Below are 115,343 nucleotides of genomic sequence, written 5' to 3'. Positions count from 1 at the left end.
ATTGCCCCAAATCGTATCGTAAAGTAGATTGGCAAGGGCTGCTCTTGTGACGATCCCTGTTAAACGATTATCGTTATCAACGACTGGAACATATTTCATTCCACGGCGTAAAATTTTGTGAACCGTATCACGAAGTAAGCTATCTTCCGTTACAGTGAAAAGTTCCGTTTCCATTACTTTCTCCACTGTTGTCGCTTTTCTATAATTCAAATTCACCATTTCAATATCAATAAACCCTTGTAAAACATGGTTAGAATCTACAACGAGCAAAGAGTCTACTTTTTTATCCCTCATTGTAGCAAGTGCGTTTTTCAATGTAGCTTGAGGTTCAATTGTTATCGGCGAGCCTCCTGTTATTTGTCCAACTGTCACAACATCCGGGCGACCTTGAATGAGACGTTCTTTTCCAAGGAATTCCTCTACAAAATCATTTGCTGGATTTCTTAAAATTTCTTCAGGCGTATCTGCCTGGACAATTTCCCCGTCACGCATAATTACGATGCGATCAGCGAGCTTTATTGCTTCATCCATATCATGGGTGACAAATACGATTGTTTTATCTAATTCACGTTGCAGTTTTTTAAATTCGTCCTGTAAGGAATCCCTCGTAATCGGGTCGAGTGCACCAAATGGCTCATCCATCAATATTAAGGGTGGGTTCGCCGCTAATGCGCGTAGGACACCGATTCGCTGTTGTTGTCCGCCACTTAGCTCATGCGGATATTTATCAAGATAATCTTCCGGCAGATCAACTAACTTAATCAGTTCGCGAGCCCGGGCATCTTTCTTCTCCTTCGACCACTTGAGAAGCGTTCCAACAAGGACGATATTTTCTTTAATCGTCATATGTGGCATGAGACCGACTTGCTGAATGACATAGCCAATGGAACGACGGAGCTCAACGGGGTTCTGTTTCGTGATGTCTTTGTCATTTAGTAAAATACTTCCGTCTGTAATATCGATGAGCCGGTTGATCATCTTCATCGTTGTCGTTTTCCCGCAACCACTTGGTCCAATAAAACAGACAAATTCTCCTTTATCCACTTTTAAATTCAAATTATTTACAGCAGGCTTTCCATAATTACTGTAGCGTTTTGTTACATTTTTAAATTCTAACAAAACGAAACACCTCCAAATTTTTCAGAATGAATCGACTACTTCATTATATCGAAACTAAATAAATAACTAAAACCGATTTAAACGTCATACAGTATGATTAATTCATACAATATTTACTTTATAAACTTTATAACCGCACTTTTCGTACAATTCCTCCATAAATCGCCGTAAATCTAGTATAATGTTATGGAAAGCGTGGGACAGTGGGGTCAGAGCAAATGTCCCAGTGGGACACTTTGCTCTGACCCCCTGTCCCATCCGTGAAGGAGGTTTTATTTGTGGGTGTTCGTGATCATCTTGGTCGGCTAGTTCCGATTGACGGTAGGCCAGAGCGGATTATTTCCCTTGTTCCTGCGATAACGGAGACGATGTATCATTTAGGATTGGATAAGGAAATCGTAGGGCGGACGAGATTTTGCAAATTTCCGGTAGATAAAGTGCAGAATGCCATTAATATTGGCGGCACGAAAGATATAAAACTGGATCGTATTCATGAATTGAAACCAGATCTTATTATTGCCGAAAAAGAAGAAAATACGAAGGAAATCGTGGAGACGTTAGAAAAACACTATCCCGTTTTCGTCTTTGAAGTACAGCATTTCAAAGATGTCTTCCCAATGATTGAAGATATCGGCCGTCTAACAGAAAAAGAAGAGGCCGGAAGCAAACTCGTGCACCAAATCAAAACTGCATTTCAAACTCTTCCCCATGGTGGGAATAAGCGAGTCGCCTATGTTATTTGGCAGAGGCCGTATATGGTTGTAGGGAAAAATACGTATATCAATTCACTGCTTGAAGAAATGGGGTTTATTAACCCTTTTACAGAAGTAGAAGGACGCTATCCAATAGTGACGGAAGAAGATTTCAAGCAAGCGGAACTCGATGAACTTTTTCTAGCGACGGAGCCTTTTCCTTTCCGAGAAAAACATCTTGACGTATTCCACGAGATGCTTCCTCATACGAAAGTAAGAATTGTAGATGGGGAAATGTTCTGGTATGGTGCGAAAATGGTCGAAGCTGCGGCGTATTTCAAGACTCTCAGAGAAGAATGATAGATTCCTTTATAGCTTAAATAGCGGATTAATCAAACTTTTTTCTGATTAATCCACTTTTTTTATTTAACCTATTGCATAAATATACATTGGCTAGTATAATTATAATCAATTCTTTAGACATATAGGAGCGAATGCTATGGAAACTAAAAATGTAATTATAATTGGTGCTGCTGGAAGAGACTTTCATAATTTCAATACGTATTATCGTGATAATGATTCATATAAAGTTGTTGCATTTACTGCAGCGCAAATTCCTGATATTGATGGACGGAAATATCCGAGTGAGCTTGCGGGTAAGCTATATCCGGAGGGAATTCCGATTTATTCCCAAGATGAATTACCGAAATTAATTAAGGAACTTGAAGTCGATGAATGCGTTTTTGCCTTCAGTGATTTAAGCTATGAAGATGTCATGGGAATCAGCGCGGTTGTGAACGCTGCTGGTGCCGACTTTAAATTGCTTGGCCCGAACAGCACAATGCTGAAAAGCAAGAAGCCGGTCATTTCCGTGACGGCAGTACGTACGGGGACAGGGAAAAGTCAAACTTCTCGTAAAATCATCGAATCCCTGCTAAAGAAAGGCTTGAAAGTTGTTGCTGTTCGTCACCCGATGCCTTACGGTGACCTAACCGCACAGCGAGTACAGCGTTTCGCAACTGTTGATGACTTGAAAAAGCATGACTGTACCATTGAGGAAATGGAAGAATACGAGCCACACGTAACAAGAGGAAATATTGTCTATGCTGGGGTGGATTATGCAGATATTTTAGAGGCTGCAGAAAATGATCCCGATGGCTGTGATGTGATTCTTTGGGACGGTGGAAATAATGACTTTTCCTTCTACGAGCCAGATCTAGCGATTACTGTTCTTGACCCGCATCGTCCAGGTCACGAGCTAAAATATTATCCTGGTGAGGTTTGTTTAAGAACTACGGATGTCGCGATTATCAACAAAGTAGACAGTGCACCGCAAGAAGCAATTGACATTGTGGAAAACAATATCAAAGCAGCAAGTCCTGTTAGTGAGATTATCAAAGCAGAATCTACTATTTCTGTGGATAAGCCGGAGCTCATTAAAGGAAAACGCGTTTTAGTTGTGGAAGACGGCCCGACACTTACCCATGGGGAAATGAAGATTGGCGCGGGTACAGTTGCAGCAGAGCGTAACGGGGCAACCGAATTAATTGATCCTACCCCATATTTAGTAGGAACATTAAAAGAAACATTTGCAGCTTATCCACATCTGGAAAATGTACTTCCCGCGATGGGATATGGTGAAAAACAGCTGAAGGATTTAGAAGAAACAATTAATAATACAGATTGTGATGCAGTTATTATCGGAACGCCAATCGATTTGACTCGCGTTATCAACATCAACAAACCGACCACCCGAGTCTTCTATGACTTAGACGAAGTGGAAGGACCAAACTTAGACAACATCCTCGAAAACTTTATCAAAAAACAACAACTGCAATTAGCTTAACAAATCGGGACACGGGGTCAGAGCCGTTGTCCCGATTTTTTGCGGAACAATGCCTCTGACCCCAATGTCCCAACTTTTGCGGGACAATACCTCTGACCCCAATGTCCCGCCTTTTGTGGGACAGATGCTCTGACCCCGTGTCCCAATTCAATTATCATGATCTTGCTCTAGTGGGTGGGTTGCGTCATGTAGGGCTTGTTCCAATTCTTTTTCATATTTTAGTTTCTGTTCGTTAGTCCAGTCGAGAGTTTTTGCCATATATTGAACCACTTCATTTTTATGTTCGTGCACCCATGAAATATTGAAAAATAATGCCCCTGTACGTCTTATAAAAAAGTCTGTTGGTTTATAGGTTGATTCATAATCAATGGCATAACGCAGCATCGTGAGCACTACCGGATCTATCGTTTCATCTTGAGATTGGGATTCACGCTGATAAATATCGTATAAAATTTCTATATTGGAGCCGTACCTTTGCACAAGCTTCTTCGTTACCTCTTCTTTTAAGCCAATCTTTAATCCGATCTCTACCTTTTCTTTTATAAAATCAAGGAAACCTGCTGATCCTCCCACAGAGCCTCCAGAGATACATAATTCTTTCGTTTGCGTACTAGGGAATGTCCGGCCTTCTTCTTCAGCTAATTGTTTTCCGACTAAATCTACAATGCTTTCTGCCATTTTACGGTAGCCGGTTAGCTTACCGCCAGCTATAGAAATAAAGCCTGAATCAGAGACAAAAATTTCATCTTTTCGGGAAACCTCTGATGGGTCCTTCCCCTCTTCATGGATAAGCGGACGTAAGCCAGCCCAACTCGACTCCACATCTTCTGGTTTAATACCGACTTGAGGGAACATGTAATCAATTGCCTTTAACACATAATCACGGTCTGCGATGGTCATTTTCGGATTGGCAATATCGCCTTCGTATACGGTATCTGTCGTACCTACATATGTTTTACCCTCCCGCGGAATAGCGAATACCATCCTTCCATCTGGAGTATCAAAATAAATTGCCTGTTTTAACGGGAATCGTTCTCCGTCAAATACGAGGTGAATTCCTTTCGTCAATCTCAAGTGCTTTCCTCTTTTCGAGTTGTCTAATTCACGTAACGTATCTACCCATGGACCAGCAGCATTTACAACCTTTTTTGCATAATATTTTTGGGTTGTGCCATCTATTTGATCCTCGGCCTCAACACCAATTACTTTATTATTTTCATAAATTAAGTTAGTGATTTTCATATAATTTAAAGCATGCGCACCATTTTCTACAGCCTTTTTCATCACCTCAATTGTTAAACGAGCGTCATCTGTCTTATACTCCACATAATAACCAGCTCCTTTAAGACCTGTTGCATTTAATAATGGTTCACGTCTTAACGCCTCTTCCGGCTTAAACATCTTTCTTCTTTCATCTTTTTCCACTCCGGCAAGAGTATCATAGACTCGCAAGCCAATATTCGTTGTGAACGGTCCAAACGTACCTCCTTTATAAAACGGAAGCATCATCCACTCCGGCGTGGTCACATGGGGACCATTTTCATAAACAATTGCCCGCTCCCTACCGGTTTCAGTAACCACGCCAATTTCAAACTGCTTCAAATATCGCAGTCCACCATGGATTAGCTTCGTTGAGCGACTGGAAGTACCCGCTGAAAAATCCTGCATTTCTAATACGGCGACCTTCATACCTCTCGTTGCCGCATCTAGAGCAATCCCAGCTCCTGTGATCCCGCCGCCTATTACAAGTAGATCAAAATTTTCCAGCATGTTCGTTTTTATTTCTTCGCGATGTAAACTTGAAAACATGTGAATCCGCTCCTTTATTAATTATTACTATATATTGGCAATCTACAACCTGAGACGGATTTATGTTGAGAAGCTATTTCGTAATCAAATGATTGCCCCATTCATAATGATTCCCCGTTTTTCGCATAAATAAAAAGAGACCACAAAACACTCTATAAGTATAGAGGCTATGTGGTCTCTCGAGAATCTCCGTCCAATGTATTAACTTATTTTAAAGTATAGCACCTATTCTGTTTCCTGGTAAAGTACTTTGCCTCCGTAACAGAATTTATTCAGGATGGTGATAATAATCGTAAATTTTCCTGAAGCAAGCTTAAATCTTGAATACTCTCGTTGCTTCCACAGCTTTCTTCCAACCATTATAAAGCTCCTGGCGTTTTTCATCTGCAAAGTCAGGCGTAAAGCTGCGTTCAATTTGCCATTGTTTTGCTATTTCTTCTTTGTCCTTCCAGTAACCAATTGCTAAACCAGCCAAATACGCTGCTCCTAAAGCGGTTGTCTCGTTAATCATAGGCCTGTCTACTTGAACATTCAATAGATCACTCTGGAACTGCATAAGGAAGTTATTTTTAACCGCTCCACCGTCGACACGTAATGATTTCACTCCAATACCAGAGTCATCAGCCATTATATCTACAACGTCTTTTGACTGATAGGCAATCGATTCCAGTGTAGCTCTAACAAGGTGTTCTTTTGTCGTACCGCGTGTCAACCCGAACACCGCTCCCCGCGCTTCACTATCCCAATATGGTGTACCTAAGCCAACGAATGCAGGAACAACATAGACACCGTCCGTAGATGCTACATTCTTAGCCAAATTCTCACTTTCTGGGGCGCTTTCCAATAATCCCAATCCATCACGAAGCCATTGGATAGCAGATCCTGACACAAAGACGCTACCTTCAAGAGCATATTCAACCTTTCCGTCTACTCCCCAAGCAATTGTCGTTAGTAAACCATTTTCCGATTGAACACCTTTTTCTCCCGTGTTCATCAATAAGAATCCGCCTGTACCATACGTATTTTTAACCATTCCTTTGTCAAAACACGCTTGACCAAATAGAGCTGCTTGCTGGTCACCTGCAATCCCGGCAATCGGAACTTCTTCACCGAAGAAATGGTAACTTATAGTATGGGCATATACTTCAGAGGATTGTCTAACTTCTGGAAGCATGCTCTTTGGTACTGTTAATATTTCCAGTAGCTCGTCATCCCATTTTAAATCGTAAATATTGTACATCAGGGTCCTGGAAGCATTGGAATAGTCTGTGACATGGACTTTATGGCCAGATAATTTATACACAAGCCAGCTGTCAATCGTACCGAATTGCAGTTCACCTTTTTCCGCCTTTTCCCTAGCTCCGTCCACATTATCTAAAATCCATTTTACCTTTGTACCTGAAAAATACGGATCGAGCAGCAAGCCAGTCTTTTCTTTAAACAAGTCGTTATAGCCCTTTTCACGCAAGGTTTGAACAATTTCTTCTGTTTGCCTTGATTGCCAGACGATCGCTTTATAGATCGGCTTTCCGGTTTCTCTATCCCACACTACAGTCGTTTCCCTTTGGTTGGAAATTCCGATGCCTTTTACTTGTTTCGGACCTATATCAGCCTTTCTTAACACATCGGCAATACAAGCTAGAACAGATGTCCAAATTTCATTGGCATCATGCTCAACCCAACCAGGATGCGGGAAAAATTGCTCAAATTCCCGTTGTGATACTTCCACAACTTCTCCCTTTTCATTAAATAATATAGCCCGTGAACTGGTTGTTCCTTGATCAATAGATAAAATAAACTTCTCCATTTATTTTCCCCTCCTCGTATTGCTTAAGATACTTTATTTAATTCTATACTTGCAGCAGCAACAAGTATAATAGCTACCACAACACTCGCTATCCAAAACATCACTGTAAAAACACCTGTAAAGAAAGCTTGATAAAACAATGCCCCATAAATTCCACCAATAACAGGCCCAATTACCGGAACCCAAGCATATCCCCAATCGGAGCTTCCTTTACCTGGAATCGGAAGCAGGGCATGTGCAATCCTTGGTCCTAAATCACGTGCCGGGTTAATCGCGTAACCTGTAGGTCCTCCTAAAGACATACCGATCGCAACAATTAACGCACCCACAACAAGCGGGTTTAACCCTTCCGTAAATTGATTGGCACCAATAAATAGCAGACCTAGTAGAAGCGCGAACGTACCAACCATTTCAGTAACAAGGTTTGATAAGGGACTTCGAATTGCTGGCCCTGTTGCAAATACGGCTAACTTCAAGTCCGTCTCCCTCGTCTCTCTCCAATGAGGTAAATAAGCAAAGAAAACGATTATGGCTCCAATTATAGCACCAATCATCTGTCCAGAAATATACGAAAATACATTTTCCCATGGAAATTCTCCAATAGCGGCAAACCCTAAAGTGACAGCTGGATTCAGATGAGCGCCAGAGAAGTTTCCTGCAGCATACACCCCTAAAGTTACCGCAAGTCCCCATCCGAGTGTTACCAGTACCCAACCACCACCAGCACCTTTTGACTTGTTCAAAATATTACTTGCTACAACACCACCACCAAAAATAATGAGAATCATCGTACCAATGAGCTCTGCTAGAAACTCCGACATCCCTTAACCCCCTTTAAAAATAAAATCCCTTAGAACAAGTTATGACAGGCCTTTTAAAAAAATCACACTTAACTGCAACTACTTTCAACACTGCAAAAAAAGCAAGCGAAGACTGTTTTCCCCTTCACTTGCTTTTTGTATATTTATAAAGTTCCCTTATAAAAAAGGTATAAACCTATCTACAGTTACGATTCATTTGATAAATCTTCTCCATTTGACGCAATCACTTTCTTATACCAATTAAATGACTTTTTCTTCGTCCTTTTTAGAGTCCCATTTCCTTCATTGTCACGATCTACATAGATAAAACCATAGCGTTTCTTCATTTCACCAGTACCCGCTGATACTAAATCGATGCACCCCCAGCTTGTATAGCCAAGAAGATCAACACCATCTTCTTCTACCGCATCTTTCATAGCTTGAATATGTGCCGCTAGATACTCAATACGATAATCATCTTCCACATACCCTGATTCATCTGGTATGTCTACTGCACCAAGCCCATTTTCAACAATGAATAAAGGTTTCTGATATCGATCATATAAATCGTTCATTGTAATACGTAAACCTAAAGGATCAATCTGCCAGCCCCATTGACTTGACTGAAGATACGGGTTCTTTACAGTCGGGAACAAGTTACCTGCAGTCTTTTCCACATCAGAATCTTCGGCTGCTGCAACACGTGAAGCATAATAAGAAAATGAAATGAAGTCCACCGTGTGATTTTTTAGGACTTCTAAATCCTCATTTGTCATTTCAACTTCAATACCCTTCCTAGCTAGTTCTTTTAATGCATAGGCAGGATAAGCACCTTTTGATTGCACATCAATAAAAAAGTAATTTTCTCTATCCTTTTTCTTTCCTTCCCAAACATCCTCTGGTCGACAGCTATAAGGATAATAACTAGCCGCCGCTAACATGCACCCGACCTGATTCTCCGGATCTATTTCGTGGGCGATTTTTGTTGCTTCGGCACTTGCAACAAGCTCATGATGAGCTGCTTGATATTTTACTTGCTCCTCATTTTCTCCTTCTTCAAAATAGAGCCCTGCTCCAAGAAATGGTGCATGAAGAATCATGTTGATTTCATTGAAGGTCAACCAGTATTTAACCAAGCCTTTATAACGAGTAAACAATACTCTACATAATCGCTTATAAAAATCGATCAACTTACGATTTCGCCAACCGCCATATTTTTTAATCAAATGCATTGGACAATCAAAGTGTGTAATTGTCACCAATGGTTCAATTCCATATTTATGACATTCTTTAAACAGGTCTTCATAGAATTTCAGACCATCTTCATTCGGCTCAAGTTCATCCCCTTTAGGGAATATGCGGCTCCAAGCAATTGACAGGCGATACGTCTTAAAACCCATTTCTCCAAATAAAGCAATATCTTCTTTATAATGATGATACATATCGATTGCTTCTTTTGCAGGATAAAAATAACCTTCCTCAAAATTTAGCATTTTCTTTTTACCACTTATGATACTTCGGCGATCTGGACCAGTAGGAATTACATCCACATTCGCTAGCCCTCTACCACCTTGGTTAAATCCACCTTCACATTGATTTGCTGCGGTTGCACCGCCCCATAAAAAATCTTCTCTAAATCCCATATTTATACCTCCTACTTCATTACTTTAATAATATCCTCACCAATTTTAATGGGACCATCATTCGTAGTCAGAATATCTCCTACTTCTGCCGAGTTTGTAATTACGACCGGGGTAATCATTTTAAATCCTTTAGATTTAATTCCAGCTAGATCAAACTGTATTAACTTGTCTCCAATTTGAACCTTTTGATCTTTTTCAATGGAATACTCATAACCTTCCCCATTCAGCTGAACCGTATCAATTCCAACATGTATCAACAATTCTATACCCTCTTCACTCGTAATACCAATTGCATGTTTTGAATCAAATATCGCACTAACTGTACCATTCACTGGTGAATGAACGATACCTTCTGATGGTTCAATCGCTACACCTTGCCCTAAAATTTCTTCGGAAAACATGCCGTCATCTACTTGCTTTAAGTTGTGTAAAGTTCCTTCCAAGGGAGAAACAATAGTTGCACCGCTAATATTCAAATCAGACTGGCTATTTGTTGACAATTCCTCAGTTTCAGACGGATCAGACGTATCTTCAGAAACTGGGTCTTTATATAGGAATAAAGTTGCTATAAAGGTTACCACAATACTGATAACCGCTCCAATACATGCAAAATAGAAGAAACTTAGCGTGTCATCTCCAATATAACTAGGTAAAGTTAAAAGACCTGGGGATCCTCCTGAAAAATTACGCACTCTTAAAATCCCCATAAATAACCCACCAACTGCACCACCAATCATTGCAGCATATAAAGGTGTTTTAAATCGTAAGTTGACTCCATACAGGGCAGGCTCTGTAATGCCAAATAGACCTGTCAAGCCCGCAGAATAAGCTAATTGTTTAACCGTACTATCTTTTGATTTAATACCGACACCAATGGCTGCAGCGCCCTGACTCACATTAGAAGCGAGCATTCCCGGGTAAATCACTGTATCATAACCAAGTGTCATACGGTTATTAATCCCAATCGGAACCAGTCCATAGTGTGTACCTGTTGCTACCAACAACGGAGTAAATGTTCCTACCAACAACGGAACGATCCATGGACTAACAGATTCTAATGCTGTAATCCCGTTTGATATGGCATCACTAATTAAATAACCAATTGGTCCTAAAACTACTAGACTTACTGTTCCAACCACAAAAATTGTGATCAATGGTTTACTAAAGAACTTAATCGCCTTAGGTGAAATTCTATCTGCAATAGGTTCAACATAAGACATAAACCATACAGAGAGAATAATCGGAATTACCGAAGAAGAGTACGATACTGCCGAAATAGGAAGTCCGAAAAGCTGAATTGCATCTCCTGTCTCTTTAGCTGCAGTAACCATCGCAACAAAAGTTGGATGAAGTAAAATTCCACCAACCATCATAGCTAAAAACATATTTGCTTTAAACTTTTGCGCAGAAGAGACTGCTAATAATATAGGTAAAAAGTAGAAAGCAGCATCAGCCATGAAATCCACTATCTGATAATTTTGACTGTCCGGTGTCACAACATTAAATACAACTAATAAAGATAAAACTGCTTTTAACATCCCTGCCGCTGTGATCGCAGGAAGAATCGGAGTAAAAATTCCTGTAATAGTATCGATAACTTTTGAAAAAGTTGAACGTTTATCTTCTTCTGCCTTTTCATCTTCCCCATCACTAGAAATATTCGTTTGGTTTATTATCTCTTTATAAACACTACCAACATCACTTCCAATAATGACTTGATATTGTCCACCTTTGTTCACTACCCCCATTACTCCCGGTGTTTTTTTTAAGGTTTCTTCGTTTGGTTTTTGATCATCCTTTAAATTAAATCGAAGACGCGTAGCGCAATGAGTCAAACTTTTGACATTTTTCTCTCCACCAACCTGATCAATGATTTTGTTGGCCAGCTCTTTATAGTTCATCTGATTTAACCTCCATTGTTTATATATCATTAGAATGTTTGTTGTAGATTATAAGAAATAAAAAAATACCTAAATGAACCCCTTTCAAAGGTAGGTTTCATTTAGGTATAGCCTGCAAAAGCAGTAACAATCCTATTCACTCGTTATTCTTTTTATATGAATCGTCAAGTAGATTAGCTCATCTTCTTCTAAATCTCTATCAAACTCCTTTTTTATATATTCTTTTATTTTTAATGCACAGGCATACTCATTTGTATACTTCTCCTTCAACATAAAGATGAAACTGGACATTCCTGCATCATTTAACTTTACATTACTAAACAATCGCTGAAAGAAAAACTTCAAGTGAGTAATAAACCGTTCGTAATTTAGTGAGTATTCATCCAATTCAATGTTGAAATGGTACTTCACAATATTTAGGACGTTTTGGATAACCTTTGCCATTTCAGAAACTCGGCTAACTTCTCCCATATCTAACTCCGCATTTACGATATGCAAAGCAATAAAACCTGCTTCGTCTTCTGGCAAATCAACACCTAGTCGATTTTTTATAATTGATAACGCTTCTTTTCCAATCAAGAACTCATGATTATAAAATCGCTTGATTTCCCAAAGTAGAGCATTCCTGATCTCCATGCCCTCTTTATAGCGCTCAATCGCATAACTAATATGATCGGTCAATGTTAAAAAAATATTTTCACTTAATTCTTTTCCAAGTGAGACTTTCGCAAAGCCGATGACTTCATTTGCTACCTGAATGTGTTCCATCGGAATCGAGGAAAGCATTTGGGTTAATTTATTAACACTCCACTCTTTTGAGTTAAGATACATATTCTCAATTTTAGTTTCATCAATAACATCCCCGGCCTTTTTCTTATAGCCGAGCCCCTTACCCATCACAACAACTTCCTGATCATTCTGATTCCTAGATAATACGATATTATTATTAATCACTTTCAATACTTTCATATAAAAAGTTCCTATTCATTTATTTCTCTTCGATTACAACAAAAAAACAGGTATAGCCCACAATTAAGCGGTAACAATCCTTTAGGACTAGTTTACCATAGCCAATTTTAGATGTCAATTTGCCAGGTATGACCTTGTCTTTAAACAACGCAAAACCCCTCTGGATCGATTTTTATTTGTTTTTTCTTATCCCCTAAATAAGCTTCCTAATCCCGATAATTTTTTTCAGCAGCCGCTTGCACTTCTTCTAGTGACTTACCCATGCCCGCTTCTACAGCTGCCACGAAAGCACCTTCAAGAATTGGGGCTTCTACGACATGGACATTTTTATATTCGTTCATTTCCACTGCTAACTCGGCATTCATCTTAGCACTGCCGATGTCGTAAAATAGGAGAACTCCCTTTTCTCCCTGAACCTCTTCTATCGCCTGCTTTATTTTATCAATATTCGTACCAATTTCTCCTTCTTCCGTTCCGCCTGCTACTCCAATCGAAACAGCTGGTACCATTTGCGTGATGATATCTCGAATCCCTTCCGCTACTTTCGAACTGTGGGAAACGAGCACAATACTTACATTTGCCAATTTTTATTAGTCACCTTCTTTCAACACTTCAACAAGGCTTGAGAAAATATAGAACGATGAAACCGAGCCAGGATCCAAATGACCAATGGAGCGCTCCCGCAAGTAAGCCGCTCTACCTTTCTTCGCCTCAAAGTCTTTCGTCGCTTCCATTGCTTCTTTCGCTACTGATTCAAAGCCTGCTGCATTGAAGCTATTTTGTCCATTCAAGTAATCGACAAGCGGCTCCCAGACATCGACTAGTGTTTTCTCGCCCTTTTCTGCTTTACCTCGCTGCTTTATTCCTGCAAGTGCCTCTGCCAATCCGCTCTTGAACTTCGGAAAATCTAGCGTCTCACTACCTTTTACTGCCATCGATAGCTTTAAAAAAGCTGTACCATATAGCGGACCAGCCGCACCACCAACTTTCGATAGCAAAGTCATAGAGACATCTTTCAATAGATCAGAAACATTATCATAATCAGTGGCAGTAATTTTCGCCTCTACTTCCTGAAAACCACGTGCCATATTAATTCCATGGTCACCATCCCCAATTGCCTGATCCAATTCAGTTAAATACGTTTTATTTTCCTGGATTTTTTCATTTGTTAAAGTCATCCACTTCACTGTATTCGCTACATTTAATTCCATCTTTTCGCCCCCATTTCAGCGCCGGAATGCCGGTGCCTTCGATTTAGCATCCAACAGTTCCTTTAGTTCGTCATCAAGCTTTAATAAAGTTACGGAAACACCCGCCATTTCTAAAGATGTCATGTACTCCCCAACGAATGTGTCATAAATACGGAGGCCCTTACTCGTTAAAAGTTCATTCACTTTTTTATTAACGATGTACAGTTCCATTTCTGGCGTACCTCCTAAGCCATTCACCATAACCGCAACTTCTGAACCTGTTTCAAGCTTAAGATCATCCAGTACCTTTTCCGTAAGTTCTGCAGCAATATCATCGGCACTCGCAATTGTTTTTCTTTCAATACCTGGTTCCCCATGAATACCAATACCAATTTCCATCTCATTTTCTTCTAGCGAAAAGCTCGGTGTTCCAGCAGCTGGTACGGTACACGGCGTAATCGCCATCCCGATGGAACGTACATTTTTGACCGTTTTTTCAGCGACTGCTTTCACCTCAGCAAGTGTTCCGCCCGCTTCAGCCTTTGCACCAGCTAACTTATGGACAAAAACGGTCCCGGCAATCCCTCTGCGACCAGTCGTAAATGAACTATCCTCTACCGCAACATCGTCATTTACAATAACCTGCTCTACACGAATTCCTTCAGCTTCAGCCAGTTCAGCTGCCATGTCAAAGTTCATCACGTCACCCGTATAGTTTTTAATCACGAGCAACACCCCGGCGCCGGCATCAACTGCTTTGATTCCTTCAAGCACTTGGTCTGGAGTAGGCGAAGTAAACACTTCCCCAGCAACCGCAGCATCAAGCATCCCCTCACCGACATAACCAGCGTGGGCCGGCTCATGACCGCTCCCGCCCCCACTAACTAAACCGACCTTATTAGCAGTCGGAGCATCCTTCCTGGCAATAACCGTAGTCCCCGGCAGTAATGTCACATCCTTGGGATAAGCAGCAACAAACCCATCTAACATATCCCTTACAACCAAATTCGGATCATTAATTATCTTCTTCACAACCACTACCTCCTATTCAAAAATAATAACTAACCCCATTGTAGAGCGGGACATGGGGTCAGAGCAAGTGTCCCAGCGTGGGACATAGGGTTGGGACACGGGGTCAGTGTAAATGTCCCAGTACAAAACTTTTACCCAATATGGGCAATAATCCCACGGCAAATCGTATATTTTATATTTAATTCAGCATCCACAATCAATAAGTCCGCATCTTTCCCCACAGTAATACTTCCTTTACGGTCATACACACCGGCTTGTTTTGCAGGGTTGACGGAAGCCATTTGAATAATATCCCGTATTCCAACCCCATCAAGAAGCTTAAACATTTTCTTGACTGCCTCTTGCATCGAAAGAATACTCCCAGCTAGCGTACCATCCGCAAGCACTGCACGGTCCTCGGTCACTTTTACCGGCTGACCACCTAGTTCATAATCGCCTGGAGGAAGCCCCTTCGCACGCATCGCATCCGTAATCAATGTGAGTCGTCCGCTCCCCATATTATGGTATACCAATTGAAGCATTTCATCCGAAACATGGATACCATCCGCAATCAGTTCCGCATGTAATTCTTCCAGTAATAAAGCTGCACCGACCGCTCCAATGTCCCGATGATGAATTCCGTTCATCGCATTACATAAATGCGTCAATTGCCGTACCCCTTGTCGGACAGCTCTTTTAAGCTCTGAAAAAGCTGCATCCGTATGTCCTGCTGAAACCGTAACACCTGTTTCATTTAAATATCGAATGAAATTTCCCTCTGGATCATGTTCAGGCGCAAGAGTTATCATTTTAATCTTATTCCCCGCAAGCTCTTGCCATCTATTGAAAAGTCCCATGTCTGGTTTCTGTATATACTCTACCGGCTGAGCACCAGCTTTCGTTTTTTCTATAAAAGGACCTTCCAGATGCACACCGATTACTTCCGATTTTCCTGGTTTGCTTTTAAAATTTGCGATATTTCGAAGTGCTTGCTCGATTTTTTCAGTTGCTTGCGTAATTGTTGTCGCAAGGAAAGCAGTTGTACCCTCCTTAGGCAAAAATTCAGCCATTGTCTGAAGTGCATCAGGCATCGCGTCCATCACATCTGCCCCTGCTGCTCCGTGAATATGAGTATCAATGAAACCCGGAATAAGATATTCATGCTTAGCATCAATAACTTGTGCTTGCGGCGGAATATCCTCAGCCAACCCATCCTCTGCAACAATCTGCTCAATCAAGCCATCCCGGATAACTACCCTCGCCTCAGGGATGATCTCACTTTCCGTATACACTTGTGCATTCTTAACAACAATCATTTGTAGCTCTCCTTCCTGCTGCGGGACATTGGGGTCAGAGCACTTGTCCCGCCTAGTGGGACAAGTGCTCTGACCCCAATGTCCCGTTCTTCCTATACTAGTGGTCTATACATCCTTACAATTATACATGTTGTCGTCTTTTTGATACAATTAGTGAAGATAAGTAGGGGGGGTTTTTAGTATGATTGATAAAGATTCACCAATCCCAATTTATTATCAATTAGAAGTACGAATCAGGCAATTAATTGAAACGAACGAGCTAAAACCTGGTGATCTATTGCCATCTGAGCGAGAGTTCACAGAGAAATATAATATTAGTCGGATGACTGTAAGACAAGCGATCAACAATCTTGCAAGCGAAGGACTTTTATACCGTCAAAAAGGAAAAGGCACCTTTGTCGCGGAGAATAAGTTCGAACAAGATCTTTCCGGTTTAACTAGTTTCAGTGAAGATATGAAAAGCCGCGGACTCATCCCATCGAATAAACTGATCAGTTTTAAAACTATTTCAGGAAACACCGAGCTTGCCTCTATTTTAAAATTAAATGCAGCGGATACCATTTACGAAATCAAACGAATCCGCCTTGCAAACGATGAACCCGTTGCCCTTGAGACAGTATATACTCCCAAAAAACTTGTCGGGGAAATGACGGAACAAGATGTCACAACCTCATTCTATCACTATTTGGAGAACAAGCTTCAATTGCAAATAGGATACGGCACCCAGAGCATCGAGGCTGCACTCGCCAAAGATGATGAAATCAACCATTTACGCATCAAAGAGGGGAATCCGATATTACTCATGAAACGGACAAGTTATTTACAAGAAGACTTAGAAACCCCTGTTGAATACGTGAAGTCCGCTTACCGTGCAGATAAATATATCTTCCATTTACAGATGAAACGGGAACCCTAAGGTATCCCCGTTTCATCTTTTTTCCGCTATTTTTTATTTCGGATGCTCCTTACCTCATCTGCCACTGCTTGCACCTGGGTACCAACGATAACCTGAACATTGTTTTTCCCAACAATTTGGACGCCCGGCACACCAGTTGCTTTAATTCTAGGCTGATCTACCTGTTGTGCGTCTTTAACTTCCAGCCTGAGCCGCGTCGCACAATTATCAACGGAGAGAACATTTTCATCCCCACCAAGACCTGCGTAAATTTCACGAGCCATCACTGCAAAGCGATCACCTGCACCAGAGGCTGATTCAGTCGCCGCTTCCACAACTTCATCATCATCTTCCCGGCCCGGCGTTTTCATATCGAACTTAACGATTAAGAAACGGAACAAGAAATAATAAATTACCGCAAACACAAGACCCTGCACAATAAGCATCCATGGCTGATTCGCAAGTGGCAACCGCGAACTCAAGAAAAAGTCGATTGCTCCGGCACTGAAACTAAAACCTGCCGTCCAGCCAAAGGCCGATGCAATAAATAAGGATAATCCTGTTAAGGCTGCATGCACAACATACAAGAATGGAGCTAAGAACATGAAGGAAAATTCAATTGGTTCGGTTACACCTGTCAGGAAAGCTGCAAAAGCCGCGGCCATCAGTAGAGAAGCAACTTGTTTTCTTCTTCTCGTTTTAGCCGTATGATACATTGCTAATGTTGCTGCTGGCAAACCAAACATCATAATTGGGAAAAATCCGGCCTGATACATTCCAGTTATCCCTTTTTCCCCTTGACCGGACCAGAAATTAGCAATATCGTTAATCCCAGCCACGTCAAACCAGAATACAGAGTTTAGCGCATGATGCAGTCCAGTTGGAATTAATAGCCGATTAAAGAAGCCATAAAGCCCAGCACCAACAGAACCTAAGTTACTAATTGCCGTACCGAATGCTACTAATCCAGAATAAGCAATTGGCCAGATCAACAAAAAGAGTAAAGACAAAAGAAGCATCGTACCAGCTGTCATTATCGGAACAAGCCGTTTTCCACTAAAGAAAGCGAGCGCATCAGGAAGTTTCGTCTTACTAAATCGATTATACATCGCGGCAGCAATAAGACCTGAAATAATACCGACAAAGACGTTCTCAATATTGGCAAAAGCCGCATTCACACTTTCCGCTTCAATCCCCTGAAGGAGAGCCACATTATCAACAGAAAGCACTGTAGTAACAATCAAAAAGCCTACCAAACCACTAAGCGCTGCAGATCCATCCTTTTCCTTCGCCATACCGACTGCGACACCAACTGCAAATAAAACAGGGAGGAAATCTAAAATAGCACTACCGGCACTAATGAGGAAAGCTGCTACCTTATTCGCCTCACCCCATCCTTCCGGGTCAATCCCGTAACCGATCCCCATCAGGATCGCGGCAGCCGGCAGTACAGCTACAGGGAGCATGAGCGATTTACCAAGGTTTTGTAAATACTTCATCATAATAATCATCCTCTTCTAGAATTTAATGATGATAAAGCTTGTTCTAGGTCATTTTCCTTTCATCTTTCATGTTAGATTAATAAAAAACGAAATATGATAGCGCTGTCATTTAAAAGGAAAATTTAACTTTTGCTACTGCCCTCCCTTCCATCTTCAAACTGATTGGTAGCACGTAAAAAAAGATTTATTCATATTTATTTTATCAAAATACAGTATGGTTGTCTATACAACTATACGTATGCAAATCCATCATTATACCTAAGAAAACAGCTCTTTATGCTTTTTCATTAATTACTCATTATGCTCATCAGCTCCATCCACATTCCCACTAAGAAAAACAGGCGGAGTAATCCCTTTCTCTGCCAGTGAGGCGATAGCTAGTGCGATAACACTATTTATAATCGCGGCTCTTATAATCGTCGAGCTTGGAGCAAGGAGGGACATTGGGGTCAGAGCACTTGTCCCGCCCTAGTGGGACAAGTGCTCTGACCCCAATGTCCCTCCCCATTTCTAAATCCTCGGTTTAATGCTTTCGACAAACTTGGCTGCGGCGCGGGAGAGTGGGACTGTTTTTAAATGGACAATACCGATATACCGGCTCGGAATTTCCTCTTCCAGCAATACTTCATGGACAATACCGCGGTTTAAATACTCACGAGAAAACTCGCGAACAACACAAGATATGCCTAAGTTCCCTTTCGCAAAATCCATAATAAGATCATATGAACCAAGTTCGAATACCGGAGACAGTTCATATCCTCTATCTTTAAAAAACGCATCCACATAATCACGGGAGACCGTATTTTTTTCAAAAGAGATGAGCGGTAGTTCCATTAAATGATCATAGCTGATCCGATGTTTCGAAATCCGTTTATATTTATCTCCGCAAACGAAAATATCATGGATTTCCATACATGGCGTAACTTCAAACTGCTCATCATCAATCGGTAAATTACATACACCGACGTCCGCTTCCCCAGCTTTCAAAAAACCTAATATTTCCGGAGTCGTACCATTTAACACCTTCAGCTTAATACCAGGAAATCGCGCATGAAACTCTTCCAAATAAGGTAATAAAAAATAACGGGAAATTGTATCTCCAACCGCAATTCGCAACTCTCCACGCCGAATTCCCTTATACGCTTGAATCTTATCTTCCGCAACATCAAGAATTCCGAGGGCTGAGCTGACATGCTCCTGCAGCACTTTCCCCTCTGTCGTTAACATAACACCTTTTGGAGTCCGATAAAACAGCTGGACTTCGAGCCCCTTCTCCAGCCGGGAAATTGCTTGGCTCACAGCAGATTGAGTCATAAATAATTCTTTTGCCGCTTGGGAAAAGCTCTTATTTTGACTGACGATCTGAAAAACTCGATATAAATCCAAGTTCTCTATCATATAAACTCTCCTAATACTAGGTATAATAATTATTAATTTTACTTATATCACGAATTACAGGTATAGTAAAGAAGGGAAATCAAAAATTAATAGATATGTACATCATATATTCTCATGAAGATTAGGAGAGATCAGATTGGTAAGAGTAGTAGGTACAACCGCACGTGGACTCAGAGCACCGATTATCAATGAAGGCGATGACCTCGAGGAAATCGTCGTAGAAACCGTCTTACAAGCAGCGGAAGTCGAGGGATTCCAAATTCGGGATCGTGACATCGTTTCCTTGACCGAGTCGATTGTTGCCCGGGCGCAAGGAAATTATGCGAGTATCGAAGCAATTGCTGAAGATACCAAGAGTAAATTTGGCGATAAAACGGTCGGAGTCGTCTTCCCAATCCTCAGCCGGAATCGTTTTTCCAGCATTTTAAGCGGGATTGCCCGCGGGGTTAAAAGAATTGTCCTCATGCTGAGCTATCCAGCCGATGAGGTTGGCAACCATTTAGTCAGCATTGATGACTTAGATGATAAAGGAGTCAATCCGTGGACAGATGTACTAACGGAAAAGGAATTCCGCGAGTTATTCGGAAATTGCAAACATCCATTCACTGGCGTCGATTATATTGAATATTACAGGAGCATTATCGAAGCAGAAGGAATTGAATGCGAGATTATTTTTTCCAATAACGCGAAATCAATCCTAGAGTACACGAAGCATGTCCTCACTTGTGATATCCACTCCCGTCACCGGACGAAACGGATCCTAAAGAAACACGGTGCGGAAACGATTTACGGACTGGATGATATTTTAACAGAACCGATTAATGGCAGTGGTTATAACGAAGCATACGGACTACTCGGTTCTAATAAAGCGACCGAAGAAAGTGTGAAACTCTTCCCGAATAATTGTCAGGAATTAGTAAACGGGATTCAAGCAAAAGTTAAACAAGCTACTGGAAAAACAGTTGAAGTAATGGTGTACGGCGATGGTGCATTCAAGGATCCGGCTGGAAAAATATGGGAACTAGCAGACCCTGTTGTATCCCCAGCTTATACGTTAGGTCTGGAAGGTACACCGAACGAAATCAAATTAAAATATTTAGCTGATAATAACTTTAGTCACCTGCGCGGAGATGAATTAGACGAAGCAGTTGCCGCGTTCATTAATAAAAAGGGTGATGACCTTGTCGGATCTATGGAGGCACAAGGAACAACTCCACGAAAACTAACCGACTTGATCGGCTCTCTATCTGACCTCACGTCAGGCAGCGGTGACAAAGGAACACCTTTTGTCTATATTCAAGGATATTTTGATAACTACACCGATGGAAAGTAATGAATTCAACTTTTGCACTGGCAAATTTCCTATCACTGCACGGAGAAGATTTTAAATAATACTGTTGACGGCTATAATAAACGGACAGCTTCACTGCTCGAATTAGAGTTGTTTTCAAGTGTTGATTAGATCTCTCTGACCAAACGAGCTGGAATCAGGAGGCGCAAAAGGGTGATCAATAAAACATCCCTATTTATCCGAACGAAATCGAATTTAGCCAATTCGATTAATTAGAGCACTACTAATCGACTGAATGAAGGCTATTCTAGCTCGTTCGGGTGATTAGGACCCTTATAATCGACCGAACGAAGGAAAGTCTAACTCATTCGAGTAATTAAGACATCTCTAATCGACCGAACGAAATCTAACCTAATTCAAACGGACGATTAAAGATTAAAACGCCCCTATTCACTCGGCTAAATGTAGTCATCCACAGTATCATTACCATACAGTTCCCAAAGCAATTACAAAAAACGGGTCGCCAAGGAAAATTTTCACTTGGGGACCCGTTTCTATTCAACTTCCCGGCGAAGCGGCAGCTGCTGATTGATCTGCTTTCACGCAATCAATCGCGACAACGAGGGCAATCATCAGGTTTTCTTCGGATTCATCACTTATTTTAACTTGGTAACTATCGCCCCAAGTAAACCATTTTTTCTTCACTTCTCCAATAAACGCTCCGTGCTGATACACTTCAAAATCCATGCCCCACCAATCTCCTGTCACCTCTAAGCCAATCGCATCAATCGAATAGCGCGGTTTAAAAAAAGAAAATTCCTTTTTTATCGTAATGACTTCTTCACCGGCAACAGCAATGGTGAACTTCGGCATCCAGGTAAGCATTCGCTTCGTAATTCGGGCGACTTCCGCTTCTCTCTCATCCTTAATCGTATAGACTTTCGGGATTTTCATGAAGCTACCCTCTACGGTATATACATCCCGTTCATCTGCATCTTTTACCGTAAACCTGCCGCTTAAGCTAAGTATTTTTTGCTTTATATACAGTTCCTTCATAAGGTATCCTCACACTTCTTCGCCAGTTTAAAATTCTTCATACTCAGCTGGATCTTGGTTTTTCATTCTCCCGTCCGGACGACTCAATTCGCCGATCTTATTCATTTCTTCCTGTGATAATTCAAAATCAAAGATAGCAAGATTCTCCCGCTGACGAACCGGTGAAGTCGATCTTGGAATAGCAACCGATCCCAACTGATAATGCCAGCGCAGAATAACTTGAGATACGGACTTATTATGGCGTGACGCAATTGCCGTTAGAATATCGTTATCAAGCACGTTGTTTACACGTGCAAGTGGACTCCAGGATTGTGTCTGAACATCATTTTCTTCATGCCACTTCCGCTGCTCCTTCTGATTGAAGAACGGGTGCAATTCAATCTGGTTCACACTTGGCTTCACACCGGTTTCTTTTTCCAGCCGTTCAATATGTTCAGGCAGGAAATTACTCGTTCCAATTGAACGAACCAAGCCCCATCTTTTTGCATCAATTAACGCCTGCCAAGCTTCGACATACACGTCCTGCTTCGGATTCGGCCAGTGGATGAGGTATAAATCATAATAATCGAGATTCGCCCGGTACAAGGACTCTTGAATCGTCTGCACGGCCAAATCGTATTGATGGTATCTCCCTGGCAGCTTCGACGTGATGATTAAATCTTGACGCTGTACACCAGTTTTACGGACAGCTTCCCCAACTGTACCTTCGTTTTCATAGTTATAAGCGCTATCAAGCAGACGATACCCATTGTCTATCGCACTTATAATCGACCGGACCCCAGCGTTACCATTCATTTTATACGTCCCTAGTCCAATTGCCGGGATTGATAGTCCATCATTTAATGTAATTTCAGGAATCGATCTAATCATGTAAAACATCTCCTTTTCTATTGATTTCTCCATTTAAATGAGTGATTAAATTTAGTATAACACACTCACCGACCGGAATTCTGTTCCTTCCTTCTCCAACAGTCTATAATAGATCTAATGAAAGTCATCAGGGAAGAGAGGTGTTTCGGATGGTTGGTATGGGATACCGAACGATTAAAACAGCAGTCGGTGCAGGTATTGCGATGTGGTTTGCAAGTCTTGTTGACATTCAATTTGCAACCTTTGCAGCGATTCTTGTCATTATGTGTATTGAACGGACGAAAAAACGAACCATCTACACGATTAAGGATAAATTTTTCGCTTGTCTTCTTTCACTCGTTCTCGGTATGGTGGTCTTTGAATTATTAGGTTATCACCCGATTGTATTTGCGATTTTCATTCTTCTGTTTATACCGATCTTAATGAAAGCGCGGATTCAAAACGGATTTATCACAAGCATGGTTGTCCTCTCCCATATTTATATGATTGGAAATGCAAGTTTTGAAGTTTTCTTCCATGAACTATTTATCATTCTCACCGGGATTGGAATTGCATTCATTGTAAACAGTGTTATGCCGAGTATGAGAAAAGACATTGATAGGTTCAAATATGAAATTGAAGAAAAGTATGCAAAAATCCTCTATGAATTCCATGCTTTCTTAAAAGATAATCACCGGAATTGGGACGGACAAGAGATTAATGAAGCGGAAGAAATTATTAATCAAGCGAAATCGATGGCCATCCAAGATATTGAAAACAATTTATTACAAGAAAAAAGAACAGACTATCATTATTTCAGATTGCGCGAAGAACAGCTCGCCATATTGCGACAAATGCTGCCAATTATAGGCATCGTTTCCCTCTCAGAGATCCATGTGGAACAACGCGAAATGGTTGCCGACCTATTATTGAACATTAGCGAAAACGTCCGCACGAAGAACATTGATCCTGTTCTCGAAAAGTTAGAGTCTTACGAAGAAATTTTCCGTGAAAATGAACTACCAAAGACAAGAGAAGAATTCGAAGTGCGGGCCAATCTCTTTTACTTGCTTTTTGAAATTAAGAATTATTTGCTAGTGAAGAAGAAAGTGATGCGGCAACGCGAACCTTTTTCTAATCGCGCAGGTGTACGAGTGTAAAGTCTAAGTAAAAAACAAAGAACAAGATTGAATTTGGAGGAAATGAATCATGAAATTGACAGAGATCACCATCCGCCATTTACAAATGAAATTAAAATCTCCTTTTGCAACAAGTTTCGGAACGCTAGAAAATCGTGACTTTCTACTGCTAGAGGCAAAAGACGAAAGTGGAACGATTGGTTGGGGAGAATCGGTCGCCTTCCGTGCCCCCTGGTACACCGAAGAAACGATGATGACGAACTGGCATATGCTTGAGGATTTTCTTATTCCACTCCTCCTCAATAAAGAATTGCAGCACCCGGATGAAGTGCGTGACACTTTTTCCCCCATCCGGAAAAATAATATGGCAAAATCCGCGATTGAAGGTGCAGTTTGGGATATCTATGCCCAGCAAACGAACCAATCTCTTGCAGCGGCACTTGGCGGGAAGAGTGAACAGATTGAGGTTGGCATCAGTATTGGCATTCAGCCTACTACCGATGACTTGATCCAATTGGTTCATGGATATGTGAAAGAAGGCTATAAGCGTATGAAAGTGAAAATCAAGCCTGGTAAAGATGTCGAAGTAATCCGGGCGTTACGCGAACACTTCCCTGATTTGCCGATTATGGCAGATGCTAATTCAGCTTATTCATTAAAGGATCTTGATACGTTAAAACAACTTGATGAATTTAATCTCATGATGATTGAACAACCACTCGCTTCTGACGATATTATCGACCATGCCAAGCTGCAAAAAGAGCTGGAAACTCCGATTTGCTTAGATGAAAGCATCAATTCGTTGGAAGATGCACGAAAAGCGGTGGAACTCGGAAGTACGAAAGTTATAAACGTGAAGATTGGCCGTGTTGGCGGATTATCTGAAGCGAAAAAAATCCATGATTACTGTGCGGAGAAAGGTATCTCTGTCTGGTGCGGCGGGATGCTTGAATCAGGAATTGGCCGGGCCCATAATATTGCGCTAACATCGCTGCCGAATTTCACCTTGCCTGGTGACACATCCGGCTCCGACCGCTATTGGGAAAAAGATATTATCGCACCAGAAGTTATCGCGAATAACGGTTATATTACGGTTCCTAAGAAAGCTGGCATCGGATATGAAATCGACCGGGAAGCAGTTGATGCATTCACGTTCAGTAAGAAACATTATCGTTAAATTGAGAGCGAACGTTTTTCTTGTCGGTATTTAGGGAACGATTGAATATAGGTAATTTCGCTTCCCCATATAATCGACAACAATGAAAAAGGAGTGTTTCCTAAGTGACGACGTATAATAAACTTGTCCGCGACGGTATTCCGTCAATATTGGAACAAAACGGTCAAGCCTTCAATACCGAAACCCTTAACCAGGATCGTTATATTATGGAGCTAAAAAAGAAACTGAATGAAGAAGTGATGGAATATCAAGATGCAGCAAATGACGAAGATGCATTAGAGGAACTTGCTGATATCCTCGAAGTCATGCAGGCCCTTGTCGGTATCCACGACACCACGATGGAAGATGTAGAAAAACGTCGGGCCAAAAAGGCAGAGGAATGTGGCGGGTTTGAAGAGAAGATTTATTTGGTTGATGTGGAGGAGAAATAGCGATGAGGTACTTAGACTTTCCCTAAGTGCCTCATTTTAACATGCCTTTTTTCCGGACTGCTCGAGCTTCCTCGCCCGGACATTCCCCTTATATATAAATTTCCCTGTCCAAAGAAAAGCACCAGTATCGCAAGCAAACCTGTACCAGTCAGAAAAGAGATGAGTGCACCTTCAATCGTCCCAATTCTCCGACCCAGTGAGGCGTTGACGGACGATTGACTGCCTACTAAAAGCCCACCCATCATCATACTCATTTGCTTTACCAACTAAACTAAATGTCATTTCATTAATACCCAACCTCAACGACTGCATTCACAATATACATTAAATCATTTTCATCCTGTTGATCTTCAAGGAAAATACCGCTCGTTGTCGCCATACCTCCAGCAACGGTTTCTACCGTTACCGTTCCATAAGGAAGCAAACTTTTAATTTTTTCATGGTCAAGCTTTTCCTCGTCTTTTGGTACAGCGAGCTTAACGTTCACCCGCATATTGTTCAAGTCTTGACTTGGCAGCATTTTCCTTATTCCTGGCATGGAATTATAATGGATCGCATCCATAATCGCACGTTCGGCAGCTACATTTATGTCCTGGCCGTGGAGATCAATTCCCATTCCTGCTTCGATAAATAGAATTTCTTTCAATTATATTTCCCCTTTCCATTGTTTTTTTACTTCAACTGCGTGAACAACTTCTGCAAATGTTCCTTGGAGTAACTCTAATGCGTCGTGATGTAGTTTTTCATTATCCGAGACGACACAATTAGAGGGAACCGTTACGAAAAAATCTCTCATAGAAGCATCACGAGCAGTCGTGTCAATACACACATTCGTGTAAGCTCCAATAATCGTAAGATGGCTTATACCATTTGAGCGTAATAAAAGCTCAAGATTTGTATGGACAAACGCACTATACCGATGTTTTACGACAACTTTTTCTCCTGGAAGCGGAGTGAAATACTCATGAATTTCCGCTCCCCAGCTTCCAGGTTCACAGTAGGATAAATTACTTTTCTGATTGCTTCGGCCGAATCGTTCATTTGCAGAAGGGGATTCCGTCCAAGCACTATGTTCCGAGATCACATGAATCACTGGAATCTCACATTCTCGTGCTGCTTCTAGCAAATCCTTCATCTGTTTCATTTTTTCATAAAAAGCATGAATATCTTTCCCGCGTTTACCTGCGGTGCCTTCCGGATGGCAAAAATCATTTTGTAAATCGACTAGAAGTAGAGCTACGTTCCCGTTTGTTGTATTCATTCTAAATCTCTTGCAGCTTTTTATACGTATTCACCGTCTCCTGATCCAGCAGATAAAGCTGATCAAGCAAAGCAGGGATGAACGTGCCCGGCCCTTCCGCCTTTTTCATCGCAAGTTCCGCAGCTATCCCGTAAGCTGCAGTCACTTCCACACTCGCCTCATACAAGTCTTCGGCAACACTTAAATAAGGCCCAACGAGAGACGAAAGCAGGCACCCGCTTGCCGTAATATTTTGTAGCATGGTATGCCCATTATTACAAAGACTCATGCGCGTTCCGTCTGTAATGACGTCTGTTTTCCCTGTTGCAATAACAACCGTATCATATTCTTTCGCTACTGTTTGAGCAATTTTCGGATCAATCGATTCAACCGTAGAGTCAGGGCTTTTCATAATATCAAGCGCTCCGCCAAGTACAGAAATTTCCCCAGCATTCGCTCGGATAGCAGCGAATTTCACCTTTTCCAATAATTCATTAATCACTTTCGTACGGAATTTTGTTCCCCCTGCTGCGATGGGATCAAGAATGACTGGAATTCCTTTTTCATTCGCTTTAAGGCCAGCAAGCAGCATCGCCTCGGCCCGATCCTCGGTTAAAGTTCCGAGATTCAATACGACAGCATCCGCATGACTCGCATTCTCCTCCGCCTCTTTTGGTGTATTCGACATGGCTGGAGACGCACCAATCGCAATCAAACCATTTGCCGCAAAATTTGTCGCAACCTCATTCGTGATGTTATAGATAAACGGACTTTTTTCTCGAATTTTAGCAATATAGTTCATGTAAACTTCCTCCTTTTTAGTAAATTGAAATAGATTAAGGGCGAGGTAGTTTTTAAAAAAGAAAAACCACCCCGGGAATTGGAGTGGTTATTAATACAATTTAAGTATGTATACCAACTCCACTTTCCTACGCTAGTATGAACTAGATCAGGTTCAAAGGGATTAAGAAAAAGTCTTATCTCAGCCGACTGGCACCCCTAGTGGAAAAATATCTATTCTTTATGACTAGTCTATCTTATTTTTAATATAAAAGAAAGGGTTTGCGTGCGTGCACCCAAACCCTTTCTTTTATATTAAAAACCACCATATGGCACGAATCCGGGACCGTACTGCCAAAATCCCGGGCCGGGTCCGAAGCCAGGACCGTAACCAAATCCGGCCCCTGGACCGAACCCAGGACCGTATCCCGGTCCAAAGCCAAAACCTGGTCCTCCAGCGATTAAACTGCCACCTAAAAATCCTAGTCCTGCTCCTATTAATCCAGCTGCAAGCGGATCAATACCGCCACCTGGCCCAAACGGACCCGGCGGACGAGCCCGGTGCATTTCTGGATATGGTAATGGCGAATGATGCATCGGTACATGATTTACAAATCCATGCATGTATATGCTCCTTTTCAAGAAAAATTTTATCCTGTTCTTTCCCTTCCCTACAGCCTATGGCAGAGTACAGGAAACCGCACTAGACAAATCCCTATTTTTGACATGAAATTTGGGTCGGAAAACGAGATGAATCCTTTTTCTCAGGTGACTATGCATTCAGAATATCGAAAATACAAATTCCGTGAGCAACATGACAGTATTCCGGACATATAGAAGGTTATCAATCCCTATTGACCAGCTCATTTCGCCTAAGAGGAGCTATCAACGTCAGGATGTTAAGATTCCTAAATACCCCACTTCCCGCTTAAGACTTGCTCGGAAAAATGGTGTAAGACCACGAATAAATGAAATCAATAATAAAAACAATCCCCCAAACCATTGAAATGTTATACATCATTTCATTTGCATAAGGTGATGCCAAGTAATTGTCATCACCAATCCACGAAAGATCAGTCAGGTAATTCATCGCCTGATTGAGATCCTTTATTCCATAGCTCCAGAAAACAATCTGGACGGCTGCGAATATAAGTAAATGGAAAATGGAGCTGTATCGATTGATTTTGGCAATATATTTCGGGTCTTTTTGTCTCCTGATGATTTCTTTATCCCTTTCAGTAAGTAAGTCGATACCGCGCAAATTACCAATCTTCAAGCGCATCCAACGGTCCAACTTCCGGAAATCATTGATGCCAAAAGTGCACGCATACAAAATAAAAATCAAAATAACAATTTGAAACATCGAAATCTCGCCTGTTTCCCGGTAAATAAGGAGAGCAAGCACTCCCTCAACGATAAATAAGCCGAGAAAAGACAGCAGAAAGATAAGACTTAAATTCCGTTTGTTGAAAAAATAGCGGATGACCCCGAATAGAATTAATGAGATAAAGGACAGTATCTCTGCAGCGATAAAAATTTCCCATTGATGTTGGATTAGAAAGGTCATTTGGTGGCTCTCCCCTTTTGGAATTGGTTTAGGTTAATATGAAAAACACTCACTTGTAGTTTTACGGCGGAAGTGAGTGTTTGGTTTCAATGATTGCGCCTATAAATTCTCTTAAAACCATCGGATATGACTAAGTTGTATTTTTAACCTGTCTAGCTTTCTCTTGAATTTCCCCCGTTTATCGGTGATTAGTTGGATTTCAGATTTCAAAGCAATCTTTTCTGCCACGGTTTCGATTGTCAAGTTCTCTGTATTAATCCGTTCCTGGAAAATATCATGCGATAGTCCTGCGATACATCGATTGAAACATGAGGGAAACCCAATATATGAAGGTTGGGATATACAGTCCGTAATAAATCCATGATTCTGTTCAACTAACATTCAGTGGGAGAGGTAAGGATATCCCCACTGAATGAGTTTCACTTTATGGCACGGGTTGCAATATCGGCGGTCCACCTAAAGACGAATCTTTAAGTCTTTTATAAGCAACATAAAAGGAGATCATTGCACCGATAACAAAGAACATGGCTGAAACAAAGGAAAGTTCTTCTAAAGATATTATCTCATTTGAAGAGTTTGTTGATTTTGATTCTTGTGGTGATGACATAATGAGTACACCTCCAAATATCTTTTCCTTCTTTAATGTATTCAAGCGGAGAAAATATTTTACTCTTTTTAAAGGAAGACAGCCTTCAGATAATAACCTACCCGCCGATTGCCTTCCAGCCATGCGAAAAGTATTAATTATAAACTCGTATAAAGATAGGAATAATCATGTTAAAATACTGTTATAGAAAGGTTTTAAAAAAGAGCATTTCTAAGAAAGGAGTTAAAAGGTTATGGATATCCATCTATTCGTCCTAATTTTCACCATCATTTTCATGCTCCACAACCTAGAAGAAATCATGACAATTGAAAAATGGTTCAACAAAACGTATCCAAGAATTCGCAAAAGAATCCCTGCTTTTGTAGAAGAAGAACTCAGGAAATTTGAGACAATGAATGCAGCCAGATTTTCTTTCGTTGTATTTTTACTTTCTATCCCAGTAGCTATTCTGATTGTAATTACAACAATAACTGAGCACTATCTTCTATTTCTCGGGTTAAATCTGTTATTTGCTTTAAATATTTTTACCTATCCCGTACAATCCTTATACTTACGCAGCTATACTCCAGGTCTTTGGACTTCTGTATCACTGATCATTCCTTATTATATTATTCTTTCTTATCATATATCTAATACTGGTTTATTAACATTCAACAATTTATTAGGTGCAGTCGTAATTCTAATCTTGTTTATTCCTATTTTTCTCCTCAGTCATAAAGCAGCAGAAAAATGGAACTAACTCCTCGAGACAAAATTCAACAGTAGCAAATCTTGTCCTTTACTTAGCATCCGACGAATCCAGTTATTCCACTTGTTCTGAGTTTATCGTGGATGGTGGAATTACCGCAATATAATAAAATTTTCACACCAAAAAAACGACAGAGATTATCTAAAAATATTCCCTGTCGCTTTTTATTAGACGAAATGTGCTCTTACTCAATCCCCTCTGCTATTTGCAGAAACAATTCTTTCGGCATTTCAGATTCTTCGCCAATTAATTCAAGAAACACATCTTCATGTTCCCAAGTGAGACACATGAAACCATCATCATCAACCGCCAGATTACCTTCATTACCATTAATAGTGATTGTCTCCGTCTCTTCCCCTTCAAACATTCCATCATAATCCTCTTGTGAAGGATAGATGCTAAATACGAAGCCGTTCCAATCTTCATCCTCATAAATGAGATAGACCATCTCTGACTCATCATCCGAGGAATAATAGGATTCCGTCATTTCATAGCCCTCCGGTACGAATGTAACATCGGGAATCGTATAATCTACATTTTCCTTAATTTCCTCAAGTGACATTTCTTCCTCGAGAAATGCAAAATCTTCTTCCCATTCCTCTTCCGTTACAGCATTTTCTTTTACTTCTTCTGGAATTTCAATTGGCTCAACTTCATTCACATTCGACACCGTAGCTTCCGCTGTAACTTGAATAGATTCACCGTCCATTTCAAATTCCGCCTGAACAGTTTGTGATTGGATCAACATTGACTCTTTATCAACCTTCATTTCGGTCTCAAAACTGTTAATCGTAATGTCGGAAAGGTCTTCTTCCAAGTCAATATCCATCGTCAAATCTCCCATTGATGTATCGAAATATGGTTCGATTAATTCCTCAAATTCTTCTCCCTCACCGGTTAACGCAAGGATATACTGATCCTCTTCCTCCGTCATTTCAAATTGATCAGCAAACGCCTCTAGTTTTTCAAGTTCACCTTCATTTAATTGGTCAAAGCTCTCTAGTCCCATTTCTTCTTCATCCGTAATGAACCATTCACCGAACATGTTCATATACACTTCTTCACCAACGATATATGTCTCCACATCCATAGAAATTCCAGTCATCCCCATCGTCATGTCTAAATAAAGTGTGTCCGGATCATGTGTGACGTCAGCCGTACCTTCAATCGATACAATCATATCCATAATCTCTGTATCGATCTTCATCTCTGTCGTATAACTTTCTAAATCAGCATTCGCTTGAATTGCCTGCTCCAACACTTGGCCTTCTGTTAACGGCTCCTTATCTTCCCCACAAGCGGCAAGCAGTAAGAAGCTTGCCATTATCAATAAGGCAATGGTTTTTCTCATCTCTTTTTCCCCCTTTTACTTATGCAACATCTTTAAAAATAACAATTGAAAAAGTGACCCCTAACTCCTCTCTCATGTAGACATGTATAGGAAAATCCCTTTTGTAAAACTAAAGAATATTATACCCCAATACTTGGTAAATGGGGATAGTTATTTAGATGGATATGAATTTTATTTTTTAGTAAAATGAAACTTAATTACTTGCCACTCGTATGTAAGATATAAATGTATGAATCGGAGGATATTTAATGAAAAAGTATCTTGTCTTTATCATTAGTTTTATTGTAATGTTCACCGTATTCCAGGTACTGTCTGGCATGTTTCTAACATGGATATATACTCCGAATATTAGTTCAGCTTGGAGCATGCGTACTGGTCTCTCCCAGGAAACCGTTATTACAGGCTGCAATTCATTTGGGCTACCATTGTTTACTGCTGCGCTTGCTGCTTCTGTTGCTTATGTGACCTTCGTGAAGTTTGCAAGGCGTAGGAAAGAAAATATTAAATGATGAAAACAAAGGCGCAAGCGCCCTTGCAGGTTAAAAACGCGACGTCCTGTCGCAACACCTGCACTAGCACATCCTGTGCGTCGTAGCAACGTACAAACTGGAGCACTCCGGAATGAGATAAAGGAAACACAACGAACGATAGTGAGTTGATGTTGACTTTCACCACAAGGGTATAAAGGCGACTAAGCCTCACAAAGACCGCTCGGCAAGTCTTCTTTATCGATTGGAGGAGTGTGAAGTTTGATAGTTGCTGGGCGCTGGAGCCGGACGTAGCTAGCCCCGGATACCTAAGTTATCACAGCATTTTTATTTTATAGTTTCATGTATAATGGGAAAGAGGCAGGATTCTTTCTTACCTGCCCTCTGAATACTCCCGTATCTGCATCCGTCGACTTTTCCTTATTTGCGCACTTTGAAACAGACGCTTCTCCTCCTCCGTTTCCGGAATCACGCCACTCACTTTGGTTGGAATTCCTTCACTATTAATTGCAACCATCGTCAGAATTGCAGTAGTCGTCGTTGTTATTTCGCCTGTATCCAAATGCTGGCATTCCACTTTCACATACACTTCCATCGAGGTTCTGCCCGTAGAGACGACGACCGCCTCCAATTTTAATATATCACCCGCCTTAGCAGTTGAGAGAAAATTCACCGTATCGATCGATGCCGTGACGACCACACTCCCGCTATGCTTCATAGCAGCAATCGCCGCTATTTCGTCAATTGATGCTAAAACAGTTCCTCCAAAAATTGTTCCCATATGGTTTGTATCCGGAGGTAAAACAAGCTTCGTCTGAATTGTTCTCGAAATTGTCGCTGGTAATTTTTCTTCCATTTCATAACCTCTTCTCTGTTCTTTGAAGTGACCGCTTAAGAGACTTCGGGAGAGTTTTTAAGGAAATGAAAAAACCCATCAGAACTGATGGGTATAATAAAGATAGCATCCTCAATAAAACAGTAATCTTTTACCGTTAAAAGTCAGAATAAACCTCATTATACCTTCCCAGCTCCCGAAGAAGATAACTTTCATAATAATGGCAGGTCTCCTGACTTATGCTTCATCCTACTCTAATTCCTTCCCGTCCAAGACAGTGGATTTACTTATTTCGTCAGCATTTACAGTTGCGGGTACAGTTCTGGTTTCACACCAGATTCCCTATTAAGTCTCCTTAGACACCATGATTACGGGTCTTATCGTATGTAGTTATTTTCCATAAAAAGCTAAGTATTGTATCAAGCATAGTATAGATTGTTTAAATTAGCAATGTTAATGGAAGTTTATTAAAAACGAAACATAAACATATAGCAAATGTGGAACGTAATAATGAATAATTAGAAATAATCATTACAATATTCGCTAACTTTAAAAGAGGAGTGATCTGTTGAGCGACTGGATTCCAAGACTTATATTGCTCATTGTCGCAGTACCCTTTGTTTGGTATTTTGTTGCATTAAGTAAGAATGTAAGTAAAACAGAGAAAGAGCATGATCGGGATATGTCATATGAGATCAATCCGTTTACAGGATTGAAAATGCCATCAAGTGATTCAAGGAAAGATAAGGAAAAAAGAGAATAAACCGCTTAACAAAATTAGGGGGGAGCGACAAGCACTCCCCCATTACTCTCTTATAACGGCCACATCTCAATATTTTCTGCCATTTCCCAGAACATGTATTCAAATTTACTTGTTTTTACAACAATATCTTCAAGCGCTTGCAACTCTTTTTCAGATTTTCCTGCTGCGTAATCGTTAATGAGCTTCTGGCAGTTTTCGGCAAGCTCGGTGAATCCTTCTGAGGAATACATTTGAATCCAATTACCGTAAAACTCATGCTCTAATGACTCTGGGTTTTTCGCTAATTCTTTTCCAATATAGTTATAGCTCCATGCACAGGCCAGCACAGATGCAATCGCATTCTCTACACCGCCAAGCTGGGAAACATTCAGCATATAACTTGTATAAGCAGTCATCGTTGCTGATGGTTCAGTTTCCTCGAGTTCTTCACTTGTAATACCAAAGCGGGCTGCATATTCCCTGTGTAATTCCATTTCCATGTTCAATGTCCCGTGCAATAGATTCGCAAACATCGTCATCGTATGTAAATCCGGTGACTTTGCGCTCCCGATTGCAAAAACTCTCGAATACTCAATTAAATAGACATAGTCCTGCTTCATATAATGCTTGAACTTTTCCTTATCGAGCGTCCCATCCCCGATTCCCTTTACAAACGGATGCTCCAAGTAAGCTTCCCAAATTGGCTGGACCTTTTTCCACAGACGATCTGTAAACTGTTCACTCATGATTTATTCCTCCCTTTTTGGTATAGAACCTCTCTACACCACAAAGGGTATGTCTCGATTTGCCGAAAGCCTTTCGTTACATGTGTATGAAACACTTTTACCTTTCCCATTAAAAAAGACCGCTCTTTTTATAATGGAAAAAGGCGGTCTGCGCGTAACATGTTGATTTGTCGCTATCAAACACCGCTTTCTTTCGCTAGTATCAACTAGATCAAGTTCGAAGGGTTGAGACAGTTTTCCACCTGACTCTCTCAGCAAATAATGCACCCCTAGTGGTGAGAAATATTCTATTAATTCTACTATTACATATTTAAAGGACGTTAGCAAGGAGAATGGACATTCAACCTCCCTTAAGCCACGCGATAGGTCGTTCTAAAGTTTCCTAATTTCAACCAAGTGCACTCTTCGTTCACTTACTTCTAAAATTTTAAATTCTAAGTTTTTAAAAGTGAATACTTCCCCTTCTTCCGGCAAATAACTGTATCGATTCAAGATAAAACCAGCCACATTATCCGCTTCCTCCGGGATATCAATTTGGAAGACATTATTAAGACGGTGCAACGAAAGCCGTCCATCACAAATAATGAACGTTTCCGTTTGCTCATGGATGAGTGCGTCGTCCTCATCCATCTCATCTTCAATATCCTCGCCAATCATGGTCTCGATTAAATCTTCATGGGTGATCAACCCTTCTGTTCCACCATATTCATCGAGCACGATAGCAATATGCTTCTTAGCGTCCGTCATCTTTTTGAAAACTGCATCAACCGAATTGAATTCGTAAATAAATAAGGGATCCATATCAGAGAACTCCCGAATCCCTTTTTCCGGTTGAATGGACCAAGATAAAATAAATTTCGAATGGAAGACACCTACAATATTATCGCTATCCCCTTCGTAAATCGGGTACCGTGTATGATGATTTTCCAATAAAAACTCCTTTGCTTCTTCAAAAGCGATATCAGTCGGGATGGCCTTCATCTCTACCCGGTGCGTTTTCAATACATCCGAAACATTTAATGTCTGGAAATCAAGCATCGATTTCAATCGGTACATCTCATTATTTTTAAACGTACCTTCTGTGTGAGCGATATCAACCATTGCTCGCATCTCTGCCTTCGAAATAGTGACCTCTTCGTCCTCCTCTTTTCCAAGTAAGCGAATTGTTGTTTTCGTGAGCAGATTAAGTAACCAAATAAATGGCTTTAAAATGTGTAAAATAATCATCGTCGGATAATAGACGAGGTAAGAAATTCGCTCAGGAAAAGCTGCAGCAACCGATTTCGGCATGACTTCAGCAAATATAATAATTAATACAGTCAGCACCGTCGTCGTAATTCCGATATTCCATCCGTACTCGAGCGCGACAATTGTTACAAGGGAAGGAAGCACGATATTCGGAACATTATTAGCGATTAAAATACCTGGGATAAAGAGATCTGGATTGTTGACGAGTTTGAGTAAGCGCTCTGCCTTTTTATCCCCGTTAGCCGCTTTTAATTGCAGCTTCATCTCGTTCGTTGCCGTAAGTGCCGTCTCACTACCTGAAAAATAACTAGATGCGATAAAAAGGATAATGATACCAATAAATAAAACCGTCACAAGCATTCACCTACTTTGCTTCAAAAATTCCTCGTTAAAAAACCATTCGACACAATTTGGGAAATGGTACCGTTAGTATTCCCTTATTTGACTGGGAATCAACATATTTTCATTAATTTGAAGCTACAACTTTCGTTATGAGAAATCTAGGAATTTTCTTGAATTTGACTAGGGTCAGTGGTATATTTAAAGAAATCTCATACTCGGGAAGGAGTGAAGGAATGAAATTAATCGTAAAATTACTAGTGGGTATTGTTGCCGGTATTCTTATCGGGTTAGTTATCCCAGATTTCATCGTGAAGATTATCGTGACATTCAAAGAACTGTTCGGACAATTCCTCGGATTTGCGATTCCGCTCATCATCATTTTTTATATTGCCAGTGGGATTGCGAGCTTCGGTAAGCATTCCGGGAAAATGCTTGGGATCACCGGGGGACTTGCTTATATATCCACAATTTTAGCGGGCACGTTAGCATTTATCGTTGCTCTTTTTGTTATACCAAAGCTCGTTGGAAATGGTGGAGCGTCCGCGGAAGAAGCCAGTGGCTTCGAGCCTATATTTGAACTTACAATTGATCCAATTACAGGTGTGATGACGGCTTTAGTTCTAGCGTTCGTCTTCGGAATCGGGATCACGAGGGTTGAAAGCCCAACGTTAAGAGCTTTCTTTGATGAAGGAAAGGAAATTATTGAACGCCTCATCTGGAAAGTCATCATCCCGATTTTACCGTTTTATATTGCGAGTATTTTTGCCGAACTTGCTGCAGATGGAACGGTATTTGACACGCTTCAAGCATTTGGACTCGTACTTCTTATGGCAATTGCAATCCACTGGGTATGGCTTATCGTGCTTTATATTGTCGCAGGTACGCTTGCCGGGAAAAATCCTTTTACTTCGCTAAAAACCATGCTTCCAGCCTATTTTACCGGGCTCGGAACCATGTCCAGCGCAGCCACTATTCCGGTAACGGTCCGCTCTTCCAAGAATAATGGAGTAACAGATGGTGTAGCTGATTCGGCTGTTCCATTATGTGCGACCATTCATTTAGCGGGAAGTACGATTACACTTGTCATGTGTTCCGTAGCAGTTATGGTGCTTTCCAGCGGGATGTCTCTCCCAACGTTCGGAATGATGATTCCCTTCATCTTAATGCTTGGAATTATTATGATTGCTGCTCCCGGAGTTCCAGGCGGTGCCGTCATGGCAGCGTTAGGACTGCTTAGCACCATGCTCGGCTTCGATGAAACAGCACTTGGATTGATGATTGCATTATACATGGCGCAGGATAGCTTCGGTACTGCAACAAACGTGACTGGTGACGGCGCAATCGCGATGATGGTCGATAAAATCATTGGAGCGAAATCAGAAGATCCAGCCGCATAAAAATAAAGGTGCTAGACAATTTTTTGTCAGCACCTTTTCCTTTTCATATGCGAGCTATTAGGATTGCTCCCTAGTTCCGGCTGAATTGGTCAACTGCTATAATCGCGTGTGCTACATCCTCCGCGGTAATGTCTGGAGATAGATTCCTCATTGTTTCTCCCGCTTGTGTCGCTGCTTCACCTATTTTAACCAAGTCTTCAAAGGACACTTTATCTAAATGCATTTCTCTTAATGTAGTTGGTAAGTTTAATGCACGATAGAAATGGATGTATTTTCTTAATTCTGCTTCCGAATGCAATTCAAGCATTAACTGAACCAATGTTCCATAAGCAACTTTTTCACCATGGGTTAGCTTATGAATATCACCTTCGAGAACGGTAAACCCATTATGGATTGCGTGCGCCGCTGCGAGTCCTCCAGTTTCGAATCCTAAACCAGATAATAATGTATTCGCTTCGACAACTGCTTCCACTTGTTTCGTGACGAGACCCTTTTCTACCGCATGATAAGCAGGGATCCCATATTTAAATAACGTTTCTTCACACGTTTTTGCAATGGCTTGTGCTGCAATACTTGGCTTCCCGCCAGCCATCGTCTCCCCGTCGCTCTTGATCGTTGCTCTTGCTTCTACCCATGTCGCCATCGCATCTGCAATCCCAGAGGCGAAAAAGCGTGGTGGAGCCTTTGCCACTACTGCCGTGTCAATCAATACAAGATCCGGGTTCTTATTATAAAATTTATACGACTCGAATACGCCGTCATCACTATAAATAACGGATAAGGCACTTGTCGGTGCGTCCGTCGAAGCAGTTGTTGGGACAATCACAACGCCAACATCGAGGCCATCCGCACTTGCTTTAGCAGCATCCAACGTTTTTCCGCCGCCTACACCTATAACAAGATCGACCGTCTGACTTTTACCTTCTTCTACAACTCGATTGATTTCATTAAGAGAAGCCTCGCCTTTGAATTCAACAAAATGATAATCCAAACTCGTTTCCTTAAAGCTTGCTTCAATCTGTTCGCCCGTGATTCCCCACACGACTTCATCTGACAAAATCAACGGTTTATTTCCTAATTTTTTTACATGCTCACCAATTTCATTTAATACGTGGACTCCTTGAATGTACTTACTCGGTGATTGAAAAATAATCGCAGCCATATGACTCGCTCCCTCATGTTTGATTATACCTTTAGTATACCCTATATTTTTGCATGGATTCCAATTGGATATGAGGTAAAGTATAAAAAGCTGGCCCCCCTAATCTAGGAAGCCAGCTGATCATGTATTGTTTGCGTAAGTAATATAGCTATCGGAAAAATTTAACGTGGATAAGGGTTCTCTACGGTATATTCCCAGTATATCATTTCGCCAGTCAAGAGCATTTAATTTACGTAGTTCATTGGATCCTGCAGGGCACCATTCTTATATACTTCAAAATGTAAATGAATACCCGTTGAATTACCAGTGTTACCCATTATCCCAATTACTGTCCCAGTAGTTACTTGTTGGCCAACCGATACATTGATGGACGATAGGTGTCCATAAACTGTTTTTAATCCATCACTATGTTCAATCTCTATTCTATTTCCTAAGCCACCAGCAGAACCTGCTTTCGTTACTACCCCATCTGCAGCAGCCAAAATATTATAATTGCTTGGTCTTGCTATATCAATACCTTGATGCATTCTACCCCAGCGTGGTCCAACATAACTGGAAATGTAGCCTCCCACCGCTGGCCATGCTAGATAACCGCCACTTGATCCAACACTATCTGAAGCAATTTGAGTATCCGGCGCCGGTTGCGTTAATGCTGTCATATTTTCTTTCACATCTTTTTCAAGTGCTGCTAGCTTATTATCTTCAAGTTTTAGTTCCTCTACTTTAGCAACAAGCTTTTCCTCTTTTTCTTCTATGTTAGCTTGCTTGACCTTCGCTTCTTTCCCCTGATCCTCAATCAATGCTTGCATTTCTTCTAACTCTAGTTTCAAATCTTTTAATTCTTCAAGTTTAACAACGACTTCTTCTCGCTTCTCTTCTACAATTTCTTTATCCGCTTCAATTTGTTCCATCAACGTTACATCCGAGTCTGTAATCTTATTTATCGCACTAATACGGCTAATGAAATCACCGAAGCTTTGAGATCCGAATAATACTTCCAGGTAGGAGATATCTCCACCGCTTTTCTGGTAAGCAGAAGCCCGTTCTTTCAAAATGTCAAAGCGTTCCTCAATCGCTTGTTCTAGCTTGGCAATTTCAACTTCAAGTGTATCTATCTCTTCTTGTGTATTCGATATATCTTCTTCATTCTTCTTCAATGATGCTTTGTTTTCATCGACTGCTTTCTTAATCCGACTAATTTCAACATTAGTTTCTTCTAATTCAATTAAAATATCAGCTATTTCCTCTTCCGCTTCAGAAAGGTTAGCTTTTATGTCTTTACGGTCTTGCTGCAGTTCGGTTTCTTTATTTTTTAGATCTTCTAATGAATCTGCAGATGCTGTTGTACTGAAAAAAGCGCTACCAAAACCAACCACTGCCATAGTGGCCATCGCTGCGATCTTTCTCTTCAATTTCTCGTTCCCCATTTCCCTCGCATTTATTGCTAAACAAGCTATATTTAACGTCCTCTATGTATAAAAACACTAACGTGAAAGTTTATCACGCATTAACGGTCTGTAATACCCCACTTCTAAACAGGAGGAAAGCCCCACTGAATGAAGTTTCACTTTATACTTTATATGTTTACTTTTGCTAATCTATGGGTACTTTATCACATCTCCATTTCATAAAAGTTAATATGATATTACAGTTGTATATCAAATATCGACACAATATTCCGTTATTCACGAAATAATTTGGCTTGAGAACTGACAAGTTGCCAAGCCATACACGCTTCCCTTGCTACTTACCCGGCTTCTTAGTAGAATGAATGCTTGATAGATTGATAAATATGTTTAGAGACGGAGTGAAGTTGTAAGATTGCTGGAAAGAAAATTTGATGAAATGCTTCAAATAAAGACAAAAGGGCTTAGGGAATGGCGTGGACAGACGGATGACTATAATCGGTATGAGGCGACACCCTATGCTGCTCTTGAACAATTGTTCAGCTCGTATAAACTGAAACCCACTGATCATGTAGTCGATTTTGGCAGTGGAAGGGGCAGGGTGCCATTTTACCTCCATCATCATTTCGATGTGCCTGTAACAGGTGTGGAAATGAATGAGCTTACTTTCGAGGAATCACAGATAAATAAAGCATTATATACAAGGAAAAACAAACATCTGAAAGCACCAATCCGCTTTGAATTCGGCCTTGCCGAACAATATGAAATCAGACCTGAACAAAATGTATTTTACTTTTTTAATCCATTTTCGGTCACGATATTCAAACAAGTCGTAGAAAACATTCTGCAATCCGTGAAAGAACATGGACGGTCTGTAGACATCATCTTCTATTATCCCCTACCCGAATTTAAAAAGTTCCTAAAAAAAGAAACACCTTTCCGATTAATTAACAAAGTGAAAGCGTATAAAAAACATGGGAAACATGGGAAATTCCTGATCTATCGCTTAGATTAATTCGTTATCTAGTGTCTGGTTTTCATTGCGGAATGAAGACTAGACATTTTTTGTTTGATAAAACTATCAGACTATAAAAATCCTAAAACGCGCTGGGACATTGCTCATCAACCGAAAATCTCAGGTCCCCAATTATTCGATAGTTTAAATTCGACGTATGCCAAGCTCCGCGAACCAGCTGTGCTATTATTAAGTAAAAATAAACTTTTAATTGGGTTATTATATTGTGAATTATACTGTAGACAGAGAAGAGGGAGAGCCATGACAGAAGAAATTAAAATTCTCATTGTTGAAGATGATTATGAAATTGCCCGGATTATGCGTGATCATTTGGTGAGAGAAGGATTCCAGGTCACTTGGGCTTCAACCGGGGTTGAGGGCTGGGAAGAATTTAAAGAAGGTAATTTTTCCCTCGTACTTGTTGATTTGATGATGCCGGAAATGGATGGATTTGAATTATGTAAACAGATTCGGTTGGAAAGTGATATACCACTCCTCATTGTCAGTGCGAAAACGGAGGATGACAGTAAGGTTCTTGGACTTGATCTTGGAGCGGATGATTATTTAACCAAGCCATTCAGCCTAAAAGAGCTGACCGCCAGGGTCCATTCCCACCTAAGAAGATACCATCGTTATACAGGAAAACATCAGCAAGAGAAAATGATTCGTTATAAACACGGTTTAGCAATTGATTTTCTAAATGAGACTGTATTTATAAATGGAGAAGTTGCTGTACTCACGGCTAAAGAGCAAGAGATTTTATTTTTGCTTGCTAAGAATCCTTTTATCACATTTGAAAAGGGAAAAATATATGAGCATGTCTGGCAAATGATGAATGTAGATGGCAATAACACGATTACCGTCCATATTAAAAGCCTCCGCACGAAGCTGAAAGATACCGGAAAACATCCAACATTCATCCAGACTGTCTGGGGCGTCGGGTACCGCTTTATCGGAGAACAATCAGGATGAAGATTAAATATTGGTTAATGATTAGTTATCTCGTTGTGATGGTATTGCCAATCGTAGCAGTTTATCTTTTATATATCAGTCTAAGCAACTATGATCAAAAACAAGATTTACAGGAGTTCCTACACTTTCAAGAAATCGTTGCGGACTTGGAAAGTGTGCTGAAGGATGTTTCCCTGTATCAAGGCCAGCCTAAAGAAAATTATCGGAATCTGAAAAGTCTTACCGATGATCATTTAAAAATTGATTTATATCGTTCCGATGGCCTTCATTTATTTTCTTCGATGAACACATTAGGTACCGAGCAGTTTCAGTGGACACCTCAAGAAAACTTATTTCGCAATTTAAATGAGTTTCAGAAAAATCCACGTACTTATACGATGAAGCAACTAGTCTTTGATGAGCAAAATCAGCCAATCGGACTATACGAAATCACACTCAGTCGAAATAAATGGGCGGAAGCAACAAGTACACGCACCAACATGATGTTCATCCTTTTAGCCGGGTTCTTCCTTATTCTTTATATTATCGTGCTTCTAGCGATTAACCGAAAATTGAACCAGCCCTTGAATCATTTGCAACAGCATATGAGAGCATTCGCAGACGGGAAAAAACCAACGAAGCCACTCGCCCAACCAAAGGATGAAATTGGCATACTTATTCATCACTTTGAACAGATGAAAGCTCAAATCATGGAAACAAACGAGGCGCTCCTTAAGCAACAGCGGGAGAAAGAATATATGGTCGCTTCCCTTTCTCATGACTTAAAAACACCATTAACCGCCGTTCGCGCATATACGGAAGCATTGGAAAATCACCATTTAACGGAAGAAGAACAGAAAGAATACCGCCACATCCTTTATGAAAAGCTCGATCACATGAAAGATATGATCAATGATTTGTCTGTCTTTACCGCGCTACAATCCGCGGAAAACATATTGAATAAAGTGTCAGTCAATGGAAATGAGTTTTTCGAAATGTTGTTTACTGGTTATGAAGAAGCTTGTTCTAGTAAACAGATTACACTTACTACAGAAATAGCTGTTAAAAACGGTTACTTGCTTGACCCGAAGCAAATGGTGCGGCTCCTTGATAATCTCATGGATAATGCGGTTCGTTACACACCAAGCGAGAAACAGATTTGGTTAGCCGGAATATCTGCAAAAAATCCGCTCCCCGAATGGGTATTCCCAGCGTTTAGAAATGAAGTGGATACATGGCGGGATGATGGCACCGTCATCCTCATTCAAAATGAGGGGAAAGGCATGAAACAGAGGCAGCTTGCTAATGTGTTCCAGCCTTTTTATCAAAATGAATCTTCCCGTGGTAAAGGATCCACGTCCGGACTAGGCCTTAGTATCGCAAAAATGATTATGGAAAAACATGATGGAAAAATAAAAATTTGGTCAACAGAGGATAAAGGAACATTAATAGCTTGTTGGCTCAAGGAAAGGGGTTCATAATGAAACGTAAATGGAAGAGATATCTTATTCTTTTAAGTGTATTAACGTTAGTACTAGGAGGTTGTTCCCAAAACATGAAAGTTTCTGCAGAAGAAATCATCCACAATGCGATTGAATCGGATAAGGATATAACAAATTATGCAGGTGTATCGGAAACAAAAATATTTGAAGGAGAAGAATTAATCGAACATTTCACTATGGAAGAGAATGTGGAAGGACAAAAAAGAAAAATCATTTCTAATGACAAACTGCTCGGGAATCAGTCGGAAGTTTTAAACGATGGTGAGAAGATGCTTATGTATGACAAAGAGAATGGAATAGCTCATGAAATGGATTTATCCGAGCTTGGAGGTTTCACAACAACTAGTCCGAGAGAACAATTCACAACCGTGATGGATATAATCCAAGACTCACATACGCATGAGTTAGTTGGTGAAGAAAAAATTCTCGGGTTTGACACGTATCACATTCAAATCGAGGCAAATGAATCCGGTGGTTTAATCGGTGACATGGAGGTATGGATTGATAAAAAAACATGGTTTATCGTAAAACTTATCTCTGAAACAGGAGATAGCCGAACCGAATCAACATATACAGAGCTCGACTTTTCACCGAAATTTACCGAAGATGTGTTTACAATCGATATCCCAGATGACGTTGAAATCGAAACATTGGACGGAGATTTAGGAGAGACAAGCGTCACTTTAGAAGAAGCTAAGGAAGCATTAGGCCAAGATTTCCTTCTGTTTTCTCATGACAATACAGAATTATTAAGTGTGGAGCTGTATGATTTCTCCGGCGGGGAGTTAGACCGGAATGAAATTGTGATGAATTACGGTTCCAAAGAAGGCACACCTCTAGCCTCTCTATCCGTTTTCCCTACTCCAGAGGATATGGAAATTGAAGCACCTAATTTAGAAATTCGCGGAAATCCTGCTGAGTACGAGGAAATTATTAATGGATATACATGGGATGAAGATGGTTTACGCTACTCGCTTCTCGTTGAAGATCCTAGTGTAGATGAAGAAGAAATTTTAAATTGGACTGAGAATATGGTATTAAGCTCTGAAGAATAACCGAATGATAATGACAAGCGGTGCCTGGCATAGTTTAGTGCCAGGCACTTTCCCTTACTTCTTAAACAACCTCGTAAAAATCCACGGCCTCTCTTTCGTACTAACACTTTCCTTTTTCCTTTCTTGCATATCATTCATCGTTTTCATCAAATACTCATCCCGCTTCCGTTCATAGTCCCTTTGTTCTTTTTCCCGTTCATCCACTTGTTCACTTGGAAAACTATGCTGCTGTAATAATAGATCCTCATACCCGTCCATCCGTTCATGCATTTGGTGCAGCATCGTCAACAACTGCTTATTCTGTTCTGTCAGGTTCTGTAGCTCTTCCATCATTTCCTTGTACATTGGACCTTGATTGACCAAAGCCCCTTCTTTATCCTCTCTTTTCGCTGGAATAAAAAATTCAGTCGGATTATCCAATAGGTGCTTCACCTGTCCATGCTGATGCCCTTGTTCCAACAATGAACGGATCTTTCTAATCGTAGCAAACGAACTTTCATGGATGAGATACGCCTTCTTCTCGCCTCTTTTTATATTCAAAAAATCCCTATACTGCCTCGCATATCTTCTAACTGTTTCTGGAGGTATATTCACTTCTTTGGAGACACTTGCAACCGGAAACCATTCATTATTTTCATGCATGCCGTTCATCCCCCATTCATGTCTTCTCAATTCAATCCGTTACTTATATCAATACAACTTTCCAATCGTTAATTCCTCCTTAATTGTCCATCTTTTCATCGTAAAAATCCGACAAATTATGCATAAAGGTGTAGCAACGATTCATTTGGCAGACACTCTAACAAATGGTATACTACTTTTTTATACGATTAGAAAGTAGGTATAATATGGAATTCTCTACCGGAAAACAAAAAGTTATTATTGTTAGCAGTCTCGTATTATTCTTGCTCCTTGCTATATTCAGAGAGCAACTTATACATATGGATGAAGCCATCTATTCATGGCTGACAGCATACGAATTACCAGGTATCTTTTCAATAATGGAAGGACTTACGGAAATTGGCTCTGGTGAAATGATTTTAATTATCACTTTCATTATTGCAGCTATCCTTGCGTTCAAGCGGTTGTGGAGCTATGCCTTTTTTTCACTTGTCGTGACGTTCGGTGGCATTTTCATCAATTTGGCTTTGAAAATTACGATTCAACGAGGCAGGCCTGGAGAATCAAGAGATCTGGAAGTGTTCGGCCACTCACTTGATTTAACTTCCTATAGTTTTCCAAGTGGTCATTCAATGCGCATCGTTCTTTTGGCTCTCATTTTAATTTTTCTAGCTGTTCATTTCATAAAATCGAAAAAGTTGAAAACAATTACGGTTGTTTTATGCATCGCCCTTCCCTTGCTTGTATGTGTAAGCAGGGTCATAATTGGCATGCATTATTTCACGGACGTCTTAGCAGCCGCATTTGTTGCGATTTTTTGGTTTCAGGTATGTTATTTGTTCTTCACAGAAAGATTCAGCTCAAAAACGAGAGTACATCAACGCTATTAAATCTAGCCTTCCTGTTAGCGGGAAGGTTTTTTATCTTTAAAAGACCTAAACTACTTCTAATCAGCGGAATACTACTAGTTTGCGGTATTATTCCTTTCTATTACTCGTATCATTTACGAAAGAAAAATCAGGATGAATCAACACAACGGAAAACTCTACCACTTGCATTAGTAATCGCAAGCACAATATAATAGAATTAGTTCTAGGATTGTTACTGATTAGTCAGGCAAAACCTGGGAAAGATACATAAGTAGACTAATTTTATGTCTATTTATGTTCTTTTCCAGGTTTTTTTATGGATAACATAAGGAACATTACCAAACGGCGGCGCCCCCCATCATTATTACGAATACAGCTGATTATTTGGATATTATCCCAGAAAAACCAAGAAAAGTTGGTTTAGAAGATAGCATATTAACTGTCGCAAAATAGTAGATTTTCCGAGGCGACAGCTAATCATAAATAATATAAAATTAAGGAGAGATAGCATAGCTACATTCAAATCACAATTTCCAATGATAAAGAAGAAAATTCGATGCAAGCGAAATATCAAGGATTGCACCATCAATTCGTGAGCTAGTTCCCTTGCAACGAAAAAGATTCATGAAATTATTCCAGATGGGAAAATGGGTTGTATGCTTGAATGAGCTATTATCCGAACACGCCAAACCCAGAAGACGTACTCAAGGCACAGCAAGAAAACAGCCGCTCTTCCTTGTAGAAAATGGCTTAGGGGCTTATGATAAAGTAGAAGATGATGGTTCCATCCATGATGACTACCGGATCGATTAGCTACCGGTATAAGAAAGTCATAGAAAGCAATGGAGAAGAACTATAAATCATCATTTTAAAAATATAAATTGGAGATGAGATAAATGGTAGAAAAAAAGTTTACAATCATTGATAAAGTAGGATTACACGCACGTCCGGCTTCAGCCTTAGTACAGGTTGCCGGGCAATTCACATCAGACGTTCAGTTAGAGTACAACGGAAAATCTGTTAACTTGAAATCCATTATGGGAGTTATGTCACTCGGAGTTGGTCAAGATGCTGAAATTACGATTCGCACAGAGGGCGATGACGAGCAGGAAGCATTGGACAAATTAGAGGAAACATTGAATAAAGAAGGTTTGGCAGAATGAGTATGCTACATGGTATCGCAGCTTCAAGTGGTATCGTGCTTGCGAAAGCGTATCGGTTAATCGAACCTGATCTCTCCTTTGAAAAAAGACAAGTAGAAGATACGGAAAAGGAAATCGAACGTTTCCAGCGTGCACTCGCTATCTCGAAAGATGAACTTGAAGCAATTCGTGAAAAGGCAAAAGTTGACCTTGGTGAAGATAAAGCTGCCATCTTTGAGGCACATTTACTTGTATTGAGTGACCCAGAACTGATTTCTCCTATCGAGGAAAAGGTGAAAACCGAACAAGTAAATGCCGAACAAGCTCTGAAGGAAACGGCAGATATGTTCATTACAATGTTTGAACAAATGGATAATGACTATATGAAAGAACGCGCTGCAGATATTCGTGATGTAACGAAACGCGTGCTTGCCCATCTACTTGGAGTGCAAATGGTAAATCCAAGCATGATCTCTGAAGAAGTGATCATTGTGGCGGAAGACTTAACACCATCAGATACCGCTCAATTGAACCGTGAATTTGTCAAAGGCTTTATAACAGATATTGGTGGCCGGACTTCCCATTCGGCAATCATGGCCCGCTCCATGGAAATCCCTGCGGTAGTCGGAACAAAAACGGTGACAGAAGAAGTTCAAGATGGCGACTTTCTTATTGTTGACGGGTTAAAAGGTGAAGTACATATTAACCCGACAGACGAAAAAATCGCTTTTTATAAAGAAGAACAAATTCGTTATGAAGAACAAAAGGCAGAATGGGCAAAACTTGTGAATGAGAAGACCGTAACAGCGGACGGCGAACACGTCGAATTAGCTGCCAATATTGGAACACCTGACGACTTGACCGGTGTTAAAAACAATGGCGGAGAAGCTGTCGGACTCTACCGTACCGAATTCCTTTACATGGGACGCGACCAATTGCCAACAGAAGAAGAACAATTTGAAGCATATAAAGCAGTACTAGAAGGTATGGACGGAAAAGCTGTCGTCGTTCGTACGCTTGATATCGGAGGAGATAAGGAACTTCCTTATCTGGACCTACCGAATGAGATGAACCCATTCCTTGGATTCCGTGCGATTCGTCTTTGTTTAGAGGAACAGGATATATTCCGTGTTCAACTACGTGCACTTCTTCGCGCAAGTGTCTATGGTAACTTAAAAATAATGTTCCCAATGATTGCGACATTAGCGGAATTTCGACGGGCAAAAGCAATTTTAGAACAAGAAAAAGAATTATTAGTTTCAGCAGGTACAGCCGTTTCTGATGATATTGAAGTCGGAATTATGGTGGAGATCCCTTCCACTGCCGTACTTGCAGACCAATTCGCAAAAGAAGTAGATTTCTTCAGTATTGGAACGAATGATTTGATTCAGTACACAATGGCTGCCGACCGCATGAACGAACAGGTCTCTTACCTATACCAGCCGTACAATCCAGCCATTTTACGTCTTGTAAAAATGGTCATTGATGCCTCCCACCGTGAAGGTAAATGGACAGGCATGTGCGGCGAAATGGCCGGCGATGAGCTAGCTATACCACTCCTGCTTGGACTCGGACTAGACGAATTCTCAATGAGTGCAACATCGATCCTACAAGCCAGGTCACAGATTCGTGGATTGAGTAAGCAGGATATGGTGGAACTTGCTGAGAAGGCTCTAGAAATGGGAACCGCGGAAGAAGTTGTTGCAGAAGTGAAGAGAGTAACGGAAGCGAAATAAATGTAATGGAGCAGCATCTTTAGGCGGTTAATTCCGTTTCAAGATGCTGCTTTTTCCTACACGGAAAGGAGGATTTGATAGTGATTAAATTAGAATCACTCCTCCCTAATAGATTGGGACTTAAAATCATTCAAGATCTAGAAGAAATGGGCATAGGGCACACGATTATTGCATGCACAAGAGATTATGCAGCTATACAAAAAGACATCTCCCCGGAAGGGAAAAAATTGTAAGAGGATCTTACGCAGAAGTCAAAGAAGTAACAGATTTCGTGGAAAAATCTCAGATGACTTCATAAAAATTATCTCAGGAGTGATTGGGATGCCGACTAATCGGATGATGCAGATATTAAAAGAGCTAATGTCCACTAAAACTCCAATTACCAGTAATGATTTAGCTAACACTATTCAAGTAACATCAAGAACGATTCGAAATGATATAAAGGAACTTAATGAGAGCCTATTACATAGTGGTGGATGCATTAAGTCAACTAGAGGAATTGGCTATGTGCTGGAAGTAAAAGACACGGATACATTCAAATTGTTTTTGCAAAGGATGTTTAAAAACTCGGATACTCTAGCAAGCCAATCACCAAATACACCAGAAGAGCGCGTTAGCTATATTATTCGAAAACTTTTATTAGCAAATGGTTACATAAAATTAGACGATATTGCTGAAGAACTATATATAAGCAAATCAACTCTACAAAATGATTTAATTGAAGTAAGAAAAATAATAAAAAGTTTTAAACTAGAGATAGAAAGTAAACCATATTATGGTGTGAGGGTTACAGGGAGTGAAATGAATTTTCGCTTTTGCTTGTCGGAGTATCTATTGAATAGAGAAAGTATTACATTCGATATGCCAAACCCCACGGACTCCCTATTTTCAAAAAAAGAACTTAATAAAATTCAAGCTATCATTTTGGGAGAAATTCAAAAGAATGAGATTTATCTATCTGATATTGAGTTAAATAATTTAAGTATTCACTTCGCTATTGCTTGTAAACGAATTCGCGATGAAAATTATATCCTTCTCCCACCTGAGGACTTTGAAGGAATATACACAAAAAAAGAATACAAAGTAGCGGAAAAAATAGTAAAAAAAGTTGAATCGTCTTTTGACGTTTGTTTTCCTGAGCAGGAAATTGCATATATTGCGATTCATCTCTTAGGGACGAATAAAATTGCAACAACAAATTTAAGTCAACAAGAGTTTGAAACATTTGTAGATAATGAATTAAGAGATATAATCAATGAGATTATTATGAAAATAGATGAACGATTAAAATTACAATTAAAAAACGATAAAGAACTGTTTATCGCGTTAGGATTGCATTTGAGACCAGCAATAAATCGTCTACGCTATGGAATGAATATGCGAAACCCATTGCTTGATGAGATTAAAGCAAAATATCCACTTGCATTTGATGCTGCGATTTTAGCAAGCAAAGTTTTAAAAAATAGATTAGAGATTGAAATTGATGAGCACGAAATTGGCTATATTGCGTTACATATAAAGGTCGCCATGTACAGACAACAAATGAATCAAGATGTAAAGCGTTGTATTATCGTTTGTGCATCTGGCTCGGGTAGCGCCATGTTACTTAAGTATAAATTGCAAGCTAAGTATTTTAATCAATTAATAGTTGTAGATACAATCGATTATTATCGTTTAAATGAAACTACTCTAGAACAAATTGATTTTGTTATTACAACTATCCCAATTGAAAGCAAGTTACCTGTGCCAGTAATATTCGTAAATACAATATTAGGTACAAAAGATATTGAACAAATAGAAGATTGTTTACAAGATAGGGATAAAGATAAGGTCGTCTATGTGAAAGAGGAACTTATCTTTCTTCATCAAGAACTCGAGACAAAAGAAAGCACTATTCAATTTTTAGTGAATGAACTAGAGTCGGCAGGCTATGTTGATGACTCATTTGATAAATCAGTACTTGAGAGAGAACGATTATCGCCAACTAGTTTCGGAAACTTGGTTGCCATCCCCCACCCCATGAGTCCGCACACAGATGAAACAATTTGGGCGATATGCACGTTGAAAAAGCCTATTAATTGGGGAGAGAATCGTGTACAATTTGTTTGTTTATTAAGTCTAGGGAAGAATAAAACTCCTAATATAGAGGGGATGTATAATTATTTAATCGGAATGATTGATAACGAAAAAAAGGTCAAACAGCTGATAAATTGTGAGAACAAGAAAGAATTTTTGGAGATACTAAACAATATAGATTAGAGCAGTATATAGAAAATTCCGGGTTGATATTACCCGGTCTTTTTTATTGTGTAAATATAGATTAATTTCCATGTAATCTTTTCCTTAGCGTTAAGGAAAAAGTATGGATTCAAGTGAAAGCGGTTTCACATTATTATATATATGTAAGCAGAATCAAATGAATAGATTGTATTGGCTTAAGGGGGCAAAGCAGCATTGGATATAGAAGAAGTAAGCTTTCAAATCATATTACATGGCGGAAACGCTCGAAACTTGGCAATGGAAGCAATCCGGCATGCTAAAGTAAGAGAATTTGAAGCAGCTAATCAAAAAATCCAGGAAGCAAATGAAGAAATGAGTAAAGCGCATCGGTTCCAAACGGATCTGATCCAAGGAGAAGCTCGTGGAGAAAAAATAGAGATTCGTTTGTTACTTATACATGCACAGGACCATCTCATGAATGCAATGACAGTTGTTGATTTAGCTGAAGAAGTAATTGAACTTCATAATAAAATTAAATAATTGGAAAGGGGATTATTATGTCTAATCATAAGTTGAAAGTGGCTACAATTGGTGGAGGTTCAAGTTATACACCAGAATTAGTCGAGGGCTTTATAAAACGGTATGATGAATTTCCATTGACCGAATTGTGGTTGGCTGATATTGAAGAGGGTAAAGAGAAGCTTGAGATTGTAGGTAACCTTGCTAAACGAATGATTGAAAATGCAGGTCTCCCGATTGATGTTCACTTAACACTTGATCGCAGAGCCGCACTAAAAGATGCCGACTTTGTCACAACTCAATTCCGTGTCGGTTTGCTCAATGCACGTGCAAAAGATGAACGTATCCCACTTAAATATGGTGTACTTGGTCAAGAAACGAACGGTCCAGGGGGGTTATTTAAAGGTTTACGTACGATCCCAGTCATCTTAGATATTGCCAAAGATATGGAGGAACTTTGTCCAAATGCGTGGTTAATCAACTTTACAAATCCTGCTGGGATGGTAACAGAGGCAGTTCTTCGTTACTCCAATATTGATAAAGTTATCGGCCTATGTAATGTACCTATTGGAATGGAGATGGGGATTGCTAAATTACTAGACGTAGAACATTCTCGAGTTCGTATTGATTTTGCCGGGCTAAACCATATGGTATATGGGTTAGATGTATATGTTGATGGAGTTAGTGTCAAAGATGAAGTAATTGAGAAGTTATCCGATCCGGCAAATAGTAGTTTTGTCAAAAACATAGATGGTATGGGTTGGGAGCCAGCGTTTATTCAATCTTTAAATGCTCTTACGTGCCCCTATCATATGTACTACTATAAATCTAAAGAGATGTTAGATAAAGCAATAGAAAGTGCTGAGAAAGAAGGAACTCGTGCAGAGGTTGTTCAGAAGTTAGAAGAAGAGTTATTTGAGTTATATAAAGATGAAAATCTAAATATTAAGCCGCCACAACTCGAAGAACGTGGAGGAGCGTATTATTCCGATGCAGCTGTTCGTTTGATCACTTCCATCTATACAGATAAGCGTGATATTCAACCAGTTAACACAAGGAATAATGGCGCGATCGCAAGTATTCCCGCAGATTCAGCTGTGGAAGTGAGTAGTATTATTACAAAGGACGGTCCAATTCCATTAACAATGGGGGATATTCCTGTAGCAGCACGTGGACTAGTTCAACAAATTAAATCATTTGAACGGATTGCGGCAGAAGCAGCTGTGACAGGAGATTATAATAAAGCAGTTCTCGCATTAGCAATTAACCCGCTTACGCCTTCTGATACGATTGCAAAGAAAATTGTGGATGAAATGTTGGAAGCGCATAAAAAATATTTACCACAATTTTTCCAAACTGAAACAGTAAATTAATTCGAATATGGTTCTGGAGAAAGCATTTCCGGAACCGTAAGAGGATTTATTGGATTCATAATTAAGGAGGGACTAGTACAGTGTTACACAAAAAACTTAAACCATTTCCGACTGATTTCTTATGGGGAGCCGCTTCAGCTGCATATCAAGTAGAGGGTGCATGGGATACAGATGGAAAAGGAAAGTCCAATTGGGACGAATTCGTCCGTATTCCTGGGAAAACATTCAAAGATACCAACGGCGATGTAGCTGTTGATCATTACCATCGCTACAAAGAAGATATAGCTTTGATGGCTGAAATGGGATTGAAAACCTATCGATTCTCTGTAGCATGGACACGTATCTTTCCAAATGGAAAAGGAGAAGTAAATCAAAAAGGTATAGATTTTTACAATCGTTTAATTGATGAGTTGGTCAAGCATGGTATTGAACCAATATTAACCATTTATCATTGGGATTTACCACAAGCTCTTCAAGATGAGTATGGTGGCTGGGAATCAAGGCAAATTGTCGAGGACTTTAGAAATTATAGTATTACATTATTCAAGGAGTTCGGAGACCGTGTGAAATATTGGGTTTCATTAAATGAACAAAATATATTCACTAGACTGGGCTATCAAACAGGTATGCACCCACCCGGGGTAAAAGATGACAAACTATTTTATCAAGTGAACCACCACGCTAATTTAGCAAATGCGATTGCTATTAAGGAATTTCGTAACTATGTTCCTGATGGAAAAATGGGACCAAGTTTTGCATACTCACCAGCCTATGCAGCCACATCAAAACCAGCAGACATATTAGCTGCAGAAAACGCGGAAGAGTTAACAAACCACTGGTGGATGGATGTCTACACATGGGGTGAGTATCCAAAAACAACTTGGAATTATCTCAAGCGTAGAGGTATTGCTCCACAAGTAAAAGAGAGCGATTTCACACTATTGAAAGAAGGAAAGCCTGACTTCATGGGAGTGAACTATTATCAAACGACTACTTATGAAAAAAATCCCTTGGATGGCGCTACACTGGATGGTCACTTCAACACCACAGGTAAAAAAGGTACGATGGAGAGCACTGGTATACAAGGACTCTTTAAAACCGTTGCCAATAAAAACCTAGAGACAACAAACTGGGATTGGAACATTGACCCACAAGGATTACGGATTGGTCTTCGTCGAATAACGAACCGCTACGGATTACCAATCTTAATTAGCGAAAATGGTCTTGGTGAATACGATACCGTCGAAGCGGATGGTACGATAAACGACGACTACCGCATCGAGTATATTCACACTCATTTAAAGGCTATTCAGGAAGCAATTACAGACGGTGTTGACATGATTGGTTATTGTGTGTGGTCCTTTACTGATCTTCTCAGCTGGTTAAATGGATTCCAGAAACGCTATGGGTTTGTATATGTTAATCAGCATGAAGACGGAAAACACGACCTTCGACGTATCAAAAAGAAGAGCTTTTATTGGTACAAGGAAGTCATTGATAATAATGGAGAAAATATTTAATGAAATGTAAGCGCTGTCGACGGTATGTCTCGGTACTTGGATTAACGATAGCTTCTAAATAACGAAATTATAATTCTATGGAGGGATGTAAAATGAAAAAGGCGTTAATTATTTGTGCAGGTGGTATGTCATCTTCTTTAATGGCTAAGAAAACAACAGAGTTTCTTAAAAAGGAGGGCCATGATATTGAATTAGAAGCAACAGGAGCTAATGAAGGTCAAAAACTGATTGAAAAAGGTGATTTTGATTTATTTTTGGTAAGTCCTCAAACAAAAATGTACTATAAAAGGCTTAAAGATGCCGGGGATTGTTCAGGCAAACCAGTTGTAAACATCCCACCTCAGGCATATGTTCCGATTCCTATGGGGATTGAAAAGTTAGCGAATGTGATTTTACAAGAGTTTCCGGATGAATGATCTGCTCTTAGATTAAGTCCAATTGAGTGGAAATAAGGCACGCTTATTAATAAACAGCTTCCCCGCTACTAAACGCTAGTAGCGAGAGCTGGATTAATAGAAGAGGGATTTAAATGAAAAAAGATGAAATGGCACAGATAGTACAAAACAGAAAAAAGTTAAGTGTAAAATCAATGTATTTTAATCGATATTTACTTGTAAGATATGTATCCGCGTTATTCTTTTTTACAAATTTTTATTGGTTAATCTCATTATTGATGAGTGATTCGTCACTATTCTTTATCCCATTGGTATTAATCATCGTATTTGTTGTGAGTGCTGCCGAACAGGTAAAAATATTTAGCAGTCATACTAATAATGCAACACACACAAAATTCTATTTTAAAATTCAACTTGTGATAAATATTATATTGTTATTACCAACTTATTTTTCTTCTTCCTTTACCCAGTTATACCCTTTCCTAATTGAAAAAGGGTCGTCTAAACTATTTATTTTAGCGATATTAATGTTAGGAATAATATTAAGTGCGATCACTCTCAAGCGTTTACATTCGATTAAACATAATGAGGATAAACATTTTGAACGCATCAAGGAATATGAACAAGCTATTAATTAATAATAGATAGGGGAAATTACAATGGAAAATGGAAATAAAGTATTTGCTTTCTTAGAGAAGTATCTAATGGGTCCAATGGGTAAAATTGCGTCCTTCCGTATAGTGCGTGCCATAATGGCTGCAGGGATGACTTCTATTCCGTTTGTAATTGTAGGATCGATGTTCTTAGTCTTGAACGTACTACCAGAGACATTTACTTTTTTAGAGGGCTTTTTTGATAATACATTTTTCAGAATTAGTGATTTGTATATGTTAGCAAACAAAACAACGATGGGAATATTAGCGTTATATTTTGGCCTCGTTATTGGGTATGAGTATACAAAAATATTTGCTGAAGAAGAAGAGCTAAACCTAAACCCGTTAAATGGTGCTTTACTATCTTTGTTTGCATTTTTTATGACTGTTCCTCAGTTAGTTATCGAGAATGGGAAAATGACTCTCGTACATCTAATTGATGAAGACAATACAATTGTCCATGGGTGGGAAATGGTTGCAGATGGGGTAAGTCGCTTAGGGGCGACAGGAATATTCACAGCAATTATTATGTCCGTTATAGCGGTGCAAGTCTATAGATTGTGCGTTAAACAAAATTGGGTTATTAAAATGCCTGAGGCCGTTCCAGAGGGTGTGTCCAGGTCATTCACAGCCCTAATTCCGGCATTTCTAGTAGCTTTTGTTGTTTTATTAATCAATGGTATTCTAGTTGCACTGGGGACTGATATCTTTAAGATTGTTGCAATTCCTTTTGGCTTTGTTGTTAATTTAACAAGTAGCTGGGTAGGTATTTTAATTATTTACTTCTTAATCTCCGCTCTTTGGATTGTAGGTATTCATGGGGCAACTATTATTTCAGGCTTCTTGACACCAATCGTTCTAACAAACTTGCAATCTAACATAGATGGAGCAAACATTCCATTTGCAGGCGAATTCCAAAATGCATTTGTTTATATGGGTGGTTCGGGGGCTACTTTAGGCTTATGTATTTTCATTGCATTTTTAGCTAAATCAAAGCAATTAAAAGTTCTAGGCAAAGCCGCTCTTGCTCCTGGTATTTTTAATATTAATGAGCCGCTAATATTCGGATTACCAATTGTCTATAATCCCTTTTTAGCAATCCCATTTTTCCTAGCACCAATGGTATCAGCATCAATAGGTTATTGGGCGATCAAACTAAATATTATAGGTGCTGTTATCGCACATCTTCCTTGGCCTACTCCAATTGGTGCCGGAGCTTTCTTGAGTACAGGTGGAGACTATTTGGCAATCATTGTTGCATTGGTTTCTGCTATTGCAGCATTTATAGTTTGGCTGCCCTTCATTAAAATGTATGATAGTAAGTTAGTTAAGCAAGAAGAAGGTGAAGAAGCGTTAATTTAAACTAAATTATAAGTTGCGATCCTGAATAACTAGATTAAGGCAGCATATTGGAAAGATAGACCCCTTCTGATATTGCTGCTTTTTCATTCAAAAACCGCTTACTCTTCTTTCATAATGAATGACTTGTTTTTATTTTGAGTAATATCTTCTACAGTCCTTGCTTCTTGTCCATCACTTTGATCAGTAGTATGCATACCCCTTGAGTATTATCAACAAATGCTTAATAATTAGTGCAAATGCTTTATTTTTGCTATCCATTTAGAATACTTTCAATCGCTTTCATATCAAAGAGATAAAAGAGCGGGATGGTAGCGGTACAATAAGGAGGAGAAGATTATCTTGAACAAATTACAAGGGAAAACGGCGATTGTAACAGGCGCCAGTGCTGGGATTGGAGCTGCTATTGCTAAGGAATTAGCTAGTGAGGGGGCAAATGTCGTCCTAGCCGCCCGCAGGCTAAAAAAGTTAAACGAGTTAAAGAATGAAATTGCAGAAATAACAAACGGAAAAGTGAAAGTCATTGCTGTCCAGGCGGATGTATCCGTTAAGAATGACGTTAATCAACTCGTGGAACAGGCACAAACGGAGCTAGGAATGTAGACATTCTTGTCAATAATGCTGGGCAAATGCTAACAGCCACCGTCCAATCTGGACAGGTGGAGGAATGGGAAAAAATGATCGATGTGAATGTGAAGGGTACCCTTTATAGCATTGATGCTGTCTTACCTTCCATGCTATCCCGTTCTACTGGCCATATCATTAACATTGCTTCTGTTTCTGGCCTTGAAGTAACAAAGACAAGTACCGTCTATAGTGCTACAAAACATGCTGTTCGGGTTATCTCTCAAGGGTTAGAAAAGGAACTCGCCAAAACAGGTGTAAGGATAACCAATATTTCACCAGGTATGGTTGATACGAGCTTAAGCAGTGATAACAACTGGAATGGCCGTAAAAAGCTTGAGCCAACTGATATCGCAAAGGCTGTCGTCTATGCTGTTACCCAGCCTAGTTATGTGAATGTTAACGAGATTACGGTGCGACCGGTGTAAAATAGAGGGGCCTATGAAGGTCCCTCTTTTGATTGATTTTTAGTGTAGATGCTTTTTACTTACAATGCCTACCACCCACAGTCTCTTTGCAACAGGCCTCCTCCCTCATCATCTCCTCCACTAATTCCTGATTCCTCTGCCTGAAAAGATCATTATGCGACGATACCATCGCATATTCCTCGGCCTGCGGTTGAATATATTGCTTCGCCCGGTTCACGGCATTCGCAGCATCTTGGAAACAACCGGCAATCAAATTTAGTTTACCATCGAAAGCTACAATATCCCCCGCCCCATATAAACCAGGAACGGATGATTCACAATGTGTATTACCAGCAATGAAAAAATCATCCTTCATTTGAATATTCAAATCGCTCTCTTGTAGTAAACTCGCATCCTGTTCATAGCCGTGATTAATGATCACATCGTCAACAGTAACTTCAATTTTCTCCCCTGTCACTCGATCCGTCAGTTCCACAGATTTGATTTTTTCATGGTTTTCACAAGCGACTAATTTCGTAATCGTCGTTTGCGAAAGCTGCGTCACAGAGCTGTTCCGTAACTGGGTCACTTGTGCTTCATGACCAGTCGGTTCACTCTTTCGGTAGGTCATATATATTTTTTTCGCGATTGGTTCGAGTTCATTCGCCCAGTCAATCGCCGCATTGCCACCTCCTGAAATAAGCACAGTTTTACCTTGGAATCGCTTAAGTGACGTAACTGCGTAATGAATATTCGCGGCTTCAAATTGTTCCGCTCCTTCAATCTCCAGTCTTTTCGGATTTAGAATTCCTGCCCCAACCGCAACAATTACTGTCTTTGAATAATGCATGTCTCCTAAAGCGGATCGCAATACAAAAATTCCTTCTTCATTACGAGAAATCGCTTCTATTTTCTCATTCAACACTACGGCTGGTTCAAAAATCAACGCTTGGTCGACTAACTGTTCCATCAGCTTTTCTCCTGGAACGGGCGGCACTCCACCGACATCCCAAATCATTTTTTCCGGATAGACATGGATCTTTCCGCCAAGACGCGGCTGATATTCAATCAGCTTCGTCTTCATTTCCCGTAAACCGCTATAGAAAGTGGAATAGAGCCCGGCCGGACCTCCACCAATAATCGTTACATCAAACAGTTCCTCTTGTTTCATCGTCATCCACTCCAACCCCACATTATTTTAATCTTGAATAGACATTGACACATTGAAAATTTAATTATATATTAACATATATAATTGAAATTGATAATCATTATCAGTGAATATCACTAATTTAGGATGGAGGTAATACAAATGACCCGCCTTTCCGGTGAAGATTTATATATTGGCTATGGGGATCAATCAATCGTTAAAAATCTCAGTTTAACCATTCCAGATAAGAAAATTACAACGATCATCGGATCCAACGGTTGTGGAAAATCTACTTTATTGAAGGCTATTACACGGATTATCCCTCACCAAGGAGGCTCCGTCCTGTTAGATGGGAAAGATATTGCAAAAGAAAATACGAAAACGCTCGCGAAAAAAATGGCAATACTTCCTCAAACTCCTGAAAGTGCCGACGGGTTAACAGTTGGAGAATTAGTATCCTACGGGAGATTCCCTTATCAGACCGGTTTCGGACGTTTAACGAGAAAGGATTTGGAAGTCATCGATTGGGCACTTGAAGTTACAGGTATAGCGGACTTTAAATACCGGCCCATCAGCTCCCTTTCCGGCGGTCAGCGCCAACGAGTTTGGATTGCAATGACACTCGCACAAGAAACGGAAATTATCTTTCTGGACGAGCCAACAACTTATTTAGATATGGCGCACCAGCTCGAGGTTTTAGAGTTATTACAGAAACTAAACGAAGAACATAACCGGACGATTATTATGGTGTTGCATGACTTAAATCAAGCCGCTCGATTCGCCGATTATATCATTGCATTAAAGAATGGAGAGATCGTGAAAGCCGGGGCTTGTGAAGAAATTATAAATTCGGAAGTGCTCCGGGAAGTTTTTCAAATCGATGCCGTCATCGGACGGGATCCGCGCACGAATAAACCTATGTGTATGACGTACAACCTACTGAAAGGGGAAAAACAATATGAAGAAACGAATCATCCCATTTTTGCTGCTGCTCATTCTCATTAACGCATGCAGCAATTCCAATACAACGAAAGAAACAAGTGACGCACCAGAAGGCGAAGGGGAAACAATTACATACGAATCGGAGACAGGCCCGATTGAGGTTCCCGCCAATCCCGAACGGGTCGTCATCCTCTCTGGCTATACAGGGAATGTCATCCATTTAGGGGTGAACGTTGTCGGTGTAGATGTTTGGTCTAAAGACAATCCGACCTTTGAAGAAGAATTGAAAGATGTAGCAGAAGTTTCAGAGGATGATCTGGAAGGGATCTTGGAATTAGAACCAGACCTAATTATTGCGCTATCAACGGTGAACAATCTCGATAAATTAGAAGAAATTGCACCAACTGTAACCTATACATGGGGAAAAGTAGATTATTTAACCCAACATATCGAAATTGGCAAACTTCTTGGGAAAGAGGAAGAAGCGACAGAATGGGTTGAAGACTTTAAACAGCGCGCGGAGCAAATCGGGGAAGACGTCCGTGCCAAGATTGGTGAAGATGCAACCGTATCGGTTATGGAAGCCTATGGCAAAGATCTTTATGTTTACGGTGAGGACTTTGCCCGTGGAACAGAAATCTTATATGATTCAATGAAACTTAAAATGCCTGAAAAAGTAAAAGAACATGCATCCGAATCAGGTTATTATACATTATCGGCAGAAGTGCTCCCGGAATTTGCAGGGGATTATATCGTGCTAAGTAAATATTCCGAGGCAGACACCGCCTTCCAGGAAACGGACACCTACAGGAACATACCGGCTGTGAAAAATGGTAATGTGATTGATATGCAAGGGGAAGGTGCATCATTCAGCGACCCGGTTACATTGGAGAAGCAGCTCACACTCTTTGAAGAAGGATTTCTAGGAAAGTAAAATTATGAAGGAAAAAGCTTTAGCATTCAAATTTATTCTAGCCATTCCCATCTTTATCTGCATGTTTCTTCTTGCAATGAGCTTTGGTGCAGCAGAAATTTCAGTTCAAGATGTGTGGCTCGCGCTCACAACATCCAATAAGAATGACGCAATTTCCATTATCCGTGATATTCGCTTACCCCGGGAAATTGCCGCAATTGCTGTTGGAGCAGCGCTTGCTGTATCTGGTGCGATCATGCAAGGTTTAACCAGGAATCCGCTTGCCGATCCTGGACTCCTCGGTTTAACGGCCGGTGCGAATACGGCTTTAGCAATTACGATTGCCCTCCTTCCTACAGCCAACTACTTTCTAACGATGGTTGCCTGTTTTATCGGAGCGGCAATCGGTGCCGGATTAGTATTTGGCATTAGTTCCATGAAAAAAGGCGGGTTCTCTCCCTTTCACATTGTACTTGCCGGAGCTGCCGTCTCCGCATTTCTAGTTGCCATTGCTGAGGGAATTGGAATTTATTTTAAAATATCAAAAGACATTTCCATGTGGACAGCAGGCGGAATGATCGGCACGAATTGGAAGCAACTGCAAATTATCATGCCCTTTATCCTTATCGGGATTGTGCTGGCCATCTTCCTTTCCAAGCAGCTGACGATTCTCAGTTTAAATGAAGAAGTAGCGATAGGCCTTGGACAAAATATTTTCAAAGTTAAAATCCTGCTCTTTATCGCCATTATTATCCTTGCAGGCGCATCCGTTGCCCTGGTTGGGAATATGACGTTTATTGGACTGATGATCCCGCATATCGTCCGAGCAATCGTTGGGACGGATTATCGGTTTATTTTACCAATGGCTGCGATTGCAGGGGCTACGTTCATGCTGTTCGCTGATACGGTTGGGCGTACGTTGAATGCACCATTTGAAACGCCTGTTGTCGCTATCATCTCTGTGATCGGCTTACCATTTTTCCTCCTCATCGTTCGTAAAGGAGGAAAAGCATTCGTATGATACATCCGGCATTAATTAATAAACAGCGCATCATTTTAGTTATTTCACTATTACTTATTATAACGACGGTTATAATAAGCATGGGCATCGGTTCATCCAGCTTAACCTTTGACCGACTCATTCAGACGCTTCTCGGATCTGGCAGTAGAAATGAGGAATTCATCTTATATTCGATTCGCTTGCCACGGATATTGATTACCCTTCTAGCTGGGATGGCACTCGCTCTGTCTGGATCAATCCTGCAAGGAATTACGAGAAATGATTTGGCTGATCCTGGTATTATCGGAATTAATTCCGGTGCGGGAGTCGCCATTGCCGTTTTCTTTTTATTTTTTCCGATTGAAGCTGGACGCTTTGTTTATATGATTCCAGTTGTTGGATTTCTCGGCGCAGTTATCACTGGTTTCCTTATTTATCTATTTGCTTATAGTAAAAAAAGTGGCTTGCAGCCTGTAAATCTCGTGCTCATCGGAATCGGATTTTCTGCGGCACTGTCAGGTGCGATGATTGTGATTATTTCCTCTGCCGAGCGGGAGAAAGTAGATTTTATCGCCAAATGGATCGCAGGGAATATCTGGGGAACCGACTGGCCATTTATTGTGGCTCTCCTTCCCTGGCTTGTCGTTTTGATTCCATTTACTTTATATAAAGCGAACCGGTTGAACCTGCTTGGGTTAAGTGAACCTGTTGCAGTTGGTGTTGGGGTTTCCATTGAGAGAGAACGCGTCACGCTACTTTTAACAGCTGTTGCATTAGCAGCTGCTGCCGTTTCTGTCACAGGGGGGATCAGCTTTATCGGACTGATTGCACCACATCTTGCGAAATCCCTAGTCGGACCGAGGAATCAATTGTTTATCCCGGTTGCGATTTTACTTGGTGGCTGGTTGCTGTTGGTTGCGGATACAGTTGGAAGAAATTTGATTGATACAACGATTCCGGCTGGAATTATGGTTGCTTTGATTGGTGCGCCATATTTTGTTTATTTGTTGGTGAGGGATTGAGGATGAAACGATTAAAATAAAAAATGGCTGCAAATGGATAACGATTTGCAGTCATTTCATCTTCAATTATTCCACACCAGGATGATTCCCGGAAAAACCCAAACAGTATGATGAAGATATAAACTCCAATGATTATAATGAGGAACATATAAGAGATAACGAACCGATCCGATTTTTATCGATTTCAGTTAGAAGACTTAGAGAAAGAAACATCCGTAATTAGAAGGATTGCACCTGTTGCACAACCTCCTTATAAATCTTTACTTTTGGAAAAAACTGACTTCTATATTATCTATATGTCTGACTAAATAGCAAAACAGCATCGGATTTTAACTACCAATGCTGTTTTAATTATTTATATTTGGAACTATGAACGAGTCTAGCATAGATGACTAGATACTCACACTTCAAAAAGATTTAACATAGTAGTCCGTAATAATGGGAAATGCAAGAAGTGCACGAACGAAATTGTCACAATCCCAGATCAGTTAATATACTCTCCATTTTTTCACTTCTGCAAAAATATGAAATTCACCCATTAGATATTTCAATTCGCTTTTAGAACCTTATATGAGACTGTTTCACGAATTTAGAGCTGTTTTATCTAATAGAACCCTGCTATAAGACAGATTCAAATCCTTTAAGTCTCATAATTCATAACTGCTGAGCATACCACTTTTTCATTGATGGACATCGTTCCTTTTACGATTTTGTTTTCCTTTGATTCGTCCACTCATAGATAAATTGAATCATTGTTTTCGTAAATTGAAGAAGTTGTTGAATAGAAACCTCCTCATTGACCGCATGTGCATGCCTGAACTCACCCGGTCCATAAATCGCTGCCGGTATCCCCATATGCCCAAACCATCCTCCATCGGTAACAGAAGGGGAAACATCGATGACCACCTTACTATCGTGTACCATTTCATGAGACGCGGCTAGCGCATGAACCGCAGTATAATTCTTATCGACTTCTAATGATGGGAAGATTTCCCCGCGTTCTTCAATCATCGAAGTTCCACCCCATTCAAAAGTAGGCGGATGATGGCACAACCAAGGATCTGCTTTGGCAATGCGAAGAATATAGTCTTCTATTTCTTTACTCACTTGTTCATGCGTCTCATTCGGATAATAATGCACCGTGATCCATAAACGACACTCATCAGCAATAAATGCCGCATGGCGTCCCCCTTCAATTACAGCAGGATTAATCGTATTCGTTCCCGCCGGATATCCTTCATACTGTTTCGTTACAGCCCAATAGCGCTCCAGCTCTTGTAAGCCTTCTATAACTTTCATCATCTTTTCAATTGCACTCGCTTCAGGCAGACCACCGCCAGCATGTATCATGTTCCTTCTCATCGCATCATGAAACGTACGCGGATTTTTTACCGTAATCCACCCAGTTATTACACCGCCTTGACCTTGGATATGTAAATCACTCGTATCTACTACAAGCGCAAAGTCTGCATTATACCCTCGCTCGCAACATTGCAACGTACCCGCCTCACCAACTTCTTCACCTATAACAGATTGGAAAATCAGATCTCCTGGCAATTCGATATCCGCTTCATTCAATAGTTTCGTTGCGAATAATGCACTAGCAAGCCCGCCCTTCATATCAGCGGCTCCTCGACCAATAATCCGATCTTCTTCGATAATCGGCTCGAATGGATTCGTTTTCCACACTTCATCTTCACGAGCCTCAGCTACATCAATATGACCATTGATGATGAGACTATTATGTGTAGTAGATTTTATTCCCTTTTTCACACCAACAACATTCGGGTCATTTGGATACACGTCCCACATGTCGATTTCAAAGCCCATTCGATGTAAATAATCAGCGATAAAATTCTGTGCATCTTTCGTATTCCGAGCAGGAGGCGCAGATGTATTATATTCAATGAGCTTTGATAATAAATCAATTAATTCCATTTTTCTTGCGTCGACTTGCTTTAATAAGTGTTCAACCGTTATATCCATTAGATAACTCCCTCTCTAATTTATTTTAATAGACAACTAGTCATTCACCTCCCTAAACAAAAAAACCACTCCTAGAAAATAGAAGTGGTTAGAATAAGACACAAATTAGTTACATGAAAAAACATGTTCTTCAATCTGTTCTATTCACCGCTTCCTTACGCTAGTTCAAACTAGATCAAGTTCAAGGGTTGAGGATTACCTCTCTCAGTTTTTCAGTAAAACACCCCTAGTGGTGATTAAATATGGATTTTTCAGACATTAAGTTTAGTATGTCATATTGATTGTTAAACTGCAACCTCTGTTTGATGTACTCTCTTCTATTTTGATTTCTTATGATAAAACGAAATGTATGCAGGACTATTTAGCTCATTTTTTATCATAATTAATTATCATTAATTAAAAATAAAATTTCAGTTATACTAAAAAAAAGATTCGACGGTAAGTAAGAAAAACCCTCTAATACAGGCATATTCAAGTGTCTTATTAGGGGGTTTTATTTAGATTACATATATAGCGTCATCATGTTGAAATTACTCTTCAAAAAAAGAAAACAGCTTAAAGTGTATGTCAGCAACATTATATTTGCATCTATAAACAAACATGTCTATTTTAGTTATAAAAGTATCCCCTTGTCCGGTTTTTGGTTTTACTTAACTAGCATTGAGCTACCATAATGACTCGCGGGCAAACGATCAGATATGGTACCTCAAATTCAAAAACTAATGATGAAAGCGCTAATCGGAGCTACATTAGCAAATCTTCTGAACGGCGCCATTGTTGCAATGCTTATTTTCTAATAAATCTATACTTGAATACCAGAAAGAATATTATTTAGGATGTTTGCTTCAAGCGAATAACAATGATTGATGTATGTTTGTTTGAATGATATCCTATTTAATATTGGAATATAGATTGAAAGAAGGTCTTTCATGAAGAATACAGATCATGCTATCAATAAAGGTCCTTTTAATTTACAGAACCTTATTTTAACAATTGGAATTATATTCGTAGCTTTTAACTTACGGCCTGCTATTACGTCAATCGGTCCTTTAATTCGTTTAATCAGAGATGACGTTGATATTACGAATGGAACGGCAGGGTTATTGACAAGCTTACCCCTGATTACATTTGCCATTGTATCACCAATTGTTCCAAAGTTATCTAGAAAATTAACAAGCGAAATTGCATTAATCATTGGTTTACTTTTAATCATTATCGGTATTCTAATTCGCTCTTTCGCAATTCTTACCCCGTTATTGCTAGGAACACTTATTATTGGTTCGGGTATTGCAATATGTAATGTCTTATTACCAGGAATAATTAAGGATAATTTCCCGTTGAAGGTTGCACTCATGACAGGTGTTTACTCAACAGCTATGAATATATTTGCAGCCTCTGCTTCAGGGTTAAGTTATCCATTTACAAAAATGTTAAATGGAAATTGGCAATTATCTCTGCAAATCTGGATGATACCTGCAATCCTAGCTGTCCTTATTTGGATATATATAACAAGAAAAAATACAGTAAACAATGAAGGAAAACAGATACAACTAGAAAGTAATAATTCGGCTAATAATCGAATGTGGGGTTCCGCCTTGGCATGGCAGGTTGCAACCCTTTTAGGCTTACAATCATTCTTATTTTATGTGACGATATCTTGGTTGCCTGAAATGTTGATTTCAAATGGTGTAAGTTTAACGACAGCTGGTTGGCTCCTATCTTTCGCACAGATTATTGGGCTTCCCGCTAGCTTTTTAGTACCGACCTTTGCCGGTAAAGTGAGATCCCAAAGCCTTATTGCTGTATCGATGGGATTATCAGCTTTCTTTGGTTATAGCGGTCTTCTGCTAGGGAGCTCGATGCCTATATTGATTATAAGTATTACATTAATTGGCATCACGTTAAATGGTGGGTTCGCATTAGCTTTAACTCTACTAGGCTTACGTGCAAAAACCTCTGAACAAGCCTCAGAGTTATCGGGTATGGCCCAGTCGATTGGATATTTATTAGCTGCTGCAGGTCCTTTTGCGATAGGCATAGTATTTGATTTAACAACGAGTTGGACGGTGCCATTAATTGTATTAATTCTAATATCTACATTAATAATGATCTTTGGCTTTCTAGCAGGAAGAAATAAATATGTATTAAATTAAATATGCAACTTTTACACTGAGGCAACATTCCAAACTTTGACGTTAATGATTTCTTTTTCCACAATGATCATTGCGTTAATCGCAGTCGTTGCCTCTATTTAAAAAACTCAGATGAAGGTACACCTGATAAATCATTTGCTTCCCCCTGCTCAAATGCGATTAATACCTCATCTTGCTGACCAGGTTCTAAATCAACGAACTTCTGAGAAAACTCTTTGTTGCTGTGATTATCCAGTTCTTTTAAACCTGAACGGAATAAGTCTTTTCGGAAAAGCTTAATCTGTTCTCCTTGCGTTTCCTCCGGTTCATACCATGGACCCAATCGATAATCACTGCCGTTGATCCCCCATTGACTGGCAAGCTGATGGTCAATATAGATTGCTGCATTTAAATCTTTTGCGCCTGGTCCTAAGTCATCCGCTGGGAAGATACGTTCACAAGCGGCTACTGTAGTCTGATATTCATCAGGATAGAAAAACATCAATGCAATATTTGGATTTTCCTCGGGTGCTGCTGGTGCCACATCGGTTTCTGTATTTTTATTACTACCAAGTAAACCCCCGATTGTACCACCAACAACAATGCCCCCAACGGCTATGCCTGAGTTTCTTAAAAATGTACGTCTCCAACGGTCTGTACCTTGTTTTTCACCTGTATTATTTTTCTTTTTGTCGTCTGACATAGAAATAACCTCCTATTTATTAATTGAAAGCACTTATATTTGCCAAAAATGGAGTAAAAGTTAAAAAATGATCCAAATAACCACTTTTCTCTAGCTTAGACATATAAACAAAGAAAAATACTTTTAGTTTATGTAAAGCTAGCTACAATACTTAAAACGGGGCTGTTGCACATCAGATAACTGATTGTACAACAGCTTTTTTGTGTAAACACAAAAAAACAGACCACAAAGGGTCTGCTCTCGTGTATTATTAATTTATGACTAATAAAACAATAATACAACCCCAGTATACGCAAACATCCGGTAATTATCAATTATATCTACCGATGGATGTAGAAGAAATGATTCCGATGGATGATTCGGTCCGACTTCACTGCCTCTTATGTGAAAGGATGGATTATAGAGAACTATTACAGGCGTACTCTCCAAAAGGGAGAAAACCGGCAGTCGATCCAGTCATTCTATTTAAGGTCATTACCTACGCAGCTTCGCAAAAAATCTATTCTTCCCGCGAAATCGAAAAAGCATGTCGCCGGGATATCAATTTTCGTTGGCTTCTTCAAGGGTATACAGCTCCGGATCATTCCACCATCAGTCGTTTCAAGCAAAAATATCTGACTGATAGCGTAATGGAACAGCTCTTCTTCCAACAAGTCGTGTGGCTCTATCAACAAGAAGCGATTACCGGTGAAACAATCTATATAGATGGCACAAAAATCGAAGCGTATGCCAATCGGTATTCTTTTGTATGGAAAAAGGCAATCACCAAGCATGAAGCCAAGATGTATACCAAATGGCAAGCCCTTCTGGAACAGATTAATACAACGTACTGTCAGATCTTCACAAGTCCTTACGAGACCTTTTTGGATGATTTGAAACAAGTACTTGCTTTCCTGGAGAAAATACAAGAGGAAGAAAACATCACGTTTGTTTATGGCAAAGGGAAAAGAAAAAACGTCCTTCAACGTTACCATGAACAAGTAAAGGAAATGCTTCAGCGCAAAGAACACTATGATGCTTCCAATCAGATTATGGGAGAGAAACGAAACAGCTATTCCAAAACAGACCATGATGCGACGTTTATGCGTATGAAAGATGATCATATGCGGAATGGTCAACTCAAACCGGCCTATAATGTCCAAGCTGCCGTGGATGCGGAATTTATCGTTGGAATTAATGTGTTTTCCGATCGAAACGACACAACAACATTGATTCCAATGCTTCAATATTTAAAGGAAAATCTCCCCTTCGCGTATCGCCATATCGTCGCAGATTCCGGATATGAAAGCGAAGAAAATGATGTGTATTTAAAGAAGCAACAACAGACGGCCTATATCAAACCGCAAAATCATTAACGCAAGAAAAAAGCTTCTTTCAAAAAGGACATCAGACATCGAGAAAACATGGCTTATCCGAGGAGTTAGAAATAATGCCTGGTAGTAATTTATCCCAAGACTAAAATCACGAGTGTTCTTGATTTTATTTAAAAAACCTCTCTGCCATATTCGGAATAACAGAGAGGTTTTATATCAGCTAGGTGCTATTAATTTTTTTCATTTAAAGCCTTTATTTCCTCTTTATCCAAGTAGGTGACTTCCGCTATAAGATTGATATCTAATCCTTTGCTCAACATTTCCATGGCAACTTCTTTCTTACCTATTTCCTTCCCTATCTCCTTCCCAATTTCTTTTCCCTTTTCCTCATACGAGATTGGTATCTCGAGAATCTTTTCTGCTTCTGGCAGCTCTTCAATTTCCTTCATTAGCTGTTCCTCCTGTTCTGTAGGAGTTTTTATATTTTTTCTTTTAATCTCTTTATTTCCTCTTTATCCAAGTAGGTGACTTCCGCTATAAGGTTGGTATCTAATCCTTTTCTCAACATTTCCATGGCAACTTCTTTCTTACCTATTTCTTTCCCTATTTCCTTACCTATTTCCTTACCTATTTCTTTTCCTTTTTCCTCATACGAGATTGGTATCTCAAGAATCTTTTCTGCTTCTGGCAGCTCTTCAATTTCCTTCATTAGCCGTTCCTCCTGTTCTGTAGTTAGTTTTAAATATGTCTCAAAAAATCCATAGACAATACGCTGCTTGGCTGGGTTTAATTTCATTTTCACCATCATGCGCAGAAATTCCTTTTTAACCTGTACCTTTTCCTTTTCCTGATATCCCATTTCACTCATAAGTGCTGCAGCAACTGGGTTTTCAGAGAGAATATAATCACGCCAGTTCTTTTTCTTTAGATGCAGTGTCAGATAGTTGAATGTCAGCACATGGAAAAAAGGGAGTTCCATTGTGTACTGGTTTCTTTCCCATTCTGCTTTATAAGTTAGTACAGCAATAGGCACTATCGGTTTTTGATACTTATTATACAGCATGCTGAAATAGTGATACATGCGCTTATGGAAATCCTTTTGTTCATAACTTTGCGGCTCAATATGGACAATTACTACGACATCTGTCCCTTTTAGCGTTGTTTCAATAACAATATCCAGCCTGCGGGTTTCCCCTTGTAATACATCGGTATACACTTCTTCAGACAATAGTTTTATCGCTTGAAAATCAATACCTTCGTAAACGTCGGGAAAAAATGCTTCGAGAAATTCTTTAAAAAATGTTTTGATGAGGTCCTTGTACAGTTGATCATGTTTTGTGTAGGTTGATTTTGAGGGTTCTTCTTTAATAAGCTGTGGCAGGGCTGCCATTTTAATCACATCCTTTAGGTGGGGTTTGGTGCGATGACGGAGGTGCTGTTTCTGCTTATAATATAGCATGTTTTTAATTAAATGCAAATTATTCAAACACCTTAAGATGGGCTAATTTTAGAATCTATCACAAGGATCCTTAGAAAACCTTGACTCAATCATATGGATTAATAGTTGAATCCTCACGGTGCAATTCTACCTCGGTTCCTCTTTTTATTCCCTGTCCGTAAAAATAGTTGCCTGCAAAAATGAACCCGATAAATACGACAGCAAGAATACTCGCTAAAGTAATGAGAAATTTCTTTTTCAAACAATATCCCCCTGTAAATTTCATTTTTATCATTCATTAACCTATTATTAACCCCCACTCTTCCATTCTATCCTGTTTCTTATTATACTTATCACCAGAAGACTAAATTATTTTTATTGTTAATTTGATGTTATTGGAGGCTAGAATGTGAAGAAATGGGCGTATTTGATTTTATTCATATCAATTTTTCTACTAGGAGGCTGCCAAGTGAATAATGAAGAACAAACGAAGAGGCCGTCAGAATTGAACGAAGATGAGTTGCCAGATGGCCGGGCATTTGAAGATGAATTTACTCGAGGATTCTTAGAATCTACGGAAGAAACGAGACCTGGTTATTATCCTTTTTTATCTGGGACCGGGAAGTATGAAATGGATTTTCCTCTAAACGGAAGAGTAGGTGAAAGAGGCTATGCTCTAAAAGATAAAGATTATGAAGGTGTATTTGTTGGCATAGATAATGGAGAGCTGAAAAGTGCACTTAGCCTAAACTATTATTCAACAGATCGGAGAGGGCGTGAAGATTTGAAATTAGACATGATTAATGATCGAATAAGTCAGGAACTTGAATATGATAAATTCACTTCGGAATACAGCACATTATATCTCTCTTATTTTGAAACTGAAATGTATTATGGGTATGCGGGTTTTTTGCAAAATGAAGTAGAGAATGGCGGGATAGAAATTATATATCAGACAGAATGTAATGCAAGCAAAGAAAAATGTGAGGCCAAAAAAGCGGAAAGTATAGATGTAATGAGAGAACAGATTGAGTCGATTCAATTTACTTTAGAATCAAATGAAAGCGAATGAGTAACTTATGAGTGAAAATCTTATATCTACTAATGAAATGAGATTACGCATGGTTGATTTAGAATATAAGGGTCTCAAAGAAGAAGATTTTAAAAGTAAACTAAAACAATTGTATATAGAAGAATATGGAAAGGAGATTGGTGCAAATATAGAAATATTCCATACTTCGGAGTCCGAGAATCCGGATATAAAAGATACTGGATATGATGGGACAGCGGTTCATTTCTATTCTGAAAAAGGGGGGATTAATGAACTCTATGTCATTTCTCAAGGAACCCAAGATATGAAGGATTGGGAATATAATCTTAAAGCTATGTTTGCAGGTCTAGAATACTCTCAAGCTAGAGCAACTAATTTATTTACTAAGGAAGTGATTCACCACATTGAAACTAAAGATGAATTAAGTGTCATTGGTCTTTCTCATTCTTTAGCTCATAATAATAACACGACTGCACTTCTACTTCATGATACTTTTGATAAAATTTATAGTGTTAATGGTGCTCAAACTAACTATTATCAACTATATTATGCTGATAAAGACTTTGCAGAAAAACTAAATAAAAGGTTTTCCATTCCTGTGTCTGATGAAAATGCCATCTACAACCTAGACCCTGCACAACTCGAAGCATTCGCAAAAAACTATTACGCAGACAAAGCAGATAACATTCACCAAGTCATTTCACTCGATGATCCCCTCTATGCCGTTAGTGGGACACGTGGATTTTTTACGCTCGGTGAGGTGGAGTATATTGATACAAATCCAGATTATCCAGGTCTGCGGTCAATCATGGATGATATTCCAGATCACGTCATACAGGATTTTCAAGCATTAGCCATTCAATACACAACAGCTTCCCAGGAGGGTGGATTAGATGCGGCGCTTTACGATATTCTAGGAGTTGATATGGATCTTATCAGAGGAGTCGATGGGGCTGGAGATATGCTTAAATTATATATATCAAAACAGGGTGAATTGGATACCCTAATTAGAAATTTGAATGAGAAAGTTCCCGAATTATTGTCACATATCCAAACGATTACAAGTAATGCAGATATTATTTTCGGCAGATTTCAGGAAGCTGGCTATATCACAGAAAAACAAAAAAAAGTGCTTGTCACCGAAATAGCCAAAATTGAGCATGAACTCTTGGGGATAAAAACTGCGATAGAAAGAAACGTTGTAATTCGAGATTCTGGTAACTTTTCTGCACAATTAGGTGGTGATACTGGATCTATTCTGAAAGTTATCATGCATATATACTCCATTCATAAAAGTCTAGAAACATTAAACCAGGAGGATTTTCTTGATATCTTGAATAGGATAGGAGAAAGTCATGGAATCCTAGAATTGTTAGAATCCATAACCGGAGGGAAAAAATCATATATAGGACCAGATATGATTTTTACAGCAACTAGTGGAAAAAAAGAAATCAAAGTGAATATGTCTGCCGCCCTTCAAATGTACCAACAAGGCGCGAGAGTATTACAAGAAAAGGAAGCCGAAATAGCGCAATTCTCCAAGGCTATTGAAATGGAAATAATGGATGCTTACAAGGATGAAAGAAGAAAAGTCATTCATAAAATAAATGATATGGAGGGAAGCCCGCGTCTGTATCATCATCTACTTGCCAAGCATGGATTATATCCGACATTCACGAAAAAAGTCACAGGTATTCGAGTACATGAGGTACTATATCCACTCGAACAAGCGGATCTCAATCAAGAAATACACATATTAAGAGAGTCGGTGGAAAAAGCACGCTTACAAATAGAAGGCTATCGCAAAGCAATTGAATCTTTGTTTGAAGAGGATGAGCGTATCTCTAAACAGTTTGACTTAATGAGGGGTGTGTAAAATGAGTGAGACGCATTCAATCACAGTTACGGAAGATCTACTTCCATTGAAAGATTTTTCATATAAAAAAGACACTTTAATAAGACACGCAGATCGTATTAGAAAATGTGACACAGAATTTTTCTCTCTCGTAAATAAGACTTTTATTGATGAAGGGCAAAAGGGAGAGATAGTCGATGAGATGGTTCTGAAAACAAAACAATTAGAGGTTTGGAATACGAACCTGCTGTTTGATGTAAAATTGGACAGGTAGTTAATCGATTCGATGAGCAAGTAGATGAAATGAAAACACAACGCATTACCATAGCCTATGAAAATATATTCGTTATTAAGTAATAGGAATAACAATAGAAAAGCCATCCATCTCCCTCCTAGACGAAACAAGAGGCAGATGAAGAACTAACAATCGAACATTTGACTTTCAAAAGATTCATAACCGTATATTCACTTCTTCAAAATTTAATATAACAGTTATTCAGTCTACTTAAAAATATGTTGTAATTGATTATAAAAATCCGCTCTTAGCCCCGATTTACTGCTCAATTTCAATGGTTGGTTAAGTGATATAAGTATAGGAAATCTAAAAAGAAGTACTCGTACCCAATTAGAACACCGATTCAAAAAGAAAAGCACAAAAACATAAGCAGTTGAATCAGGCTTATCCCTGGTTCAACTACTTATTAGGTATGTCAGCAATGCATTCAAGTGAAAATTCTTTCTCCATACGTCTAGATTGGCTGGTATAGTTCATTATGCTCATTAGGAGAGTGTGCTATTTCTTCAGATTTCGCTGTCAAATACTCCTGTAAATGCTTGTTGCAAGGTCCCTTTCACTTCTGTCTGTAAAGTATTGGCTACTCCTAAGAAAGCAATTTTCTTCGCAAGTTGCGGCTTTAAACCGGTGAGGACCGACTTAGAGCCCATCTCATACGTATGCCAAGTAACACCTCGTGAAGTCAAATGATTGCTACCGGTGTTCGATCATGCCAGCCATATCCCATATAGTCTCCATCACTTTCTCCGTGCCCTCGTGCATCCGGAAGTAAAATATCAAATCCCCTGTCATAATAAAATTTCGTTAACTTACCCATGTCATCTCCAGTGTTACGAAAGTCATGCGTGAGAATTACAGCCTTTTGTGGTCTGCATCGTTGTCAATAAATTGGGCAACCAGACTCAAATCGTCATAAGAATTCATTTCGATTCGCTCAGGCTGCTGTTCATCAAATCAGCTGAATGATTGAAGTGGGGGTCTTACAACCAGTTAACCTGCGATAAATAATTCAGAAAACACCCCCACTCTTCCATTCTATCCTGTTCCTTATTATACTTATCACCAGTAGACTAAATTATTTTTATTGTTAATCAGATGTTATTGGAGGCTAGAATGTGAAGCAATGGGCGTATTTGATTTTATTCATATTAATCTTTCTACTAGTAGGCTGCCAAGTGAATAATGAAGAACAAACGAAGAGACCGTCAGAAATGAACGAAGATGAATTGCCAGATGGCCGGGCATTTGAGGATGAATTTACTCGAGGATTATTAGAATCTACGGAAGAAACGAGATCTGGTTATTATCCTTTTTTATCTGGGACCGGGAAGTATGAAATGGATTTTCCCTTAAATGGAATGATAGATGGGCATGGCTATGCATTAAAGGAGAAGGATTATGAAGGTATATTTATAGGCATTGATGAGGGCAAACTTAAGAGTTCAATTAGACTGAACTATGATTCTTTAGATGAAACAGGGCGAGAAGGTACTATCTTAAATATAATTAATGAACGGGTAGGACAAGAACTTGAATATGAAAAATTACCTTCTGAAAATCAGACCTTATATCTTTCTTATTTCGAGAGGGAAGGGCCATATCATGGGTATGCGGGTTTTTTGCAAAATGAGGTAGAGAATGGCGGGATAGAAATTATATATCAAACGGAATGTGTTGGTTCTAAGGAAGAATGTGAGGAATTGAAGACTGAAAGTAAGGCTAGAATGAAAGAACAGATTGAGTCGATTCAATTTACTTTAGGATCAAATGAAAGCGAATGAGTAAAATCTTATATCTACTAATGAAATGAGATTACGCATGAATGAGTAATTTCTTTTTCAAGTAAAAACCCCCTCGTCCGTATTAATTTAATTTTCATTATCTTATTATAGCAAATCAAGTTATATTTGAATCTATTACGTATTATACAAAATCATTTGTTATAATGATTAGAAATTAGATTAAAGGTGAGATGAATGAAACGAATCATATATTTACTAAGCATACTCCTAATTGGAGTTATTTTAACTAGTTGTTCAGCTGCAGATCTATTTGCTGCTTTTGATGAGTCAGCACCAGAACCTGCCACCGCAAATACAGAACGGTTGATAGAGGAAGATGGTTATTATACAAGCAAGGATGAGGTTGCTTTATATATCCATACTTTTAATAAACTTCCAGACAATTATATTACAAAGTCAGAAGCTAGTAAGTTAGGCTGGGTGGCTAGTGAAGGGAACCTTTGGGAAGTAACTGATCAGAAAAGTATTGGCGGCGACAGATTTGGAAACAGAGAGGGAAGCCTCCCTGACAAAGCGAATAGACAGTATTATGAAGCTGATATAGACTACGAAGGCGGCTATCGCGGTCCAAAGCGCATTGTTTATTCCAATGACGGATTAATTTACTACACCGACGATCATTATGATACATTTACCTTATTATACGGAGATGAATAAAATGGAACACATCACACTTGATGGGCGAAAAATGCAGGATAAAGATGCAGTACATCTATATTTAAAAACTGTACTGCATCTTGATGAATATTACGGGAACAATCTTGACGCACTATGGGACGCCCTAAGCACCTACCATCATCCCCTTGAAATTCGCTTGATTTATCGTGAAGAAATGCTTGAGCAGCTTGGAAGTTATGGAGAGTCCATAATAAAAGTATTTGAGGACGTGGCTGAGAAGAATCAGAGGATTGTGTTTAGGGGTTGAGTCGGTAGTTGATGGTTGGTTCAGTGACAAGTGTTGTAAATATGCTAGCGATTTATGCCACACCTGAATCTTCCATGGCTAATGTTTGTTTATGCTCTGATAGGTAATTTTAATGGCAGTTACACCGTAGAAAAAGATAATAAAAAATCAAATTACATAGTTGGGAAGTACAGATACAAAACAACGAATAGACTGAATAATGGGGCAAACAAGAGGAGAGACCATGGATATTTTAAAGCTTTTTGTGGCCTTAGCTTTTGGTTACTTTTTAGGTAGCCTTAATACAGCAGTGATTGTAGGGAAAATATACGGCACGGACATTAGAATCCATGGAAGTAATAGTGCCGGGCTTACAAATACTCTAAGGGTACTTGGGAAACCTGCTGCAGCTTTTGTTCTTATAGGAGATATATTAAAAGGTATAATTGCTTGTTTTATAGGCTTGTTACTTGGTGTTTACTTTTATTCGGGAGGGGCAATGGATTCCTTAAGCCTCTTAGCGGCAGGCGCAGGAGCTGTTATAGGGCATAACTGGCCGATATATTTTAAGTTTAAAGGGGGTAAGGGAGCACTAACAGCAGTAGCTGTACTATTTATGATTGACTGGATTATGGGTCTTTTATGCCTTATTTTTTTTGTAATAATAATAGCTTTAACACGTTATGTATCTTTAGGTACCATAGGTGCTACAACACTTATAGCAGTTATTTCATTTATTCCTATTTTTGAGCATACTTTATATTTCAATATATTTGTATGCCTAATGGCTCTTATCATTATAATTAAACACAGGGAAAATATACAAAGGTTGCTTTCAGGAACAGAAAATAAACTTACTTTTTGATTTTTTAGCTACACTGAGGATATTGTATAAAAATTTAGAATTAGTTAAGCAAAGGGTTGTGATGACGGCTTCTGTTCTTTGGTCTACTACTTTTGATAACCATTGAATATATTTTTCATATTGTTCAGCAGATAAATCAATTTTTTCTTTCCAAGTTAGGAACTGATCTAGAAAGCAATCCCTATTGGAATTCGTATATCCTAGTCTGTGTACAAAACCATTGATAAGCTGTTGTCCAGCTTTTGTAATTTCCGAGTTCTTATTTAGCGCTAAAATAAAAAGTGGCACAGCTATCCCTATGAAACTGTTACTCCAACCCAGTTTAGTTGTCTCTTTTTTACAATCTTCATAGACAGTTTCAAATTCAGCATTAAAAAAAGCTATAACCTCTTTTTGTTCCTTTGAAAGGTTATTTGTTAGTAATTGTCGATTTACTCGATAATCGTAATCTATTTTTTGTTCGGGCAATGTTTTTGCATATTTTGCTGCTTGGCTTGTTATTTCGCGTCCACCTTCAGTTAATTGAAATAAACGTAGATAGTTACTTAAACTTGAATCCGAATAAAAGGCAGCCACATAGCATTTTTCTACCGTTTCATGATGGTCTAAACTATTTGCAGCTTTAGCAGTCAAATCCGCAATTTCAGCTCGAATAATCAGGTTTTTAGGTAACTGTTGCATTGCTTCAAGTCCGAGTTTTTCACACTCTATCACTTGGTTTTGGTTCAATAGATGCTCACATGCATATTTATACAGTATGGGATGGGTTGCCGACACGACCTTAGCTGTTTCACATAGTCGATGAATTCCCCCTTGATACATACATGCTTCGATCAATAGTTTCCCTGCCAAATCCCCTTGTTTATTTCCTAAAAAGGAAATCCAGTCTTCCATAAATAAATCCAGATCCGCAAGCGCCTCAGGGCCTATAATAAATATTTCTTCCATTCTTAGATTTGTTGACATTTTCCATGTGAAATAATTAAATAATGCAGCAGGTCTCCGTTTTCCTTCCGTAGCCTGATATTTTGCATAGATAGCATGTTTAGCAATATGGTTTAAATCTAATTCTACTATATTTTCTTCTACAAGATCCTCCAGTTCAAGCTCATCCCACTCTCCTGCATCCCTTTCATTTGTTTGAAACACCATCATGCATAGCGATTCATAAAGTTTAGCAGCTTGAATGTAATTTTTTTGGTATAACAATTCCTCTGCTTGCTGGAATGCCCTTAACAAATCATTACCAATTTTAAATTCATCGAAATAATCGTATTTAAAATCACTATCCCAATAGTTTTCACCGTACACTTCATAGCCAGTGCATTCAAAATAAATTTCTCCACTTTCTATATCTTCACAGAATGCTCCTATCCATTCCACATCGGGAGTAATTAAATGTTCGCCTGGCTGATCAATTGTAAAGTTTAAAAATGCAATTCTTTTATCTTCTTTCGTGACTCTAGCTAGATTGTATATCCAACTATCTTTTTCAGAGTCTGACATACTCGTTAATTTTTTATTAACAATTTCCATGAACTCTTTATAATTCATTGTTTAGCACCCCGCATATTAATTTAATTGTGTGTAGGGTTATGGAAGGGACAGGGACCGTATCCATAACTGATGACATCTGTAATTGTAATTCATTAAAACCAAATTTTAATTCGGTTGGCAGTTGATTATTATGGTCATTATTCGTTACCATAGTAGGAGGCACCTCTTCTATTTGGTAGTTTTTTCTCGATAATTAAACTATACCAAAAGTGGAGGTGTTTTTCTTTTTTATAATCGGCAGATGTCAAGGTTCATAATGAATTTCCAAAACACTATACCAGATAAGGATTAGATGTCACCTTTACTCTGCGAAAGTTGAGTGTTATAAAAACACCTGTAAATTGATAGCGTCTAACTAGCTTTCCATCGCACAAATTTTTCTCTCCAAATTAGACTGATCTCGTCTTAATCTGCCGTTCCTACCAAAACCCCAACCTCCCCCAACTCCCGGCAAACCTCCTCAATCTTCCCCACCGAATCTGCCTCCAACGTATGCAGGTGCAACCCGTTCGTCAGCGAAGATAAATGCGCAACATTCGGTCCCCGCAAATTCTCATAAAAAAGATCAACCTCCCTTCGATTGCTCACCCGAATCGAAGCGGTAATATCCCCATAAACCGGGTGATCCACACTCACATCCTTCACGGTCACCCCATGATCGACAATAATATACAATTCTTCTAACGTCTGTTCCGGCGTATGGTTCACAACGATTGTCTTTCGCACCAGGTTGTCTTCCGGTTGATTGCCCATATAAATATAACCCTGACTTGTTGCAACAACTGGCTCATTCTTTGCCTTTAAAATCGACACATCTTGCACAATCACTTGTCTCGATACATTCGCTTTTTCCGCGAACTTGGATGCGGTAATTGGCTCTTTCGACTTCTTCAGTTCATTTATAATCAGTTGTTGGCGCTCACTGGATGACATTTTTTCTTTACTTTGCATGTCTTCATCCCCTTATTTATAAAAATTCTTATAATTAGCCCTTGCTATTATATTGATTTTGTGTAAATATAGGTGTCATGACACCCACATACATTATCCCACTCAGCTTATTTTTATGCAATGTATGTGAAGTAATTAACAAGTTAATTCTATTAAAAAGAAAATGGAGCGGACATACTATGAATCAAATCAAACTACGAAAAATGCTAGAGGACTTTTTTATGGAGGATATTGGCGATCAAGATCTAACGAGTCATGCGATTTTTCCGGCGGAGCAAAATGGAAGCGGTGTTTTTATCGCGAAGGAATCTGGGATTATTGCAGGTTCAGACATCATTCAACAAGCTTATCATTTACTAGATTCAAAGTTAGAAATCTCCCTTCATTATACAGACGGAGACTATGTGCAACGGGGTGAGAGAATAGCGGAAGTTCGTGGCTCGGTTCGGAATATCTTAACAGGGGAACGGGTTATTTTAAATCTGGTGCAGCGAATGAGCGGAATTGCGACATTAACGAATCAATGTGTAGAAACGCTGAATGACTCTTCCATTCAAATATGTGATACGAGAAAGACGACACCTGGCTTACGCATGCTCGAGAAATATGCGGTAACGGTCGGTGGCGGGAAAAATCATCGGAACGGGTTATATGATGGCGTTATGATTAAAGATAACCATATAACGTATGCCGGCTCGATTACAAAAGCGGTCGAAAGGGCTCGAAAAGCGCTTGGGCATATGGTGAAGATTGAAGTGGAAACGGAGAATAAAGAAGCGGTGCTTGAAGCAGTGGAGGCAAAGGCCGATGTGATTATGTTTGATAACCGGACTCCTGAAGAAGTGAAGGAATTTGCTAAGCTCGTGCCGTCCCCAATTATCACGGAAGCGTCTGGTGGTATTAATCTCAAAAACCTAGCAACTTATGCAGGAACAGGTGTCCACTATATTTCGCTCGGTGCGTTAACCCATTCCGTGAAGGCGCTGGATATTAGTTTACTTGTGAAAGAAGAGTAAGAAAATAACTAAGGCTCAAGCAAGGAGAAGCATAATGAAAAACGTTTGGAAGGTGTCCATAATCTTACTTGGATTCTTACTATTAGTCGCATGTGGAAGCGAAGCAAGTTCTAAAAAACCAAATGAACAAAATACGCAGCTTACGACAACAATCAAAGGCGGACGCACTGGCGGAGCATGGGCAGTGTTTACAGAGGGAATCGCGGAATCGATTCGACGGGAGCATGGTGGATCATTTATAACGGTCGAGCCTGGAAGCATTATTGAAAATCCATTAATGGTCGGAACAGGTAGAGTTCCTTATGGCTTGTCCTATTCGATGACAGCTTATGCGGCTTATAAAGGACTAGAGCCGTATAATCAAGCCTTTCGAGACATTCGTGCCGTTAGTGTCGTTGTGCCGGCAAACTATTATCAGCTTTTTTCAAGGGAAGAGCTTGGGGTGACTTCGGTTGAAGACTTATTAGAAAATGGTCCGCTCCACATATCCGTGAATCAACAAGGTTCGGCAGGCGAGGTTATTACCCGGGAAATTTTAAGATTTTACGGGGTAACCTATGAAGATATTATTTCTGAGGGTGGTTCAGTTGATTTCCTCTCTGGCTCGATGGCTTTTGAACTGATGGCAGATGGTAGGCTTGATGCGGCGGGAAATGCTGAATCCGCTCCTTCCAGTAATATTATCGAAGCGGCAACAACGACGAATTTAAATATGATTTCCTTTGATGAAGAAATGATCCAGACCATTGCCGAAAACTTAGGAATGGAGCCGAACATCATTCCAGCTGGTACATATGATTTTCTCACCGAAGACGTTCAGACGGTGAGCACACCGGCAATTCTTATGGTTCACAAAGATGTTCCCGATGAGGAAGTCTATGCTGTCACGAAAAGTATTTACAATAATCTAGACTTTTTAGATACCGTTCATGAAGAATTTAAAGCGTTAACGAAAAGAAATATGAGCAATGTTGGAGCACTCCCGCTGCATCCAGGGGCGGAAAAGTTTTTTAAAGAAAAAGGACTGCTAAAAAATAATTAAAGCTTAGCATTCGATAAAGGAGATTGTTCAATGGTGAACCTGAAAGCACGTATAATTGGCTGGTTTGGGTATGGGTACCGTCGCCAGCTATCATCCTATCATTTACATATCTTCAGACTGCTTGCTTGTATTCTTGCAGTCTATCAAATTTGGTCGGTCATTTGGGGGAAATTAGATCCCTTGAATCAAATGGCACTGCATTTATCTGGTATTCTTGCAATTGCCTTTTTGCTGTATGGTTATTCCAGGAAAGCTCACGAATGTAAAACAACGGAGAATCCGACTTGGATCGATTATACAGCGGTACTTCTCGTCATTCTAGCTGGAGTTTACTTTTCTATGCATGCGGAGCGTATATCAGTAAGGATTCCAATTATGGACCCGCTCACGACTCTTGATTTATTTTTCGGGCTTGTATTTATCGTGTTAGCAATTGAAGCTGCCCGCCGGACGATGGGCTTTCCGATTATTGCGATTGTGCTCGCTGGTTTTAGCTATATTTTCTTCGGGCATTATTTGCCGGGGATCTGGCAGCACCGGGAGTTTTCTTTTACAGAAGTCATGCATGAGCTTGCCTTCAGCTATAACGGATTGTGGGGTTCTCCAGTTTCGGTAGCGGCCACCTTTGTGTTTATGTTCCTCTTGTTTGGTGCATTTTTAAAACAGGCTGGAGCAGGTGAATTTTTCTTTCAATTGTCGACTGCAATTGCTGGGAGAACACGAGGCGGCGCAGCGAAAGTAGCTGTGTTAACAAGTGCCTTTTTCGGATCTATCTCCGGAAGCCCAACGGCGAATGTTGTTGCGACGGGATCTTTTACGATTCCAGTGAGTAAAAAAAGTGGCTATAAACCGTCTGTTGCTGCGGGTATTGAAGCGGCAGCATCAACTGGTGGAAGCATTCTGCCGCCGATTATGGGTTCATCTGCCTTCTTAATGGCCGCGGTAACCCAAATCCCATATGGGATGATTGCGCTTGCTGCAACAATTCCCGCGATTCTCTATTATGTTTCCTTGCTGTTGATGGTTCATTTAGAGGCCGTGCGTTCTGATATGCCACGGCCGAAAGAAGAAAATATCCCAGACATTAAAAAGGTGCTGAAAGAAGGCTGGTATCATGTTATCCCCTTCATCGTGCTTATGTACTTCCTTATTCAGGGATATAGCGCATCAAGAACAGGATTTTACGCAATTCTAGCTATTATCGTCGTAAGCTGGTTTCGCAGGGAAACACGGATTGGTTTTAAAGCGACGATTCAAGCACTTGTTGACGGGGCAAAATCGTCCATTCCTGTTACGGCGGCTTGTGCTGTTGCAGGCTTAATCATTACCGCAATCATGTCTACAGGGCTTGGGGGGAAATTGACAAGTATTGTGCTAGGTTTAACGAGCGGACTTCTCATTCCCACATTGCTGCTTGTAATGATTATCTGTATTGTGTTAGGAATGGGCATGCCGGTCGCTGCTGCTTATATTTTAACAGCCATGCTTGCTGCCCCTGCATTAATTGAATTAGGTGTTCAGCCAATGGCAGCACATTTATTTATCGTTTATTTCTCCATTTTTTCAGCAATCACGCCACCAGTTGCGGTCGCAGCTTATGCAGCTGCCGGAATTGCCGAGGAAAATCCGAACCGAGTTGGCTTAGAGGCCGTAAAGCTTGGAATTGTTGGGTTTATTATTCCATTTATGTTCGTGCTGGAGCCAGCATTGTTGCTGGATGGTTCAATCGGAGAAATCGTTCTAGCTGTTCTTACAGCTTTACTTGGTATTGTTGCACTTACTGGAGCGATGATTGGCTGGCTCGTTACGAGTGCGACCGTACTAGATCGTATCCTTTTATTAAGTAGTGGCTGTTTGTTTGTATTCCCAAGCATCATCTTGAACATAGCTGGGCTTGTATTGGTTCTCTTCGTTTTCTTCATGCAAAGAGGGTCGAGGGAGCAAGTTCCTCGAACTATTCAATAACCGAGTGTGAGGAGTCTAACTTTTTCCAAGAAACTAAAAGCGGAGCAGTTCCCGAATGGGCTTAGCTAGTTCAGGAACTGCTCCGCTGCGTAGTGAAGGGTAAGAAACTATCCTAAAGCCATTCTTTCATAATGCTTATACAAGGAATGAAATTTACCGGAATAATTGACATGCCATGGCTTTTTCTTCCCGCAAAAGTGAATGATCACTGTATTGCGAATAACGTAATCCATATCAATTTTATTTTTGTTAGCTAATCGATAATACAGATAAAACCGTGCATCGAAGTTATATAAGATTTCATCGATATCTTTTATTTTTGCCGAGTATAAACCATTTAAAATATCCTGATCAGGCAAGATTAACTTTTTCCTGTTTTCCTCCACAAATTTATAAATCTCCTCTTCCTTGATTTCCATCCGTTGACGTTCTAAATTCATTAACAGAACACCAGAATTATAATATTCATCTATTTCATAGCCCGGAAAGCGAATTTTGTTAATATCGCTTAAAATGGAACGATCATGGAACGCAGCAGCGTATAGATATTCCGAAATATCCATATCATACAAGGTGCGAATTTCATTTATGACCAGAATATCTGGATCAAGATAAAGAATTCGATCGAGCTCTTGCGGTAGCATTTGGTAAGCTAGTAAACGATAATACATTTCTTTCGTAAAATGCTTAACAACTGGAGCATTAGAAAAGTGCTTCTCTTCCACTGTAATCACGACAAGCTCCTGACCCTCTTGTTGAATATACCGCATGAGATCATCCAGTTCCTCATCTTCAATAGACGAATGCATTAGATAAATAGCAAAGGATTCTCCAGGGTTATTTACAAAAAGGGACTTCAGCATTGTCTTTAATGGATTGATATAATTTGAATTCAACGTTACGAGGATATTCATGATTTTCTTTTCCCACCCTATTTTTTATTGCTTCATGACTCAACTTTCGCACTGCAGAAATTCACATCATTTTCAGGGCCTGACAAACTCACCCGGCAGCCAAAATCCACTCTTGCTAGTTATTCACAAATCCACCCGCTTGCTTTAAAACTTCCATCTCTAATACCGTTACCCCAATTTCTATATCTTTTTCCTCCGTAAATTCATCAGGATGGTGGCTCAGACCATCGACAGAAGGAACGAATATAAGAGTAGCCGGCCAGCGGGAAGCTGTGTTCATCGCGTCATGCCCTGCACCACTCGCCATAAACATATAAGAAACCCCGACCTCCTCACATGTTACTGCAACCGCCTGCGCTAAGTCTTCATCCATCATGACCGGATCATCATTTTGGATGATCTCCATTGAAATTGGTGTCGCACGCTTCTTCTCGATTTGCTCTGCCTTTTCCTTTATCCGTTCAAGCACCCGTTCACGTGAATCAGCATATATACTGCGGATATCCACCTTGAGTGATGCACTGCCGGGCACGACGTTCATGGCCCTTGGCGATATATCAAGTACTCCGACAGTTGCGACCGTTTCATATTCATCTTCCAAAAGACTCGCTTCTTCCACTGCTAGCGATAACTCAGCAGCAGCAAGCAATGCATCACGCCGATTCTTCATCCCTGTTGTTCCGGAGTGGGAACTCTTCCCGGAAATATGAATTGCTAAACGGAGTGGTGCTGCAATACCTGTTACAATACCGATTTGTTTGTTTTCCTTGATTAACTTTGGTCCTTGCTCAATATGCAATTCGTAAAATGCCTTTACACGTCTATTGCTCTGATCCGCCTGCGGAAACTGGTCCAGCTCAAGCCCCTGTTCCTTGACCGCTTCCCTAAGTGACACTCCATTTCTATCCTGCAAGTTTTCCAATGTCGCAAGATCTACCTTATTCATCATCACCTTACTCCCAAGGGTCGCGAAATTAAAACGCGATGATTCTTCACAAGTGAAACCGATTAATTCAATCGGATGCTGCGTCCTTATCTCTGCCTCTTTTATCGAACGGATAATTTCAAATCCAGCTACTACCCCAAGTAGACCATCATACCTTCCGCCTTGGTAAATCGTATCTAAATGAGAGCCAATAATGACGGGGGGAAGCGAGTCATCCGCACCAGGCAGGCGGATGATAACATTCCCTGCGGCATCAATTTCCGTTTCAAGCCCAAGCAGTGTCCCTTCTCTCATCAAATATTGCTTTGCGATATATTCCTCGTATGTATAGGCAACCCGCTCAATCCCGCGATCCGTTTCACCCAATTCATTCAATATATGCAGCGTTTCCATCAAGCGATCGATTTTCATAAGACTCATCCCCATTATTTAAAGCATTATGTATACCTATAATTTACAGTATATTCCGCAATAGCTCCAGGAAATTTTTGCATGCACGAAAATAAGGTCAAGGGGCCTAGTCCTTGACCGAAGCAAAATCATGAGCATAAGTTGTTCAAGCTTTATTTCTGGTGCAGCTTGTAATGCAATTCTCTAACCCTTTCCGCAAGCTCAGAAACTGGCCCATCAACTACCGCACCGCGAATAACGTCTTGAATCGGCAAATTCCGAACAGGCGACGGAGCAACCCCCAGTTCACTCATCCATTCCGCAAGCTGCTCCGAAGAACTTGCATATACAATCCGACCTAAACCAACCCAGCCATGAGCCGCAGCACACATCGGACAATGTTCACCTGAAGTATAAACAGTCGCTTTACTTCTTTCTTCCGGTTTCATATTCTCAGCTGCCCAGCGCGCGATAGCGAATTCCGGATGCTGCGTATGGTCTCCGCTCGCAACATGGTTATGGTCTTCAAAAAGTACCTCTCCATCTGCTGAGACGAGAACAGAACCGAATGGCTCGTCACCTTTCTCTAGAGCGATTTTTGCCAATTCCACACAACGACGTAAATGCTTTAAATCTGTATCTGTTATCATATTGTAGTCCTCCTTCGTTTCATGTACCCATATTCTATCTATGTACCCATTCATTTTACAAGCTTTCCGATTCCTTCAGCACCACTTCCTTCGAACCTCCTTGCAACCTTAGAAAGTAAAATATCCCAGCGATAATCAGGATACCACCAACAGCTTCTACTCGTGTAATCATCTCATTTAAAAGGAATATTGCTAAAACAGAAGCCCCAATTGGTTCTCCTAACGTAGCCATTGATACAGTTGTAGTATTGACATAGTTTAATAGCAAATTAAAAATAATATGTGCCCCTGTTGGAAAAATAGCGAGCATCATGAAGACGGCCCAATCATTTGTACTATAACCGGTAAAAGGTATCCCGCCAATTAAATTAAAGATAGCAACCGTTACTCCAGCCACAAAGAAGACTAAAAAGCTGTATACCCAATGATTAATTGATTTTACATTCCGCTGACCGATCATTAAATATAGAACAACAGAAACGACGGCAAAGAAAGATAAAATATTTCCAAAGAAGGCACCACTTCCTCCTCCTAAATTACCTCCTCCAACAATGACAACCCCGATAAAAGCAACTCCCATTGCAAACACGGTACGAATATCTACCTTTTCTTTAAAGAATAGTAGTCCAAGAACTAAGGCAATCGCAGGCTGTAATGCTAGAATTAAAGTAGAACTTGCCACCGTTGTATGATTTAAGGATTCAAACCATAATCCAAAATGTCCAGCTAAAAAGATACCAGCAAATACAATCGCTACCCATTCCCTCACTCGTATCCTAAGAAATGTTTTCCGATGTTTAATAACCATAGGAAGAATTATTACACATGCCAAAAACATCTGGTACATGACCATAACCGTCGAGGGTGCATCCGATAATTTCACAAGTATTGCAGATAAGGAGATGCAGATAATTGTTATGACTAATAATATGTTAATCGTTCTCTGCTTCAATCGTTTCCCTCCCTTATTCAATCTTCTTGAAGAATCTCATACAATCGTTCGACCGCTTCTGGAATTTCTTCTCTAGAAATATTAGCAAATCCTAACACAAGCACAATTTTATTCCCCCTATCAACTTGCTCTTCCTTTAGCATGAACCGAGTTAAAGGGTACAACTCAAGCTTCTTATTCTTCGCCAGCTGAGCTACCTCCTCATATGTCTTATTCGTTTTAAACTCAGCTAGAAAGTGCAAGCCGGCTCGGATATCCTTAATATGAATATCCTTCTTAAATTTTCGTTTTAATTCTTCAACTAACAACTCCCGCTTTTCCTCGTAGCTATTATTCATCCGCTTAATATGCTTAGCATATTCTCCAGTTTCAATAAAGTAGTGAAGCGTATATAAACTGAGCACATTACTTCCTTGAATCCAACTAGAATACTTACGTCGATATTCCCTTAACAAAGCAGGAGGCAAGACGAAATAGCTAACTCGTAAGCCTGGCATCATTGTTTTTGAAAAGGTCCCTGTATAAATAACACGCTGATGTCTGTCTAAACTTTGTAAAGAAGGGATGTTATCTGTACCATATTTAAATTCACTATCATAATCATCTTCTATAATATAAGTATTCTCCTGGTTCACTGCCCAATTCAGCAATTCCATCCTTTTAGAAATCGGCATAATTATTCCTGTTGGGAATTGATGAGATGGAGTGATTATTAAAAGGTTTGGGTTAAGTTCTTTCACCTCTTTCACATTAATCCCTTTATCATCTAAAGAAATGGGGGCAACTTGATGATTCGTATCTTTTAATTGTTGATAAAGCCTAGAGTATCCTGGGTTTTCAATAGCTGTCGTAATTCCAGATGGTAACATATTCATTATCTGCCAAAGAAGCGGCTGGGTTCCTGGTCCGATTATCACTTGTTCCGGTTCACACATCACTCCACGGGAAACAGCGATAAGGCGAGCTATCGTTTGCCTGACAAGATAAGGGCCTTGAGGGTGGGATATTTCTGATAGCTCTTTTTTGTGATGTTTAATTGCCATCCTTTCACATTTCATCCATGCTTTAAAGGGAAATATCGAAAGGTCTGTCGACATATGTGATAAAGAAATCCAGCTTTCTTTATCATCCTCAGACGTCTCTTTTTCTTTCAAATCATCGGGAAAATCCGGTCGCATGGAAAACTCTTGCAGACTCATAAATTGTTTAATATCTTCCACATAATACCCTTTTCGTTCCACGGTATAAATATATCCTTCTGCAAGTAGTTGTTCATACGCGTTCGTAACCGAATTATTACTTACTCCCAGCTCTTGTGCTAGCTTTCTTTTAGAAGGAAGCTTTTCACCGGGAGCCAATTTATTTGCTAAAATACTCTTTTTCATTTCTAAGTAGATTTGCTGATAGATATGCTTTCCAGTATTATCTCGATCAACCTTGATTAACATCATCAACTTCTCCCTCTCCTTCTGGTACCATATTAATTATAATTCTGGTACTTTTCATTATAACAGAATCTTATAATATCAGTATAAATACTGAAAATGGGAGGCATTACAAAATGGATTCATTAACTAAAAGTACAAAAGAGTTGCAAGATAAACGAAATAAATATATCCCTCGTGGGGTTAGTAATGGAAACTTACACATTGCGCGGGATGCACAAGGCTCGACAATTACAGACATCGAGGGAAATGAATTTATCGACTTTGCAGGGGCGATTGGTACTTTAAACGTTGGACACACACACCCGAAAGTAACGGAAGCAGTTAAAGAACAAATTGATAAATTTTTACATCCCGGCTTTAACGTCATGATGTATGAAGGCTATATTGAGCTTGCCGAAAAACTTTGTAAAATTACACCTGGAAACTTTGAAAAGCAAGCACTACTCTTAAATTCAGGTGCAGAGGCGGTGGAAAATGCTGTCAAAGTAGCTCGTAAATATACAGGTAGACAAGCCGTTGTTTCGTTCGTTCGAGGATTCCACGGTCGTACCAACATGACGATGAGCATGACGAGCAAAGTAAAGCCTTATAAGTTTGGCTTTGGTCCCTTTGCGCCAGAAGTCTATCAAGCTCCATTCCCTTATCCATATCAGAGACCAGAATCATTATCGGAAGAAGCATATACCGACCAGGTCATACAGGATTTTAAAGACTTTTTCGTGGAAACGGTTGCACCGGAAACAGTCGCTTGTGTCGTTATGGAACCAGTTCAAGGAGAAGGTGGATTCATTATCCCTCCTAAAGAGTTCGTGCAAGCGGTAAGAGAATTTTGCTCGGAGCATGGCATTGTTTTTGTAGCAGATGAAATCCAAACTGGCTTTGGACGTACTGGGGCATATTTTGGAATTGATCATTTCGATGTAGTGCCAGATTTAATTACGGTTTCGAAGTCCCTTGCAGCTGGTCTTCCACTAAGTGGCGTTGTTGGCCGTAAAGAAATTCTGGATGCTTCAAATCCTGGAGAACTTGGTGGGACTTATGCAGGAAGCCCTGTTGCATGCGCCGCAGCATTAGCAGTCATTGATATTATGGAAGAAGAGAATCTACCTGCCAAGGCGGAAATCGTCGGTGAAAAGATTGAAAATAAACTTACAGAACTACAAGAGAAGCATGCGTTTGTCGGTGAGATCCGCCGTCTAGGTGCGATGGTTGCTGTTGAAATTGTCGATAACCGTCAAAATAAAAACCCAGATAAAGAAACGACAGCTAAAATTGCTAAATATGCAAACGATAATGGTTTGCTGTTATTATCTGCCGGAATTAAAGGAAATGTCATTCGCTTCTTAGCTCCACTTGTAATAACAGATGAAGAATTGAACAAAGGATTAGCAATTCTTGAAGATGCTTTCGCTAATCGATAGGAGGAATTAACATTGACAGAATATATTTCAGTAAAGAATCCAGCAACAGGTGAGTTAATCGAAGAAGTAAAAACAAACACCAAAGAAGAAGTCGAACAAGCTATCTTAAGAAGCCACGAAAGCTTTAAAGCATGGTCTTCTGTCAATGCCCATGAGCGTTCAAGTCTATTGCAAAAATGGTCTCGCCTTATTCAGGAAAGTAAAGAGGAAATTGCTAAGGTGATGACGCTAGAAAGTGGAAAGCCAATTAAAGAGTCGCTTGGTGAAGTCGATTATGCAACAAGTTATATCGATTGGTATGCTGAAGAAGCAAAACGTCTTTACGGACGGACCATTCCGGCAAACACGGAAACAAAGCGAATTATCATTACACGTCAAGCAGTTGGTCCAGTCGCAGCAATTACACCTTGGAACTTCCCTGCAGCCATGATGACGAGAAAGGCAGCCCCGGCACTTGCTGCAGGGTGTACATTTATTGTAAAACCAGCTGCAGAAACACCACTGACAACAATAAAATTAATTGAGCTTGCTCACCATGCCGGGATTCCAGAAAATGTAGTACAATGCGTGAACGGTAATGGCTCAACAATTGGTGATATTTTTACAAGTAGTCCTTACATCCGTAAAATCACATTTACAGGGTCCACTCCAGTAGGTAAGTCTCTTATTGCAAAGAGTGCTGATACGGTGAAACATATCTCAATGGAACTTGGTGGACATGCACCAGTCATTGTTGCAGCTGATGCAGACGTTGATTTCGCCGTAACCCAGACCGTCGCTTCAAAATTCCGTAATGCGGGACAAACGTGCATTTGTGCAAACCGCGTCTTAGTACATGAAAGCGTGGTAGAAGAATTCTCTCGAAAGCTGGCAAGTGCAGTAAGTCAATTAAAGTTAGGTAATGGTTTGAATGAAGATACAGATGTTGGTCCGGTCATTAATGAAAAGGGATTCAATAAAGTTGTTTTCCAGCTAGAAGATGCGGTTAATAAAGGTGCTGAGGTCCTAACTGGTAACGTATTCGATGCCAACCAAGAAAAAGGCTACTTCTTCATCCAGCCAACTGTTTTAAAAGGTGTAAAAGAAGAGATGAATATTATGCAAGAAGAAACATTTGGACCAGTTATTCCAATCACCACATTTACTGCATTAGACGAAGCAATCAGGATTGCCAATAGTACTCCATTTGGGTTAGCATCTTATTTCTTCACAAATGATTACCGTACAGGGGTTTACTTAAATGAAAACCTCGACTTCGGAATCGTTGGTTGGAACGACGGAGCACCATCTGCCGCACATGCGCCATTTGGGGGAATGAAAGAAAGTGGAATCGGCCGAGAAGGTGGCAGTGAGGGAATCGAGCCTTATTTAGAAACGAAATATTTATCAATTGGAAATCTATAAGCTTATTTTAAATATCCGCCAACAGCCCAAACAAGCTGCTTGGCGGTTGTAATCTTATAAATAGAGTTTTTATAAAAAGAGAAGGAGAGTTTCAACGTATAAATCCTATTTTAGAATGAATGGATAGGCCTTTAAGAAGCTTGCATTGTTATCATGACTTTTAATAAATCAAGAAATACATTAATGAGTGGTTCTATTATCTCAAAGCAAGCCCATTTCATTTTAGACTAGCTTACAACAAGATAAACAAGGGGTGTTTTTATGGGTAAGAAAAATACAGGGGGTAATACATTCACAAAGTCCATGTCCATGACCGATGTTCTCTTCCTTTCCATGGGTGCTATGCTTGGTTGGGCGTGGGTTGTTATGTCAGGGGTGTGGATTAGTAATGCTGGCTTTCTAGGCACAGCGATCGCATTTGGACTAGGTGGTTTGTTGGTTATTTTCATTGGTCTCACCTATGCAGAACTTGCCGCCGCAATACCTGAAGCTGGTGGAGGAATGGTCTTTGTTCTCCGTGCCTTCCCGCATCACCGAACGCTAGGTTACCTAGCAGCCTGGAGTGTACTATTTGGTTATGTTTCCGTTATTACGTTTGAGGCAGTTGCTCTACCAACTGTAATTGATTATATCATTCCAGTTAATCATCAAGGCTATATGTGGAGCTTGGATGGATTCGATATTTATTTCACGTGGGCATTAATTGGTTCCATCGGGTCTTTACTACTTACATCACTTAATTATTTCGGAATCAAGCCAGCGACTATTGCACAAAACATACTTACAGCGGCTGTTGTCCTGATTGGATTAGTACTTGTTTTTGGTGGAATTGGAAACGGTAACACAGAATATCTTCAACCACTATTTGGTGAAGGCGTTGGCGGTATCATGACTGTATTAATTATGATCCCATTTTTATTTGTTGGATTTGATGTTATTCCACAAATTGCTTCAGAGGTAAAAGCTCCACCTAAATTTATCGGAAGAATTCTTATCATTTCTATTATTGTAGCGATTATCTTTTATATTTTAATTGCTTTTGGCGTTGCTGTAGGACTTACACCAGCTGAGCTTACGACTTCTAGTCTAGCAACAGCTGATGCAATGGGGAATTTATTTAATAGTCAAGCATTCGCTAATATTATTGTAATCGCAGGGGTTGCCGGAATCATTACAAGTTGGAATGCATTCATTATCGGTGGGAGTCGTATTTTATATGCGATGGCAATCCGTGATATGATTCCGAGCTGGTTTGCCTATATTCATCCAAAATTCAAGACACCAACACACGGTATCGTCTTCCTGGGATTACTTGGATTTTTTGCACCTTTATTAGGCCATTCTGCATTAGATTGGTTTGTAAATGCAGGTGGAATTGGAATCGTACTTGGTTATCTTATTGTATCGATTTCGTTCCTTAAACTACGCAAGTCAGAACCGGAATTGGAACGTCCATATAAAATTAAATATGGAAAAACAGCGGGGACTCTAGCAATTCTGTTAAGTATTCTATTTATTTCATTCTACATGCCAGGAATGCCATCTTCTCTTGTATGGCCAATTGAATGGCTTATTGTTGGAGGCTGGTATTTGATTGGTACGATTCTTTACTTTTTAGGTAAGAGTAGGGTATCAAAAAAAGAAAGTAAAAAAGCAGCATAAGAAAATGAATGAGAAGACAAGTTCACTAGCGCAATATTTCGCTGGACTAATGAACTTGTCTTTATTTAAGTTATTTAACTATTAAATTAAGTCCTAGTTATTCTCCTTACACCAATCTAAAATAAATGCAGCAATTGTTTTTGTTACAGTTTTAAGACTGTCTAAGTCAATATATTCATTTGGTGCATGCATATTGGCTCCGCTTGGTCCATAGCACGTTGCAGGTATACCAAACTCACCAAATGCACGAAGATCAGTAGTAGCAGTGAATGCCAATGATTCCATTTCTTCATTTGTTGTTTTTTTATGTGCTGAAGCTATACAGTTAAAAAGCTCACTATCTTTAGATATTGTATATCCTGGTGCATGAAAACCGAAAAATGTAATCTCCGGTGGATTCTCCTTTAGCCAGTCATCCTGTTCAGAGGCTTTTAACAACCATTGCTTTACTTCTTCTTGGACGTCTGATGGATCAGTTCCTGGATAAAACCCTACCCTTGCCTCAAATGTATATTCATTAGGAACACTAGAAGGCCAGTCTCCTCCATATCCGACTCCTACATTTACATTTAAAGGATGAGAATGATGGGTAAAATCTGGATGTTTTGGTTGAGCATTAATATGCTTTCTGTAATCTTCCAGCGCCTGAATTAGTATTGTTGACTTATTAATCGCATTTTGCGCCATTTCTGCTCGTTCGACATGAGCCCCGTTTCCCTTCACCTTCACTCTCAACCACATAACACCTAATTGCGAATGAATTCCGCGAAGTTCTGTTGGTTCAGGTATTAATGCACCATCTGCTACAAATCCTTTATCTAGTAATGCTAGCGCTCCGTTTCCTGTACATTCCTCTTCAATTACTGTTTGAATTTGGAGGTCTGCGCCCAATTTTATATTTGCTTTCTGTAATGCTTTTACTGCATAGATAGCCGCAGCTACTCCGCCCTTCATATCCAATATCCCTCGTCCATACATTTTATTGTCAATAATGGTTGGTATGAATGGGTCCTCTTCCCATAGTTGTTTTGGTTCCGCACTTACGACATCAATATGACCTTGAAGAATTAAACTTTTTCCCAGTTTTTCTCCATCGGATTTCCATTCCCCAACTAAAACAGGCCGGTCCTCATAATCCCATTCAGGCTTTCCATAATTTTCATAAGAGGAAAGACGTTTAGGATCAGGTGAAAAAAGTGTAGTTGTTAAATTCATGTCGTCTAAATGTTTCTTAATAAAAATTTGCGTTTCCTTCTCCTGCCCTAATGTACTTTCAAATGATCCAATTGATTTAAGAAAAAGTAATTCTTCCTCCCATAAATCATCAATCGCTTGATTTACTGTTTCTAAACTTTTTGATGTTATGTTACTCATACAACAACTCCCTCTCTCTATAAAGTAATCCCAAAACCTGGTAAAAAGTTGATCTGACAGACTACTCTATCGACTAGAGCTTTGTTTCATTGTTCGCTAACTTTCGTACCCTTCCATATAAAACACTTGCACATTTATGAAGGGAATTGTATCAAGTAGAATAGATAAATGAATAGATTCGCTTATTCTAAACTAATAAGCACATTTTTCACTTCTGTGTAATTTTCTAATGCATACGATCCCATTTCTCTTCCAAATCCTGATTCTTTAAAACCACCAAATGGTGCTGCTGGATTTGTAATATTATACGTATTTACCCAAACAGTTCCAGCTTTTAATTTATTTGCTAGTGTATGAGCTTGCTTTAAGTTCTCTGTCCATATTCCCGCAGCTAATCCATATGGACTCGCATTCGCTCTTTTAACAACTTCATCAATTGTTTTATATCTTAATGGAACGACGACAGGACCAAAGATTTCTTCTTTAGCAATTGTCATTTCATCTGTAACATCGGTAAAAACAGCTGGTGAAACAAAATAACCTTCGTCTGTTTTTTCCCCACCTACAAGCAATTTAGCTCCTTCTTCAATACCTTTAGACACATAAGATGTAACAACTTCTTGTTGACGCTCAGATACTAAAGGCCCCATCTCAATTTGTTCGTCCAATCCATCACCGACTTTTAGACTTTTCGCATATTGCACAAGTTTTTCAATGACTTCATCATAAATTTCGTCCGGAATAAATACTCTTGATCCAGCATTACAAACTTCACCTTGATTAGCAACTGCTCCAAAAAATACCCCTGGAATTGCTTTATCTAAATCAGCATCAGGCAAAATGATATTTGGTGACTTTCCGCCTAACTCTAAGGTGACACGCTTCATTGTATTGGCAGCTTCTTTCATGATGGATTTCCCAACCTGAGTGGACCCAGTAAATGCTATTTTATTTACTAAAGGATGCTTAACGAGCGCATCGCCTGCAGTTTTCCCAAAGCCATTAACAATATTAACAACACCTTTAGGAAAGCCACTTTCTTCTATTAGTTTGGCCATATACAAGGCACTTAATGGTGTCTGTTCTGCCGGTTTTAAAACAATCGTACAACCTGTTGCAAGTGCTGGTGCAATCTTCCAGGCAGCCATCATAAATGGGAAGTTCCATGGAATTATTTGACCAACAACCCCGACTGGCTCATGTCTTGTATAATTAAAAAAGTCATTGGAATAAGGGATTGTTTGCCCTGTTGCCTTTGTTACCCACCCTGCAAAATAACGAATATTTTCAATTGCATTCGGCAAATCTGCTGCTCTAACATCATTTATTGGTTTACCATTATCCAGTGTTTCTAATTGAGCGATAATCTCAAAGTCTCTTTCCATTAAGTCTGCAAGCTTAAACATTAAGTTTGCCCGGTCAATCGCACTTAAATTTGACCATTCACTTCCATCTTCAAAGGCAAGTGAAGCGGCCTGTACTGCATCGTCTATGTCACTTTCCTTAGCCTCATAAACTTCTGCTAATTCTCTCCCATTTGCTGGATTATATGATTTGAATGTTGCACCATCGTTAGATTCCTTCCATGTACCGTTAATAAATAGTTTTATAGGTCCTGCTTCCAAAAAATTGACTACTTCTGTCATTAATTTCATTTTTAATTTTCTCCTTTCAATCTAGTTGTTATGAAGAAACTTTGATATCTTCATCTGCATCAAAGGTTAATTCAGGTGGTTTATCTTTAAACATTTTCGTTAAATATGCTAAGTAAAGTGTTCCGATTACAATCCAACTTATACCAAGTATAAATGAACTTGAGCTTAGACTTGTCCATAGCCATACACACAGTGTCAGCCCAATTAGTGGGGTTATCAAATAAACAATCGTTTCAGACAAAGAACGCTTTCGTCCTCGAATATAAAAATGAGCAATAACCGATAAATGTACTAATGAGAATGCTGATAACGCACCAAAGCTGATAAAAGAGGATACTGTTTCTAAATCAAATATTAATGCTGCAAGTGCGGCGATACCGACAATTAGTGTACTTAAAACCGGCGTATGATATTTAAGAGAAATATAACCAAATACCTTCTTTGGAAGGACTGAGTCACGTCCCATTGCAAATAATAAACGGGATACGCTTGCATGTGAACTCGTTGCAGATGCTATACATCCTATTATATAAGCAGCTAAGAATAACGATTTAAATACATTTCCTCCAAGAAAGGCAGCAATTTCCAATCCTGCTGAATCGGGATCAATAAATGCATTGTAATCTGGATAAATAAGTTGGCCTAAATAAGCCACTAATATAAACAGGCCTCCACCAATCATCGTAACTAAAAAGATTGCTCTTGGTATTGTTTTCTTTGCATCAATTGTTTCTTCAGAGACTGTAGTTACCGCGTCAAATCCCAAAAATGATAAACATAAAATAGCTGCGCCAGAAAATACTAACGACAATGAACTATCTTCGCTAAAAAATGGGGTAATTGAAAATAACGATTGGACACTTCCATCACTGACCAATGCTTTAATCGAAAGTATAATAAACATCACGACAAACAAGACCTGAAACAAGATTAGTAGAAAATTTACATTTGCTACAAGTTTTATTCCCCGAATATTAATAAACGTAACAAGTGTTACTGCAAGAAGAATCCAAACCCATACTGGTACAGCAGAGAACTCAGCATTTAAATAAATTCCAATCAACAAATAATTAATCATTGGTAAAAACAAATAATCAAGCAATAAAACCCAGCCCGCGAAAAATCCAGCATAAGATCCTAAGGACTTTTGAGTATACGTGTATGCAGATCCTGCATAAGGAAATGCCCTCACCATTCGTCCATAACTAAATGCTGTAAATAACATTGCTAACAATGTAACAACATATGCTGCTGGTAATAATCCTTTTGTTATTTGAGCAACGATACCGTATGTAGAAAATACGGTTAATGGTACCATGTAAGCAAGCCCAAATAGTACGACGGGAAACAAGGTAAGTACCTTCTTAAACTCTGAATCCGCTTTCACAAACTGTCACCTCTTTTTTACCGAGTACTCCACAGCATTTATATTTTATAGTTTCCTGTTCCCTAAAAAAAGAACGGTGTAAATACTTTGCAACACTATAATGATTTTATTTACACCGTTTTAAATTCAGAGTCTAAAATTTATACAGCTTCTTATTTTAATGTTTTACCAAAAGCAGCTAAAGCATCGTCTATTCGGTTGAGGATCTCATTAATTTCTTCCTTTTCAACAATAAGCGGTGGCGAAACAGCTGCCACGTTCATTCCTGGCTCAAAATCAAATGGTCGAATAAGTAAGTCTCTATTAAAGCACTCTTCAACTACTGTGGCTGCAGCTTTCGTTTCAAAGTCAAATGGAGTGTTGGACTCCGGATCTTTCATCAGGTCAAAACCAACAAGCAATCCCTTCCCACGAGGATTCGTTAAAAAGTGATATTTTTCTTCTAATCTCTTAATACCATCAAGTAATTCATCACCACGAATACGAGCATTTTCAATAAGACCGTCTCTCTCTAAAATTTCGATGTTCTTTAGGCCGACAGCGCATGCCATTGGATGTCCACTATACGTAAATCCATGGGCCAACATTTCGTCATGTTGTGTGATCGTATCTCTAATTTCTTCTGTCAGAATAACTCCACCGAGTTGTGCATATCCACTCGTTATCCCCTTAGCAACAGACATAATATCCGGTACAACTCCCCACTGATTTACACCAAACATTTCGCCAGTGCGACCAAAACCAGTTATAACCTCGTCGGCAATAAAGTGAATATCAAATTCATCACATAGCTTTCTTACAGCTTGTAAATAGCCTTCAGGTGGAACATGTACTCCTCCAGCGCCTTGGACCGGTTCCATAATAACTGCCGCGATATTATCTGCTCCTTCTTTTTCTATAATACCTCGGATACTATTTTCATAATCTGGGTGCGATTTATCCCCTAATTCACATTCTGTCAAATGTGGTGCAGCCGTGAGTATTTCTCCATCAATCTTACCTGTAAATTCACGGTACGTGTCAATTCCTGTAGCAAGGGAAGTCGCAATCGTAACTCCATGATATCCTCTTCTTAAGGAAATTATTTTTCGTTTTGTTTGTTTACCTTTTAAAGTCCAGTAAAATCTTGAAAATTTAAAAGCTGTATCATTTGATTCTGATCCGCCGGATGTAAAGAAAATCGTATTTAAATCGCCTGGAGTTAATGAAACAACCTTTTCAGCTAAACGAGTTGTAGCTTCATTTGTATACCCATAAAATGTGGTTGTATAAGCAGCTTTATTCATTTGGTCATAAGCCGCCTTAGAAATCTCTTCAACTCCATGACCCAAGTTAACATTCCATAACATCGATACCCCGTCAATATATTCCCTTCCATTAAGGTCTTTAAGATAGATTCTATTTCCTTCAGAAAAAACAATCTTTGGACCCTTTTCATAATGCTCCTTTGGATTAGTTGATGGATGTAAAATATGTTTACGATCAATCTCAGATAAGGTAGCTAATAATGATTCAGTTTTATTCATAAATAACACTCCTATTTAAATAATTTATTTGTTTGCTAGTTTTTGTACGACGTGCAGAAGGACATTCGCCCCTTTGATTAAATCTTCATCAGCTGTTAACTCATTTTCATTATGGCTGATACCTCCAATACTTTTTACAAAAATCATTCCTGAATTACAAAGACTATTCATATATTTAGCATCGTGGCCAGGACCACTATAAAAGCTCATTGAAGAATAATTTAACCGCTCAGTTGCTTCTGTAATAGAATCGATTACCTCGGTTGAAAAGTGGACGGCATCTGAATTCCACTCCGTAGTTATCTCAATCTCTACATTATATTCATTAGCAATCTCATTAAAGTTCTTTGTCAATTGTTCAATCGCACGTTTTCTTTCAACATCGTCTTTATGACGGATATCGAAAGTGAGGTCCACTTCACCGGGAATAACATTAACGGCATTTGGTTTATTGGAAATTTTACCCACGGTTGTTTTAAGTCCTTTATATTGTTTCGTAATTTCATTTATACGAAGGATCATTTCTGAAGCTGGAACTAGCGCATCTCTTCGGGCACTCATTGGTGTTGGTCCGGCATGATTTGTTTCGCCTATCACCTTTACGTGGACCCAGCTCATCCCGATTATTCCACCTATAATACCAATAGATTTATCCTCTTTATCTAAGATGGGACCTTGTTCAATATGGAGTTCAACGAAGTTTTTAATATTTTTGATGCGATTTTTTTCCTCCCCCATATAACCAATTGATTGGAGAGCTTGCTTAAAACTAATTCCGTTTTCATCCTTAGAAGAATAAATAAACTCTTTAGAAAATGTATTAGATACCCCTCCTGAACCAAGCATTGGTGGTTCAAAGCGAGCTCCTTCTTCATTCGTAAAGTTTATAATTTCAATTGGATAATCCGTTTCAATTCCATAGTCATTTAACCTTCTAATTACCTCTAAAGATGCGAGTACTCCAAAAATTCCATCAAACCTTCCACCACAGGGTTGTGTATCTAAATGGGAGCCGATAGCAACTGATGGGGCATCCTTTATCTTCCCTTCCCTCTTCCCATAAATATTACCGAAATCGTCGACTCTAACCTCTAAGTTTTCTTCTTTTAACCATTTCACAAATATATCTCTCATTTGCTGATCTTCAGGTGAAAGCGCGAGACGATTTAAACCATTATTCTCGGTCCGACCAATTGAAGAACTAATCTCAAATGTATCCATTAGTCGCTTATTGTCGATATTTCTTAGCTTAATCATCCGTTTCCCCCCTTTATCCGTTAAGATGTTTTCTCCATCTGCAGCATTCTTGAAATTCATCAAATACAAGTACAATCCCTCGCTTTGCGGAAATCGCTTACATATTTAACGAATCGTTCTGAAGGAATAATGAGTTCGCCTTGAACCGGTTTCAAACGATATAAGATACTTCTTCTGCTGCAACCACTTTCATAAAGATTTGATAGTCTTTTATTTTGTAAGACTGTATCAGTTTGCTAATTTAGGTCGTAATATAGTTCTCCCTGTCATTTATTGTTGCTTGAATATATTGATTACTGTAGCAACATTTTAGTATGATAAAAAGCACCAGATTCTATTTATTTAAGGTACCAGATTAAAAATGAGAAAGAATTTCATAAGTTCATTTCCGTAACAAACACGACTTCCATAATCGTCGCTTATCGTTATAAATAAAGAGAAAAGAAAGAAACACTTTAACTGAAATGTTCTTCTCCCAAGAGAGTTAACTAGAAGGTTGCTGTTGCGTGATACAGTGAATGTTCCCGCCGCCAACTGATATTTCCCGAGTATAGACTGGTACTATTTCACGGTCAGGAAACATTTCTTTAAATGTTTCTATAGCTACTTCATCTTGCGGGTCATCAAATTGGGGTAAAATAACGGCCCCATTGCACAGGTAACAGTTAATATATGTTGCAATAAATGTGTTCTCTGTGGAACGGATGTAACTTGCTGGATCATAATCAATTTCTTGGCTTTCCTCTTTAGTTAAGCGAATTTGTTCGGGAAGTTGGATTTTATAAATTTTTAAACTTCTACCCTTAGCATCCTTTTCACTTTTCAACTGTTCATAAGCAGCTTGTAATACGTGATACTGCGGGTGATTCGGATCATCTGTCCAACTGATAGCGACTTCGCCAGGACGAACATAAAATAAAACTTCATCAACATGCCCGTTTGTCTCATCCCCAACTAAACCATTCTTTAACCATATTACTTTATCAATATTTAAGTATTCACGTAGTTTTTCTTCCATTTCTTCCTTTGAAATGAGTGGATTTCTGTTTTTATTTAAAATACATTCTTCAGTTGTTATTACGGTTCCTTCACCATCTACAGCAATTGCTCCACCTTCTAATACGATATCAGAGGCGTCATATCGATCGATTTGTTCTATTTCTAACACTTTTTTCTTAACAAGAGAATCATGATGCCAAGGAAAATATAACCCCTCATCTAGTCCTCCCCATGCATTAAACTTCCAATCGACTCCTCGAACCTCTCCCTTATCGTTCTTTACAAATGTTGGACCAATATCACGCATCCAAGCATCATTGGATGAAATTTCAACCATTCGTATATTATTGGGCAACAATGCACGTGCATTTTCAAATTGCTCCGCTCCAACACCTACCGAGACAGGTTCAAATTGAGAGATTGCCTTTGCTACTTCAACAAATGCCCTTTGTGCAGGTTTGGCGCCGGATCTCCAAGTGTCTGTTCGAGTCGGCCATAACATCCACGTCCCTTTATGTTTCTCGTATTCTCCAGGCATTCTAAATCCATCTTTTTTCGGTGTACTGTTTACAGTTGATACCATATCTCATTCCTCCCTTATTAAACACATGCAAATATCATGCCAATTCTTTTTATACAATTTCTATGAGTTTTTTGTAAAATAAGCGCTTCCAAGCAATATAATCTTCCTAAAATAACAAGTTTTAGCTAAGCATGAATCAAAATCGAAGCAGGCTCAGATATTATATTTTTTTAATCTCCTTATATAGGAGGATTGTGAGATCCCTAGTGATTTTGCAGCTTTTCTTGTTGATTCATGCTCTTTTTTTGCCTTTTCTATAATCCTCTTTTCTATACTATCTAAATAATCGGTGAGTGATTGCGAACCTGACATATCGTATGAGGACCAATTAGGTGAGTTGTTATTAGTTATAATCCTTTCCGGAAGTGCATCTATTTCAATTGTATCTGACTTAGCAGTAACAACTAAAAACTCTATAATATTCTCCAATTCACGTATATTTCCAGGCCAATTATAATTTTGCAGATAGTCTACTACGTTTTTAGTTAGAAAGGATTCTTTATGATGTTTGTTTTTATATAGGTCAAAAAAGTGGTATATCAATGGTGGTATATCGTCTCTCCTTTCTCTTAATGCTGGCATTTCAATAGATATGACATTTAAACGATAATAAAGATCTTCTCTAAATTTTTTCTCTTCCACCATTTGGGAAAGATTTTGATTCGTAGCTGCAATTATTCGTATATCTACTTCTCTCGTATTCGTGCCACCTATAGGTATAAATGACTTATTTTGCACCAGTTGCAGTATTTTCGGTTGAAGGGACAGGGGGAGCTCTGCAATCTCATCGAGAAAAAGAGTCCCGCCATTTGCTTTTTCTGCCAAACCTATTTTTCCTTTATTATCTGCCCCTGTAAATGCACCTTTTTTATATCCGAATAGCTCTGATTCCAATAATGTTTCCGGAATAGCTCCACAATTTATTTGAATAAATGGTTGATCCGATCTGTTGCTCAAATGATGGATTTCTTCCGCAATAATACTTTTACCCACACCGGTTTCTCCATTTAACAGGATAGTAGTGTCTACAGGGGCAACTTGTTTTATTAAATCCAGCATATCTTGGTGGTTTTTACTCTTACCTATAATTAATCGTTTGCCACTCTCTTTCCTCTGCTCTTGTTTTAATTCTTGCAATTCATTCCAATACTTTTGAACAAGAAGCTCGGCCTTTTCTAACTGAAGTGAAGCTCTAACTGTTTCCGTAACATCCTTTACTTGAACTAATATGTATTCTGTATCTTCTTTGGGGATTTTCACCAAACATCCAGTTGCAAAATATTGATGATTATTAGACGTTTGAACTTTGGTAACTACCTCCCTTTTCTCTAACACAATTCTAGTAACGGAAGGTGTGAAGAGTCCATTACTTTCTAAATCTGCAACATGCTTTCCTATGATTTCAGATCGTGGTACTCCTAACTGCTTCGTACTCATATCGTTCGCCCAAATAGCAATGCCACGATTATTTGCTATGAATATTCCATCTTGAAAGTAATTAAAAATACGTTGAAAATGTTTATCTTCTACAAATGTTCCACCCATTATAATTTCCCTCCCAATTAAGATTTGATTCGAAACCGACTCAAGTCGATTCGAATTTGGTTCATAAATGTATTATAAATGTATTATAAACTATTTATATTTTTATGAAAGGACCGATTCATCGGTATTTTTTAAATATTGAGAGTTGGCATGGGTTTTGCAGGATATAATCACAAAAGAGGGAAATAATGCAATGCTAGGTTTAAAGCCAATTAGACCAGTATAATAACCTAGGTTGTTAAACGTAAAAATGACCTGAATTTGAAAGCGCCATCTTCTAAAATTCTAAAGTCAACTTAAATGAAAGGGAGCTCAAAAATATGCAAAAAAAAGCAGATATTGTTCTTTCAAGTAATACCGTTTTTACAGGATTATCTGATAAACCACACCCAGCAACAATCGCCATTATTGGAAACCGAATTGCAGCAATTGGTGATGATGAAGAAATTCAACCATTGATCGGGCCAAAAACCAAAGTATACCGCTATCGTGATCAGTTGATTATGCCTGGTTTTCATGATTTTCATATACACCTCATGCTTGGCGGCCTGACATTACAAAGTATCAACTTATTTAATGCGCAATCTGAAAAAGAAGCAGTTAGTATGGTACGCGATTTTGCTGATGCAAATCCCGATGATCCATGGATAATCGGCTTTAAGTGGGATTCTAGCCGTTGGGATGATCAAATGAAGCCTCACCGTTCAGCGCTAGATCACGCTATTCCCGATCGTCCAGTTGTTTTATTTTCTCATGATTTACACTTTGTATGGGTGAACAGTAAGGCATTGGAAATAGCACAGATCAATAAGGACACTCCAGATCCATCTTTTGGAATAATTGAAAAAGACGAATTCGGTGAGCCGACAGGTATCTTAATTGAAGGGGCAGCATCATATGTTACCGATTACGCCTTCCATTTTTCCGACCAGCAAAAGGAAAAACTATTAGAAAGGTTCTTAAAAGAAGCTGCTCGCTACGGAGTAACCTCTGTCAATGATATGTTTGGCAGTGACGTCATGAACACGTTTGATGATTTCACTCTCTTACGTAATTTTGATAAAAATGGGCAATTAACCACACGAATTCATCTATATCCGGCTCTTGATAAAGATTTGGAGAAAGCTAAAGAAATTCAAAAGCAATATGACTCCGATAAATTGAAGATATCAGGATTGAAACAATTTATTGATGGCGTCATATCCAGCTCTACCGCATATCTCGTTGATGGTTATGCAGATGACCCCGATTATCACGGAGAACCGACTCACCACCCAGATGAACTAAAGAAGCTGGTAAGAGTTGCCGACAAAGAAGGATACAGTATCCGTCTACACGCAATTGGCGAAGCAGCTATTCGTCTCGCGTTAGACGCTTATGAAGAGGCACAAAAAACAAACGGCGTTAGAGATTCTCGCCATGCAATTGAGCACGTGGAAGTCATTCATCCTGATGATATCGATCGGTTTTATAAGCTGGGTGTCATAGCTTCCATGCAGCCCAGTCATATTGCGAATACGGAACGTGAGTTATACACATCACGAATAGGCGATAAACGTACTAATTATACATTCGCATGGAATACTTTGCAGAAAGCAGGCGCAAAACTAGCATTCAGTACAGATTTCCCAGTTGTTCCATTAAATCCATTGCTGCAAATTCATAGTGCTCTCAATAGAATTGATAGTGGTGGAAAAAATGCATGGAACCCTCAAGAATCGGTAACATTGTCTGAAGCATTAAAAGCATACACTTATAAACCAGCATACGGAACTTTTAGAGAACATGAATTAGGGACATTAGAATCAGGGAAATTAGCTGATCTAGTTGTATTGGACCGAAATCTATTTGAATTACCTTCCCAACAAATTGCAGACGCACAAATCGATACAACTATTATGGATGGCAAAGTAGTTTTTCAAAAAGAGAGAATTACTGAACATGAAGGAAATGATTTAGTTGGTTCGCAACATAGTAGTAAATGAAACTGATATCCACATTGGTGAAATTTTTTAGAGTGAATGGATGAATCTTGATTCATCCATTCCAACCTAACAATCCTCTAGACTGTTAGGATGGGTTATTTTCCAACGCCCCATTGTAAGCGGATACAAAGGCTGACGTAATTATAAATGATAGTGATTATATCTATTGAGAAGTTCTGTTCTGTGTAAATCACATTTTGGAAGGATTGAGTTTTGTGAGTGAAAAAGATCAGATACAACGACAGTTAGGATTAGTTCATGTGGTAGCAATTGGGTTAGCGTATATGTCTCCTTTTGCAGTCTTTGATACTTTCGGTATCGCTTCAGACGTATCTTCAGGATTTGTACCAACTGCGTATATAGTTGTTTTCATTTCAATCCTATTTACAGCTTTAAGTTATGGAAAGCTAGTAAAAAAATACCCGAATGCGGGCTCTGTTTACACATATACCAAAAATATTTTAAACCCTTATTTAGGTGTAATAGTCGGATGGGTTTCGTTCATAGCATATTTAGCGTTACCAATGATTAATGCATTACTAGCCAGAATTTATCTTTCAGCTGGTTTTCCTGAAGTTCCAGGTTGGATGTGGGTTATTGGGTTAATATTGCTTATCACTATATTAAATATATTCGGAGTAAAAATTGCTGCCTCTGTAAATATACTAATGGTTATTTTCCAGGTTTTAGTAGGGGTTATCTTCATCTATCTAACAGTTCGTTCTATTAATGCGGGTTCAGAACAATTCATAAGAATAAATGAATTAATTCCTGCTGGCGATGAATTCTCAGGACTATTTAGTGCAGCTGCTCTATTAGCCTTATCTTTTATTGGATTTGATGCCATTACAACATTATCTGAAGATACTATTAATCCAAAGAAGAATATACCACGAGCAATCTTACTCGTAGCATCGATTGGTGGAATTTTCTTCTTTTCCATCACATATTTTATGCAATCCCTTTTCCCCGATGTTTCGATATTTAACGATATAGAGGGCGCTTCACCTGAAATTGCTGTAATGATAGGCGGAAATCTCTTTCTTTCCTTTTTCCTTGGCGGTGCCCTATTTTCTGTTTTCGCATCAGGGTTAGCGGCTCAGGTAAGTGCTTCCCGCTTATTATATGCTATGGGACGAGATGGAGTTATTCCGAAACGCTTTTTTGGATATCTACATCCAAAGTTTAATTCACCGATATTTAATATCGTGTTAGTTGGAGTGATGGCTTTATCGGCATTACTTTTAGATTTAGAAGCGGCTACTTCGTTAGTTAATGTTGGAGCATTTACTGCATTTTCATTTGTGAATATATGTGTTATTAAAAGTTTCTTTAATCCTAAAGTCAAACGCACCTTCCGTAATGTAATAAGTTACTTAATTTTCCCTAGTATTGGGCTTTTATTTGTAGTATACCTATGGGCTAATTTAGATGTATTTTCTCTTATTATTGGCGGTATATGGACATTGATTGGGGTAATCTATTTAGCTATCTCTACAAATCTATTTAAAAAAGAACCACCGCAAATTGAATTTGATGAATTGGAAGCCTAAAGAACACTTAAATTAAATGGGGGTTTTAAAAATTGGGGGACAAATCTGTTAATCTCAAAAGGGTGCTAAACTTAAGACATGTGATATTTTTTGGTTTAGCTTTCATGGCTCCGCATACTTTATTTGCAACATACGGGATTGTTGCAGTAGAAAGTAATGGGATGATTGCAACAGGATATATAATAGCTTTATTTGTAATGTTATTTACAGCTTATAGCTATGCACAGCTAGTCAAAGCATTTCCCTCGGCAGGTGCAGCTTATACTTTTGTTCAGAAAGCGATTAATCCATATTTAGGATTTCTTGTTGGCTGGGTTATATTACTAGATTATATGTTAAGCCCTATGATCAGTGCACTACTTCTAGGCATTGCCTTATCAGCGTTTTTCCCTTCCATACCAATCTTTATATGGATTGTCTTATTTGTATTAATAATATCAATTGTTAACATTCGTGGTGTAAAGTTCGCAGCAAATTTTAACACTTACGTTTTTCTTTTGCAATTACTAGTTTTTGTTCTTTTCTTTATTTTTTCAGTAAAATATTTATTAAATGGAGGGGGGAGTGGGAAACTATTATCTATTAACCCTTTTATAAATCAAAATGTGGATTTATCAACGCTAATCACTGTGATTCCAATATTATGTTTTACTTTTCTAGGATTTGACGCTATTACCGCTTTGTCTGAGGAAACTAAAAATCCTAAACAAACGTTACCTAAAGCAATTTATGCTATTCCTTTAATTGGTGGGTTATTATATGTAGTTTCATCTTACTTATTAGAGATGGTTCATCCAAATATACAAACTTTTGTAAACCCTGATTCGGCTTATTTAGAAATTGCAAATATTATAGGAGGCTTATTTTTACAGTCTACTTTTGTTGCAGTAGCACTTACTGCGGGTTTTGCCTCAGCAGTGGCATCGGGTTCGTCAGCATCTCGAATTTTGTACGCTATGGGTAGAGAAAATATTCTCCCCAAGAGAATATTCGGTTACTTATCACCAAAGTTTCATACACCTGTATATAATATTCTGATAGTTGGGCTTGTAGCCATGTTTGCATTAATTTTTGACTTAGCCTTGGCAACATCTTTTATTACTTTCGGTGCTTTCTTTGCGTTTTGTTTTGTGAATATTTCGGTGATAGTCCATTACTTTGTTAAAGGAAAGAAACGTACATTACAGGGAACTTTTCGATATCTAGTAATTCCGTTAGTAGGGGCAATCCTAATTTTTAGTTTACTAGTTAATATGGAGATTAACGCTTTAATCTTGGGAGGAATTTGGTTTGCAATTGGCTTTTTATATCTTCTGATCCAGACACGGCTATTTAAGTCACCACCGCCAACGATGTTTGAGGGTAAAGAAAGTATTAATAGAGAAGTGGTATAATAATAGTCTTAATGATCCGTTGTTTATCCAACACATGAAAGCAATTGTTTAAAAAACAAAAAGAAGACCATCCGATAAATGGTCTTCTTCCATTTAAAATACATCTACTATTCCCTTTTTATCCATCATTCCTTCTACAATTTCCCCACCCAATATGCCTTAGCTCTTAATCCACTTCGACCTTTACAATATTTCCTGAATTCATATCAACTTCTACTTCATATTTAAAGCCTTGTGCAGTTATAATCTCGACTTCATTTGCCCAAACACCTTGTTCTTTCTCTAATTCTACTTTGACGATTTGTCCAGGAACTCAACTACTGCAATGTTCATTGCTTCTTCTATCGATATTTGTCTATACCGACTATATCCGTTATTGTATTCGGTACCTTGCCAATTAGTGATTATTCACATACATTCTCCTCGCAATCCTGGTCGTTTACACTACATCCTATTCGGAGGTGAACTGTATGTACCTAACCTGACTGAAAATGGTCAGAAGCCTAGAAGAGAGACTAAAGCGCCTTTTGTTCTGCCATTTGTTGAGCGGCTTCGGGGGAAGAGCGTTTAGATGTAAATGGGCGTATGTTAAAAATAATATTTAATACAATCGCTGTTACGCTCCCTGCAACAATTCCATTATTAGTTAAAATTTGGATGCCGGTTGGTAAAACAGAGAATAGGTCCGGTACAACGGTTACCCCTAGTCCCATCCCTACCGAGCAGGCAATAATCATCGAATTCTCAGGGGACTCACTGATCACCCTTCCTAGCATCTTAATTCCTTGGGATACAACCATGCCGAACATTGCAAGCATGGCACCACCTAATACAGCGGTTGGAATAATTGTTGTTATGGCAGCAATTTTAGGAACTAATCCAAATATAAGCAAGATAATCCCAGCTACGAAGATAACTTTCCGTTTTTTTACACCCGTTAATTGAACGAGACCAACGTTCTGAGAGAATGCTGTATATTGAAAAGCATTAAAAATTCCTCCTAATAATACCGCAATCCCTTCCGCACGGTAACCTTTAGCTAAATCCTTTTCCGATAACGTTCTATCTGTAATATCACTAAGCGCAAAATAAACACCCGTTGATTCCACTAAGGAAACCATGGCAACGAGACACATCGTGAGAACTGCGGAGATTTCAAATGTTGGCATACCAAAGTAAAAGACTTGCGGCATATGAAAATAAGAAGCCTCCCCGACGGCACTAAAATTAACTTTCCCTAAAACAGCAGCTACTAGAGTACCGGCAATAAGTCCGATGATAATGGATATTGACCGGATAAATCCTTTCGAAAAGCGATACATGAAAATGATGAACGTTAAGGTACCAAATCCTAATAATAGATTCATTGATGAACCAAAGTCACTAGCCCCTTGTCCTCCAGCTAAATTATTAATTGCAACAGGGATGAGGGTTAATCCGATAATCGTAACGACACTTCCCGTCACAATCGGAGGGAAAAAGCGAACTAACTTCCCAAATATCGTGCTTATCAAAATGATAAAAATTCCTGATGCAATAATCGAACCATATATCGCTGAGATACCGAATTCTCCGCCAATCGCAATAATTGGTCCAACCGCTGTAAAGGTACAGCCAAGAACGACTGGAAGTCCAATTCCAAAAAAACGGTTGCTTCCAATTTGTAAAATGGTAGCTACTCCGCACATGAAGATATCGATCGCAACGAGATACGTGAGTTGTTCCGTTGTTAGACCCAGTGCACCGCCGATTATAAGTGGGACCAATATCGCGCCTGCATACATTGCAAGTACATGTTGCATTCCTAAAGCCGCTGTTTTCATCTAGGTTAATCCTCCTTAAAGGTTACTTTCCCATTTTCAAGCGAAGAAACAATAGCTAATGATTCCACTCGGAATCCTTCTTGCTCAATAAGCTTTCTGCCATTTTGAAAACCTTTTTCAATGACAATTCCAACTCCTGCTAATGTCGCCCCGGATTGTTTTACCATATCGATTAAACCAAGTGCAGCTTGTCCATTAGCGAGAAAGTCATCAATAACTAAGACAACATCATCATGTGTGATGTAATCCTTCGATATAGAAATAGTGTTCGATTCTTGTTTCGTGTAAGAATAGACTTCTGCACTATATAAGTGATCGATTAAGGTGAGCGATTTACGTTTCCGGGCAAATATCGTTGGAACACCTAACCGTAATGCAGTCATGACCGATGGAGCAATTCCTGATGACTCCAGTGTTAATACCTTTGTAATTCTTTCATCTTGAAAGCGGGAAGCAAACTCCTCCCCAACCTCCTGCATTAATACCGGATCGATTTGATGGTTTAAAAACGAATCCACCTTCAATACAGAATCAGACAATACCTTACCTTCGTTTATAATCTTTTGCTTTAATCGTTCCATAACGATCTCCTTTCCAATATACTAAGGCGTAAACGCCCTTACAGGCTAAAAACGCGATTCGTTACGCAACACCTGTGACTGCGATTACTCGTCCCACTGAAGAGTATTTTGCACTAGCACATCCAGTAGTCGCAGCAACGTACAAACTGTGCCTCCTAGGACGGGAGGTAGTTCGATGTTGCCCCATACGTGAGCGAACTTAATCGAACTTCCCCTTTACCTGAATGAGATAAAGGAAACATGCTCCTTTAGGGGTAGACGTGAGTTGGGCTTGCCCGAATTTAAACGGCCCTCCTTTAGTTTTGAGCCGATGTTGACTTTCACCACAAGGGTATAAGGGCGACTAGGCCTCACAAAGACCGCTCGGCAAGTCTTCCTTATCGATTGCAGGAATGTGAAGTTTGATAGTTGCTGGGCGCAGAGCGGACGTAGCTATTTCTCGGCACACTAGATACCTCAGTATCTTTATTTTATAGTCTCAGTAAATAAAAAAACCCAGAAATTCTTACTTCTAACTATGAAGAAGCAAGAATTTCTGAGCGGATAGACTCGAAATAAAAAGATAAATTTTAACCTGAACGGCAAAATTACCTTTTTGTGCTACTTTTCATAGTCAGTTTATTTACGGTAAACCGGTAGAAACTTGCAGGCCATATCCCCGCGATTATATGAAAATAATATTCGCTTTAAATGTTACAAGTATAGCATGAAATCGACATATTACAAGGATTTTTCCTTATGTAAAACCTTTCAAACAATTTAGACTTAGGTATGATTAGTTTTGCTGGCATTTCTATCCAGATTACATTTGTTGACTTATTTGCCGGTAGTCAAGAAATGAGTGAGCCACTTCATCGGTTTGATCAAGATGACTTTCACGTTTAGATTACAGCCATCCAGGAAAAATGCGATTACATCGTAACTACAAATACTCGGCGTTTCCCTTCTCAAATTGGAAATATACAACGAAATCATCCGGGGGATTTTTACGACTTTTTGATTTCAGAATAAAATCTTAAAACAAATTCCATTCAAGAACAATGATAATGATAGAGAAGTTGCAACATGGATGGTGCTTTAGGCATTGATTTTAATATGGATTCTTGTATTTATTTTAATGATGAGCTCATTTATTAATGAATTTTAAAATGACTTTAAACGGCGTCCACTTTCACTTTCCCAATCTTTTCAACATAGCTATCCCCTCTCAAGATAACTTCGTCAGCTTCATAACGCTATACTCTCTCTACTTTGTCCGGCCCACAAACCACAATAACTTTTTCTCCTCTTGCTTTTACTAATTGGATAAATGCGGAGCCAACTCCACCTGATGCCCTTGTTATTAAAACACATCAGCCTTTTCTGCGCATTTCCTCTTTCATCTTTCAACGAATACGAGATCTTCATCATAACATCCTAGTTAGCCGCTATTATTTATGATATACTCCTCGCTAGTTGGCTAAATAAATATATCTGAAAGGAAGTTAGGCATGAAAATTGATTCTCCTAAAATTTCCCCAGCACTATTCACAAAAAATTTTCAAGATATCTTTTACGAAGAAGACCCGATTCTAGAAATGTGTGAAATCATGGATTCTAATTTCACAAACGAGGCTGTGGATCGTTTACGGCTATATAATGCAGTCGTAAGAAATAGCACGTTTACGAATACGGATTTTAGCAATGGCGACATAACAGATGTTCGCTTTGAAAAATGTGACTTATCCAATGTAGATTTTAGCAAATCATCGATTCACCGAGTAGAGTTTATAAACTGTAAGTTAGTTGGCTGTGAATTTCCAGAGTCATCTATCGGTAATGTAAAATTTGAAAATTCCATATTGAACTTCGCCACCTTTGGAAATGCAAAACTTCAAAAGGTTATATTTCAAGAGTCTTCCTTACAAAATGTCGATTTTTATGAATGTAAATTTAAAAGAATCGCATTCGATGCATGTGATCTCAATGAAGCAAACTTTGAACAGACATCACTAAAAGGAATAGATATAAGTTCTTCAAAGTTTGATTCACTTACGGTTTCACTCGAAGCTATCAAAGGTTGCAAAGTCTCCGCATACCAAGCTATTCAATTGGCATCACTAATGGGCTTAGTAATAAAAGATTAGTACTTTTATTAGAATGGGACTTATACAACAATGAAAAAATGTAAAGGCGGGGATGTAAATGCGTACGACCTCTAGTTATAGGCATCCCCGCAAGCATTTATTGATTCATCTATAGCTTTTCGTTATAGAATTCATGGCATATCTATGTGTCCATATAACTCTTCACGCTTTCCTCCAATACGAAATAGGTGCACTGCAATGTTCTTGGATACTGTTTGGCTAGAGAAGAAGCGCATCGTTTTTATGATATATATGGATTTGAAAAATGTGCATTTTGTTACCAGCTAAAACTCAATTAACTAGACTGCGCTTCTTGGATTCACCTATAGTGGCACAATTAACGGAATGACAATCATCATAATTAGAAATAAAATCAACTGTAATGGAACGCCAATTTTGATAAAGTCAAAGAACTTATAGCCTCCTGCCGTCATCACCATGGCATTTGTCGGTGAGGAAACCGGTGTTGAAAATGCCATATTGGCTGCAACTGCAATCGCAACCATGAATGTATATGGATTTGCATCAATTGCTAACGCTGCGTTCATGGCAATTGGTGCAAATAGCACGGCTGTAGCTGTATTACTGATGAACAAACCAAAGGTCATTGTTAAAAAATATAGTCCGGCAAGTATTCCGAGCGCACCAAATCTACCAAGCGAATCAATAATTGCTTCCGATAGGAGAACCATGCCGCCTGTCTTCTCTAAGGCAGTAGCCATTGGAATCATTGCTGCAATCAAAATGATACTCTCCCAATTCATTTCACTATAAGCATCATCCATATTCCGCAGGCACCCTGTAAGCACCATAAGCACGGCACCGATTAACACGGAAATGACAGGTGCAAAGACTTCAAATACCATTAACAGAACCATGAACAACATAATTAAGCCGGCAATTGGAGCTTTGCCAGTAGCCGATGCTTTTCCTGCATACTCCCTCGGCTGACCGATAACAACGACATCTTTTGTTTCCTTTGCTAAGAGTTCAATATCATCCCATGCCCCTTGAACGAGCAAAGCATCTCCAAATTTCAAGCGCTGGGAAGACATCTTCTGCAGAACATAATCCCCTTTGCGATTAATGCCTACTACATTTAAATTGTACTTTTCTCTAAAGTCGATTTTTTTAATCGTTTTATTAATAAACGAGGAATGCGGTGTCAATAGTACCTCAACTAAGCCAAGCTCCTTAGAAAGCAAATCAACTGCCTCATTCCCGTTTTTCTGAAGCTCCAATGAATAATCTTCACATAGCTTTTCGACCATCGTGCTTGAACCTTTCAGTAAAAGCGTATCATTTTCCATAATTGTAACTGTTGGTCCCGCCATCTGCTGGTAGGAACTCGGGAAAATTCGATAATCTTCATTCGATCTTCTGGCAATTTTAAGAATAAAAATTT

107 protein-coding genes, 3 pseudogenes and 5 riboswitches (1 of these 115 running past the window's edge) are annotated in these 115,343 nt (G+C 39.3%); of the genes and pseudogenes, 53 read left to right on the top strand and 57 right to left on the bottom strand.

The window, feature by feature from the left end; translation table 11 throughout:
• On the bottom strand, window positions 1–1,119 hold the 5' portion of the coding sequence (locus tag WKU33_RS00540; protein WP_156856183.1) for a betaine/proline/choline family ABC transporter ATP-binding protein. The gene continues 42 nt to the left of window position 1, outside the view; the window shows 1,119 of its 1,161 coding nt (coding positions 1–1,119); it begins with the start codon at window positions 1,117–1,119; the stop codon falls past the left edge of the window.
• Between the two features lie 278 nt (window positions 1,120–1,397).
• Here WKU33_RS00540 and WKU33_RS00535 point away from each other — a divergent pair, with 278 nt between their 5' ends.
• Window positions 1,398–2,171, top strand: a complete 774-nt coding sequence (locus tag WKU33_RS00535) for an ABC transporter substrate-binding protein (RefSeq protein WP_340452724.1) — start codon at window positions 1,398–1,400, stop codon at window positions 2,169–2,171.
• Between the two features lie 139 nt (window positions 2,172–2,310).
• Complete coding sequence (locus tag WKU33_RS00530) at window positions 2,311–3,657, top strand: cyclic 2,3-diphosphoglycerate synthase (protein ID WP_340452723.1); 1,347 nt, start codon at window positions 2,311–2,313, stop codon at window positions 3,655–3,657.
• Window positions 3,658–3,804: 147 nt separating this feature from the next.
• Here WKU33_RS00530 and WKU33_RS00525 read toward each other — a convergent pair whose 3' ends face one another.
• The 10 genes from WKU33_RS00525 to nagA all read right to left on the bottom strand — a co-directional run bounded on the left by WKU33_RS00525 (window position 3,805) and on the right by nagA (window position 16,103).
• Entirely contained in the window at window positions 3,805–5,466 is a 1,662-nt protein-coding gene (locus WKU33_RS00525) for a glycerol-3-phosphate dehydrogenase/oxidase (protein WP_340452721.1), read from the bottom strand.
• Between the two features lie 313 nt (window positions 5,467–5,779).
• Window positions 5,780–7,273, bottom strand: a complete 1,494-nt coding sequence (gene glpK, locus WKU33_RS00520; protein WP_340452719.1) for a glycerol kinase GlpK — start codon at window positions 7,271–7,273, stop codon at window positions 5,780–5,782.
• A gap of 23 nt (window positions 7,274–7,296) precedes the next feature.
• A complete protein-coding gene (locus tag WKU33_RS00515) occupies window positions 7,297–8,094 on the bottom strand; it encodes an MIP/aquaporin family protein (RefSeq protein ID WP_340452718.1) in 798 nt (265 codons plus the stop codon).
• A gap of 185 nt (window positions 8,095–8,279) precedes the next feature.
• The gene (locus WKU33_RS00510) at window positions 8,280–9,716 is read right to left on the bottom strand and encodes a 6-phospho-beta-glucosidase (RefSeq protein ID WP_340452716.1); all 1,437 of its coding nucleotides are present in this window, start codon (window positions 9,714–9,716) and stop codon (window positions 8,280–8,282) included.
• An 11-nt stretch (window positions 9,717–9,727) separates the two neighbouring features.
• Window positions 9,728–11,617, bottom strand: a complete 1,890-nt coding sequence (locus WKU33_RS00505; protein WP_340452714.1) for a beta-glucoside-specific PTS transporter subunit IIABC — start codon at window positions 11,615–11,617, stop codon at window positions 9,728–9,730.
• A gap of 132 nt (window positions 11,618–11,749) precedes the next feature.
• Window positions 11,750–12,586 carry a BglG family transcription antiterminator LicT gene (gene licT / locus WKU33_RS00500; protein WP_340452713.1) on the bottom strand — a complete coding sequence of 279 codons (837 nt, stop codon included), beginning with the start codon at window positions 12,584–12,586 and terminating at the stop codon, window positions 11,750–11,752.
• 206 nt (window positions 12,587–12,792) lie between these two features.
• Window positions 12,793–13,170 carry a dihydroxyacetone kinase phosphoryl donor subunit DhaM gene (dhaM, locus tag WKU33_RS00495; protein WP_156856176.1) on the bottom strand — a complete coding sequence of 126 codons (378 nt, stop codon included), beginning with the start codon at window positions 13,168–13,170 and terminating at the stop codon, window positions 12,793–12,795.
• A gap of 6 nt (window positions 13,171–13,176) precedes the next feature.
• A complete protein-coding gene (dhaL, locus tag WKU33_RS00490; protein ID WP_340452710.1) occupies window positions 13,177–13,797 on the bottom strand; it encodes a dihydroxyacetone kinase subunit DhaL in 621 nt (206 codons plus the stop codon).
• Window positions 13,798–13,812: 15 nt separating this feature from the next.
• A complete protein-coding gene (gene dhaK, locus WKU33_RS00485; protein WP_340452708.1) occupies window positions 13,813–14,808 on the bottom strand; it encodes a dihydroxyacetone kinase subunit DhaK in 996 nt (331 codons plus the stop codon).
• A 131-nt stretch (window positions 14,809–14,939) separates the two neighbouring features.
• Window positions 14,940–16,103, bottom strand: a complete 1,164-nt coding sequence (gene nagA / locus WKU33_RS00480) for an N-acetylglucosamine-6-phosphate deacetylase (RefSeq protein ID WP_340452706.1) — start codon at window positions 16,101–16,103, stop codon at window positions 14,940–14,942.
• 181 nt (window positions 16,104–16,284) lie between these two features.
• Between nagA and WKU33_RS00475 the strand changes: the two genes are divergently transcribed.
• Complete coding sequence (locus tag WKU33_RS00475; protein WP_340452704.1) at window positions 16,285–17,019, top strand: GntR family transcriptional regulator; 735 nt, start codon at window positions 16,285–16,287, stop codon at window positions 17,017–17,019.
• Window positions 17,020–17,045: 26 nt separating this feature from the next.
• On the opposite strand, the gene nagE is transcribed toward WKU33_RS00475, so the two are convergent.
• The 3 genes from nagE to WKU33_RS00460 form a co-directional block, all read right to left on the bottom strand.
• Window positions 17,046–18,500 carry an N-acetylglucosamine-specific PTS transporter subunit IIBC gene (gene nagE, locus WKU33_RS00470; RefSeq protein WP_340452702.1) on the bottom strand — a complete coding sequence of 485 codons (1,455 nt, stop codon included), beginning with the start codon at window positions 18,498–18,500 and terminating at the stop codon, window positions 17,046–17,048.
• 291 nt (window positions 18,501–18,791) lie between these two features.
• Window positions 18,792–18,944, bottom strand: coding sequence for a hypothetical protein (locus WKU33_RS00465; RefSeq protein ID WP_340452701.1), 153 nt, complete (start codon window positions 18,942–18,944; stop codon window positions 18,792–18,794).
• A 66-nt stretch (window positions 18,945–19,010) separates the two neighbouring features.
• Window positions 19,011–19,898: a LysR family transcriptional regulator gene (locus WKU33_RS00460; RefSeq protein ID WP_340452699.1), complete on the bottom strand. Its 888-nt coding sequence runs from the start codon at window positions 19,896–19,898 to the stop codon at window positions 19,011–19,013.
• A 136-nt stretch (window positions 19,899–20,034) separates the two neighbouring features.
• On the opposite strand from WKU33_RS00460, the gene WKU33_RS00455 reads away from it, so the two are divergent.
• Window positions 20,035–21,231 carry a coenzyme F420-0:L-glutamate ligase gene (locus WKU33_RS00455; RefSeq protein WP_340452698.1) on the top strand — a complete coding sequence of 399 codons (1,197 nt, stop codon included), beginning with the start codon at window positions 20,035–20,037 and terminating at the stop codon, window positions 21,229–21,231.
• 516 nt (window positions 21,232–21,747) lie between these two features.
• On the opposite strand, the gene WKU33_RS00450 is transcribed toward WKU33_RS00455, so the two are convergent.
• Entirely contained in the window at window positions 21,748–22,245 is a 498-nt protein-coding gene (locus WKU33_RS00450; RefSeq protein ID WP_156856165.1) for an LURP-one-related/scramblase family protein, read from the bottom strand.
• Between the two features lie 27 nt (window positions 22,246–22,272).
• Window positions 22,273–23,115, bottom strand: coding sequence for an aldo/keto reductase (locus WKU33_RS00445; RefSeq protein ID WP_336252678.1), 843 nt, complete (start codon window positions 23,113–23,115; stop codon window positions 22,273–22,275).
• Between the two features lie 149 nt (window positions 23,116–23,264).
• On the opposite strand from WKU33_RS00445, the gene WKU33_RS00440 reads away from it, so the two are divergent.
• The 3 genes from WKU33_RS00440 (at window position 23,265) to WKU33_RS00430 (ending at window position 25,841) form a co-directional block, all read left to right on the top strand.
• Window positions 23,265–24,254, top strand: coding sequence for an aromatic acid exporter family protein (locus tag WKU33_RS00440; RefSeq protein ID WP_156856163.1), 990 nt, complete (start codon window positions 23,265–23,267; stop codon window positions 24,252–24,254).
• A gap of 49 nt (window positions 24,255–24,303) precedes the next feature.
• A complete protein-coding gene (gene menC / locus WKU33_RS00435; RefSeq protein ID WP_188855903.1) occupies window positions 24,304–25,410 on the top strand; it encodes an o-succinylbenzoate synthase in 1,107 nt (368 codons plus the stop codon).
• A 104-nt stretch (window positions 25,411–25,514) separates the two neighbouring features.
• Window positions 25,515–25,841 carry a nucleoside triphosphate pyrophosphohydrolase gene (locus tag WKU33_RS00430; protein ID WP_188855904.1) on the top strand — a complete coding sequence of 109 codons (327 nt, stop codon included), beginning with the start codon at window positions 25,515–25,517 and terminating at the stop codon, window positions 25,839–25,841.
• An 11-nt stretch (window positions 25,842–25,852) separates the two neighbouring features.
• Here the strand turns inward: WKU33_RS00430 and WKU33_RS00425 are convergent, their stop codons facing one another.
• The 7 genes from WKU33_RS00425 to WKU33_RS00395 form a co-directional block, all read right to left on the bottom strand.
• Complete coding sequence (locus WKU33_RS00425) at window positions 25,853–26,095, bottom strand: DMT family transporter (protein WP_188855905.1); 243 nt, start codon at window positions 26,093–26,095, stop codon at window positions 25,853–25,855.
• A 32-nt stretch (window positions 26,096–26,127) separates the two neighbouring features.
• Window positions 26,128–26,487, bottom strand: a complete 360-nt coding sequence (locus WKU33_RS00420; protein WP_156856159.1) for a Lin0512 family protein — start codon at window positions 26,485–26,487, stop codon at window positions 26,128–26,130.
• Window positions 26,488–27,102: a cysteine hydrolase family protein gene (locus tag WKU33_RS00415; RefSeq protein ID WP_188855906.1), complete on the bottom strand. Its 615-nt coding sequence runs from the start codon at window positions 27,100–27,102 to the stop codon at window positions 26,488–26,490.
• Between the two features lies 1 nt (window position 27,103).
• Window positions 27,104–27,883 carry a hydroxyethylthiazole kinase gene (gene thiM / locus WKU33_RS00410; RefSeq protein WP_188855907.1) on the bottom strand — a complete coding sequence of 260 codons (780 nt, stop codon included), beginning with the start codon at window positions 27,881–27,883 and terminating at the stop codon, window positions 27,104–27,106.
• 107 nt (window positions 27,884–27,990) lie between these two features.
• Window positions 27,991–28,092, bottom strand: a riboswitch (TPP riboswitch).
• An 84-nt stretch (window positions 28,093–28,176) separates the two neighbouring features.
• Complete coding sequence (locus tag WKU33_RS00405) at window positions 28,177–28,485, bottom strand: hypothetical protein (protein WP_188855908.1); 309 nt, start codon at window positions 28,483–28,485, stop codon at window positions 28,177–28,179.
• Between the two features lie 304 nt (window positions 28,486–28,789).
• A complete protein-coding gene (locus WKU33_RS00400; protein WP_156856155.1) occupies window positions 28,790–29,428 on the bottom strand; it encodes a hypothetical protein in 639 nt (212 codons plus the stop codon).
• A 424-nt stretch (window positions 29,429–29,852) separates the two neighbouring features.
• On the bottom strand, window positions 29,853–30,158 hold the full coding sequence (locus WKU33_RS00395; protein ID WP_188855909.1) for a hypothetical protein: 306 nt from the start codon (window positions 30,156–30,158) through the stop codon (window positions 29,853–29,855).
• Window positions 30,159–30,267: 109 nt separating this feature from the next.
• Here WKU33_RS00395 and WKU33_RS00390 point away from each other — a divergent pair, with 109 nt between their 5' ends.
• Together WKU33_RS00390 and WKU33_RS00385 are read left to right on the top strand one after the other, a co-directional pair.
• Window positions 30,268–30,774 (top strand): HXXEE domain-containing protein, encoded by a 507-nt coding sequence (locus WKU33_RS00390; protein ID WP_188855910.1) that lies wholly within the window; start codon window positions 30,268–30,270, stop codon window positions 30,772–30,774.
• 22 nt (window positions 30,775–30,796) lie between these two features.
• Window positions 30,797–30,889 (top strand): annotated as a pseudogene (locus WKU33_RS00385) (SDR family oxidoreductase); the annotation flags it as partial.
• Between the two features lie 78 nt (window positions 30,890–30,967).
• Here the strand turns inward: WKU33_RS00385 and WKU33_RS00380 are convergent.
• On the bottom strand, window positions 30,968–32,134 hold the full coding sequence (locus WKU33_RS00380; RefSeq protein ID WP_340452691.1) for a DUF4367 domain-containing protein: 1,167 nt from the start codon (window positions 32,132–32,134) through the stop codon (window positions 30,968–30,970).
• Between the two features lie 248 nt (window positions 32,135–32,382).
• Between WKU33_RS00380 and WKU33_RS00375 the strand changes: the two genes are divergently transcribed.
• A complete protein-coding gene (locus WKU33_RS00375) occupies window positions 32,383–32,643 on the top strand; it encodes a hypothetical protein (protein ID WP_188855912.1) in 261 nt (86 codons plus the stop codon).
• A gap of 352 nt (window positions 32,644–32,995) precedes the next feature.
• Here WKU33_RS00375 and WKU33_RS00370 read toward each other — a convergent pair whose 3' ends face one another.
• Entirely contained in the window at window positions 32,996–33,478 is a 483-nt protein-coding gene (locus WKU33_RS00370) for an acyl-CoA thioesterase (protein WP_156856150.1), read from the bottom strand.
• Window positions 33,479–33,662: 184 nt separating this feature from the next.
• Window positions 33,663–33,839, bottom strand: a riboswitch (cobalamin riboswitch).
• A gap of 186 nt (window positions 33,840–34,025) precedes the next feature.
• On the opposite strand from WKU33_RS00370, the gene WKU33_RS00365 reads away from it, so the two are divergent.
• Window positions 34,026–34,220: a hypothetical protein gene (locus WKU33_RS00365; protein ID WP_188859074.1), complete on the top strand. Its 195-nt coding sequence runs from the start codon at window positions 34,026–34,028 to the stop codon at window positions 34,218–34,220.
• 50 nt (window positions 34,221–34,270) lie between these two features.
• Here WKU33_RS00365 and tenA read toward each other — a convergent pair whose 3' ends face one another.
• Together tenA and WKU33_RS00355 are read right to left on the bottom strand one after the other, a co-directional pair.
• Window positions 34,271–34,945 carry a thiaminase II gene (tenA, locus tag WKU33_RS00360; RefSeq protein WP_188859075.1) on the bottom strand — a complete coding sequence of 225 codons (675 nt, stop codon included), beginning with the start codon at window positions 34,943–34,945 and terminating at the stop codon, window positions 34,271–34,273.
• Window positions 34,946–35,116: 171 nt separating this feature from the next.
• Window positions 35,117–35,226: riboswitch (TPP riboswitch) on the bottom strand.
• 91 nt (window positions 35,227–35,317) lie between these two features.
• Window positions 35,318–36,553: a hemolysin family protein gene (locus tag WKU33_RS00355; protein WP_340452686.1), complete on the bottom strand. Its 1,236-nt coding sequence runs from the start codon at window positions 36,551–36,553 to the stop codon at window positions 35,318–35,320.
• A 215-nt stretch (window positions 36,554–36,768) separates the two neighbouring features.
• Here WKU33_RS00355 and WKU33_RS00350 point away from each other — a divergent pair, with 215 nt between their 5' ends.
• A complete protein-coding gene (locus WKU33_RS00350; RefSeq protein WP_188859078.1) occupies window positions 36,769–37,932 on the top strand; it encodes a dicarboxylate/amino acid:cation symporter in 1,164 nt (387 codons plus the stop codon).
• A 70-nt stretch (window positions 37,933–38,002) separates the two neighbouring features.
• On the opposite strand, the gene WKU33_RS00345 is transcribed toward WKU33_RS00350, so the two are convergent.
• Window positions 38,003–39,094 (bottom strand): glycerol dehydrogenase, encoded by a 1,092-nt coding sequence (locus tag WKU33_RS00345; RefSeq protein ID WP_188859079.1) that lies wholly within the window; start codon window positions 39,092–39,094, stop codon window positions 38,003–38,005.
• Between the two features lie 224 nt (window positions 39,095–39,318).
• A complete protein-coding gene (locus tag WKU33_RS00340) occupies window positions 39,319–40,506 on the bottom strand; it encodes a murein hydrolase activator EnvC family protein (protein ID WP_340452684.1) in 1,188 nt (395 codons plus the stop codon).
• A 409-nt stretch (window positions 40,507–40,915) separates the two neighbouring features.
• Here WKU33_RS00340 and WKU33_RS00335 point away from each other — a divergent pair, with 409 nt between their 5' ends.
• From WKU33_RS00335 to WKU33_RS00320, 4 genes are all read left to right on the top strand, one after another.
• Window positions 40,916–41,515, top strand: coding sequence for an SAM-dependent methyltransferase (locus WKU33_RS00335; protein ID WP_232334368.1), 600 nt, complete (start codon window positions 40,916–40,918; stop codon window positions 41,513–41,515).
• 261 nt (window positions 41,516–41,776) lie between these two features.
• On the top strand, window positions 41,777–42,487 hold the full coding sequence (locus tag WKU33_RS00330) for a response regulator transcription factor (RefSeq protein WP_156856143.1): 711 nt from the start codon (window positions 41,777–41,779) through the stop codon (window positions 42,485–42,487).
• Window positions 42,484–43,947 (top strand): HAMP domain-containing sensor histidine kinase, encoded by a 1,464-nt coding sequence (locus tag WKU33_RS00325; protein ID WP_156856142.1) that lies wholly within the window; start codon window positions 42,484–42,486, stop codon window positions 43,945–43,947. Before WKU33_RS00330 ends, WKU33_RS00325 begins: the two co-directional genes overlap by 4 nt.
• 74 nt (window positions 43,948–44,021) lie before the next feature.
• Complete coding sequence (locus tag WKU33_RS00320) at window positions 44,022–45,023, top strand: LolA family protein (RefSeq protein WP_156856141.1); 1,002 nt, start codon at window positions 44,022–44,024, stop codon at window positions 45,021–45,023.
• Between the two features lie 54 nt (window positions 45,024–45,077).
• On the opposite strand, the gene WKU33_RS00315 is transcribed toward WKU33_RS00320, so the two are convergent.
• Window positions 45,078–45,665, bottom strand: a complete 588-nt coding sequence (locus WKU33_RS00315) for a MerR family transcriptional regulator (RefSeq protein ID WP_198042613.1) — start codon at window positions 45,663–45,665, stop codon at window positions 45,078–45,080.
• A 206-nt stretch (window positions 45,666–45,871) separates the two neighbouring features.
• Between WKU33_RS00315 and WKU33_RS00310 the strand changes: the two genes are divergently transcribed.
• The 13 genes and pseudogenes from WKU33_RS00310 (at window position 45,872) to WKU33_RS00250 (ending at window position 58,482) form a co-directional block, all read left to right on the top strand.
• On the top strand, window positions 45,872–46,534 hold the full coding sequence (locus WKU33_RS00310) for a phosphatase PAP2 family protein (RefSeq protein WP_340452681.1): 663 nt from the start codon (window positions 45,872–45,874) through the stop codon (window positions 46,532–46,534).
• Between the two features lie 544 nt (window positions 46,535–47,078).
• Window positions 47,079–47,323, top strand: a pseudogene (locus WKU33_RS00305) (6-phospho-beta-glucosidase); the annotation flags it as partial.
• An 86-nt stretch (window positions 47,324–47,409) separates the two neighbouring features.
• A complete protein-coding gene (locus WKU33_RS00300; protein WP_156856135.1) occupies window positions 47,410–47,676 on the top strand; it encodes a phosphocarrier protein HPr in 267 nt (88 codons plus the stop codon).
• Window positions 47,673–49,391, top strand: coding sequence for a phosphoenolpyruvate--protein phosphotransferase (gene ptsP / locus WKU33_RS00295; protein ID WP_156856134.1), 1,719 nt, complete (start codon window positions 47,673–47,675; stop codon window positions 49,389–49,391). The genes WKU33_RS00300 and ptsP overlap by 4 nt, the downstream gene beginning before the upstream one ends.
• Before the next feature lie 80 nt (window positions 49,392–49,471).
• Complete coding sequence (locus WKU33_RS00290) at window positions 49,472–49,624, top strand: hypothetical protein (protein ID WP_188859088.1); 153 nt, start codon at window positions 49,472–49,474, stop codon at window positions 49,622–49,624.
• Window positions 49,625–49,712: 88 nt separating this feature from the next.
• Window positions 49,713–51,650 carry a BglG family transcription antiterminator gene (locus WKU33_RS00285; RefSeq protein WP_340452678.1) on the top strand — a complete coding sequence of 646 codons (1,938 nt, stop codon included), beginning with the start codon at window positions 49,713–49,715 and terminating at the stop codon, window positions 51,648–51,650.
• Window positions 51,651–51,845: 195 nt separating this feature from the next.
• Entirely contained in the window at window positions 51,846–52,151 is a 306-nt protein-coding gene (locus tag WKU33_RS00280) for a PTS lactose/cellobiose transporter subunit IIA (protein ID WP_188859092.1), read from the top strand.
• A 17-nt stretch (window positions 52,152–52,168) separates the two neighbouring features.
• On the top strand, window positions 52,169–53,503 hold the full coding sequence (locus WKU33_RS00275) for a 6-phospho-beta-glucosidase (protein ID WP_188859094.1): 1,335 nt from the start codon (window positions 52,169–52,171) through the stop codon (window positions 53,501–53,503).
• A gap of 80 nt (window positions 53,504–53,583) precedes the next feature.
• The gene (locus tag WKU33_RS00270) at window positions 53,584–55,023 is read left to right on the top strand and encodes a glycoside hydrolase family 1 protein (protein ID WP_340452675.1); all 1,440 of its coding nucleotides are present in this window, start codon (window positions 53,584–53,586) and stop codon (window positions 55,021–55,023) included.
• A 92-nt stretch (window positions 55,024–55,115) separates the two neighbouring features.
• Window positions 55,116–55,439 (top strand): PTS cellobiose transporter subunit IIB, encoded by a 324-nt coding sequence (locus WKU33_RS00265; protein ID WP_340452673.1) that lies wholly within the window; start codon window positions 55,116–55,118, stop codon window positions 55,437–55,439.
• Between the two features lie 113 nt (window positions 55,440–55,552).
• Window positions 55,553–56,056, top strand: a complete 504-nt coding sequence (locus WKU33_RS00260) for a hypothetical protein (protein WP_188859098.1) — start codon at window positions 55,553–55,555, stop codon at window positions 56,054–56,056.
• A gap of 21 nt (window positions 56,057–56,077) precedes the next feature.
• Entirely contained in the window at window positions 56,078–57,433 is a 1,356-nt protein-coding gene (gene celB, locus WKU33_RS00255; protein ID WP_340452669.1) for a PTS cellobiose transporter subunit IIC, read from the top strand.
• A gap of 339 nt (window positions 57,434–57,772) precedes the next feature.
• A pseudogene (locus WKU33_RS00250) lies at window positions 57,773–58,482 on the top strand (SDR family oxidoreductase).
• A 55-nt stretch (window positions 58,483–58,537) separates the two neighbouring features.
• Here the strand turns inward: WKU33_RS00250 and WKU33_RS00245 are convergent.
• On the bottom strand, window positions 58,538–59,632 hold the full coding sequence (locus WKU33_RS00245; protein ID WP_156857345.1) for an NAD(P)/FAD-dependent oxidoreductase: 1,095 nt from the start codon (window positions 59,630–59,632) through the stop codon (window positions 58,538–58,540).
• 141 nt (window positions 59,633–59,773) lie between these two features.
• Between WKU33_RS00245 and WKU33_RS00240 the strand changes: the two genes are divergently transcribed.
• From WKU33_RS00240 to WKU33_RS00225, 4 genes are read left to right on the top strand one after another with little or no spacing between them, the layout of a single operon-like run.
• Entirely contained in the window at window positions 59,774–60,616 is an 843-nt protein-coding gene (locus WKU33_RS00240; RefSeq protein ID WP_156857344.1) for an ABC transporter ATP-binding protein, read from the top strand.
• Window positions 60,570–61,487 carry an iron-hydroxamate ABC transporter substrate-binding protein gene (locus WKU33_RS00235; protein ID WP_336252663.1) on the top strand — a complete coding sequence of 306 codons (918 nt, stop codon included), beginning with the start codon at window positions 60,570–60,572 and terminating at the stop codon, window positions 61,485–61,487. Before WKU33_RS00240 ends, WKU33_RS00235 begins: the two co-directional genes overlap by 47 nt.
• Window positions 61,488–61,491: 4 nt before the next feature.
• Complete coding sequence (locus WKU33_RS00230; RefSeq protein WP_336252662.1) at window positions 61,492–62,487, top strand: FecCD family ABC transporter permease; 996 nt, start codon at window positions 61,492–61,494, stop codon at window positions 62,485–62,487.
• A complete protein-coding gene (locus tag WKU33_RS00225) occupies window positions 62,484–63,488 on the top strand; it encodes a FecCD family ABC transporter permease (protein ID WP_336252661.1) in 1,005 nt (334 codons plus the stop codon). Before WKU33_RS00230 ends, WKU33_RS00225 begins: the two co-directional genes overlap by 4 nt.
• Before the next feature lie 702 nt (window positions 63,489–64,190).
• On the opposite strand, the gene WKU33_RS00220 is transcribed toward WKU33_RS00225, so the two are convergent.
• Complete coding sequence (locus tag WKU33_RS00220; protein WP_156857340.1) at window positions 64,191–65,474, bottom strand: acetylornithine deacetylase; 1,284 nt, start codon at window positions 65,472–65,474, stop codon at window positions 64,191–64,193.
• A 135-nt stretch (window positions 65,475–65,609) separates the two neighbouring features.
• A riboswitch (TPP riboswitch) is annotated at window positions 65,610–65,712 on the bottom strand.
• A gap of 691 nt (window positions 65,713–66,403) precedes the next feature.
• Here WKU33_RS00220 and WKU33_RS00215 point away from each other — a divergent pair.
• Together WKU33_RS00215 and WKU33_RS19030 are read left to right on the top strand one after the other, a co-directional pair.
• Entirely contained in the window at window positions 66,404–67,627 is a 1,224-nt protein-coding gene (locus WKU33_RS00215) for a CynX/NimT family MFS transporter (RefSeq protein WP_156857339.1), read from the top strand.
• A complete protein-coding gene (locus WKU33_RS19030) occupies window positions 67,628–67,729 on the top strand; it encodes a putative holin-like toxin (protein ID WP_370459799.1) in 102 nt (33 codons plus the stop codon).
• Here the strand turns inward: WKU33_RS19030 and WKU33_RS00210 are convergent.
• Entirely contained in the window at window positions 67,722–68,309 is a 588-nt protein-coding gene (locus tag WKU33_RS00210) for a gluconate 2-dehydrogenase subunit 3 family protein (protein ID WP_156857338.1), read from the bottom strand. The genes WKU33_RS19030 and WKU33_RS00210 overlap by 8 nt on opposite strands.
• A 257-nt stretch (window positions 68,310–68,566) precedes the next feature.
• Between WKU33_RS00210 and WKU33_RS00205 the strand changes: the two genes are divergently transcribed.
• A complete protein-coding gene (locus tag WKU33_RS00205) occupies window positions 68,567–69,664 on the top strand; it encodes a transposase (RefSeq protein ID WP_156857337.1) in 1,098 nt (365 codons plus the stop codon).
• 188 nt (window positions 69,665–69,852) lie between these two features.
• On the opposite strand, the gene WKU33_RS00200 is transcribed toward WKU33_RS00205, so the two are convergent.
• From WKU33_RS00200 to WKU33_RS00190, 3 genes are all read right to left on the bottom strand, one after another.
• Complete coding sequence (locus tag WKU33_RS00200) at window positions 69,853–70,071, bottom strand: hypothetical protein (protein WP_156857336.1); 219 nt, start codon at window positions 70,069–70,071, stop codon at window positions 69,853–69,855.
• Window positions 70,072–70,100: 29 nt separating this feature from the next.
• Window positions 70,101–71,012, bottom strand: a complete 912-nt coding sequence (locus tag WKU33_RS00195; protein ID WP_340452661.1) for a transposase — start codon at window positions 71,010–71,012, stop codon at window positions 70,101–70,103.
• 154 nt (window positions 71,013–71,166) lie between these two features.
• A complete protein-coding gene (locus tag WKU33_RS00190) occupies window positions 71,167–71,322 on the bottom strand; it encodes a hypothetical protein (protein WP_336253181.1) in 156 nt (51 codons plus the stop codon).
• Window positions 71,323–71,529: 207 nt separating this feature from the next.
• Between WKU33_RS00190 and WKU33_RS00185 the strand changes: the two genes are divergently transcribed.
• From WKU33_RS00185 to WKU33_RS00175, 3 genes are read left to right on the top strand one after another with little or no spacing between them, the layout of a single operon-like run.
• Window positions 71,530–72,132 carry a hypothetical protein gene (locus WKU33_RS00185; protein WP_340452660.1) on the top strand — a complete coding sequence of 201 codons (603 nt, stop codon included), beginning with the start codon at window positions 71,530–71,532 and terminating at the stop codon, window positions 72,130–72,132.
• Window positions 72,133–72,139: 7 nt separating this feature from the next.
• The gene (locus WKU33_RS00180; protein WP_340452658.1) at window positions 72,140–73,987 is read left to right on the top strand and encodes a DUF6792 domain-containing protein; all 1,848 of its coding nucleotides are present in this window, start codon (window positions 72,140–72,142) and stop codon (window positions 73,985–73,987) included.
• A 1-nt stretch (window position 73,988) separates the two neighbouring features.
• Entirely contained in the window at window positions 73,989–74,240 is a 252-nt protein-coding gene (locus tag WKU33_RS00175; protein ID WP_336253184.1) for a hypothetical protein, read from the top strand.
• Between the two features lie 527 nt (window positions 74,241–74,767).
• Here WKU33_RS00175 and WKU33_RS00170 read toward each other — a convergent pair.
• Together WKU33_RS00170 and WKU33_RS00165 are read right to left on the bottom strand one after the other, a co-directional pair.
• On the bottom strand, window positions 74,768–74,911 hold the full coding sequence (locus WKU33_RS00170) for a hypothetical protein (RefSeq protein WP_336253185.1): 144 nt from the start codon (window positions 74,909–74,911) through the stop codon (window positions 74,768–74,770).
• Between the two features lie 32 nt (window positions 74,912–74,943).
• Window positions 74,944–75,078, bottom strand: a complete 135-nt coding sequence (locus WKU33_RS00165; protein WP_336253186.1) for a hypothetical protein — start codon at window positions 75,076–75,078, stop codon at window positions 74,944–74,946.
• 298 nt (window positions 75,079–75,376) lie between these two features.
• Between WKU33_RS00165 and WKU33_RS00160 the strand changes: the two genes are divergently transcribed.
• From WKU33_RS00160 to plsY, 4 genes are all read left to right on the top strand, one after another.
• On the top strand, window positions 75,377–76,042 hold the full coding sequence (locus WKU33_RS00160; RefSeq protein ID WP_336253187.1) for a hypothetical protein: 666 nt from the start codon (window positions 75,377–75,379) through the stop codon (window positions 76,040–76,042).
• Window positions 76,043–76,237: 195 nt separating this feature from the next.
• Complete coding sequence (locus tag WKU33_RS00155) at window positions 76,238–76,720, top strand: ribonuclease domain-containing protein (protein WP_336253188.1); 483 nt, start codon at window positions 76,238–76,240, stop codon at window positions 76,718–76,720.
• A 1-nt stretch (window position 76,721) separates the two neighbouring features.
• A complete protein-coding gene (locus WKU33_RS00150) occupies window positions 76,722–76,988 on the top strand; it encodes a barstar family protein (protein WP_336253189.1) in 267 nt (88 codons plus the stop codon).
• 223 nt (window positions 76,989–77,211) lie between these two features.
• Complete coding sequence (gene plsY, locus WKU33_RS00145; RefSeq protein WP_340452654.1) at window positions 77,212–77,832, top strand: glycerol-3-phosphate 1-O-acyltransferase PlsY; 621 nt, start codon at window positions 77,212–77,214, stop codon at window positions 77,830–77,832.
• Here plsY and WKU33_RS00140 read toward each other — a convergent pair.
• The 3 genes from WKU33_RS00140 to WKU33_RS00130 all read right to left on the bottom strand — a co-directional run bounded on the left by WKU33_RS00140 (window position 77,803) and on the right by WKU33_RS00130 (window position 80,340).
• Window positions 77,803–79,386 (bottom strand): hypothetical protein, encoded by a 1,584-nt coding sequence (locus WKU33_RS00140; protein ID WP_340452652.1) that lies wholly within the window; start codon window positions 79,384–79,386, stop codon window positions 77,803–77,805. The genes plsY and WKU33_RS00140 overlap by 30 nt on opposite strands.
• Window positions 79,376–79,540 carry a hypothetical protein gene (locus WKU33_RS00135; protein WP_340452650.1) on the bottom strand — a complete coding sequence of 55 codons (165 nt, stop codon included), beginning with the start codon at window positions 79,538–79,540 and terminating at the stop codon, window positions 79,376–79,378. Before WKU33_RS00135 ends, WKU33_RS00140 begins: the two co-directional genes overlap by 11 nt.
• A gap of 254 nt (window positions 79,541–79,794) precedes the next feature.
• Window positions 79,795–80,340: a transcription repressor NadR gene (locus WKU33_RS00130; RefSeq protein ID WP_340452648.1), complete on the bottom strand. Its 546-nt coding sequence runs from the start codon at window positions 80,338–80,340 to the stop codon at window positions 79,795–79,797.
• A gap of 179 nt (window positions 80,341–80,519) precedes the next feature.
• Between WKU33_RS00130 and nadC the strand changes: the two genes are divergently transcribed.
• Genes nadC through WKU33_RS00115 form a run of 3 tightly spaced genes read left to right on the top strand, consistent with a single transcriptional unit; the run spans window position 80,520 to window position 84,363 of the window.
• Entirely contained in the window at window positions 80,520–81,356 is an 837-nt protein-coding gene (nadC, locus tag WKU33_RS00125; RefSeq protein ID WP_340452646.1) for a carboxylating nicotinate-nucleotide diphosphorylase, read from the top strand.
• 34 nt (window positions 81,357–81,390) lie between these two features.
• A complete protein-coding gene (locus WKU33_RS00120) occupies window positions 81,391–82,398 on the top strand; it encodes a TAXI family TRAP transporter solute-binding subunit (protein WP_340452644.1) in 1,008 nt (335 codons plus the stop codon).
• A 30-nt stretch (window positions 82,399–82,428) separates the two neighbouring features.
• Complete coding sequence (locus tag WKU33_RS00115) at window positions 82,429–84,363, top strand: TRAP transporter permease (protein ID WP_340452642.1); 1,935 nt, start codon at window positions 82,429–82,431, stop codon at window positions 84,361–84,363.
• Window positions 84,364–84,470: 107 nt separating this feature from the next.
• On the opposite strand, the gene WKU33_RS00110 is transcribed toward WKU33_RS00115, so the two are convergent.
• The 5 genes from WKU33_RS00110 to gabR all read right to left on the bottom strand — a co-directional run bounded on the left by WKU33_RS00110 (window position 84,471) and on the right by gabR (window position 89,669).
• Window positions 84,471–85,277, bottom strand: coding sequence for a glycosyltransferase family 8 protein (locus WKU33_RS00110; RefSeq protein WP_340452640.1), 807 nt, complete (start codon window positions 85,275–85,277; stop codon window positions 84,471–84,473).
• A 115-nt stretch (window positions 85,278–85,392) separates the two neighbouring features.
• Complete coding sequence (locus WKU33_RS00105; RefSeq protein WP_340452638.1) at window positions 85,393–86,634, bottom strand: Zn-dependent hydrolase; 1,242 nt, start codon at window positions 86,632–86,634, stop codon at window positions 85,393–85,395.
• A gap of 152 nt (window positions 86,635–86,786) precedes the next feature.
• On the bottom strand, window positions 86,787–87,263 hold the full coding sequence (locus tag WKU33_RS00100; RefSeq protein ID WP_188858083.1) for a nucleoside deaminase: 477 nt from the start codon (window positions 87,261–87,263) through the stop codon (window positions 86,787–86,789).
• Window positions 87,264–87,318: 55 nt separating this feature from the next.
• Window positions 87,319–88,215, bottom strand: coding sequence for a DMT family transporter (locus tag WKU33_RS00095; protein ID WP_340452634.1), 897 nt, complete (start codon window positions 88,213–88,215; stop codon window positions 87,319–87,321).
• A 17-nt stretch (window positions 88,216–88,232) separates the two neighbouring features.
• Window positions 88,233–89,669, bottom strand: coding sequence for a MocR-like transcriptional regulator GabR (gabR, locus tag WKU33_RS00090; protein WP_445321666.1), 1,437 nt, complete (start codon window positions 89,667–89,669; stop codon window positions 88,233–88,235).
• Window positions 89,670–89,776: 107 nt separating this feature from the next.
• Between gabR and gabT the strand changes: the two genes are divergently transcribed.
• From gabT to WKU33_RS00075, 3 genes are all read left to right on the top strand, one after another.
• Window positions 89,777–91,084, top strand: a complete 1,308-nt coding sequence (gabT, locus tag WKU33_RS00085) for a 4-aminobutyrate--2-oxoglutarate transaminase (RefSeq protein WP_340452632.1) — start codon at window positions 89,777–89,779, stop codon at window positions 91,082–91,084.
• Window positions 91,085–91,096: 12 nt separating this feature from the next.
• Window positions 91,097–92,488: an NAD-dependent succinate-semialdehyde dehydrogenase gene (locus WKU33_RS00080; RefSeq protein WP_340452630.1), complete on the top strand. Its 1,392-nt coding sequence runs from the start codon at window positions 91,097–91,099 to the stop codon at window positions 92,486–92,488.
• Window positions 92,489–92,749: 261 nt separating this feature from the next.
• On the top strand, window positions 92,750–94,150 hold the full coding sequence (locus WKU33_RS00075) for an APC family permease (protein ID WP_340452628.1): 1,401 nt from the start codon (window positions 92,750–92,752) through the stop codon (window positions 94,148–94,150).
• A 93-nt stretch (window positions 94,151–94,243) separates the two neighbouring features.
• Here the strand turns inward: WKU33_RS00075 and WKU33_RS00070 are convergent, their stop codons facing one another.
• The 7 genes from WKU33_RS00070 to WKU33_RS00040 form a co-directional block, all read right to left on the bottom strand.
• A complete protein-coding gene (locus tag WKU33_RS00070; RefSeq protein ID WP_340452626.1) occupies window positions 94,244–95,524 on the bottom strand; it encodes an ArgE/DapE family deacylase in 1,281 nt (426 codons plus the stop codon).
• Window positions 95,525–95,706: 182 nt separating this feature from the next.
• Window positions 95,707–97,179 carry an aldehyde dehydrogenase family protein gene (locus tag WKU33_RS00065; protein WP_340452624.1) on the bottom strand — a complete coding sequence of 491 codons (1,473 nt, stop codon included), beginning with the start codon at window positions 97,177–97,179 and terminating at the stop codon, window positions 95,707–95,709.
• 28 nt (window positions 97,180–97,207) lie between these two features.
• On the bottom strand, window positions 97,208–98,566 hold the full coding sequence (locus tag WKU33_RS00060) for an APC family permease (RefSeq protein ID WP_340452622.1): 1,359 nt from the start codon (window positions 98,564–98,566) through the stop codon (window positions 97,208–97,210).
• A 152-nt stretch (window positions 98,567–98,718) separates the two neighbouring features.
• The gene (locus tag WKU33_RS00055) at window positions 98,719–100,092 is read right to left on the bottom strand and encodes an aminotransferase family protein (RefSeq protein WP_340452620.1); all 1,374 of its coding nucleotides are present in this window, start codon (window positions 100,090–100,092) and stop codon (window positions 98,719–98,721) included.
• Window positions 100,093–100,116: 24 nt separating this feature from the next.
• A complete protein-coding gene (locus WKU33_RS00050; protein WP_340452619.1) occupies window positions 100,117–101,349 on the bottom strand; it encodes a M20 family metallo-hydrolase in 1,233 nt (410 codons plus the stop codon).
• A 484-nt stretch (window positions 101,350–101,833) separates the two neighbouring features.
• Window positions 101,834–102,931: an agmatine deiminase gene (gene aguA, locus WKU33_RS00045; protein ID WP_340452617.1), complete on the bottom strand. Its 1,098-nt coding sequence runs from the start codon at window positions 102,929–102,931 to the stop codon at window positions 101,834–101,836.
• Between the two features lie 153 nt (window positions 102,932–103,084).
• Window positions 103,085–104,476 carry a sigma-54 interaction domain-containing protein gene (locus tag WKU33_RS00040; protein WP_340452616.1) on the bottom strand — a complete coding sequence of 464 codons (1,392 nt, stop codon included), beginning with the start codon at window positions 104,474–104,476 and terminating at the stop codon, window positions 103,085–103,087.
• Window positions 104,477–104,796: 320 nt separating this feature from the next.
• Here WKU33_RS00040 and WKU33_RS00035 point away from each other — a divergent pair, with 320 nt between their 5' ends.
• The 3 genes from WKU33_RS00035 (at window position 104,797) to WKU33_RS00025 (ending at window position 109,408) form a co-directional block, all read left to right on the top strand.
• The gene (locus WKU33_RS00035; protein ID WP_340452614.1) at window positions 104,797–106,461 is read left to right on the top strand and encodes an amidohydrolase; all 1,665 of its coding nucleotides are present in this window, start codon (window positions 104,797–104,799) and stop codon (window positions 106,459–106,461) included.
• Window positions 106,462–106,676: 215 nt separating this feature from the next.
• Window positions 106,677–108,014 carry an APC family permease gene (locus tag WKU33_RS00030; RefSeq protein ID WP_340452612.1) on the top strand — a complete coding sequence of 446 codons (1,338 nt, stop codon included), beginning with the start codon at window positions 106,677–106,679 and terminating at the stop codon, window positions 108,012–108,014.
• Between the two features lie 80 nt (window positions 108,015–108,094).
• A complete protein-coding gene (locus tag WKU33_RS00025) occupies window positions 108,095–109,408 on the top strand; it encodes an APC family permease (RefSeq protein ID WP_340452610.1) in 1,314 nt (437 codons plus the stop codon).
• A gap of 166 nt (window positions 109,409–109,574) precedes the next feature.
• On the opposite strand, the gene WKU33_RS19025 is transcribed toward WKU33_RS00025, so the two are convergent.
• The 3 genes from WKU33_RS19025 to WKU33_RS00015 form a co-directional block, all read right to left on the bottom strand.
• Complete coding sequence (locus WKU33_RS19025) at window positions 109,575–109,709, bottom strand: PepSY domain-containing protein (protein WP_445321669.1); 135 nt, start codon at window positions 109,707–109,709, stop codon at window positions 109,575–109,577.
• A 214-nt stretch (window positions 109,710–109,923) separates the two neighbouring features.
• The gene (locus WKU33_RS00020) at window positions 109,924–111,231 is read right to left on the bottom strand and encodes a nucleobase:cation symporter-2 family protein (protein ID WP_340452609.1); all 1,308 of its coding nucleotides are present in this window, start codon (window positions 111,229–111,231) and stop codon (window positions 109,924–109,926) included.
• 5 nt (window positions 111,232–111,236) lie between these two features.
• Window positions 111,237–111,812, bottom strand: coding sequence for a xanthine phosphoribosyltransferase (locus WKU33_RS00015; protein WP_156857309.1), 576 nt, complete (start codon window positions 111,810–111,812; stop codon window positions 111,237–111,239).
• A gap of 590 nt (window positions 111,813–112,402) precedes the next feature.
• Window positions 112,403–112,504, bottom strand: a riboswitch (purine riboswitch).
• 798 nt (window positions 112,505–113,302) lie between these two features.
• Here WKU33_RS00015 and WKU33_RS00010 point away from each other — a divergent pair.
• Window positions 113,303–113,938, top strand: coding sequence for a pentapeptide repeat-containing protein (locus WKU33_RS00010; RefSeq protein ID WP_340452605.1), 636 nt, complete (start codon window positions 113,303–113,305; stop codon window positions 113,936–113,938).
• Window positions 113,939–114,261: 323 nt separating this feature from the next.
• On the opposite strand, the gene WKU33_RS00005 is transcribed toward WKU33_RS00010, so the two are convergent.
• The coding region (locus WKU33_RS00005) for an SLC13 family permease (protein WP_340452603.1) at window positions 114,262–115,343 on the bottom strand (1,082 nt) is incomplete at its 5' end.

This window comes from Oceanobacillus sp. HCA-5259 (assembly GCF_037892815.1).
GTDB lineage: Bacteria > Bacillota > Bacilli > Bacillales > Amphibacillaceae > Oceanobacillus > Oceanobacillus indicireducens.
The sequence above is the reverse complement of the archived record's forward strand: the minus strand, read 5'-3'. Positions and strand labels throughout refer to the sequence as shown.

Coding starts and splice junctions, on each gene's coding strand:
- WKU33_RS00355 (WP_340452686.1), bottom strand. CDS start 36,553: ATGCTTGTGACGGTTTTATTTATTGGTATCATTATCCTTTTTATCGCA.
- WKU33_RS00275 (WP_188859094.1), top strand. CDS start 52,169: ATGTCTAATCATAAGTTGAAAGTGGCTACAATTGGTGGAGGTTCAAGT.
- WKU33_RS00195 (WP_340452661.1), bottom strand. CDS start 71,012: ATGGCAGCCCTGCCACAGCTTATTAAAGAAGAACCCTCAAAATCAACC.
- WKU33_RS00155 (WP_336253188.1), top strand. CDS start 76,238: ATGAAACGAATCATATATTTACTAAGCATACTCCTAATTGGAGTTATT.
- WKU33_RS00245 (WP_156857345.1), bottom strand. CDS start 59,632: ATGAAACAAGAGGAACTGTTTGATGTAACGATTATTGGTGGAGGTCCG.
- licT (WP_340452713.1), bottom strand. CDS start 12,586: ATGAAAGTATTGAAAGTGATTAATAATAATATCGTATTATCTAGGAAT.
- WKU33_RS00525 (WP_340452721.1), bottom strand. CDS start 5,466: ATGTTTTCAAGTTTACATCGCGAAGAAATAAAAACGAACATGCTGGAA.
- WKU33_RS00035 (WP_340452614.1), top strand. CDS start 104,797: ATGCAAAAAAAAGCAGATATTGTTCTTTCAAGTAATACCGTTTTTACA.
- WKU33_RS00300 (WP_156856135.1), top strand. CDS start 47,410: ATGGTAGAAAAAAAGTTTACAATCATTGATAAAGTAGGATTACACGCA.
- WKU33_RS00310 (WP_340452681.1), top strand. CDS start 45,872: ATGGAATTCTCTACCGGAAAACAAAAAGTTATTATTGTTAGCAGTCTC.
- WKU33_RS00110 (WP_340452640.1), bottom strand. CDS start 85,277: ATGAATATCCTCGTAACGTTGAATTCAAATTATATCAATCCATTAAAG.
- aguA (WP_340452617.1), bottom strand. CDS start 102,931: ATGGTATCAACTGTAAACAGTACACCGAAAAAAGATGGATTTAGAATG.
- WKU33_RS00135 (WP_340452650.1), bottom strand. CDS start 79,540: ATGGTAACGAATAATGACCATAATAATCAACTGCCAACCGAATTAAAA.
- WKU33_RS00390 (WP_188855910.1), top strand. CDS start 30,268: ATGGATATCCATCTATTCGTCCTAATTTTCACCATCATTTTCATGCTC.
- WKU33_RS00440 (WP_156856163.1), top strand. CDS start 23,265: ATGGTTGGTATGGGATACCGAACGATTAAAACAGCAGTCGGTGCAGGT.
- WKU33_RS00130 (WP_340452648.1), bottom strand. CDS start 80,340: ATGCAAAGTAAAGAAAAAATGTCATCCAGTGAGCGCCAACAACTGATT.
- WKU33_RS00215 (WP_156857339.1), top strand. CDS start 66,404: ATGAAGAATACAGATCATGCTATCAATAAAGGTCCTTTTAATTTACAG.
- tenA (WP_188859075.1), bottom strand. CDS start 34,945: ATGAGTGAACAGTTTACAGATCGTCTGTGGAAAAAGGTCCAGCCAATT.
- WKU33_RS00375 (WP_188855912.1), top strand. CDS start 32,383: ATGAAAAAGTATCTTGTCTTTATCATTAGTTTTATTGTAATGTTCACC.
- WKU33_RS00345 (WP_188859079.1), bottom strand. CDS start 39,094: ATGGCTGCGATTATTTTTCAATCACCGAGTAAGTACATTCAAGGAGTC.
- glpK (WP_340452719.1), bottom strand. CDS start 7,273: ATGGAGAAGTTTATTTTATCTATTGATCAAGGAACAACCAGTTCACGG.
- WKU33_RS00265 (WP_340452673.1), top strand. CDS start 55,116: ATGAAAAAGGCGTTAATTATTTGTGCAGGTGGTATGTCATCTTCTTTA.
- WKU33_RS00445 (WP_336252678.1), bottom strand. CDS start 23,115: ATGATTAGATCGATTCCTGAAATTACATTAAATGATGGACTATCAATC.
- WKU33_RS00015 (WP_156857309.1), bottom strand. CDS start 111,812: ATGGAACGATTAAAGCAAAAGATTATAAACGAAGGTAAGGTATTGTCT.
- WKU33_RS00350 (WP_188859078.1), top strand. CDS start 36,769: ATGAAATTAATCGTAAAATTACTAGTGGGTATTGTTGCCGGTATTCTT.
- WKU33_RS00150 (WP_336253189.1), top strand. CDS start 76,722: ATGGAACACATCACACTTGATGGGCGAAAAATGCAGGATAAAGATGCA.
- WKU33_RS00100 (WP_188858083.1), bottom strand. CDS start 87,263: ATGATAACAGATACAGATTTAAAGCATTTACGTCGTTGTGTGGAATTG.
- WKU33_RS00370 (WP_156856150.1), bottom strand. CDS start 33,478: ATGGAAGAAAAATTACCAGCGACAATTTCGAGAACAATTCAGACGAAG.
- ptsP (WP_156856134.1), top strand. CDS start 47,673: ATGAGTATGCTACATGGTATCGCAGCTTCAAGTGGTATCGTGCTTGCG.
- celB (WP_340452669.1), top strand. CDS start 56,078: ATGGAAAATGGAAATAAAGTATTTGCTTTCTTAGAGAAGTATCTAATG.
- WKU33_RS00140 (WP_340452652.1), bottom strand. CDS start 79,386: ATGAATTATAAAGAGTTCATGGAAATTGTTAATAAAAAATTAACGAGT.
- WKU33_RS00240 (WP_156857344.1), top strand. CDS start 59,774: ATGACCCGCCTTTCCGGTGAAGATTTATATATTGGCTATGGGGATCAA.
- WKU33_RS00020 (WP_340452609.1), bottom strand. CDS start 111,231: ATGAAAACAGCGGCTTTAGGAATGCAACATGTACTTGCAATGTATGCA.
- WKU33_RS00330 (WP_156856143.1), top strand. CDS start 41,777: ATGACAGAAGAAATTAAAATTCTCATTGTTGAAGATGATTATGAAATT.
- WKU33_RS00425 (WP_188855905.1), bottom strand. CDS start 26,095: ATGAGTATGATGATGGGTGGGCTTTTAGTAGGCAGTCAATCGTCCGTC.
- WKU33_RS00225 (WP_336252661.1), top strand. CDS start 62,484: ATGATACATCCGGCATTAATTAATAAACAGCGCATCATTTTAGTTATT.
- WKU33_RS00450 (WP_156856165.1), bottom strand. CDS start 22,245: ATGAAGGAACTGTATATAAAGCAAAAAATACTTAGCTTAAGCGGCAGG.
- WKU33_RS00505 (WP_340452714.1), bottom strand. CDS start 11,617: ATGAACTATAAAGAGCTGGCCAACAAAATCATTGATCAGGTTGGTGGA.
- gabT (WP_340452632.1), top strand. CDS start 89,777: ATGGATTCATTAACTAAAAGTACAAAAGAGTTGCAAGATAAACGAAAT.
- WKU33_RS00475 (WP_340452704.1), top strand. CDS start 16,285: ATGATTGATAAAGATTCACCAATCCCAATTTATTATCAATTAGAAGTA.
- WKU33_RS00170 (WP_336253185.1), bottom strand. CDS start 74,911: ATGGGCTCTAAGTCGGTCCTCACCGGTTTAAAGCCGCAACTTGCGAAG.
- nagE (WP_340452702.1), bottom strand. CDS start 18,500: ATGATGAAGTATTTACAAAACCTTGGTAAATCGCTCATGCTCCCTGTA.
- WKU33_RS00405 (WP_188855908.1), bottom strand. CDS start 28,485: ATGCATGGATTTGTAAATCATGTACCGATGCATCATTCGCCATTACCA.
- WKU33_RS00465 (WP_340452701.1), bottom strand. CDS start 18,944: ATGTCCCTCCTTGCTCCAAGCTCGACGATTATAAGAGCCGCGATTATA.
- WKU33_RS00380 (WP_340452691.1), bottom strand. CDS start 32,134: ATGAGAAAAACCATTGCCTTATTGATAATGGCAAGCTTCTTACTGCTT.
- WKU33_RS00315 (WP_198042613.1), bottom strand. CDS start 45,665: ATGCATGAAAATAATGAATGGTTTCCGGTTGCAAGTGTCTCCAAAGAA.
- WKU33_RS00515 (WP_340452718.1), bottom strand. CDS start 8,094: ATGTCGGAGTTTCTAGCAGAGCTCATTGGTACGATGATTCTCATTATT.
- WKU33_RS00075 (WP_340452628.1), top strand. CDS start 92,750: ATGGGTAAGAAAAATACAGGGGGTAATACATTCACAAAGTCCATGTCC.
- WKU33_RS00510 (WP_340452716.1), bottom strand. CDS start 9,716: ATGGGATTTAGAGAAGATTTTTTATGGGGCGGTGCAACCGCAGCAAAT.
- WKU33_RS00530 (WP_340452723.1), top strand. CDS start 2,311: ATGGAAACTAAAAATGTAATTATAATTGGTGCTGCTGGAAGAGACTTT.
- dhaL (WP_340452710.1), bottom strand. CDS start 13,797: ATGGAATTAAATGTAGCGAATACAGTGAAGTGGATGACTTTAACAAAT.
- WKU33_RS00175 (WP_336253184.1), top strand. CDS start 73,989: ATGAGTGAGACGCATTCAATCACAGTTACGGAAGATCTACTTCCATTG.
- WKU33_RS00325 (WP_156856142.1), top strand. CDS start 42,484: ATGAAGATTAAATATTGGTTAATGATTAGTTATCTCGTTGTGATGGTA.
- WKU33_RS00120 (WP_340452644.1), top strand. CDS start 81,391: ATGAAAAACGTTTGGAAGGTGTCCATAATCTTACTTGGATTCTTACTA.
- WKU33_RS00065 (WP_340452624.1), bottom strand. CDS start 97,179: ATGAAATTAATGACAGAAGTAGTCAATTTTTTGGAAGCAGGACCTATA.
- WKU33_RS00230 (WP_336252662.1), top strand. CDS start 61,492: ATGAAGGAAAAAGCTTTAGCATTCAAATTTATTCTAGCCATTCCCATC.
- WKU33_RS00220 (WP_156857340.1), bottom strand. CDS start 65,474: ATGGATATAACGGTTGAACACTTATTAAAGCAAGTCGACGCAAGAAAA.
- WKU33_RS00055 (WP_340452620.1), bottom strand. CDS start 100,092: ATGAATAAAACTGAATCATTATTAGCTACCTTATCTGAGATTGATCGT.
- WKU33_RS00040 (WP_340452616.1), bottom strand. CDS start 104,476: ATGGGTGGAACATTTGTAGAAGATAAACATTTTCAACGTATTTTTAAT.
- WKU33_RS00180 (WP_340452658.1), top strand. CDS start 72,140: ATGAGTGAAAATCTTATATCTACTAATGAAATGAGATTACGCATGGTT.
- WKU33_RS00200 (WP_156857336.1), bottom strand. CDS start 70,071: ATGAAGGAAATTGAAGAGCTGCCAGAAGCAGAAAAGATTCTCGAGATA.
- WKU33_RS00400 (WP_156856155.1), bottom strand. CDS start 29,428: ATGACCTTTCTAATCCAACATCAATGGGAAATTTTTATCGCTGCAGAG.
- menC (WP_188855903.1), top strand. CDS start 24,304: ATGAAATTGACAGAGATCACCATCCGCCATTTACAAATGAAATTAAAA.
- WKU33_RS00115 (WP_340452642.1), top strand. CDS start 82,429: ATGGTGAACCTGAAAGCACGTATAATTGGCTGGTTTGGGTATGGGTAC.
- WKU33_RS00050 (WP_340452619.1), bottom strand. CDS start 101,349: ATGATTAAGCTAAGAAATATCGACAATAAGCGACTAATGGATACATTT.
- thiM (WP_188855907.1), bottom strand. CDS start 27,883: ATGAACTATATTGCTAAAATTCGAGAAAAAAGTCCGTTTATCTATAAC.
- plsY (WP_340452654.1), top strand. CDS start 77,212: ATGGATATTTTAAAGCTTTTTGTGGCCTTAGCTTTTGGTTACTTTTTA.
- WKU33_RS00320 (WP_156856141.1), top strand. CDS start 44,022: ATGAAAGTTTCTGCAGAAGAAATCATCCACAATGCGATTGAATCGGAT.
- WKU33_RS00165 (WP_336253186.1), bottom strand. CDS start 75,078: ATGGGTAAGTTAACGAAATTTTATTATGACAGGGGATTTGATATTTTA.
- WKU33_RS00105 (WP_340452638.1), bottom strand. CDS start 86,634: ATGAAAATCGATCGCTTGATGGAAACGCTGCATATATTGAATGAATTG.
- WKU33_RS00395 (WP_188855909.1), bottom strand. CDS start 30,158: ATGGCTGGAAGGCAATCGGCGGGTAGGTTATTATCTGAAGGCTGTCTT.
- WKU33_RS00205 (WP_156857337.1), top strand. CDS start 68,567: ATGACTAATAAAACAATAATACAACCCCAGTATACGCAAACATCCGGT.
- WKU33_RS00070 (WP_340452626.1), bottom strand. CDS start 95,524: ATGAGTAACATAACATCAAAAAGTTTAGAAACAGTAAATCAAGCGATT.
- nadC (WP_340452646.1), top strand. CDS start 80,520: ATGAATCAAATCAAACTACGAAAAATGCTAGAGGACTTTTTTATGGAG.
- WKU33_RS00010 (WP_340452605.1), top strand. CDS start 113,303: ATGAAAATTGATTCTCCTAAAATTTCCCCAGCACTATTCACAAAAAAT.
- WKU33_RS00235 (WP_336252663.1), top strand. CDS start 60,570: ATGAAGAAACGAATCATCCCATTTTTGCTGCTGCTCATTCTCATTAAC.
- nagA (WP_340452706.1), bottom strand. CDS start 16,103: ATGATTGTTGTTAAGAATGCACAAGTGTATACGGAAAGTGAGATCATC.
- WKU33_RS00260 (WP_188859098.1), top strand. CDS start 55,553: ATGAAAAAAGATGAAATGGCACAGATAGTACAAAACAGAAAAAAGTTA.
- WKU33_RS00210 (WP_156857338.1), bottom strand. CDS start 68,309: ATGTCAGACGACAAAAAGAAAAATAATACAGGTGAAAAACAAGGTACA.
- WKU33_RS00415 (WP_188855906.1), bottom strand. CDS start 27,102: ATGAATACAACAAACGGGAACGTAGCTCTACTTCTAGTCGATTTACAA.
- WKU33_RS00460 (WP_340452699.1), bottom strand. CDS start 19,898: ATGATAGAGAACTTGGATTTATATCGAGTTTTTCAGATCGTCAGTCAA.
- WKU33_RS00285 (WP_340452678.1), top strand. CDS start 49,713: ATGCCGACTAATCGGATGATGCAGATATTAAAAGAGCTAATGTCCACT.